This window comes from Arthrospira sp. PCC 9901 (assembly GCF_059013425.1).
Genome location: NZ_CP102296.1, coordinates 4052252 through 4167594, shown reverse-complemented (window position 1 = coordinate 4167594; position 115343 = coordinate 4052252). Strand labels below are relative to the sequence as shown.

Genomic DNA, 115343 nt, shown 5'->3' with positions numbered 1-115343 from the left:
ACGTCAGGTGGAAGCTGTGCCGATTAATGTTTGGGTTCCTGCTAACGATGATGTGATTAAACTTTCCATCGCTATCCTAACAGTTTACACCCAAAATGGTCTCTCTGAAGGATTGCGGGAAAATCGCCAACGCGCACGTTTGATGTGGTTGGTGGATAAATGGGGGGTAGAACGCTTCCGGGCTAAGGTGGAGGAAGAATTTGGTCAAACTCTCGCACCAGCCGCCTTAAAGGATGAAATAACCCAGGATAAGAAAGATTATTTGGGTGTTCACCCCCAGAAACAACAGGGATATAAGTTTGTTGGGTTGCACGTTCCGGTAGGGCGTTTATCCGCAGACCAAATGTTTGAAGTAGCCCGTTTGGCGGAGGTTTATGGCCAGGGAGAAATTCGCCTGACGGTTGAGCAAAATTTGATTATTCCTTATATTTCGGAGGATAAATTAGAGGCGTTTTTGGCAGAACCTTTGTTAGAGATTTTCTCGATTAATCCTGCCCCTTTGACTCGATCGCTTGTCTCTTGTACGGGAAATAATTATTGCAATTTTGCTTTGATTGAAACTAAACAACGGGCTTTAAAATTAGCTCGAGAACTTGATGAGGAGTTGGAAATAAGCGATCGCGTTCGTATTCACTGGACTGGTTGCCCTAACTCTTGCGGACAGCCGCAAGTGGCTGATATCGGTTTCATCGGTACTAAAGCCCGTAAAGATGGTAAAACAGTGGAAGCTGTTGATATCTATACCGGCGGAAAAGTAGGTCATGAAGCTGAGTTGGGAAGTCGTTTAGAAAAGGGTGTAGCTTGCGATGACCTCAAGCCAATTATCCGGGATTTATTAATTCAAAAGTTTGGCGCACGTCCTAAGCAAAATCCCTAATGATCTCAGCACCATGTCTAGCCCTATAGCCCATGGTGCTGTCTATCTCACCCTATAGCCAACAGCCACAGCTATGATATAATGAATCAAAGAAATATCATCATAGCCATGATGACAAGTCTATGACAAGCACTCAAGACAAAATCACGGTCATTTATCCCGAATCCGATGGCAATCCTATGTCAGATAATACTAAACAATTTCGCTGGATTGTTGTTATTAAAGAAAACCTAGAAATCTTGTTTGATGATGATCCTAATGTGTTTGTGGCTGGAGACTTACTCTGGTATCCTCAGCAGGGTGATAATAAAATACGTCAAGCCCCTGATACGATGGTAGTATTTGGGCGACCTAAAGGCGATCGCGGTTCCTATCAACAATGGGAAGAAGGTAACATACCACCACAAGTGGTTTTGGAAATTCTTTCACCGGGAAATCGCTTGAAAGAAATGGCGAGAAAATTTAAGTTTTATGAACAATATGGGGTTGAAGAATACTATATTTTAGACCCCGATCGCCTAGATTTCAACGGTTGGCTGCGTAGTAGTGATGGGACTCTCGAAGTGATCGACGAACCGGAAAATTGGACGAGTCCCCGCTTAGGTATCCGGTTTGAATTGAAAGACGGAAACTTTACGATTTATCGCCCAGACGGTGAACGATTCCTTACACCCACCGAATTGGCTAAACAGGTGCAAACCGAACGCCAAAGGGCTGAAGCCGCCGAGGACAGGGTGCGTGAATTAGAACAACGTTTGCGACAGCTAGAAGGCGATCGCCATAATTAATCTATATTGATTTGGGTAAAATTGGGTAAAATCTGAAGATATGATAATAATTCCGTCTTACCCAAAATGCTCGATTATGATGTAGTTATCATTGGTGGCACTTTAGCCGGACGTAAAGCCGCTATAAACGCCTCTAAAATGCAGGGTCGGGTAGCACTATTGGAACCTGACCCACCCCCTGTTCCTGGTCAAATTCTTGGGGCTAACAGACACCACCCCCTTTTACAGATAGCTAAGGTAGCTAAACAAATGCGCCAGGTGTCACAATTCGGCATCGGTTGGGAAACCGCCGATCGCACCCTACCAGAAAATATTTTGATACAGTGGGACTCTAGTTGTCAATGGAGTGAATATATCACCACTAACCTAGAAAGTATTTATTCTCCGGCGGCGATCGCTTCTTTGGGGGTAGATATGATTTTTGGGGTGGGGGAATTTATTAGAGAACCTCGGCTGGCTTTGAAGGTCAATAATCGAATTTTGCGATCGCGTACTTTTTTACTGGCTATGGGTTCTCAACCCCAAATTCCCGACATAGAAGGGTTGACTCTTACCGGATATTTCACCGCCGATACTCTTCATAAAATTACCAAAATTCCTAATCATGTTGCCCTCATTGGCGGCGACCCTAGCGCTGTGGAATTAGCCCAAATATTTAGGCGTTTGGGAAGTGATGTTACCATCATAGTTCGCAGTAACCACATACTACCGAGAGAAGAACCCCACACCGCTTTTTTGCTGCAATCTTTGTTAGAAGCTGAAGGGGTGCGGGTGCTGACTAAAACCCCTGTGATTCAGGCTAAACAAATTGATGATACCAAATGGATACAAGCCGGAAATAAGGCGATCGAAGTTGATGAAATTATCCTAGGTATCGGTCGTCAGCCTAATTTGTGTGGCTTAAATTTGGATGATATCGGAGTTCAATTTATTGGGGGTTATTTGCAGCTAAACCCTCGAAGGCAAACCACTAATCATCGAGTTTATGCTTGTGGAGAATTGGCGGGGGGTTATCCTATGCCTCATCTAGCTGAATATGAAGCCCAAGTCGCCATAAAAAATGCCCTATATTTACCCATATTTTCGGTCAGTTATGATCATGTTCCTTGGGTGATTTTTACTGACCCACCTTTGGCTAGGGTTGGTTTGACTGAAACTCAGGCACGACGGCGCTATGGAGACCGGGTACAAGTTAGCCGCCAGATGTTTAAACAGGTTCCTAAAACTCAAATTTTGGGGGAAATTATGGGTTTTTGTGAGTTGGTCGGACATTCTGATGGTCGGCTTTTGGGGGCTACTATTTTCGGGGTTGGCGCTGATGAGATCATTAATTTTTTGGCGATCGCTATTCAAAAACGTATTACCATCAATGCGATCGCTAATTTTACCCCTCCCTGGCCAACTCTCACCGGGATAATTTCCCCAACCGCCGCCGCTTGGGTTCATCAACGACATCGACACCACAAATTTTTGTATAATACCCTAGAAAATATCTTTCACTGGCGCAGGTCTAATAATTAATTACTCAGATAGTGGATTTACATCATGCTGAAAGCGATTATTTTTGACTTAGATGGGACTCTGGCTAATACCGACCCTATTCATTATCAGACTTGGGTTGATGTCCTCAAAAATTATGATCTGGAAATTAACCCGGATTTTTATCAAGCTAACATTAGCGGACGTTTAAACCCTGATATTGTCCGGGATATTCTCCCGCAACTTTCCCCCGCAAAAGGGCAGATTTTGGCTGACCAAAAAGAAGCTATATTTCGTGAAATTGCCGGGAATTTAAAACCTTTACCCGGTTTAACCAAGTTGTTGGCTTGGATACAAAAACAGCAGCTGCAAACTGCTATTGTTACTAATGCGCCTAGGGAAAATGCCGCCTTTATGCTGAAGGTTTTAAACTTGGTTGATTATTTCCAGACCGTTATTGTCTCTGAAGATGTCGGGGTGGGTAAGCCTGACCCGAAACCTTACCAGGTCTGTTTACAACAGTTGAATATATCCCCTCAAGATGCTATCGTTTTTGAGGATTCTACCTCCGGAATTAGATCAGCCGTTGCTGCTGGAATAACTACTATTGGTGTCGCCTCTACCCATGACCCCCAGATCTTAAAAAATTTCGGCGCAACTTATGTCATTGAGGATTTTAATAATCCCCAGTTATGGCAGGATTTGGGCAATTGTAAATAGTTGTAAATAGTGGTTGACTTTGTGCTTGACTTGACTTATGCTTTTATCATAATGGGATATTGGCGAAATTCAAAAGCAGGCACACATCCAATTTTTTAATATATATAGTTTGATGTTACCAAAATCGTGAGCAATAGTCAACCTTTTTTGGGGGGGAATTTTCAGATTTAACTTTTTTTTAATATTATAGTTAGCAGTTGCCAGGTAAGCGATCGCTGGGGGATAGTTTAAATACAGCACAACGATCTAAACTAATAGTATAGCTCAATCGTGAGTCGGGGCCAGCCGCGTCACGGAGGGAAAGATAATCAATGTCTGTTAATCAAAGTAGTCAACAAGCAACCGTCCTAGCAGTAGATGACAGTACAGTTATGCAGGGCTTAGTGAAACAAGCCCTATCTAATACTTATAACGTTTTGCTGGCTGATAATGCCGTCGATGCCTTATCAGTGATATATCATAACAAAGTTTCCGTGCTACTGCTAGATGTATCGATGCCGGGAATAGATGGATTAGAACTATGTCGGACAATTCGGAGTATTCCGCAATTTCAGGCATTGCCAATTATTATGCTAACAGCCCGAGACGGAGCCTTTGATAAAGTGCAGGGGCGACTAGCTGGGGCCACAGAATACCTAACCAAGCCTTTTGATGCCAAGAAATTGTGCGAGGTAATTGATTCGGTATTGAACGTTAAGACTTGATGCCCAAATTAATCATATTTAAAATCAAGGGAGCGATCGCCTCTACCGGGAGAATGTGACTCGCCGCCCCCAGAGCGATCGCTTCTCGGGGCATTCCAAAAACCACACAGCTTTCCTCATTTTGAGCGATAGTGATACCGCCCCATTGTGTAATTTCCATCATTCCCTCAGCCCCATCGCGGCCCATACCCGTTAATAATACTCCCAGAGTGTGACTACCGTAGAAATTAGCCACAGACTTCATAGTTGCGGTCACCGAAGGTCGATGTCCCCCCAAAGCCGGACTAGAAGAATACAAAAACCGACCATTGCGATCGATTTCCAGGTGTTTCCCCTCCGGGGCGAAATAGACATTTCCCCGTTGAGGCAAATCTCCTGCCTGAGCAATTTTAACCGATATAGAACACTGACAATCCAACCAATTGACCAATCCCTGCAAAAACCCCTCACTAATATGTTGAACGCAGATAATCGGAACCGGGAGCTGAGGGGAAAACTGAGTCAGAAGGGTATGGAGAGCCTGGGGTCCTCCCGTAGAAGCCCCAATCACCACCACCCGAACAGATTGAGAGCGATGGGGTGGAGTCTTTTTCTGAGGGGAAAAAGAAGTTTGATGAGGGGTAGGAACTGCCACCGGACTATTAACTCTGCTCCCCGAATAGGATGGACTCGCCGCCGGGGAAGTCGCCTTAACAGTAGCCCCCCGTCGATGCTTAGTAAACACCTTAACCCCAGCCAGAACTCTAATTTTATGGATCAGTTCCCTACCCGCTTGCTGATAGTCAGAAGCCAGGCCAGTTTTCGGCTTAGGAAAAACATCAACCGCCCCCGCATTGAGAAGTTGAAACACATTGTAAGTATCCTCAGCCTGGACAGATGCACTAATCACCAGAATCGGCTTAGGGAAATTAGCCATCACCTCTCCAGTAAATTCCAAGCCATCCATGTGAGGCATATGTAAATCTGTGCAAATCACATCTGGCTGCAATTGAGGAATTAAAGACAAAGCCTCTAAACCGCTGCGAGCAGTACCCACAACTAGAATATCGTTGCATTGAGCCAAAATGCGTTTGAGAATAATCAGAGCAACTGGGGAATCTTCCACCAGCAAAACTCGAATCGCCATGTTGATTTTGCGTGTGTTAAAAGACAGGGTGGGTCAAGCCAATTAATAATAATTGCCAAAGGAATCCTACTGGTTATTTACAGATATTGTATGATCATCAGCCATACCCATCAACTCACCCCCGCCATATGTACTTAAACTAATCGGCTGAGAGTTTGCAGGAGGATATCCTGGTTGAATGATCCTTTGGTGATGTAGGCATTAGCTCCCGCTTCAGCACCCCGGCGTTTATCGTCATCAGAAGCAAGAGATGTCACCAAGATAATTGGTAACTCGCTGTATTCTTGATGTTCGCGGATTTTAGCAGTGAATCCCAAACCATCTAAATTAGGCATTTGGATGTCCGAGATTACCGCATCAAAGGAGCGAGTTTTGAGTTTATTTAATCCGTCTAGTCCATCAACTGCTGTAACCACCTCATAACCTGCTGCTTCCAAAATACGCTTTTCTTGAGTGCGAGTAGCAATGGAGTCCTCCACTAATAGAATAACAGATGAGCGATCGCTTTCTAAATCCAACTCATCTGAATCAGAAAGACTAATAGAAGCCGAGGATTTCCAATTTTTCCGCACCGAGCGAATCATATCTTGGGGATTAAGCACCATACACACTTCCCCCGTGCCCAAAATAGTCGCCCCAGCAACGTTCCTTACTCGTCGCAGTAGTTGGCTTTGGGGCTTGAGGACAACATCTTGTTCATCAATAAGCGTGTCAACGAATAGGCCTAGTCGATTTTCCCCCATCCTTAGAATTATACAAGATCTAGCCTTCGATGGTTGAGATTGATTTCGGTCATGACTCAGATTAGCTTCCCAGGGTCTGACATTTTCCCTCAGCCTTACCGATAGCATATCCCCTGTTGTTTCTCGTTCCGACTCATCTCGCTGAGACTTCCGTTGGTGATTCCAACCCCTGATAGCATTACGGTTAGATTGCAATTCTAGCAAGTCCACTAAACACATCACCGACACAGGTTGGTCATCAAAAAGAATCGTATCTCGACCCTCAATGGCAAAAATATCCGCATCATTCACCAATAGGGTAGTTTGCACATACTCTACAGGAATCGCATAGGAAATGCTATCAACCGCCACAATCAACACATGGGCTGTAGCCAGCGTAGTTCCCAATTGAATGCGGAAAGTAGATCCCCTTCCAGAGGTCGAATCAACGTTAATCGTCCCTTTGAGGTGTTCAACATTAGTCCTAACCACATCCATACCCACACCCCGCCCCGAAACCTCTGTCACCGATTTACGGGTAGAAAAACCGGGAGTAAAAATCAAGGATTGAATTTGTGGGATAGTCATTCCCACCAATTCTTCTGGCTGACAAATTCCCCGTTTAATGGCGGTTTGTTTAATTTGCTCAATATCTAAACCTCGGCCATCATCGCTCACCTCAATCACCACACTGGTAGCCGTTTGATATCCCCGTAGGCGGATAGTCGCCTTGGGTGGTTTTGCCCTTTTTTGACGTTCCGTGGGAGTTTCTATGCCATGATCAACAGCATTACGCAAAATGTGCATTAGGGGGTCTTTCATCTCCTCTAGGATGCGTTTATCCGCCCTAGTTTCGCCGCCCTCAATTACCAATTCTATCTGTTTATTCTGTTCCCTAGCTAAATCCCGCACCATGCGCGGAAATAGGTTAAATATCGTCGATAGGGGTAACAGTCGCAGGGTACGCACTCCCTCTTCTAGTTCGTCAGAAATTAAATCCAGACGAGCCATATCTTCATAGATGGAAGTTCTTAGCTGATTGACTAATGTGCTAAGAACCTCTAAGCGATCGCCTGTTCTTTGGTGGTAACTTTGTAATTGTCCCATCGTACCCTTACCATTAGATAAACCCTCCTTAGCTTCCAGGTCATGGAGAGCAAATCTATTGATAAAAGCATCCCGACTCCATTCTTCCAATAGGTTGGTAATTTCCTCAATTTCTGCTAACCTATGGGCAATGCGAATTTTAGTTACCGTCAACTCTCCCGTTTGAGTCATCAGAGCATCCAGGTTTCGTGTCGCTACCCGAATTGTCTCAATTTTATAGGTCGAACTAGGGACAACTGCTCGACTAGCAGGGGCTGGATTTTCTACTTCAATAATTGGACTAGCCCCTTGTTCCGGGTTCTCTGGGGTTTGCTCATCCTTCCTGAAACCATCTAGCGGGGCTGGTGTTTCTTCGGTCTCTGGGATAGTTTCCGCCTCTTCCTCCTCGTCTTCCGTGGTTGTTGGCGCTGTCAGGTTCTCATCCCCAGACTCATCAGAATCAGCTACAGCAGCCGTCTCGGTCTCTGTGGGTGGGGTAGTTTCCCCTTCTGGCTTCGCCCCCATTAAATTCGCTAACACATAAAAAGCATTAATCCCCGAAGGCTCCCCAGTAACAGCTTCTGTCACCAGTTTCCGAATTGCATCAAGTCCTTGACCCATGCGATCGCTCATTTCATGGGAAAACGTATCCTCTCCCCTATTTATAGCCCCTAACAGGTGTTCTAGTTGGTGAGCCAGGGTAGAAACATCCTTAACCCCCAACATTCCCGCATCTCCCTTCAAACTGTGAGCTTCCCGCAGCAGTTCATCTATTTTCCCCTTATCGTGAGGGTTTTGTTCTAGGTACAGAAAACCATCATCAAGTTTTTGTAAATGTTCCTCACTGGCAATTTTAAAGACTTCCCGCAATTCGTCATCTTCAATCATGGTAATTTCTCCTAGCCATAAACTCTTGCTAAACCAGATTTTTTAAGCCCTGGGCGGTATTATTAAGTTGCTCAGTACCTGCTCGACTTTGAGCCAAACCGTTCGCTGTTTCTTGCGCCGCAGTATTTAGGCTATTCATCGCATCAATCACCTGCTCTACCGCCATCGCCTGTTGTTTAGTATTCAGAGAAATTTGTTGAATATTCACCGCCACATCATTGATAGAAACGATAATTTTTTCCACAGCCTTCGTCCCCTCTTCCGTTACTATCACAGTAGAATTAGCCGAATTTTGAATATCAGCAATTAGAGAGCCAATTTTTTCCGCCGACTTGCGACTTTGATCAGCTAATTTGCGGATTTCACTAGCCACCACCCCGAAACCTTTACCATGTTCCCCTGCTCTGACCGCTTCCACCGAAGCATTCAAAGCCAGCATATTAGTTTGATTAGCTAAATCACTAACCAAATTAGTAATATTATATATCTGGCTGAGGTTTTCACTCAAACGCAGGATTTGAGCCTGAACCTGTGACATTTTTTCCCGCAAACTCGGACTACCATCTAATGTATCTTCTTGGCGATTACTTCCCGCCAAAGCCAGCACCTGACGCGCTCCCGAAGACGCAGCAGAAGCCTGTTCAGAACACTGACGGGAGGAAGCCCCCAACTCATCCATACTCGTGCTAGTTTCATTCACAGAAGCAGCCTGTTGAACAGCCACCCTTTCCTGTTCTTCAATAGTAGTAGCAATCTCCGTAGCTGCTAGGGCGATGTTATTGGCTTCTTGGGTAATTTTCTGAACAATAGTAGTGATAATCCAACTTCCTAAAATAATCGAAACTATCACCGCTAGACCAATACTAACCCACACAGATGATAACAGATTATTCAGAGCTTGGCTTTGGCTGGCTACTCGCATATTTACCAGTTCCGCTTCCCGACTCTTCATCTGATCAATTAACTTAGCAGTATCCTCAGCAACTCTGATCCCTATGCCATTTGCTATCCAGGCTTGACGAGCTGCTTCTATGTCACCAGCCCCTACTATTTGGATTAGACCCTCGTGAAATTCGACTAAATCATCATACTGTTTCCGAATTTCCTCCATGGTTTTAAGTTGATTTTCATCAGTCATAGTTTCTGTTAACGAACCTATGATTTGATTAGCATCATTTTTGGCTTGATTCCATCTATTTATAGATGTAGGATTTTTGGCAATCAAATAGCCTCTCAGGGTTCTGGACATAGCCTGAAGATTCCAGGATATCTCAGCAATATCTTCAGCTATTTGACGAGATACATTTAGTTGCTGGGCTTCGCTTTGCACCCGACCGACGTTAACAGAAACCACCGTGGCACTAGCAATCATCAGGAATATGGGAATAGTATATCCTCCCACAATCCAGTATCTTAACTTTTTAAACATCAGCATTTTTCGTAACTCCTAAAAATGTTAAATAATCGTCAATCCGCTAAATTTACTGTCTGAATATCCCCGGTTTATGAATATTAAAATTATCCCTAAATAATGGACTCCAGCTCATCAGCTATATGTTTTAGCTGTTCCATGCCTTTTTTGGTTTGTCCGATACCATTGGCGGTTTCGTTGGCTCCCTGCTTTAGGGAATTCATGGCTTCCAAAACCTGATTAATAGCGAGGGTTTGTTGCTTAATATTCAGAGATATTTGTTGATTATTCACAACTACATCATTCACGGCTTCTTTGACACCCAAAAAGGCTTGGGCAGTTTTTTGGGCGACATCAACATTGGAGCGAACTGTTTTAGTTCCCTCTTCCGTGACCATCACGGTGGAATTAATCGCGGTCTGAATATCGGAAACTAAAGTACCGATTTTTTGGGCGGATTTCTGACTCTCATCAGCCAGTTTGCGGATTTCGGTAGCAACTACCCCAAAACCGCGCCCATGTTCTCCGGCTCGTACTGCTTCAACAGCGGCATTTAGGGCTAACATATTAGTTTGATTAGCCAAATCAGCCACTAATTGGGAGATGTTACCAATTTGATTTGTCTGTTCACTGAGGCGGAGAATTTGTTGGGCTATTCCCTCTACTTTATCTTGGAGGGTAGCCATTCCTTCTAAGGTGCTATTAACTGCAGTTTGACCACTTTCGGACAGGGATAAAGCCTTTTTCGCTCCTGTGACGGCGGCTTCTGCTTGTTGGGTAGCGGCTTCGGAGGAGGCTCCTAATTCATCCATGGTGGAGGTGGTTTCGCTAACGGCTGCTGCTTGTTCTGTAGCAATGCGTTCATGTTGCTCTGTGGCGACAGCAATTTCTGTGGAACTCTCGGAAATTGCTCTAATAGTTTGTTTAAAGGTGTTAGCAATAGATTGGCTTAAAAAGTAACCTAGGGGAGAGGCGATTACTATGGAAAGTAAGATTAATAATCCAAATAATAACAGGGTTTCATTTAATACGGCGCGAGCTTTCTCCCTTTCGATTGAGGCTACCCGCAGTTGTAAATCAATTAACTCCTGAAGTCTGGCGGTGAGGGGGTCTATGACATCATATAATTGTCCGTCAAAGGCGGCTAAGTCTTCGGGATTGCCTCTTTGTAGGGCTTGTTGCAGTTCGGTAATGCGATTTTGGGCGGGAAGAAATAATCGGTCAATTTCGTTGACGAGTTCTCTTTCTTCTCGTGTTAATTCGGTGTTTTTATAACTTTCCCAGTTAGTGCTAATTGTTTCTATGGAACGATTAACAGTGTTTAAGGCTGCATTGGTGCTGATTAAGCCACTATTGGCTTTATTGACGGCATCAATTATCTGAATAGCATAGGCATCGGAGATATTTTTGATTTGCTGAAGGGGTATAACCCGATCATCATAGATAGTGCCAATGCGCGAATCGATGCGCCAGAATGAAAAAACCGAATAGCTACTTATAGCTAGGATGACTGTGGCGGGTATCAGGAAGAAACCGCAGTAAAGTTTGGTGGTTAATCTTTGCATCATGTTAGTAAAAATAGGCGCTGATTGGCATTGCTGTCTATAAATGGTCGAGGGTCGGAGGGTCGGCAACTGTGGCTAATCTGAAAAAATAGCTAAATTCTGATTATCACTACTATTTTACGCGGGAATATGCCAAACGATAGAGTTTTTATAATTAGTTAACAATTGGTTTATATTTCTTCATTAACTACCAGGGTTTCTTGGACTAGGATTTTTTCGAGGTCTAATAAACTCATCATCCGGTTTTGTGCTTGGGGATTTTGGCGATCGCGATAAATTGCTGTCCCTCGTAAATATTCATCTTGGGTAGAATGAACAGCGGCGGGAACTAGCTTAATAGCGGAGGGGTTTAGATAGGTGACATCAAAAATATCATTAACAATAATTCCGGCGACTACTTCACCAACTTGGACGATCGCGGCTTTTTGAGAATTACCGTTAATATCCATTGGTAGACCCAAAATTCCCCTAATATCAACCAAGGTGACAATTTCACCCCGCAGGTTCATATTACCGACGATATGAGGGGGGGTGCAAGGAATAGGGGTAACATTATGAATATCGGTAAATTCCCGAATAATCGAGAGATTTACGCCAAAGTATTCACCGTTTAAACCAATGACAGCCAAGGACATTAACCCGGACAATTCATCTTTCTCGGTCTTGCGCCTCAAATTCTCGGCACGTTCCCGAAAAATCTGCCTTTCTTCTGGTGTTGCGTCAGGACAGAAAGCGGGAATTTTACGGTTTTTGGGGACTGGATAATCATGGTCATCTCGATGAGTTTCACTCCCTAAACTATCTCGATGAGAATTACTGCGATCGGAGATAATTTCGGGACTATCAGATATAATATGATCCCGTAAAGATTCGGGATTTATGATCATAATAATCTGGTCTTCAATTTCGGCATATCCAGCGATCGCATGATGATGAGAGCCGGAACTATGGTAACTTGGTATTTCTACCATCATACTATAGGGAATCTTACTGGTTATATCCTCGGAGGAAATCATCTGCACTTCGCACACTTCATTCACCAAAATTCCCAACTTTTCATCACCTAACTGTAGGACAATAATAATATCATCAATTGCATAAGGATTTTGACTATATGCAAGTCCAAAATGAATATTTAAGTCAATGATTGATAATAGTTCACTGCGTAAATTCAGAATACCTACTAATTCGGGGGCTGCTTCGACAATGGGGGTGAGTTCAGGTAAGGAGAAAATCTCTTGAACTAAGAAGCCATCTACGCCATAATTCAATCCTCCCAACTTAAACATCAGATAAGGTTTAGTTTCCATAATTTTCAGTGCCTTATTTATTAATACAAAATCAGATTTAATTTCTGTTGGAGATAAGCCTTTAAGTCTCCTCCTAAAATTTCCCCTAAATAGGGTACAGGAAGATGGGCAGGAACTGTATTTAACAGGGATAATGCAGTTAAGTACAGTTTTTTGGCTTGGGGTAAATTTCCTTCCCTTTCGTGGACAGTTGCTAACTCGAGATGAGCGCAAATTGACGAAGCAGAAACATCGGATAAATAGATGATTCTTTTGGAGAAAATTTTAGCGTTTTGTAAGTCCCCTTGCTCCTGGGCAATGTGCAACAAAATATAATAAGGTTCAATGGATAATGACTTAATTTCCAAGGCTTTTTTACAATGTAAAATTGCCTGATCATGCTGTCCGCTATTGGCATAAATTTTCGCCATTAAATAATGAGCATCAAAATTTTGGGGATGGTTAGCGACAAATTCTTGAACTTTTTTAAGGGCTTCATTATAGGCTTTTTGGTTGATGAGCTTTTTGGCTTCTTCGAGGCTTTGACTAATGGCGATCGCCTGTTCTGATGCAGTGGGTATCGCGGAAATGGGTGGCGGTACAATCGATAAAGTCGAGAGATTACCTTGTTTCTGTTGACCGTGATTGGCGGGAGGTTGAGAAGGGGATGGTAAACGGCTACCATTGGGGTGATAATAGGCTCGATTTAGCAACGGGGATAAAGGCTGGCGATGGTTTAGGGAGACATTGGGGGAGGATACAGAGAGATTTTGGGGAGGTTTTTCCCGTTGATAAATCACGGACTCTGGAAAAATGCAGGCTTTAAACTCATCAAGTAATAATCCCTGAATTTCTGCATGGGCTGTCATCAGATACCCACCGGGCCTAAGTACCTGATAGAATTTTCTCAGAACTTGTACAATATAGGGTTTCTCGAAATAAACAAAAACATTTCTACATAAAATTAAATCGATTTTACCAAGACTGGCGATCGCATTGGTACAATTATCACTCACCAAGTTAAGTTTCAGGAACCTAACCAAACTTTTAGCGGCGGGATTAACTAACCAATTCTGTCCTTGGGGATAGAAATATTGACGTTGCACCTCGGGGTCAACCATGCGAAAAGACCAATGGCTATATACGCCATCTCTAGCGCGTTGTAGGGCGACTTCATTAACATCAGTTCCGGTAATCTCAATTAACCAATTTGACCAGTCTGGGAGCAACTGTTGCACTAAAATAGCTAAAGAGTAGGCTTCTTCCCCGGTAGAACATCCAGCACTCCACAAACGCAGAGTTTTAGAGGATTTTCGGGCGGCGATCAACTCGGGTAGTATGACCTCACGCAATAACTTAAACTGACCGCGATCGCGAAAAAAGTAGGTTTCCGTGGTGGTCAACAAAGGCATCAATTCCGACCATTCGGTTTGACTCTCGGTATTGGCGGCGGTGAGCAAATTATAGTATTCATTCAAACTAGAAAGATGTAGTTGCTGAACCCGTCGCCAAATTTTTTGGGAGAAAGTCCCATAATCCTGGGGTCGAATATGTAGCCCAGTCATGGTAGCAATTAGTTGAATAAGCTGTTGAATCATTGACCATTAAGTTAAGTTATTTGCCCAAACAACACTATCAAAGGCAAGAGGGAACAGTAGAGAGTGAATTAATTTTTCCTTAAACTTGCTAAAGTTGAAAGGGAAAATAGTTATATTTTAATTATCTATTGTAAACGGAGGCAACCCGAACAGGCTGCCTCTATAGTTGTGATGTGTTTGCTATGCTGGATAAATCCTGATCCGGCGGTTGGGTTCCTCGCCGAAACTGTTAGATTTCAGGCGATAGTGTTCGACCAGTTCATGCTGCATTTTTCGCACTTTTGGGGAACGAGGTAAAAGTTCCACAGGTTGACCCTTGGGAATGACAATTTCCTCTACTGCTAGTCTGGCTTCCTCTAAGGCTTCGAGTTCATCAGAGGAATTCCCGGAAGCAAACAGGGTCAGATCAGGAACTTCTGGAGTGCTAGGATCTGACCTGTGTAGTAACCGATGCAGAGCCTTAGCAATCTGAGGGGGACTGCCAGATTTAACGGTGTGAATGGGTATATGGCGATTTTTTGCCATTTGTCGCAGCTTGGACTGATTGCGAATATGCGATCGCAAAGCCAAGACGACATCAGCACTGTCAATATCCTTAGTCACCACCACAGGCAACATCAGAGTGCGAATCACCTGATCTATCTGATAGCGAGCGATCGCATAGGGATAGATATGCAGAGGCAAATCATCCTCATTAAATCCATTATCCCCCAGATCCAAACCATTGTCATCCCCCAATCCTTGACTATCAAAGGAGGCATTCAGCAACTGTTCAAATTCCTGGGTGGCGGGTTTATTTTCCGGCGCAGACCCTTCGCGAACAGTAGTGCTAGTGGGAAGTGGCATCATTTTCCCGGAAGCCCGCAGACCCCCCAAACCGGGTGCAGACAAAGGGGGTAAGGGTCGGGATGAACCAGTAGATGATCCTGCTGGCACCGCATTCCGAGCGGCGGGGGTGCTATAACGTTCTTGGGTAACAGTGACTTCACCGCGATCGTTCATTTGTCTGACCTGTAAAGTTGGCTGCATTCCCCGCAGCAAACCATCAACAGTAGTTGATACCGACTCATGGACAACCCAACGTTCCCGTTCCAACATTTCTATGGCAATATCAAAAGTTGGGGGAGCCTTACGTTCCAAAACGGTTTTTTGAGAACCCCGCCGCCGTGCTTCATCATCTCCCAGAGTGACGGCTTGAATTCCGCCAATCAGATCTGCTAAAGTGGGGTTCTTCATCAGGTTTTCAATGCGGTTACCGTGGGCGGTTCCGATTAATTGCACACCCCGCTCGGAAATCGTGCGGGCGGCGAGGGCTTCCAATTCTGTGCCTATTTCGTCAATGACAATCACTTCGGGCATATGGTTTTCCACGGCCTCGATCATGACCTGATGTTGCAGTTCTGGACTGGCTACCTGCATACGTCTGGCTCGTCCAATGGCGGGGTGCGGAATATCTCCATCCCCGGCAATTTCGTTAGATGTATCGATAATTACGACCCGTTTATGGAGTTCATCAGCTAGGACGCGGGCAATTTCTCGCAGGGCAGTAGTTTTGCCGACACCAGGACGACCTAGCATCAAAATTGAGCCTCCGGTTTCTACCAAGTCTCGGATCATGCCGATTTTGCCAAATACGGCGCGACCAACTCGACAGGTTAAGCCGATAACTTTCCCGGTGCGGTTGCGAATGGCACTAATCCGGTGTAAGGTTTTTTCAATACCGGCTCGGTTGTCACCGCTAAACTCACCAATGCGGGATATGCAATGGCCCAAGTCATCCCAGGTAACAGGCTGTTGGGATAGGTATTCGGCATTGCTGGGAAAACGAGCCTCTGGGAGACGACCCAAATCCATAACTATTTCAATCAAACATTCGCGTTCTGGGTGGTTGATCAGGTTTTTTCGGACTGTTGGGGGAACAATATCAAGCAATCTGTTAAGGTCGTCTGTGATCTGCATACTTCTCAGGTTGAAGTGTTCAATCAATAGGGTGAGAACTGGTTGAGGGATTTGGAGGCAGGAAACCTCAAAATCCTTTGATTTGGGCAACTAGGGAACTTGCTAGGTTAACGGCTTTCCATAGTAGGTCTGCTTGGGTTTCTAATTGAGTGATTTTTGACATTTCTAGGGGGTCAGATTCCTGATTAGGAGATTCTAGGGATTCCCAAATGGGGGAAAGTAAGGTGCGAGCATAGCTACCATAGGCGACTCCGGCGACTTTTGGGGAAGTGGAGTTTTTCTCGGTTCCCTCATCGGGGAGAAGTTTTAGCGATCGCAACTTGGCTACAGTATAATCATTTGTGCCTCCTGCTAGTTGCACATATCCTGGTAGTTGGGCGGATAACACCTTTTGGCTCAGTTGAATGCTGGCTCTGGTGGTGCCACTACCTATGTCGCCACTCATGGGTCTACCGTCGGTTTGCCAAATTAAGGCGGTTGTTGACGGTAGGGGAGTGATTAGCTGGTGCAGACTCCACAAATAATCGATTAGGTCGGGGCTGTTGGGACAGCTAATGGCGATCGCTTTGAGTTGGTGTATCCACGGCTGAATATGATTCCACAGGCGACGGAAGTCGGCTTCGCGATCGCTTTGGGTGTGGATTTCGATGGCATCAACTCCGGTTTGAAATATCAGCGGCGCGACGGCTTCTGGGGTAAATACATAGGACCGAGCGCGGATCAAATTTGATGGACAAACGGGAATACACCGACCACAGCCATAGCATAGTTCATCTATAACCCCAGCTTGTAGGTCGCTAAAAGCGATCGCCCCCGCCGGACAAATGCTTTCACAGGGACGGGGACAATGGCTGGGACAGGCTGTGGCTTCAAATTCAGCTTTCCGAAAATGGGGATCTTCTCCGTCGTTGAGGCTGACCATTAACCACGGTCTCCCTCGATAGCCAAAACCTCGGCGGCGAGCCTGATTTCCTAAATCAGCACATAATGCGATCGCTTCCAGGGTAGCTTTGATCACGGCTGGGTCCGCGGCAACATCAATGCAGTCCGCCCCCGCTAGGGTATAAGCTAGGGCTAAATGGCGAACTGATGGCAGGTGCTGGTAACTGGCTCCACAAATGAGTTTGAACCAGCGACCTGTTTTCAGTGATGTTAGAGGGGAATCAGTAGTGATCACATTTTCTATGTTTACATGGATGCGGGAAATGGTTGGCGCTTAGGCAACGGCGATCGCATTTTTTAAAGGTTTCCAGCTAAATTGGCGATCGCCTCCCATCTCTATGGCAATTTTAACCCGAGGTTCAATACTCGGTAGGCGACTGAGAAAATCGACCTCTTGGCTTGACAAAATATGCCCTTCTATGATCCATAATACTAATCCCTTGGAGTTAGGGGGCAGATTCTCTAACTGATAGTTGACCACCGGAGGAAGATAATAAATATCTCCCACCGCCGCATCATTACCACTGCTTTTTTTACCTAGGTGAGGCGGTCGGACACCATGAACCCCCAACAAGTACGCCGCCAAGTCACCTAATCCCCTGGCTGATAGGCTATAGGTAGTATAACCAGCTATCCTGAGACGGCGGCGGTAACGTCCCTCAAATCCTCCCTCCAACGGAACATAGAGCGCTAAAGCTCCTTCCGACTCCAAATCTCGAATTAGTTTCCCACCGGTTGTAATCAGTGCCATAGGTTCAATTACCGTCTGTTTGCTCAACTGTTACCTTAAATTTACCAGATTTAGGCGATCGGGCAACCTTCCGGCCACACAATTGATAATTCTCGGGGCGGGTTCTTCTATAACCTCGCCCCGGAAATTAATAATTAATAATTAATAATTAATAATTAATAATTAATAACTGCTAATTATCAACCTCGCCCCGGAAATTAATAATTAATAATTAATAACTGCTAATTATCAACCTCGCCTCCCCACCTAGAAATTGATTATTCATTACAGCCTTTTCAGTAATCATGCCATAGGCTGTCAAAGTCCCTCTCCCAGGGGGGAGAGGGATTTAGGGTGAGGGTAATGTTTAGCACGATTTCTGAAGCTGTATTCATTGTTAATTATTCATTGTTAATTATTCATTGTTAATTGGGAACTATAATGGCGGGTTCGATGGGGTCAGCATCAAAAACAGCTTGCAGAGATTCATCTAAAGTCGGACGCATGACAATGCGATTTTCATAGGCAACAATTACCCTTACTAGAGTAGGTAAACTATTCTCAGTAGCTTCGAGATAAATTGGTTCTACATACAACAAAGACTGTTCAATGGGAATTACTAATAAATTACCCTGAAGCACCCGTGAACCTTGACGATTCCACAGTGAGATTTGCTCAGATATTCGGGGTTCTTGGTTAATTAGTGCCTCTACCTGTTCAGGTCCAAATACTAATCGCTGCTTAGGAAACTGATATAATAAGAGTTTACCATATTGGGGGGAGTCCGATCGCGCCGCTAACCAAGCAATTAAATTGAGGCGACTGGCGGGAGTAAATGGCTGCAATAGAATAAACTCCGCCATGGCTTCGGTGGGTAGTTTCATAATCAAATAATAAGGCGCGACCCGTTGAGTTTGACCGCCATAAATTTCGGTGGGAATGCGCCAGACATCTTCCCGGTTATAGAACACCCTAGCATCCTGCATATGGTAAGTTAATAGGCGTTCTGATTGGACTCTAAATAAATCTTGGGGATATCGAATATGCTCATACAAAGATTTTGGCATATTTTCGATAGGTTCCAATAAATCCGGAAAAATCTTACGCAAAGTGATTAAAAGCGGGTCTCTGGGTTCACTGAGATAGTAGAATTTAATGGAGCCATTATAGGCATCAATTACCACTTTAACCGAGTTGCGAATATAGTTAAATTCGCCATCTTCCGGGTCAGAATAGGGGTAGCGACTGCTGGTGGTGTAAGCATCTAAAATCCAATAGAGATATTTACCCTCCTGTGCATTTTCGGGAACCACATCTTGCCCTAAACTGCTATCTGCGGCTACCAAATAGGGATTTTTATCATACCGTAAAAAGGGAGCGATCGCTTTAACTCGCTGTTGAATTTGACGACGAAATAGCACTTTAGTTTCCGGCAAAAAATTCCGGGTAAAAATCATTTGCCAGTTTTTTAAATACTTAGCAAACAGTAACCGCCGCCATAGGGAATTAATCCGAATACCCCCATCACCGCTATAGGTATTATAGACATTTTCATCACCGGAGGGAAAGTCAAATTCCAAAACTCTAGTACCAGTCATCACATTGGTATTAGTGAGTTGACCGTAATAAATGCGAGGCTTTCCGATAGGGATACTATCTTCAACGCGAGGATCAACTTCTAGGGTAGTATCTGAGTTAAACCGAGGCGCAGGGCCGATATTTTTGATAAAATATTTAGGTAGTCCTCCTTCCGCTACTTTGTTAACTGGAGATAGGGTAAATCCATAACCGTGGGTATAGACGAGGTGTTGATTAATCCAAGTTTGCGCTTTTTCGGGAACTAACTGATAGTCTAATTCCCGTCCGGCAATAATCACCTGTTGTTTTTGAGTACGATTATCTGGTGTTTGTTCCTCTTCTGGTTTCAGCAAAGTATAGCGGTCAATAGCAGCATCAAGAAATTCATAATAAGGTCGAATTTGCTGGAGTTGACGATTAGTTTGTAATAGGGGTCGCTGGTCCCACAGCCGAATATTATCAATGGTGAGAGAATTGCTTTCTAGGTCAGCGAGGGTTAGTTGAGCGTCTGGGTCAAAGGTTTGAATATCAATATTATCAAGATGAAAACCCTTTTGGGTAAATTGAATATTGCGTTCAATATATGGCAATTCTCGCTCTAATTCGTTAGGCTGAACTATGACTCTTTGCACAATTTCTGGCAGCCAAACATTAGCAAAAAATCCCATTAAAATATATACAGATAAAATCGCCCTCAAAGAATAGCTATCTGCGAATAATTTGGCATAGCGTTTTGGCTGCGATCGCCAACGACGCAAGCCCATTCTTTTCAAGAAAAACTCGACATAAGGTTTAATGACTTCTACGGAAAAGAAAGCCTGCCAGAATAAAAACAGTGCAAATAATATACTAATGAAAAACAACCAGGAATAGGCTGGTTCAGCCACATTGGCATCAGTATAGCCAGCCCCAAATACGACCCCGCGTTCTGAATATAGTAACTCATATCGATTTAACCAATAGCGCAGAGCCATAGATAGCATAAACACACCAGCCAAGCCATGTAAATGGCGCTGCTGAAACCGAGAAAATCCGGGAAATTTTCCTTGGTTAAAGCTATCACCAGACAGGAGATAAATCAAGGTGCAGGAAATTAAGGTCAAGATAAATAGACCGAATAGCCAAAATTCTACTAAGTCAATGGCGGAGATGATAAAAATATAAAAACTAATATCTTTGTTAAAAACACCTTCTGTAATCTGAAAATCGGTGGGGTAGAAAAATCCCAGTACATTAATCCAGTGACTAGAGAGAACCCAACCAAAACCGAGGCTAAAAAATACAGCGATCGCACTTAGAGAAAGCTGTGGTTTAATGATAACTACCATAGTCAGAACCACACTAATGGCAATTTGCCACCATTGGATAGGTTGCTGAGTTATCATTTCCCAAATCACGGCAAAATCAAACCGACGGGGTAGCAAGGGAACAACCAAATCCTGCTCTAGGCTGATGTTGAAATCTGTAATAAACTCATAGCCATAGTGGAGTATCATCACCACCATGAACATAGTTGGCCCAATTACCAGAAAAGATAGCCATGGCAAATTTAAGGCTGGGGGTGAGCTAGGGGGAGGCGGTGAAAATAGGGCATCCTCAAATCGGTGGTAAGATTTAATGGCGGATTGATAGCGAAATTTGTCAGCAATAGCCAAATTGAAGAACAGAAAGGCTGCACTCAAACCCACCCCTAGGACCCATAATCCTACTTGGGTTAGCAGTCGTCGCCTGAATACGGATAAATAGCCAACTTCATCAAACCATAGGTATTCGGCGATCACCCAGGTGATCATATCAAATATCAACCATGCGCCGAACAGGAACAGAAGCGCTTTTAGGATCCAGTTTTTGGATATCATGGCATCGAGTAGGTTAGATTTACGCGCTTTGACCATTTTAGCGTCTGGAGTCGATCGCGTGTCAGGCGATCGCTTTTGATGGTATCGACCATGGGTAGAAGTTTCGGCCCCAGCCATAATTGGCCCTAATGTATGGACGCTCTCACTCAGAACCGTTTACAATCCCAATGGTTAGTCAATTTATCGGGAGGGATACCCCAAATATGGATATCAAGTTAATTTTAGTCGGGTTAACCGTGGTATTTAGCATCGCCTGCATATTCTTCGGCACACAAAACGGCTTCTACGACAGCGACGACTATCATGGTAACGGTTCCGCTCATTAGGAACCCACCACCTCTCAAACCCCTCGGAGACAAGGCCAGCCTTGTCTCTACCCCTTTTGGGGTATTTAGCAAAATTGTTAAAATTTTCTAAAGAAATCCCATAGACCCTTGACATTTATTTGGGAAACGGTAACAATAGATACAGAAACAAAAACAAATCGTTCATCTCTTTTCGCTCTAAGGGTTTTCTAGCCCTAATGTTCAGAGGAGGGGAGACGGAAGTAGGGAGTAATCCCGAAGGAACGCGCCTCACTAAAGTTAACCAATTTGAACAAGAGAGGCGAAAATCATGGGACTTACATATCGCGGCGTTAGCTACAGCCAAAATACCGAATCCGTTGAAACCACCGTTGGTCAAGTAGGTGGCAAGTATCGTGGTCAAGACTGGCGCTTCCGTAACTTGAAAAAAGCACCTGTTCTGCAACCTAGCCATAACCTGACTTATCGTGGGGTGAAATATTCCAATAACCCCGAAGCAGTGGCTACACCTTCTCAAACTCCGCTGTCGGTAGCCGATCGCTCTCGGGAATTAATCCTCAAGCAGCAACGGTCAGCCTGGAAACGGGAAAAATCAATGTTTAATCGTCTGGCTGATCAGGTTGGGTTAGATGCCAACAGTGCCGAAATCTATAACCCAGCTTGGTAGATAACATCTGATTAGCTGTCAATAAATACCTTAATGCACCCCTGTTGGGGTGTTTTTTTTGGCGATCGACTACCCTATTAACGCCCTGGGACTAGCAATCAAGACACCGAATGTGGCACACTTGTCCTCAAACCATTGTCTCTAATAAGATATTTGGCTGTGGTGTGTGTAGTGGACGAGGGACAAAAAATTGCTTAGGTCAATGAAAGGTGTTGTACACAGAGTTTGGGGGGGGATATCTCCAGTTGCCTATAGTCAGTGGCGCACAAAACTCAACTTACTCGCTACCCTTGTACAACGGGACCTAGAGGCGCGATACAAAGGGTCTATTCTGGGAAACCTCTGGCCTTTACTCAATCAGTTGGCGCAACTGCTGATCTATACCTATGTTTTCTCTATTGTTTTGCAGGTTAAACTAAGCATTACAGGAATGCCAGAAGACAGTAAACTGGCTTTTGGACTTTGGCTGTTTGCTGGTCTAATTCCTTGGTTTGCATTTATCAATGGCTTGACCCAGGCGGCTACTTCTGTGATTGGACAAACTAATCTGGTCAAAAAAGTAGTCTTTCCCCTGGGGCTGTTACCAATGGTGCCAATTTTGTCGGCTTTTATTGAGAGTACCTTTGGTTTAGCGGTGTTGATTATCTTTGTGGGCTTCTCCTATCAAGGTCTTCACCAAACCCTCTGGCTACTACCGATGATTTGGGTTCCACAACTTTTGTTAACTGCTGGCTTAGGATATTTGACGGCGGCGCTGACAGTCTTTCTGCGAGACATCCCCCAAACTTTGGGGGTAATTCTCAATTTGTGGTTTTATGTCACACCAATTGTCTACCCAGCCAGCAAAATTCCTGAAGGGTGGCGAGTTTGGGTGTTTTGGCTGAACCCGGTTACGGCGATCGCTGAAAGTTATCGAGATCTAGTCCTAGTTGGAACTATCCAACATGGGGGAGAATTAGCCGTGGCTACAGCCGTATCCATTGTGATTTTCTCTATAGGCTTAGGAGTCTATCGGCGCTTACGTCCTGCCTTTGCTGATGTACTTTAGACCACAACATATAGACAATTGACAATTATCGCTGTTCGCCACCTTACCATTGATAGCCTAATCCTCAATCAGAATCCATGACTGATATTGCAATTTCCGTCAATCAAGTTTCCAAATGTTTTAAGCGATATAAACATCCCGTAGATCGCCTCAAAGAGATGTTTTGGCCAAAAACCAGTCTGGCTGAAAATTTTTGGGCCCTACAAGATATCAACCTACAAGTTTTTCGGGGTCAAACTCTGGGAATTGTCGGACGAAATGGGTCCGGTAAAAGCACCCTCCTACAAATTATTGCCGGAACCTTAACCCCTACTCATGGCGAAGTTAAAGTTAATGGTCGTGTGTCCGCTTTGCTAGAGTTAGGTAGTGGATTTAATCCTGAATTTACTGGACGACAAAATGTGTTCTTTAATGGTCAGTTGTTGGGATTAAAACCCGAAGAAATTGCGACCAAGTTTGATGATATTGCCGCATTCGCTGATATCGGGGATTTTATCGATCAGCCTGTCAAAACCTATTCTAGTGGGATGTATATTCGCCTAGGTTTTGCTGTGGCTACTAGCGTTGACCCTGATATCTTGATTGTTGATGAAGCCCTATCTGTGGGAGATGAGGCTTTTCAACGTAAGTGTTTTAGCCGCATTCACGAAATCCAAGACCGGGGCGGTACTATTCTATTTGTATCCCATTCTGCCCCCTCTATTATCCAGTTATGCGATTCGGCGGTACTTATGGATAAGGGGGAAATGTTATTAGAACATACCCCGAAGATGATTGTTTCTAAATATCAAAAAATGATCTATGCTGATGCTGATGCAGCCGCCCAAGTGCGCGCCGAAATTCAGCAGATTAAAGCTTCATTGCCTCCTCAACATCAAGTCCATAAAGTAGTTAGTATCTCTCAACAAAATGGTAATCATAGTCAGGGTCAGAGTCAGGGTATGATTAAACATAATCCTGATTATCGAGACTATTACGACCCGAATTTGGTCCCTGACCAATTGATTCGTTATCCTAGCCGGGGTGCAACTATCCAAGACCCCCATATTAGAACTTTAAAAGGTAAGCGAGTTAATCATTTGGTCGCCCGTCAAACCTATACTTATAACTACGAAGTTGAGTTTATGAAGTCCGCCTCCCATGTCCGCTTTGGGATGTTGGTTAAAACTGTTAGTGGCTATGAATTGGCGGGGGCTTCTTTTTTGGCAACCTCTCAGTTAATTAAATATGTTGATGCCGGAACTAAAATCATGCTAGAATTTCAGTTTAAGTGCCTCCTGGCTCCTGATGTGTATTTCTTGAATGCTGGTGTATCCGGTATCGTCGAAGGGGAATTTACCTATTTAGATAGGTGCGTTGATGTGGCTATGTTTAGGGTTCAGCCCTGCGAAGAGTCCTGTGGTACGGGTGTTGTTGACCTGTTGGTTGAACCACAACTAACTATTACCTCTGGTAAGGTTCATTGGGAAAATTTAGATGGTGTATCCGTGGGATAAATAACATCTGCCATGAAAACTAATATTTTTGTTAATGATAATCCCCTGGTGGATGTTTTGATTCAGACCTTAGCCCGATCGCCTCAAACTTTTCGACGGGAAATTATGGCGATCGATGAAATGTACTCCTATGTATTTAATCAACTAGAAGATAAAAACTCCCATCGTGCTTTGACCTATTACTATACTATGGGTCGGGCAATTTTGGACACGGTAAAACAGTTTGTGGATTGGCATTTTTGCGAATTTGAGGCGGTGGAGTCCTTCTTAGATTTTGCCTGTGGATATGGTCGGTTCACTCGCTTTTTAATCGAAGAAATCCCACCGGAAAGAATCTGGGTTTCTGATATCTATAAAAAGGCGGTTAAATTCCAAAGCGAATACTTGGGAGTACAGGGAATTGTGTCTACGTCGGTTCCTGAAGATTACCAAGTTGATCGCGACTTTGATTTGATTATGGCGACTTCCTTTTTTAGCCATATGCCAGCCACTACTTTTGAACGCTGGATGCAAAAACTTTATGATTTGAAATCAAAACGGGGTTTACTATTATTTAGTGTCTTGGATATGGAATTATTAGACCCCCATATCCCTAGGTCAGAAACGGGGTTGGTATTTAGTCCAGATAGTGAAAGTCAATCTCTCGATAAACAAGAGTATGGCACTACCTGGGTGACAGAAGAATATGTGCGGCGAATACTTGATAGCATTAGTGATGGTAATGCTGAAATTACCCGCATTCCTAAAGGCTTAAACCGCTATCAAGACCTTTATGCGGTAAGCGATCGCTCTGTAGCATCCCCTCATCCCCTGACATTCTATCATCATCCAGAAGGGAAAATTGACTATTGCTATATCCAACCTAACGGAGAAGTCCGCCTGAGTGGATGGGCCATTGATTTTAACCCTGGGGTAACTGTAGAAGTTCAATTATGGTCAGACTCTCGCCTTATTGGTGTCTATCCCTGTTCTGAGGAACGCCCCGATATTGTCGCCCACTACCAACAGCCAGATTTTTTACTCTCAGGTTGGTCCTGTGTCCTCTCTAGTGACCAGATTTCCCCCCAGGATATATTAATCATCAAAATTGTCTCTAGTAAGGGCTTACAGGCGATTATAGAAGGCGATCGCTTAGTGGCCATCTCCAGCCGCAGAAATTGGGAAATTAAACTATCTGCGGCACGCCAGCAACTTAGCCAAACTCAGGCACAGTTGACAGCCACCGTAGACCAACATAATCAGCAAATCGCCCAATATCAATCCCAAATCGCCCAATATCAATCCCAAATAGACCAATATCAATCCCAAATAGCCCAATATCAATCCCAAATAGACCAATATCAATCCCAAATAGACCAATATCAGGCGCAAAAGTTCGACGCGGAAGCTGAAAAGGGGCGATATCAGACAGAATATCTCTCCCAGAAAAGCGAATGGGAACATCTAAAGTCCCAAATGCAGATAATGGGTCATCAGCTTGATACCCTGGAAAATCGTATTCAGGCAATGGAGAGTAGCAAGTTTTGGAAACTGCGGACAAAATGGTTTAAACTAAAGCGTGTTCTCGGCTTGCCTGTAAATGAATAGGCTGCATGGATATCAAAAAATTATACATACTGAATTAGTTAAGTAAAATCTATGGATACAGCATCAGAGGGTCAATCACCAACTTTAATTATCACAGGAATGCACCGTTCTGGCACTTCTTTAACGGCTTCTTTACTTCAGGAATATGGTGTAAATATTGGTCAAAATTTGGTGGGTTCCAATTATGGGAATATAAAGGGACATTTTGAAAATATTGATTTTGTGGAATTTCATAAAGATATTTTGCGCGATAATGGTATTGATGAATTGGGCTGCGTGACGGAAGATAAGATATCATTAACACCGACTCAAAGACAACAGGCGCAACAACTAATCACCCAAAATCAAGACTCATTATCTCCCTGGGGATGGAAAGATCCTAGGACGACTCTGCTGTTGGATTTTTGGGGGGAACTGATACCGGAAGCTAAGTTTATTTTTGTTTATAGAACTCCCTGGGAAGTGGTAGACTCTCTTTATCGTAGGTCTACAGATGAAGCCTTGATTACCTCCCCAGAAATGGCGGTTAAAATGTGGATTTTTTATAATCGAAAAATCCTAAATTTTTATCAAAACAATCCCCAAAGGTGCTTAATTGCTAATGTTTATAAAGTAGGTAACTATTCTATAGATTTCGTGAAGGTACTTAATCACAAGTTTGATTTAGGGCTAAGAATTGACGATAACAGCCATAACTTCGATGAAAAACTTTTAAGTAATGATATTATTAAAAGTAAAAAGCCCGGACTAATCGGGGCTTATTTCCCAGAATCACTGACCCTATATCAAGAACTAGAAGAAGCGGCGAAAAACTTAGGCAGTGGTTTAAATAATTTTGAACGAGAAGCTGTGCAACAAAAGCCTAGTCCTAGTTGGGCGTTTAAAGATTGGTCAACTATTCGGAAACTGGAAAAAGAATGCGGTATTTTAGAAGCTGATGTTAAGCTGTGGCAAGACCATTTCCATGATGCTGTAGATAGGTTGGTTAGTAAGGAAACTGAACTGGGTAGAACTCAACTAAAACTGAATGGTTTAGAGATTAAACAACAAGATGCGATCGCCAAATTAGTCACTACCGAAGAACAATTAGGAAAAACCCAGGGGGAACTGGAAGCCACGACCCTAGAATTGCGGGGAATGACAGCCCACGCGCACAACCTAGAAGTGGGTTTGCAAGAAGCCACAACTAAACTGGTAGCCACCGAAAAAGAACTCGGAAAAACCCAGGGGGAAATTCAAACAATTCAAGCCAAATATCAAGATTTTGATATCAAATATCAAGATGTTCTGAGTCAATTAATTAATACCGAAACCGAACTGGGAATCAACGAATTTAAACTACATAACGCCCAGTTTAAGATTAGCAGTTTAGAAACCGAATTAGGACAGACTCAATTTAGACTACAAACTAGCCAAGTCCAATTTAAACAAGCCTTTGCTAAACTCCGAGAACTAGAAGAGGAACTCGGACAGACCCAAATGGCGCGGAACTTGGCGGAAGGGGAATTAGCCGCTATTAAATCCTCTAAATTGTGGAAAATTCGCACTAAATATGCTACGGCGAAAAGGCAAGCCAGACGCACCCTCAAACCTCGGTTTGTGTCTTCTATTGATAACCCTACTAATTGGGAATTGCTGGGGTGTCGGGATAGTTATATGCAAATTCAGGGCTGGTGTTTACATACCGGGAAACTCAATTTAGAGGAAGTTCGCGCCCGTATTAATGGGCAAATATTCGAGGGAACCTATAATATAGAACGTCTGGACGTGGGGAATATATATGATTATGTTTCCGGTAGTTCTCACTGTGGTTTTCGGGTGCAAATTCCCCTAATTCCCGGTAATCATAGAGTGCAATTAGAAGTGAAAGACACTAGGGGAAAATGGCATCAGTTTGGAGAATATCCCCTGCGAGTTTCACCCCTACAAGCTGCATTTGATGTACCTAATACAAATATCGTCCCCGTAGGAGAAACTCTATTTGCGGGTTGGTGTTGTCACCCTCAATACCAAATTACTAAACTATTCCTGCGTTATGGACAGGAAACTGTAGAATGTGCTTATGGACTTCCCCGGGGTGACGTGGGGGAAATTTTCTCCGACTGGGTAGGTAGTTCCAATAGTGGTTGGGAAGTCTTAATTAATTTACCTCCGGGAACTTGGAATATTTCCCTTGAGGCGCAACTAGAAAATGGGGAAACAGTAGCCGTAGACAAAAAACAGCCCCTCACTGTTAAGCGAATTAGCCCTATCAATAAAGTTTCTGGTAAGACTAAACAGTTAATTAAACTTAGCGCGGCTATTCGACAACGCGCGGCGGAACGTAAACAGCGCCTTGGTCGTTTAATTCCCATGCCTTGGGAAATTCCGACTATTATACGGCGAATGTCGGAAATGTACGACCAAACCAGTCAAATTCCTGGGGAAGTTTTGTTACCAACAGGTTTTGAAGTTCCGGCGACTATTGACCCTTATGATGCTTGGTTAAAAGCTAACACCTGGACAGAAAAAGCGGCTGATATTTTGCGTAACCGTTTGGCGGCGGTTCCGGCGACAGCCCTGCCCAAAATTTCGGTGGTGATGCCAGTTTATAACCCTCCTATAGAGTTTTTACAACAAGCGATCGCCAGTGTTTGTAGTCAAATATACAGCCATTGGGAACTGTGTATAGCCGATGATTTTAGCAGCGACCCCGAAGTTGCTAAAACCCTAAATCAACTAGCCGAAACCGAACCCCGTATCAGGCTACATTTCCGGTCAGAAAATGGCAATATTAGCGCCGCCACCAATAGCGCCGCCTCACTCGCTACCGGAGACTTTATCCTATTTCTCGATAACGACGACGAACTCACTCCCGACGCTTTAGCCGAAATTGCCCTCTACCTAGTCCAACACCCAGAAACTGATATTCTTTATAGTGATGATGACAAAATAGATACCCAAGGTAAACGGTTTGCGCCCCAATTTAAACCCGACTGGTCGCCCGAATTACTACTATCTTATATGTACATGGGTCACGCCCTAGTAGTGCGTCATTCCCTCTTCCAAGAATTAGGAGGGTTTCGCATTGGCTATGAAGGTTCCCAAGACTATGATTTTGCCCTCAGAGCCACCGAAAAAGCTCGCCAAATTGCTCATATTCCCCTAGTATTATATCATTGGCGTACTGCTCCCGGTTCTACCGCTGTTTCCGGTGCCGCCAAACCTGCTAGTTTCCAGGCGGGTCAGAATGCCATAACTGATGCTATCACCCGCCGTCAAAGCGCCGCTACTGTTCATCAACCCCAATGGGCGGTCAAATTAAATCTAGGTATATTTAGCCATACTTTCCCCAATACCGGACCTTCCGTAGCTATTATAATTCCCACAAAAAATCAATTAAAGCTATTGCAAGCCTGTATTAATTCCCTGGGAAAAACCACATATCAAAACTATCAAATTGTAGTCATTGACAACCAAAGTGATGACCCCCAAACTTTGGCATATTTAGCCAGTTTGTCAGAGTCCACCAAATGCAGGGTTCTGAAAATTCCTAATCCGGAAACTGGGTTTAGTTTTGCCTACATTAATAATCGCGCCGCCGAACAGGTAGAAGCTGATTATTTGCTATTCCTCAATAATGACACAGAAATACTTAACCCAGACTGGTTATCTCAAATGATTGGTTATGGTCAATTTGAGGGCGTGGGTGCTGTGGGCGCGCGGTTAATTTTCCCCAATGATACTATTCAACACGCCGGAATTATTCATGGGTTACATCATGGGTTGGCAGGCCATGCTTTTAAACTGACTCATCGAGATGATTTTGGTTATTTAGCCTATTCTAAAGTAGTCAAAAATTACTCAGCCGTCACCGCCGCTTGTTTACTAACTCCTAAAGCACTATTTTTAGAAATGGGGGGTTTTAATCAAACCGATTTTGCTGTAGCCTATAACGACGCCGACTATGGCTATCGACTATCTGAGGCGGGATATCGTTGTGTTTATTGTCCTGATGCTGAATTAATTCACCGAGAAGGAACCAGTCGCGGTTTTGGGGATAACCCCAAAGAAGTGGCTACCTTCCGCCGTCGCTATGCTGATAAAATTGACCCCTTTTATAGCCCCCATTTATCCCTGGCTAATGAGTGGTTCCAGATACAACCCAGGCGCTATTTTTGGCATAACTTAACTGTAAAAATTAAACCCAAAGTCCTTATGTGTAGTAATGCTTTGGAATACACAGGAGCCCCTTTACATCAGTTGGAAATAGCCCTAAAATTAGCGGGAGATGGGGATATAGAACCTGTCATCTTTAGTGTCACTGATGGACCCCTGCGACAAGTATATGAACAGCAGAGAATTAAAGTAATAGTCCGAGAGCATCCCTTAACTGGTGTTTACGATAGACAGGGTTATTATCAGGCTATTTCGGCTTTGGCTGAAGAGTTAAGCCTTGATAGCTATGACCTGGTTTATGCCAATACCTTAGAGAATTTCTTTATGGTAGCCGCCGCCGAAAATGTGGGGGTTCCCTGTGTGTGGAATGTCCATGAGAGTGAACCATGGCAGACCTATTTTAATCGCTTTGGGGGTGAAATTGCTGCCCAGGCTTTGGAATGTTTCCGCTTCCCCTATCGGGTGATTTTTGTGGCTGATGCTACCCGTAACCAATATTTGCCATTGAATAGCCACCATAATTTTATCACGATTCATAATGGTTTGGATGTCGATCGCCTCTTAACCCAAGCCGAAAAATGGAATCGTAAATCCGCCCGCGAAACCCTGGATATAGACCCCGGAGAAATCGCGATTTTACTATTAGGAACAGTTTGCGATCGCAAAGGTCAACAGGACCTAGTTAAAGCCCTCCCCTTACTACCCCCCCAATGGCATTCTCGCATCCGTTGTTTAATTGTAGGCGATCGACCCAGCCTTTACAGTAGTCAATTAGCCAACCTAGTTAATCAACTACCAGAGTCCTTACGCAGTCGCGTTTCCGTAGTCCCAGAAACCCCCGAAACAGCCCTTTATTATCGCGCGGCGGATATCTTTATTTGCACCTCCCGCATCGAAAGTTATCCCCGCGTAATTTTAGAAGCCATGGGTTTTGATTTACCAATTATCACCACCCCTGTATTTGGCATTCCTGAACAAGTGCGCCGTGAAATTAATGCCCTATTTTATACACCCAATCAACCCGATGAGTTAGCCAAATGTCTCACCGAACTGCTCGAAAATGAGCGTAAAAGGCAGCAATTCGCCCAAAATGCCAAATATGTCCTAGACTCCCTCAATCGCTTTGAGGAGATGACAGCAGCCTATGGTGAGATTTTCCAAGAAGCCTATTTAATGAATCCTCATCAGTTATCCCAGGAAGCGCCAGAATTAGAAGCCGCAGAATTAGAACTTGTAGCAACAGAAACACCCCCAGAAACTCCAGTGCTACCAGAAACCCTTACCATAGAAGCACCCCAGGATAAAAACTACTGGGAAACCAACCCCACTGCAGCCATAGCCAGTCAGTGGGTATCGAACCCCATTGTAGCTGATACCATTTATAAGCGAATGTCTGGTGGTCAGAGTGAAAAATATTGGCTAAGATGGCTAATTGAAGACTATTTTTGCCAGCGAAATTTCGACCAATTAATCTCCCTAGGTTGTGGTATCGGCAACCATGAAATCGTCATGGCACAACAAAGGTTTGCCAACCATATTGATGCCTTTGATTTCTCCGAAGCATCCCTAAATATTGCCCGCCAAACTGCGGCTAATGTGGGAGTTAATATCAACTTTTATCAGGACGATTTCAATACCTTTACTCTTGATAAAGGCAAAAAATACGATATTGCCTTCTGTTCGGGAGCCTTACATCACGTCAAAGAAATCGAGCGATTTTTAAGCATAGTTCACGGCTGCCTTAATCCCGATGGCTACTTTATCATCAATGAATATGTAGGGGATAATTACTGCATTTATAGCCCCCATCAGGTGAAAATAATTAACCGCCTGTATAAATGCTTTGGGGAAATCTTGCGTTCTGGAATTCAAGAAAACTTTATCAATCCCACCATTCATCAAGTCTTCGCCACCGACCCATCCGAAGCCGTGCGTTCTAAGCTAATTTTACCATTCATCGAATACTACTTTAATATCGAGGTATACAATCCCTTTGGTGGTGCAATTCTGCATCCTCTGTATCCCCTGTTAGAACATACGCAACTGTTACCCGGCGACCCCAAATCAGAAGCCCTAGTTCGGCTATTATTAGAATTTGAAGAAATCCTGATGGAAATCCCCGGAGGTTTAGCGTCAGATTTCTGTTTATGTGTTTTACGCCCCAAACAGTTCTAAAATCATCCGACTCCCTGTGGGGACTTGTTCCCCTCCCCCGGAAACCCCAAAACCAGATATATGATCCTTGTTCAACATCCCCGCTAAATTTTCCGCCCTCATTCCGTTTCTCATAACCAAAATAACGGTACACTAAAAACTACAAGACCTAGACTGAAAAACCCATGCTAGACGAACAAGCAAAAACAACCATTCTCCGAAAAATGCCCCACGCCCTATATATTTGTGGAGTCAAAGAAGGAGACGAAATCAATGGTTTTACCGCCAGTTGGGTGATGCAGTCATCCTTTAAACCACCCCTAGTGGTAAACTGCGTTCGCAATGACTCCCGGTCCCACGCCATGATTAAAGCCAGCGGTGTGTTCGCCCTGACTTTTTTAGAATTGGGACAAAAAGACATTGCCCAAAAATTCTTTAAGCCCCAGCGTTTAGTCGGTAGCAAATTCGAGGACCTGGAATTTTACCTAGGAGAAACAGGCTGCCCCATTCTCTCAGATTCTCTAGGCTACATCGAGTGTAATGTAGTTGGTAGCGTCGAAAAAGGTGACCACTCCGTTTTCGTCGGGGAAGTAATCGCGGCTGGAGTTCACCGAGAAGGGGAAATTCTCTCCTTAGCGAGTACAGGATGGAATTACGGAGGTTAAAACAGGATTTATGCCATTGATTAAAGTCAAAACATCGGTTTCTCAACCGGAAAAATCCCAAGTTGAAAGTTTACTCAAGGATTTGTCAGCATCCCTGGCTAAACATCTAAGTAAACCCGAATCCTATGTGATGACTGCTTTTGAACCTGATGTTCCTATGACCTTTGGCGGTACCACGGACCCGGTATGCTATATCGAAATCAAAAGTATTGGTAACATCACCCCAACCACTACTAAAGCTATGAGTCAGGATTTCTGCCAAAAAATTAATCAGGCTTTAGGTGTCCCCAGCGATCGCATATATATTGAGTTTGCTGATGCACCCCGGACTATGTGGGGCTGGAATGGTAGCACATTCGGCTAGGTGACTTAACAGATCGTTAACAGTTGACATCAGACCCGCCGTGAAATTAACGGCAATTGGCAACCCTCTCCCGGTGGGAGAGGGAATCAGTTTTGATTATATTTCGTCCCCCGTCATAGAAAGTCGGTTTTGCAGGTGGCGGGTTTCTTTAGAGAAATTCTGTACAAAATCTGATGCTGTGATAGTATCTGGGTGGATTTGTCCGAGTACGGGCGGGTTCTCCAATCATCCTCTATCTTGACCAGATTATTGGTGAACCTTCCCCTACGGCTTAATTGCCTTTTGTGTGTGGTGGAGGAGATTCCAGGAGTGCTCAATAGGATGTCAACAGGATATTCAAGCATTAGTGTAGGGCGAGGTCAACTAGACCCTCTACGGATTGGGGTAATTGGTGTTGGCAATATGGGACAGCATCACACGCGGGTTCTCAGTTTGCTCAAGGATGTACAACTGGTGGGAGTTTCCGATGTTAATGTGGAACGGGGACTCGACACAGCCAGTAAATACCAGGTTCGATTTTTTGAAGATTATCGGGATTTGTTGCAATATGTGGATGCGGTTTGTGTCGCGGTTCCCACCCGTCTACATCACTCGGTAGGAATGACTTGCCTCAAGGCCGGAGTTCATGTGTTGATTGAAAAACCGATCGCTGCTAGTATTTCCGAAGCAGAGTCTTTAGTCAATGCAGCCGCAGAATATCAGCGCATCCTACAGGTCGGACATATTGAAAGGTTTAATCCGGCCTTTGCTGAACTTGGTAAAGTCTTGAAAACTGAGGAAGTTTTGGCTTTAGAAGCACATCGCATGAGTCCATACTCCCACCGGGCTAATGATGTGTCCGTGGTGCTGGATTTAATGATTCATGATATCGACTTGTTAATGGATTTAGTCCCCGCCCCGGTGGTGAAGTTAACTGCTAGTGGCAGTCGTGCTTCAAATTCCGGTTATCTTGACTATGTGACGGCTACTTTGGGTTTTGGTAATGGCATTATTGCCACTCTCATCGCTAGTAAAGTCACCCACAGGAAATTGCGCTCTATTGTAGCTCATTGTAAAAATTCCCTCACGGAAGCAGATTTCCTTAATAATGAGATTTTAATACACCGCCAAACTACGGCCGATTATGTGACTGACTATGGCCAGATTCTCTATCGTCAGGATGGATTAATTGAAAAAGTCCACACTAGCAATATTGAACCTCTCCATGCGGAATTAGAGCATTTTGTCAGTTGCGTTCATGGTGGAAATCAGCCGTCAGTAGGGGGAGAACAAGCCTTAAAAGCCTTGCGATTAGCAAGTTTGATTGAACAAATGGCTTTGGATGGTCAGGTCTGGTCGGCGGGAGAACTACCATATCCTATCAACTCCCCGACGGTTCAAGTCGGTTGATAGCTCCCCCGGAAAACAGACCCACCGAGTGGCTCTCTCTCGGTCTCCCAGAGGGAGCCAGAAAAGTCTCTTGACCGCTTGGAATTACCGCCCCACTGAAAATATCTGTTCTCCGGTCAAGTTTAATTAGAGGAAAGTTGCTGATTGTAGCAGATTGGCTGATTTTGTCTGTCCCCCTGGCATGAGGTAACATCGCTTATAGGTAGTCCAGCAGGTAGTCGAGGACTGCTCGCGGGGAGTTCCCAAGAAAAGGACGGGGCTTGTACCCTTGTTTATAGTCACAGTTTCAGTCCCAAATCAGAACCCGATGATTTGTCAAGTGATTCATAACTCCAGGGTTCGCGCTACTATGAGAATTGGGCAGCCCTGAGCCATAGCACCTCTGTTTGATGTGAATTATGCCTAAACGCGGTCAATCTTCATTTCGCCGTCTTCTGCTATCCCGGATTTTGCTGTTAAGCCTTCCGGTGTTGTTGGTTGGACAATATGTGACCTATCGCAAAGCTCGTTCAGCCTTACTAGAAACGGCTCGTCTGAACTTAACTGAAAGTGCAGTGAAAAAAGCTGCGGGTATTGATGAATGGGCGAAGTCCTTGAGATCAAGTCTGATTTTAGTGGCTCACAGTTCCGTTTTGCAGTCTGGAGAAGAGGAGAATTTTCAAGGTTTTCTCGAAGAGGTCGTCTCCGAATTACCTTTTGAGGTCAACTGTCTGCAAATGACTAATCTGGAAACCAATCAGATAGTAGCTAGTACCTGTGGCGAGGGGGCGCGGGTTCAATTTCCCCAGAATTTATGGTCTGCTACTCAATCTCAGAACTGGGCTGTGAGTCAGTCGGAAGCTCATATTATTAATGTGGGAACTACAGAGGCTGACAACGGCTTTTTTCCCCAACATCTCGATGATAGTGAGTCCGATAGTCCAGAGGGAAGTAGAGTTTTACTTCGCCGCCAAAATAATCAACTAAGTTTAATTTCTATTGCTCCGGTTTATATTGCTGATGGAGAAGTTAATCGACTCCGTTATGGATTAAGTCTGGAGTCTTATTCTTTACTCAGAGGTGAACACACCCCGAAATCTTTAACAGGTTCGACTGTAATTTTAGATGAAGCTGGAACTATTGTGGCTCATCCTAATTTGCAGTCTGTGGGATTGAATATTAGAGATCACGCTGATTCTCAGCGGCTAGAGAGTTTACTGCGTAGTGCGTTGGCGGGTCGTACTAATTTTATTCATTTGTTTGCTTTTGAACAAAATGGGGAAGAATTATTGGCGGGATATCATGCTATTGAAAGTCCGGTTTTTCCCAAGAATAATGATGGTCAGTGGGTCATCTTGGCGGTGGCGAGTTTAGATGATGCTCTCTATGGTTTAAAGGATATTAATTCGGTTTTAGTTGTGCTAATTCTGAGTTTAATTATAGCGATTATTAGTGCAGCATTATATCTATCTAGGGATTTGGCGCGTCCTTTAGAAAAACTCCGAGATTATGCTTTGCAAGTTAACAGCATTGAATCCCATGTAGAGGTTCCCAAAAATCTGAAAATCCGGGAAGTTGAGCAGTTGGCTCAGGCTTTGCGGACCATGGTTGATCGTTTGCAGTCTCGCGCTCAAGCCTTGGCTTTTGCGACTAAGGAGGCGCGGGTGGCTAACCAGCTAAAAGATGAATTTTTGCGGGTTATATCCCATGAGTTAAGAACCCCGCTTAATGGCATTATTAATTCCCTGAATTTGATTCAGGAAGGATTTTGTGACGATCGCGATGAGGAAATGGAATATTTACAGATGGCTAATGACTCGGCTCTGCATTTATTTGATATTGTTAATGATATTTTAGATATTGCTTTGATTGAGGAGGGTCAACTATCTTTATTTTTGGAACCGACGGACTTGGGGGTGATTCTCCAAGAGGCGATCGCTTTACAAACTCTGGATCTTCAGCAGAAAGGTTTAGATTTAAACTTAATGTTATCCCCTGAACCTCTGGAAGTACAAGCAGACCGAGATAAACTTAAACAGGTTTTTATCAATATTATTAATAATGCTGTCAAGTTCACCAAAGCTGGTAGTATCACCATTTCTAGCAAACTTGAACGCTTCCCGAATTGGGGGAATGCGATCGCTTCTAATTCCGGTCAGATTATCAAAGCATCTGAACAGGTAATTGTAACTATTGTTGATACAGGAATTGGGGTAATCCCAGAGAAGCAAAGCCAACTATTTCAGCCTTTCGTGATGGTTGATGGTTCCACCACTAGGGAGTCGGGAGGAGTGGGTTTAGGATTAGCGATCGCGCGTCGTCTCATGGAAATGATGGGTGGCGGTATTAAACTTGACAGCGCCGGACATGACCAAGGTACTACAGTTACTATCGCTATGCCAACTTTACAAGCAGCAACACCACCTTCTCAAAATCAGAAGACTACCAGAAAATCTAAAAAGAAAGTTAAAAGTTGACTCATAATTTGGTCTGGCACGGATCATTGGTTATCCTAGAGAAAGAAATAGTCCTCATTATACTGTGTTCAGATTTCGCCTAGGAGTATGTCAAAGCCAAATTTCTGAGTCTCATCATGGATAAAATTAAATTTCGCAGATATAAAAGAACAGCAGTTATCACCCTAGTCCTGATAGCATCAGTCGGTCTGGAAGCCTGCGCCTCTTACCATAAAAGACGAGAAGTATATAGAAATCTTCAGGACTGTCATCAACAATGGGGTGAAGCTGATCTATGTGAACCAATTACCGATGGTTCCTACCCCGTAGGTTACCATTATGGTCCTTACTATAAACATCGCGGGGGTCGCTACTATTACTATCGTAGCTTTAATTCTAGCCCTCGTGCTGTTCCATCTAGTGCAGGTATTCGTAATACCACTCCTGGAGGTAGAAGTCCCTCTGTTGGTGGTGTGACACGAGGTGGTTTTGGTTCCGGTGGTCGCGGCGCTACATTTAGAGGTGCAGGAGGGAGTCGAGGGGGTTAAATTTAATCAGCCTATTGTCGGCGGACTCGGCGTTTATACTGGCTGTCTGCTTCTTGAATATTTAAGTAAGGACTAGGATCTTCGGCAACCCATCCTAAATTGGAGTTATAGCGGACTTCAAAATGAAGGTGGGGGCGATCGCTACTTGGTCGGCCCGTCTGACCCACTAATCCTAGAGTTTCCCCTAATGCTACTTGCTGTCCGGTGTCAACCACCGTTTCCAAAAGGTGAGCGTAGCGGGTTTGTTTTCCCTGGGCGTGATTAACTACCACCAGATTACCATAGCCCTCTCTATATCCAGCAAAAGCTACCACACCTTTACCTACAGCTAAAACAGGAGTTCCGGTAGGTGCGGATAAATCAATACCTCCATGAAATACTACTTGACCACTAACAGGATCTAACTGCCACCCATAGCGAAACAGTACCTCAGTCATAATTGGTAATGGATGGCTAGATAACAGGTTAGGGGAGGGAGTAACTGGCGGCGCAGGTGCCCAGTTGACTCCGGGAATAAATACTACCCTGGGTTCAGGTTGACAGCCATTGACTTCAAAAATTACATCCGCCCTGGTATTATGGGCGCGGGCTACATCCACCCAGGTCTGACCGGGTTCTACTTCTATCTGAATGCCATTGTAGGGGGGAATCAGGATCTCTTGTCCGACGGAGACTACACCATCGCGTAAACTGGGATTCATACCCATGAGGGTAGCAGCAATTAAATTGTACTGTCGCGCAATGGTTTCTAGGGTTTCGCCTGGGGCGACACGATGACGTTGCACACGGGATAAAACCGGAGGTGGACAAACTTCTCGCGCTTCCTGGGAAAATACGTTAGCTCCTCCCACAGGGGCGATCGCACCTAGGAGGATAACAGAGATAAAGGCTGACTTGCAGATCATATTCAGTCCATATTAATTTTGTTTCATGGTAGCAGCCGGGCAATATTGGCTTTAATATAGCCGAGGCTGGGATACAGTTGCTAGAATTGAGGGAAGGAACTTAGCTTGATGGCTGGGGGTTCATTTGATTGAGAGCATGATTTAATCTCAAATTAGGTTAACATTTTAGGGCAATACGGTATAATAAAATAATAAGCGAGAAGAGTTGAGGATAAACCTATTGCCAGATATGTCAAACCCAAGGAAGCGGCCCAAATCCTTGGAGTCGATGAAAGAATACTCCGCAGATGGGACTCCAATGGCTCAATCGAGACCATCAGAACCCCCGCTGGGCAACGACGATACAACGTTGAGTGATATACTGCTGCCAAATCAGGCAGTGACAAACGCAAAGTCGTTATCTATGCCAGAGTTAGTAGCCACGCCCAGCAGTCCGACCTCAACCGACAGGTGGCCGCACTGTCCAACCTCTACCCCGAAGCAGAAGTCGTCTCAGAAATCCGAGGCGGGCTCAACTTCAAGGGAAAGAAAATGCTGGCCTTACTGGGACATCATTTGTCAGGAGATGTCCGCATGGTTGTCGTTGCCCACCCAGACCGATTGGCAATATGGGGATTTGACTTGTTTCGATGGCTCTGTGAGCAAAACAAGTGCTCACTCATGGTTCTCAACCAGACAAGTCTCAGTCCAGAACCAGAAATGGTTGAGGACATCCTCGCCATCCTCCACTGCTTCAGTTCCCGATTATACCGACGGAGTAAATACAAAACTCAGGTCAAAGAAGATCCGGATTTACCCCAGCCCCGAGCTAAATCAAGTCTGGCGTAAATGGCTGGCTGCTTGTCGGTATTGCTACAACCAAGCAATTGCATTATCCCGGAGTGGTAAACGACTAAGCAAGTTAAAGTTACGCAATAAAGTGATGCAGAGTGACTTACCCGAATGGGTCAAAGAAACACCCTGCCACATTCGGCAAAATGCCATCTTTGATGCCTATCAGGCTTTGAGCGCCAGTCCTGATGCCAGGTTTAGAAGTTGTCGTGACAGCTCTCAAGGGATGAAGTTCAATAATACTAATTTCTCTTCAGGGAGTTGGTATCCAAGACTAACGAAAGGATTAACTTTCATGGTTTCCTCAGCTATCCCTAAAACTTGCGGGCAAGGGACTCAGTTGGTGTTTACCAAAGGTCGATGGTTGGCGATTTTCCCTGAACCAGTTGCCGTTACCCCAACTGAAGCTACTGGCGTAATTGCATTAGACCCGGGTGTGCGAACTTTCATAACTGGGTTTGATGGCTCTCGATTTCTGGAATTTGGCTCCGGGGATATAGGACGCATTACTAGGCTATGTCAACATTTGGATGATTTGATCAGCCGAATCGCCAAGGAACCCTGTCGTTCAAGGAGGCGACGGATGAGGCAAGCGGCTCAACGAATGAGAACCAAAATCCGCAATCTAGTTGATGAAGCCCACAAACAAATTGCTCACTACTTGACTCACAACTACAGCATAATTTTTTTGCCCACCTTCGAGACTTCCGATATGGTTGCCAAGGTGAAGCGTCTAATCAGGTCTAAGACTGCCCGCGCCATGCTGACATGGGCGCATTATCGATTCAAACTAACCCTGAGACATCAAGGGGAAATAACTGGAACCACAGTTGTAGATGTGACGGAAGAATACACCAGCAAAACCTGTACTCACTGTGGTCATGTGCATTCCCAGCTAGGTGGCTCAAAAGTGTTCCGATGTCCGGAGTGTGGGTTCACTCTACCCAGGGACTGGAACGGTGCTTTGGGAATCTTTCTAAAAGCTTTGCGGGATACCGCCTCTGTTACCTTAACGGGTAATAGTGCTATCGTCGCATTGTCCGGCAATAGCCGGATAAATGTCGCGTAAATGTATCAGATATCGATCCGGTCGGAATATTTAAACATGGATTTATCTTTTAGGCAGCTAACCGTGTATCTGGCCCTACTTTCGATCGGGGGCGGTACTGGTTTAATCGGTGGTCGCTATTTGTATGCTAATCATCTGGTGACTAATTCTCCCGCCGTCCCCGTGGTTCGAGAAGTGTCCCCGGAAACTCAACCCTACTACCGTCAGAGTCCTATTGCTGCTCGCAGTAATTCCAATTTTATCGCTGAAGCTGTACAAAAGGTAGGACACTCGGTTATTCGTATTGATGCTGTGCGGACTGCTTCTAAGAATTTACCAGATGCTTTGAATCATCCCCTGTTTAAACGATTTTTTGGCGATCGCATTCCCCAGGACTCTGAACGGTTGCAGCGGGGAACTGGTTCGGGATTTATTATCAGTTCTGATGGTCGTCTGATTACTAATGCTCATGTGGTCGATGGGGCTAATATAGTCCGTGTCACTCTTAACGATGGTCGCGTGTTTCAAGGTCAGGTGAGGGGGGTCGATGAGTTAACTGATATTGCTGTGGTCAAAATTGAAGCCCAAGACCTACCTACAGCCCCTATTGGTGTTTCTGAGGGGTTGATTCCCGGTCAGTGGGCGATCGCTATTGGTAATCCCCTCGGTTTGGATAATACCGTAACTGTGGGAATTATTAGTGCGATCGGGCGATCGAGTTCTCAGGTCGGTATCCCTAATAAACGGGTGCGCTTTATTCAAACTGATGCTGCTATTAACCCTGGTAACTCAGGAGGTCCCCTGTTAAATGATCGGGGTCAAGTTATTGGCATTAATACCGCTATTCGTTCTAATGCTCAAGGTTTGGGCTTTGCTATCCCTATTGAAACCGCCCTGCGAATTGCTAATCAATTATTTGATAACGGAAGAGCAGACCATTCCTTCCTAGGGGTGAAAATGGTAGCCCTTAACCCCACCATTAAGGACGAGATGGATCAGCAACTTAATCTTAAACTGACTAAGGATCGGGGAGTGTTGGTGGTTCGGGTGGTCGAAGGTTCACCCGCCGCTAATGCTGGTATTCAACGGGGAGATATCATTAATCGAGTCGCCGGAACCCCGGTTAGCACCCCCACCCAAGTCCAAGAGCAAATACAATTGACCCTAGTGGGACAAGAGTTGGAAATTGAGATTGACCGCCTTGGAAAAACCGAAACCATGAAAGTGCAGATGGCTGCAGCTCCAGACTCCGCCCTATCAGGAGTTGACTGATTTTTGGGTAAATTACTATTACCCGTTAATCCGGTTAATCCGGTTAATCCCGTTCTGGTTTAGTTGATTGGGAACGCGAAGACGCGGTCCTGGATATATTTTCCTCCAGGTGCATACGTTGCTCCATCTGACGGAGAAAATAACCAGTCATCATGGCTGAAGCTAGTAAGCCAGCCAGGTTGTCTCTATTGGTTGTGATTTGTACGTCGAAGTCATCTGAGGGTAAAACGCCTACCAGACCTTGGACATTGCGGGAAATTATTTCTTTGATCTCTGGACTGGCTGATTGAGCAATGTGGGCTAAAACATCGGGATGTTGATGTTGTAGATAGTGCAACAGGGGGTTCTCAGAGATTTCTTGGTCATTAGACGAATGAAAGTCGGAGTTAAAAACCATGAGGTGACTTGTTAGTGTCTGCTGTACTTTACTTCTAGTTTAGTCGATTTAACTGGATGCTGTGGTATCTTCGGGCAAATTTGCTTTTAAATTTAGCGACAGTTGCTGGGGAAGTTGGTCTAGTTGAAAGTATTGATGGAATTTTTTACTTACCTGTAACCAATAGGAACGGGCTTGGGGTTGTCGTCGTTTGGTGACAAATTCTAATTCTACCAGTTCCTGAACGTGCTGATAAGCCCCCGAACCTCGTAATTCTACGAGATCGGTTTGGGTAATGCCACCATTAAGGGCGATCGCTGCTAAAGTCCGTAAAGCCCCTACACCTAATTCTGGTGGTACTAGGGTGTGCATTAGTTCCCCGTAGGCTTGGCGCAGTTGCAGGCTGTAACCTTTCTTGGTTTCCACAATTTCTAAGGCAGTATCCCGGTGGGCATAATCTGACATTAGTTGAATTATGGCCTCTTCTGCTTCGGCGCGATCGCATTGAGCTAATTGTACAATCTCGGACAAGGACAAGGCTTGACCTTTCAGGTACAAAATCGCTTCAATCTTAGCTGGGAGACTAATGGACATAAAACTGTCGGTACTTTATAACATTTCCCATTAAGTTGGGAACTATGCCACAATTATAGCCACATGATAGCATAAATTATCCTCCCTAGGGCAATTTCCGTTAACAAATAATCATTATTTACTGGCTCTATGAAGGTTAAATTAGTGGCATCTTGGGCAGCAATTGTCCCATCTCTTACCCCCCTAACCGCGATCGCTTTTTCCACCTTCACTACAGAAATGGCTGAGTCCTCCCCGACTCCCCCCAACTCCCCTGGGACCTTAACTCCTACCTGGCTGGGGCTAAGGCTGGGATCGAGAGAGATATTTGGATGCGATAATTGGCGGATTTTTGATGACTACATAGATATCAATAATAGTAGATCTTTAGACAGGATCGCTGCCCAATGATTTGAGGTTATTTTATGAAAAAATTATGGGCTAATTCTTCCCAATACATCGGATTATTAATAGCCACGGCTGTCATGGTGGCAGTCAGTGGTTGGGCTGTTGATCAAATTCCAGATTCCCATTTAACATCGGATTTAAGCGCACATCAAACTACGGAAAATATGAGGATTAATTACCAAGTCGCGGCGGCTTACACCGGTTTTGCGTTTAAGCTGTTTGATCATGTTTATCAGCATCAAAGTCAGGAAAATATTTTTATTTCTCCGGCGAGTATTACTAATGCTATGGCTATGACCTATAATGGAGCGGCGGGAACTACTCAAGAGGCGATCGCTGAAACTTTGCAAGTTCAGGGTATCAGTTTAGCAGAACTCAATCAGGCAAATTTGGCTCTCAATAACTCAATTTCAGCCATTAATCAAGATGTGCAAATTAATATTGCTAATTCTCTGTGGTTACATGAATCTGCTTTTTTCTTACCAGATTTTCTGGATAGGGTAAATCAGTTTTATCAGGCTAAACTCACAGCAGTTGATTTTAGTAGTCCTGATACGCCATCCCAAATTAATGATTGGGTTAAACAGGAAACTAATGGCAAAATTGCTCAGATTGTCCAAACTATCCCCAATCAAACTATTCTGTATCTAATTAATGCCATATATTTTAAGGGGAGATGGTCGGAAAAATTTGACGAAGAACGCACCGAATCACAGCCTTTTACCCTGATTGATGGTAGCCAGAAAATTCATCCCCTGATGTTTAAATTTGGTAATTATTTGTATCTAGAAAACTCTGATTTTCAAGGGATTAGCATTCCCTACGGTGATGATGCTAGATTTAGTTTATATGTATTTCTCCCCCGTGAAAATGTGAGCATTGATCGCTTTTATACACGGTTGAATGCTACCCAGTGGGAAGAGTGGATTAATCAAATGCGATCGCGACCAGGTTCGCTCCGACTCCCCCGGTTTAAACTGGAGTATGAAGTCGGTTTAAACGATAGTTTGAAATCCATGGGGATGGATATAGCTTTTCACCCGAATCAAGCTGATTTTTCTAATATGACTTTAGATAACAATGTACGCATTTCTGAGGTTAAACATAAGACTTTTGTAGAGGTTAATGAGGAGGGAACAGAAGCCGCTGCTGTCACTTCAGTTACGATATTATCAGAAAGTACCCCCTCCATAACTGAACCATTCTCAATGGTGGTAAATCGTCCATTTTTCGTAGCCATTCGCGATAATCAAACTCGCACTATTTTATTTATGGGTTCTATTGTAGACCCAGAATTATAGGTGCGTCAGTTTTTAAGAATTGGGTAATGATTGGGATTGACCTATTCTGACGCACCCGACCAAGCTGCTTTTTTAGGAATTCCCAAAATTACGGGAACCCGTGTAACCACTTAATTCAGCTAAACGTTCTAAAGAAATTAACCCCGGATGTAATTCGCCGTTAATTTCCCAAGCTGGATATCCGGGAATACCCTTAGCTTGACACAGATCCGGTTGGGGGTTTTCTCCAGCGGGGTCGCATTCAATATAGGTAAGATAATTGATAGCTTGCCTACCAAATAACTGTTTTTGTTGTTGACAGAAATTACACCAGTAAGCACCATACATCGCAGCACCCACATTAGTTAAATGTTGAGCTAGGGAGATATTATCTGGATTAGAAACTGAGGTGATATTGTAAGAATTTTGACTACCATCAGTGAGGGAGGGGTTATTAATGGGAGCATAAATAGCCAGAGTGCTAATTATAGTAACCATAGCGACAATGACACCTAAAAAAACCAGTTGACCGATATCTTCCCAATTACGGCCAATAATAGTTAATGCTAACAGGCTGAAAGAGGCGATCGCCGAACCGATACAAAACCAGCAAATCGATTGAATTTCAAAAGCCATGATATACATCAAATAGCTACTGAAAATCGCCATAGAACACCCACCTATAAACATCAGTATCCAGGTGTAATTTTCGGCTTTCTTCCGCCAAGTTGTCTGAGTTTCTGAACTAATCAATAGTGGGATAACCGCCATAGCAATCATATAGACATAAGCCAGAAAGCCAAACAAAGCCAGAGGTAAGCCAAAAACTTCCGCATAGGGACTATCTAGGACACTCTCACAGCCTTCTGTAGGACAGCTAGTCGGTCCTTCCTGTAGTGCTTGTATGGTTAGATAAGAGGTAATAGCAGCACCAAAAGCACCAATTCCAGCAATAATCAAACGTGACTTTTGTTGAATCCAGGGAGTTGAACGCTTACGCATTTGAATCATCTGTAATTTCTCCTAATTAGAGGTTCCAGGGAATGATGGCGGTATGGTAAACCACAAGAGATATAATTGTAACAATTTAGATTGTAATCTGGTATGGCGACTCCTATAACTATAACAGTGGGGGTTGATCCACGGGGTCTCATCTACCACAGAAACCCCTCCCGGTTGTCTGTGGCTGGCTGGTAAATGACCGCCCCAAGGATTTATGAATGATTGCAGTTTATTATATATTAGTGTATAATGAAAGTTTGATTTGCTTAATTGTCTGCCTGCTATGTCTGCCCTATCTGCTGAATTAAAAGAACGGCTATCCTCACCCCTAAAAATTGGTAAATTAGAGGTAAACAGTAGGGTGTTACAATCGCCTCTGTCAGGGGTGACAGATTTGGTATTTCGGCGCTTGGTGAGGCGCTATGCTCCCAATTCGATGATGTATACAGAGATGGTACACGCTTCCCAAATTATTCATGTGCGGGAGTTACCAATTCTGATGGAAATTGACCCAGGAGAACGCCCGATTAGTATTCAATTATTTGATTGTCGCCCAGATTTTTTAGTGGAGGCGGCGCGAAAAGCTGTGGAAGAAGGGGCGGATACTATTGATGTGAATATGGGTTGTCCGGTGAATAAAATTACTAAAAATGGCGGCGGTTCTTCGCTGTTACGACAACCGGAAATCGCTGAGAAAATAGTGCGATCGCTTAACGAAGCTGTATCAGTTCCCATCACTGTAAAAACTCGTTTAGGTTGGGATGAGGACGAAATCAATATCCTAGATTTTAGCAAACGCATGGAAAATGCGGGAGCGCAAATGCTGACCATTCACGGACGCACTCGCGCTCAGGGTTATACAGGGAAAGCTAACTGGGAATGGATCGCTAGGGTCAAGCAGAATGTATCGATTCCAGTAATTGCTAATGGGGATATTGTCTCGGTGTCCTCGGCGGTTCAGTGTTTACAGGAAACTGGCGCTGATGGAGTTATGTGTTCTCGGGGAACTCTGGGTTATCCGTTTTTGGTGGGGGAAATTGATTATTTCCTGAAAACTGGCCAGATGAAGACAGCGCCGACGGTGGTTGAACGTTTAGAATGTGCGAAGGAACATTTACAAGCACTTTGGGTGTACAAAGGTCAGCGTGGTATTTATCAGTCTCGTAAACACATGACTTGGTATGCTAAAGGTTTCCCAGGAGCAAATGAACTGCGGGAACAACTGGCTAAGGTGGAGACGGTTCAGCAGGGATGTGATTTGCTCGATGGGGCGATCGCCATATTCAAATAATTAGGAGCAATTATGGAATCATTAAAAGGACGAGATTTGCTGAGTTTGGCTGATTTGACTGTGGCTGAGTTACACTCGGTTTTATCTTTGGCGATTCAGTTAAAGTCCGGAATGCGGAAACTACAGCGAAGGAAGGTTTTGGGGTTGATGTTTTCTAAGGCTTCGACTCGAACCCGTGTCAGTTTTTCAGTGGCTATGTATCAATTGGGGGGACATATCATTGATTTAAACCCTAGTGTTACCCAGGTGAGTCGGGGGGAACCTTTGGTTGATACGGCGCGGGTATTGGGTCGATATTTAGATGCGATCGCTATTCGGACTTTTGAACAAAAGGATTTGGAAACTTTTGCTAGTTGTGCGGAAATTCCGGTAATTAATGCTCTCACAGATCGGGAGCATCCTTGTCAAGTTTTGGCGGATTTAATGACGGTTCAAGAATGTTTTAATCGCATGGCTGGACTGACTTTAACTTATTTGGGAGATGGGGCTAATAATATGGCTCATTCTCTGCTTTTGGGCTGTGCTATGGTGGGGATGAATATTAGAATTGCTACCCCATCTCAGTATCCGCCAAATCCCGAAATTGTCGAACAGGCTAAGGCGATCGCTGCTGGTAAAACTGAGGTGATTATTACCGATGACCCCGCTGAAGCTGTCCAGAAATCTCATGTGTTATATACTGATGTTTGGGCGAGTATGGGTCAGGAGAGTGAGGCGGATGATCGTATTCCTTTATTTATGCCTTTTCAGGTGAATGACAGTCTATTAGCTAAGGCTGATGATGATGCGATCGTTCTCCATTGTTTACCTGCTCATCGAGATCAGGAAATTACTGATGGGGTAATTGAAGGTGTGCGATCGCGGGTTTGGGACCAGGCGGAAAACCGAATGCACGCCCAAAAAGCATTATTAGCTAGTTTACTTTCTGATGATTAATTAACCGATACTTGCACATTAACCCGGTTCGGGCTGCACCCTATACCTCACCCACCGGGTTGATTATGTCAATTATTATTGGCAATTTAGAGATGCCAAATACAGCAAAATTAAGCTGATTTATCCCTGCCAAAAATCAAAATATCTGAGGTTTTATCTGGTCTCATTAATCATGATTAAGTGGGTATAATTAACTGGAAATTCAATCCTAATCATCATCTGGATCACCCCAGTTGGCGGGGACTTTGCCGTTAGTGGTCACCCTTTTGAGAATTTTCTTGTCAACATAAAATCGCTTGGGAGGTGCTGGTTTTTTGGCTGGAGCGGGTTCCGTTCGCCAGATTAATCCTAGTAAGATCACACCAATGAGAACAGCTTCCATATCTTGAAATTCCTCACTAAATTACGATGGAGAGTACCTGCTACGCGCACGGTACGCGATCGCTTTTCACTACAGCCCCTATAGGGTGATTCACCCCTCCGACCTCTGTAGTTTTTCTGGATTTAACACCAGTCTAATCATCGATTTCGGCAATGTCAATAAAAAGGCCCACTTTTTAGTAAAAAATTACCCAATTACCTACCGGGTGCTGATTTAGCCATGGCTTTTACGGATTAACCTAGTTGTGTGCTGTGGTTAACGTAATATTAACAACTGTATAATCATGGCTGTGAGGATTAATTGAAGGTCAGCGATAGTAGCAATTATATCTGAGGTGATCATCATTCTCAAGATAGATGTTTATAATGCCCTTATGGTGCTACACTCATCAGTGTAAATTAGAGTATGAGGATATGGCTTAAAATTACTTCAACAACTAACTCCAACACCTATTAAGTATATATACCATTTAGCTGAAGGGGAAATTAGATTGATATGGATCCCTATATATATCTCCAACCATCTATAATTTATTTTTATATAAATAAAATTGATGATATGATCGCCTCAGATATGTTTTATAACTAAAAATAATCCCATAAATTGAGGGTAGTATGTATGTCCCAATTAGCAACTTTTAAAATTCCTGAATATTCAGTAGAATCTAAATTAGGGGGTGGCTTAACAGTGGTAAACCAGGAACAGTTAACCTGCTTGAGACGAGGGGTTGCATTTTGGAACAAATGGCGAGAAGATTACCCGGAAGTACAGCCGGATCTGATGAATGCTAACCTCAAAGGAATGTATCTCAAAGGGATTAATTTTAGAGAAACTAACCTCACAGATACGGATTTAAAAGGAGCCTATTGTTTAAAGGGAAGTTTCCAAAATGTTGAGGGTGATCAAGCTCATTTTGATGGTAGTTATTTGAAAGAGGCTGATTTTACTGGGGCTTATTTGCAAGGGTCAAGTTTTAAAGGTGCTGACTTGCGAAATGTCAATTTTACTAATGCTCATTTGGTGGGTGTAGATTTTCGAGGTGCTGATATTCAGGGTGCTGATTTTAGTGGCGCAAATCTTTACCGATCGCAATTAATGGGAGTGATCGCCAGTGAAACTAAATGGTGTAAAGCTAATCTATTAAGTGCTAATTTATTAGGTACAGACTTACGGTCGGCTAACCTGGAAAATGCTAATTTAACTCGCGCTAACCTCGAAGAAGTAAATTTGTCAAATGCTTTAGCTTTCCATACAAATTTTGAGCAAGCTACACTGACCGGAGTATGTATAGACCAATTAAAGATTAATAATCAGACTAATTTCCGGCGGGCTGTCTGTGATTTTGTTTATCTGAAAGCTGATAGACAAGGGCGTTATCCTTTCCCTTCTAATTATCAATCTTTAGAAGAAGATGCGATCGCACTAATTTCTCGGATTTCCTCCAAGTTGATACCCATGCGATCGCCTAGTTCTTCCCCCGTTTAATAGTCGCTGAGTAACTGCTTAAACTTTTGTCCTAGCCCAAGCAGTTCCTCTCCAAATAGTCACAAATAAGACACCGGAAACCAAAGCCCCTATATTCCACTTAACCGAATTTTTGAAGAGGGTAATTCTGCGGTTTCTGCGGGTTTGTTCTGCTTCAATTTGAGTCCTTTGCGCCGTAGTAGACAGAAAACCAGAAAGCTCTTCTTTAATTTGGTTCACCTGTTCCCGGTTTTGAATATCAGGAGAGCGTCCTTGGGTATCCAGACGGCTGAGAAGTTCCCGCATTTGGTCTTCTGATGTGGTCTGTTCTAACTGCTGCTGAACCGTTTGAATATCCGTGATGCGTTGTTCCACTTGACTATCAATTTGCTCACTGCTTTGTTGCTCAATTCTCAGAGTATTGAAAATCCCTAGGGGAACCATTAAAATAAATAGTACACCTAACAGTAACGAAAACCAGGAAATGAACATTAACAAAGGTTCTTCAAATCGACCTCGTAAATTGCGTTCCCCAAAGAAAATAAACACCAGAGAAATGAGAGGAACAGCAGACCTTTCCACAATCCCCCCCATAGTTTGAAACTCCCAAACCGGGTTCATAAGTTGGGGAGGAAGTATAATGGTGAGCAAATCTAGCATTGATAAAAATAATAACCCGTAGCCAACCGCTCGCAGGGGAGGAATAGTTTTTAACAGGTTAGAGCTGAACTTCCAAAGTACCTCTATTTTATCATTAAGAGGCTTGCCATCAGATTGAGTCATAGGTTTAAAAGTTGGTAAATTGAGAACGGGTATAATCAGCGATCAAGTCGAGGGAAACGAGGATGCCACCACTGATACCAAACTTGCCAAACTTCCTCTAACATTGGGTAAGTTTCCTCAAAAGAATTATTGGACATTGGCAGTGATAAATGAGACCACAAACATCGGTGATCTCTTAGGGGTTCTGCTCCCATGATAACTGGTATAAGTCGGGAAAAGTGTAAGTCATAGGTATAGCGGTTTTGAATGAACTGTTCGTAGGTGATAGCACTAGGACCTCGTGGATTAATACAAGATCGAAGGTAGACACGGGAATTGTGAACCGAAAGGCTATAGGAACCTGTATTATTGGTGCGAGTTAGTGTCGGAAATTGTGCGGTAACAGAAACATCCCTCGGATCATACTGGCGAAACAGTTTTTCATTGGGATGAGGATGATCAACATATCGCATTTCTATCTGTAGAATTTTATCATTCTGCTGATAACGATAAATATTTCCCCAGGGTTCTGTCAGTGCTTCACTTTCCTGATGCTGCCATCCTGGTAAGGGGACGATCGCCGGAAAGGTAAAGGGTTCGACAACTTGTTCAGTAGTTTTCTGGGGTTCTAGGATTGATTTTCCTAGAACTATAACTACTCCCCCAAATGTTAGCACAAGTAATGAAATTCGCAAATTTTCCCAGATTTTCATAACATTTATGGGCTGAGGATGTCTTGATTAGTTGGTGGTGTATCCTGTTTAATCATAAACCAACAAAAACAGCCAAACAATGCCACCGAAATCATGGAAAATATCAGAGACCCTTCTCCGACGTGCCAGTAATCAACTGCTTCGGGGTTTTGGGCATTAGCCAGCACAGCTAATAAGACAATCCGAAATCCATTGACTACAAAACTAATTAATACTGCTACCACGGGAATAATAATTTTTTTCCAGAGTCCTTCTAGGGGAAACATCACCATAAATAGCACTGATAATCCTAACAGGTAAAACATTCCTTCTAACCCGGAACATCCCATATTGACACTCACTCCTCCCTCCGGTAGCATGACGTTAAATTGCTCCAGAGAAACATCAGCCCCAGAGTACCATAAAATTAAGGCGGCAAATTTAGCAGTAATACCTGAAATATCTACTAACGGCCAAATAAATACTTTGGGAACACCCAGAAAAAATAAGATTGTTAGTTCCCGCCAGTATTCCCGAAAGCCACTAAAACCGGAAGCTATTAGGGTCCAGCCCAGGGCTGATATAAATGGCGAAATCCCTAACCAGTTAGAAGTAGGACGGGTGGCGCTTTTTAGCAACACTATGGCAATTATTAGCATCCCTAATAAGGTGGCAAAGGGGCTGCTGGTTTGCTTTGCTAATTCCTGGCGTTTCTCCCATACCAAGGAAGATGCAGATAGCCAAAACATGATACTTAGTGCCAAAAAACTGACGTTATTACGATGATAAATTAGGGTGAGGTGAATTGACATTAAACCGGCGGCGATCGCCATCAGCCAAAATTCTGACTGTTTCCAGGATTGAATTGACCAAAAATTAGGTGTGTTCATCATCAATTTTTTACCAAATATTACTATGGTCAAATACTCTAGCCATTATCTATCGGATACTAGGACATTCATCAATGGGGGTAATTTCCTACAGATGTAGATGTCTGGGTTGTCAATAATAGCCTAGCTAGATTATAGCTGGAAGGGGGGATTTATATAGCGATCGCCTGGAGAATATAGTCTCTCAACAGATAACTATATTGCTGTAAGTCTCAAATACTAAATATTATTATGATTTTCTGATAATGTTGATTTTTGTTAACAATATCTAAAATACATGGTATTTTCAGATAACATCCCTTACACTTTGCTGATAACAGTAGTTTATCAGTAACTTATTGATGATTGACATTAGTATATTCCCCCCGGCTCATGTAGTGATTAATCTTGTCCCAGTTATATTAGGTCAACAGAATACAGTTCCACAACTAGATATTCCCTACGAGCAAGTAGAACCAAACCCAGGAATATTGCTCGGCTATTTAATTGGCTATTTAGTGTTTGGTTTTTTATCATGGAAAATTTATCAAAGATGTGGAGTAGAAAATGCTTGGTTTGCTTGGATTCCCATTTTAGGAACCTATATAAATTTCGTGGCGGGGGATGAAGATAACCCGATTTTATGGACAATTTTGATGTTCATTCCCTGCGTCAATATTATTGCCATAATTTGGTTCATTAAAGCCTGGATTAGAATTTGTAAAAAACTAGAAAAAACTCCATGGTTAATTCTTTTGTGGATAGTTCCTGTGGTAGGAACCTTAGTTTTCTACTCCTATCTCGCTTTTGGTTAAGTTAATGTGGGAATCAAAATGATGCTAAAACTCAAGCACAGAAAAACGATATTTTGGTTTTTGATTGCCTTATTAGCTGGGAGTTCCATGGCGGTATATTCCCAGTCAGAGATTAATTTTTTCGTGAAAACTTTTGAACTTGTGTTATTTCAGCAATTGGCAACCGTGGTCATTTACCTAACCTGTTTTGGGGTAGATTTGCTAAAAAGTCGCTAATTGATGGGGAATTATAATGGTAGGTAAAACACTCAAATCGCCTGTTCTGCTTTCTCGCCAACAGCGACAAAAACGGATGTTTAGTTTAGCGATCGCCTTAATACCTATTATCGGTAGTATAGGGTTTAACCTAGGTATTCATCTGGAGTTTTTGAGATGTCCGCTAATGCGATATGTGGGGGTTCCTTGTCCAGCCTGGGGGTTAACTAGATCGTTAATGGCTACAGTCAGAGGTGACTTAAATCAGGCGATCGCCTACCATTTATTCGGTCCCCTAATTTTCTTGGGTTTTGTGATTGCTATTATTCATCTAATTTTGGAAATTATCAAAAATCGAAAATTAGATATTTTTTATATTCACTGGTTAACTAATCCCCAGGTACAAATTTTGATTTTTCTGATTCTACTCGGCTATCACAGTGTGCGATTGCAACATTTGTGGCAAATTGGTAAACTGTATCCATCTTTCCTAAACTCCCCGATAGGACGCTTGCTCCTTAGCTAAATCTCCGATAGCATCTGAAGGCTATGATCATCAAAAATTTGCCAATCTTCCAGAATTCAGTTATGATGTGTAGGCATTGTTGCTAACTGAGGAGGATCATGAAAACCTGGTCGTGGATTTTACCCCTAGAGGCGATCGCTTGTTTAGACAAATCCCTAGGGGGTAACCATGAATAATAAAATACTCCGAAAAATCACTTATTTTATCAGCATTTTTGTCTTGACATTTTCCTTAAATGTCGCTTTTCACAGTCCCGCTTTCGCTCAATTTTCCTTATCTCCCGCCTCATCAACCACTGATCAGCAAAGTCAAACCTTTTTGTGGAATGTCAACCGCGCTTATAGCTGTGGTGCTAGTTGGTGTAGCAAAGTTTATTTAGGTGGCCAAGGTTTTCGTGGCGGATTAACCCTCGGTGCGCGACGGAGTTTAGAACAAGATGACCGCGAAACTGCCTTAACCTTAGAAAGACGTGCAAAATTAGTACAGGAAGCCTTTAATCGAGGTCTCCGCAATATTAGCAGAAATCAAGAATTACCACCAACATATCATCGAGAAGATTGGCAGTTTTGGCGGTTGTTTAATAATGATAAACCTCTCCATCCATTTACGCCGCAATTAAATATAGGTATTAAGAATAATGAAACGGTAATTTATACTCGACCAGATCCTGATTTACGCATCCCTCGAGTTGTAGTAATAACCGTCAATAATCATGATGCCATTGTTAATGGCACAACAGTTGAAGAATTAGCATCAGTTTGGCGAGACCAAATCACCCAATATGCTAGTGAGGCATTATGGGGCAAAGAATTTGATGCTCAATATCCTTTAGCAAGAATTACAATCAGCTTGGTTATTGTGGGATTTACTTTCCTATGTCTGAGGCTGATTTCGGGGTTACGCAAATTACTAAAACAATGGCGCAATCGAATTCAAATAAAATTAAAAAATCTGGTCGATGAGGCGAAAGTTAACCCCGAGACCTTATCAGGAGAAACTATTTCTGATGCTGTAGTTAACCCGAATGAAGACATCAGTTATGATGCCGATGAAGTTGAGGATGTGAAAAGTAATGGGAAACGCTATACTTCGGGTTATTTTAATCAAAAGATTCATGAAAAAATCAATCAAATCCCTAAACTGATCGCCAGGAGATTAAATAGTCAAGTATCACTTCAGCAAGAAAAAAACTTAGTAGAATTATTGCGGAGATTTCTGTTTATAGGGGAATTATTAGTTATTTTAATGGGTATCAGTTTAATTTGTTTTGTATTTCGGCAAACTCGTCCTTTAATTATTATGTTTGCCTATCAAGCAATTCTGATACCTAGCCTGTGGATTAGTATTAGCTTAATTGATAAGCTGTTAGATTTTTTCATTGATAATACCTTAAATAGTTGGGCTAAAGAAAAACAAGAATCCCATCCTAATTCTAACCGTTACACTATGAGAGTTAGCACCTATTCTCCGGCGCTAAAAGGTGGTAAAAGTTGGCTTTTCTCCGGTCTGGGAATTTATTTGACTGTGGCAATTATGGGCATCAATACGGCTTTCATAGCCGGGGCAGGAGCCTTCGCTTTATTGACAGCTTTTCTATCTCGAAATTTAATAGAAAATATGTTAAATGGCATCTTAATTTTTATTACAGACCGTTATGCTGTCGGTGATGTAGTCCAAATTGGCAATTTAGCCGGAGCCGTAGAAAGCATGAATTTGTATTGTACTAATCTCCGCAATTTAGATGGTCAATTAATAACTATTCCTCATGGTCAAATCACCACAGTTATTAATAATACTAAAGACTGGTCAAGGGTTAACCTAGGCTTGAAAATTGCCTGGGATGCTGACATCAGAAAGGCTATGGAAATTATTCTTAAAGTCTGTCAAAAGATGCAAAATGAGCCGGAATGGTCAGACAAGATTTTAGAACCTGCTGAGATTCTGGGAGTTGATGATATTTCCCATGAGGGGATTGTGATCCGGTTTCTGGTTAAAACTATACCTAGCCAACAATGGGCGGCAGCAAGGACCCTGCGGTTACGACTCAAACAAGCCTTAGATGAAGCAGAAATTGCCCTAGGTGTTCCTCAGCGTTCCTTATGGTATCATAAACATGATAATCAAACTTCTGAGGATTTCCTTAATTTGCTCAAGCCCTGATTATTAGTTAATTTATGTACTCTAATCAACCCGATATTGGTTATGTTCCTACCCCTCAAGATTTGCTAGAGGATGTTCTCCGTTGGGTGAAAGTTGGTGCTGATGATGTTTTATATGACCTAGGTTGTGGAGATGGACGGGTAGCGATCGCCGCCGCCGAAAAATTTGGCGCGAGGGGAGTTGGTATTGATATTGACCCCGATCGCATTAAGGAAGCCACAGAAAATGCCAAAATAGCCAGAGTTAGCGATCGCGTCATCTTCCGTCAAGCCAACCTGTTTAACAGTAATTTTCAGGAAGCCACAGTTATCTTTATTTATCTGTTACCTCAGCTTAACCTACGCTTAAAACCCCAATTATTCCAACAACTACAGCCGGGAACCCGCATTGTCTCCCGCGACTTTGATATGGGAGAATGGACCCCGGACGCTGTACTGCATTTAACCCACCCCGAAGAGGAATGCACATTCTATTTTTGGAGTATCCCAAGTCCGGTAAAATAATAACTGTTATTCAGATTCGTAAAAACCAGAAGGTGAAATGGGAACAATGTTAGTTTGTTGCTGGTTATTTAGGGCGCGGTTATTCCACACAGCGATCGGCAACCACAAAAACCTAAGATGCTATTAATACTCTACCATGAAAATTGCGATTCTATCTCAAGATAGTTCCCTTTACTCTACTCGGAGACTGAAAGAATCAGGGGAACAGCGGGGCCATGAGATGCACGTAATCGATTACCTGCGCTGCTACATGAATATTACCTCCCATAAACCCATGGTTATGTATGGGGGAAAACCCCTAGAAGGATTTGATGCCATTATTCCTCGTATTGGTGCATCTAAAACCTTTTATGGTACTGCTGTTGTCCGCCAATTTGAGATGATGGGTGTGTTTACTCCCAATGAGTCTCAAGCCATTTCTCGGTCTCGTGATAAGCTGCGTTGCTTGCAATTATTAGCCAGAGAAGGCATAGGTCTTCCGGTGACAGGATTTGCCCATTCTACCAAAGATATTGATGGTTTGATTAACGTAGTTGGTGGGGCTCCCTTAGTGATTAAACTGTTAGAAGGAACCCAGGGAATTGGTGTAGTTTTAGCTGAAACATACCAGGCTGCCAAGTCTGTAATCGAGGCTTTTCGGGGACTTGATGCTAATATTTTAGTGCAGGAATTTATTAAGGAAGCTGGGGGGGCAGATTTACGCTGTTTTGTCGTTGGTGAAAGGGTAGTAGCTTCCATGAAACGCCAAGGCGCAGAAGGAGAATTTCGATCTAATCTTCACCGGGGAGGAAGCGCCCAAAAAGTCAAATTAACCCCAGAAGAAAGATCAACCGCTGTCCGCGCTGCTAAAATTATGGGGCTAAAAGTGGCGGGGGTGGATTTATTACGATCGAATCATGGACCTGTGGTAATGGAAGTTAATTCCTCTCCGGGACTAGAAGGAATTGAGACAGCAACAGGAGTAGATGTACCTAGGAAAATTATGGAGTTTCTGGAAAAGTATGCCGCACAAGGTAATGCGCGCGATCGCACCCAAGGTTAAAATTTCCGATCCAAGTAGCCAATTTAATGATATCCTAGGGAGGTAGGTTTCTTTTGTGTATTAACAAAGTTGGATAATTATGGAAGTTAATGACCTAGGATTTGTTGCCAGCATTCTTTTTGTGCTAGTTCCTTCCGTGTTTCTTCTGATTCTGTATATCCAAACCCAGAGTCGCGAAGGCAAAGAAGGATAAACTCACATTTTGCCAGTTTTTTCCTAATTAGAAAAGCGCCGAGGCTATTAGCCAATAGCGCTTTTTTAGTCATGATTCTTAGTTAAAGCATTCCCGTTGCCAACATCTGGCGTTGATAGCCAATATTAGCCTGTTTTAGGCGTTTGACCGCTTCCGCCAAGCGATCGCAATCAGCAATCAGACTAATCCTAACATAGCCTTCTCCTCCCGCCCCAAAAGCATTACCTGGAGTCACCACCACCCCAGTTTGTTGCAGGACTGATAGGGCAAAATCCGTTGAGTTCATACCCACGGGACAGGGAGCCCACAAATACATCGCCGCTTTGGGTTTAGGAATATTCCAGCCCAATTCCCCCAATTCTCGGACTAGAAAATCCCGGCGGGTGCTATACCTATTTTGCACCTCTTCCAAGTAGGAATCTGGCAAATTTAAAGCTGTTTCCGCCGCCGATTGTAAAGCCGAAAATAAACCATAATCTAAGTTAGTTTTCAGAGTTCTTAATCCCTGAATTACTCGCGAATTTCCCACCACAAAACCTACCCGCCAACCCGCCATATTATAGGTTTTTGACATGGTGTGGAACTCTACCCCAATCTCTTTACCTCCCGGAATTTCTAGTAAGCTAGTGGGTTGATAACCATCAAAAGCTAGTTCCGCATAACAGAGGTCATGAACCAATAGAATTTGATGTTTGTGGGCGAAAGCCACCAAATCCTCAAAAAACTCCCTGGGGGCGGTTGCACCTGTGGGATTATTAGGATAATTAAAATAGAGAATTTTGGCGCGATCAGCAATATGATCCGGGATATCTGCTAAGTCTATAATCCAATCATTTTCTGGTTTCAGGCGAATTTTGTAAACATCCCCCCCAGAAATTAACGGACCCCGAAAATGGGCGGGATAAGCCGGATCTGGCGATAAAACCACATCTTGAGGGTTGACATAGGCTAAGGCTAAATGGGTGAGACCTTCTTTAGACCCTAATAGGGGTAAGGCTTCACTATTGGGGTCTAGGTTAACTCCATAGCGACGGTGATACCAACGAGTAATGGCCGCGCGGAAACTAGCAGTCCCTTCAAAGGGTGGATAGCCATGATTGGCTGAATTTCGCAAGGCGGCGATCGCCGCTTCTACTACAGGTTCAGGAGTCGGTCCGTCCGGGTTTCCCATACCCAAATCAATTAAATCAAGGCCTTGTTCACGGGCATGGGCTTTTAATTCATCTAATCGCGCAAATACATAGGGGGGAAGCTGTTTAACCCGATCTGCTGGGGTAATCCAATCTAAATTCATGTTGATTTCTGGTTGTTAACTTAAAAGTCAGTCGAGGGAATAGGGGGCGGTTTGACAGGTGAGTTGATAGTGCAATTTATTTTGATTAGTGATTAATTGCCCCAGACCTGAAGACAGATTAAACCGCCCATAGTTAACCTTTAACTCTTAGTTGCGCCCACAGGTACAGTAGTAGAAACCATGGCTGCCATTAATGATTCTGGGCAAACTTTAAAGGGTAGTCGGTGAATGTCAGACTTTTCACCACAGGCAATTTCTGCCCCATGCCTTAACTCGGCTAAGGTAATATTTCCTAACCCCAAATCCGCCAAAGTTTGGGGTAAGTGGATATCGCTATAAAACTTCAACAGTTGCCCTCTAGCAGAAGCTGCTAGTTGATTTCCTTGCAACATTTCTTCTAGGCGCAACTGTACTAAAATGCCATAGGCGACTTTTTCTCCGTGAAGGGTCTTGTGGGTGGCGGATAGGTGAGTTAAACCATTATGGACGGCATGGGCCGCTACAGTCCGACACTGCGCCCCCCCTAAACCACCGATCGCCCCAGCCAGTAAAACTGTGGCATCAACCACTTCTCGCCAGGTTTGGCTTCCGGGTTCATTGAGGGCTGCTACGGATTTTTGAAACAAAATGTCCCGCAGGACTCTCGCCTGTTGCACTGCCGCCACAATCAGGGTTTCTTCTGAATGTCCGCTACTGACTGACGCTTCATACCATTTGGCGATCGCATCTCCAATACCAGCAATTAAAGTCCGCATTGGCGCTGTTTGAATCAGGCTATAGTCCAGGATTAGCAAATCAGGACACTTGGCTAACCCTACATCATACAAGAATGCTCCCTCATTTGTATAGATATTTGATAGGGCAGTCCAGGCGGCGCAGGTCGCCCCAGAGGTGGGAATAGTTATAATGGGTACTCTCGTCCTATAAGCTAGGAGTTTGGCAAGATCTAAAGCCTTTCCGCCGCCAACTCCGATCACCAAGTCCCCTTGATGGTCCGCGCCAATTTGTTGGAGTTTCTCTAAACTGCTTTCGCTACAGTCGGGGGTATAGTTAGCCCAATTAGCCTTGAGTTGATGGGTTTCTATAATCGGTTGTAAATGGGGTTGAATTAATTTTAGGGTGCGATCGCCTCCCACTATTACCGGACGACTACCAAAGGCGGCGATCGCCTCTCCCGCCTCCGCCAGTCTGTCAACTCCTCGAATTACTTGGGCTGGGGCAATACTTAATGCCGGAGTTGGGCTGATATAAGTGGTTTTGGTCAATAGGGGAGAGGATAAAGGTTCCATACAGGCCCTCGCAAAATTCGTTAAGTCGCTAATTCTAGCCGATTTTACTCATAACTGGGAAGATCTCATCCCATTAATTTTGATTTTACATACATTTTGCTAAAACTTCCACCGTTTGCTCTCCGGTTTTCTCCCAGGAAAATTCTTGACATCTACTGAGTCCTTTTTCTCTAAGTTGCCCCGCCATTTGTGGATCGCTGATTAGGGTTTTCATGGCGGCGCTGATCTCTTCTACTTCATAGGGATTTATCAGTAGGGCTGCCTCTCCAGCTACTTCCGGCAATGATGCTAAATTTGACGTGATTACAGGGGTTCCACAGGCCATAGCTTCTAAGACCGGAAACCCGAAACCTTCCCATAAACTTGGGAAAACTAAGGCGATCGCCTGATTAATTATTGACGGTAATTCCCCCGCTGCCACATAGTCTAAAAATTTTACCTGTTCCCTTAGTCCCAATTCTTTTACCTGTTGTTTTAATAGGGGTGTATAGGTGCTGTCACTCGGCCCCGCTAACCACAGTTCATAATCTTTCGGTAATTCGGAAAATGCTGTAATTAGCCTCGGTAGATTTTTATAATGATCATGGCGACCAATATACAAAAAGTAGTTTTGCGTCGGCAAATCTAAAAATTGAAACCTCTGGCGATCGTACCCTAATAAAATCGGAGTGATTTTCCTGGCACTAATTCCTAACATCTCCACTAAACTATTCCCCGTCGCTTCCGAATTACAAACAATATGTTCCGCTTGTTTTAGCACCGCCGGAACATAGGATTTGAAATAAGCTGTTAATCGCGACCCTCGCTTCGGAAATTTTAGCGGAATTAAATCATGAGCCATTACCATTGACCTACAACCTGTATATAAAGGCGCTTCTGGTAGGGGTGAAAATAACAACGTAGCCCCTGATTTTTTATAGATTAATGGTAAGTTCAATTGTGTCCAAATTAATCGCCTCAAATGTCCCTTTGTACCATGGTCAGGTGTCATATTATTCGGAATTTTATGGCATTCATAACCACCTATATCATCAGCAGTTAGCAATAAAGGCTCTAGGGGTTTCAACCAGGGTATAAGATTAGAAGCATATACTGATATACCTGTGGCTTTCGGTATTAAAACTGATAGATTAATTGCTAACTTACCCTTCAATTATCATCTCCTCAATAAATCTCTATAAATAGTAATTATAGCCTGGCTTAATATCCCCATATTCCATAACTTACTCCTTGAGGATATATTCATTTATGTCAATATTCCATCAAGAGCCGATAACTTTTACTTTGGATGTGGACATAAATTTTTCCTGCCACTATTTCCCATTCTCTTATAATAGGTCAATAAAGGGAGTTTGTCAATAGGTAATTATGGGTATTTAGTCAAAAGCGATCGCACTTCATAACCAGATATATCTGAGGTTAAATGAATATTTTATATGGATTCGATGAAGTCCATTAAATTGTCATAATTTCTATCAACAACCTAGCCATTTGTGGCTGTATGCTTGACAAAAACCAGTTTTTGTGAAAAAATATCATACACATGGTATCGTGGCTGTTTTTTTGAGAATTTTAGGCTATAAGTGAGACCTAAGCCATTTTTAGCCTCTGGAGTTAAGTTAAATCTTGTGGGTAACGATTCCCAATTGTTGTAAATGCTGACCGAGTTTAGATGGTGTCTGAGAGGGTTGGCTATCCTCTACAGAAACCGATGCTGATGTGTCTGACGGTAACTCTTCTGGGAGAGGAATCCAATGACCACGGCTATCATACCAACGCAGCCAAAAGCGCTTTAAGCCTTGGTATTCTCCAGACCACAAGCCGAGACCCAAATCTAATCCAGGAAACCAAAACTGATTGTTGTTTAACTCCTGTTTCTGATAGCGATCGCCTAACAGCTTAAACAACTGTAAACTATTGGTAGTATAGTCAAAAATCACATAGAAAGGAATCCCCAGAATTTGCTCATAAACCTCCCAAGCTGTAGGTTGTTGAGGTGATGATGGTTGTTTGGCTGATTCATCTCGGCTAGGGAGAAACTCCATAACCATTGCTGGTCGTCGTCCTTCCTGCCAGGTATAATAGCCTTGTTTCCGAGGTAAATCAACTAGAGACTCAGATAAACCAACTACCGCAAACCAATCGGGATATTCGCACCAGGTGGGGTGATTAGGGTCATAATAGAGACTCATATTATTAGCCATCAAAATCCGATCTCTCGAATATTGAGGAGGTGCAAAAGTTAAGCAAAATAATTCCGACTGTAGCTGACTATAGCTGCGATTATCTCCGGGTTGTTTACACTTGTTGACATCCATAATAACTAACTAATAATTACTGCAAATAATTTTATCCCAAAAGCCTATATTTCACATAGTCTACAACTCCGATTAATTTAGCTAAACTAGCCTGAGAATAACGGGGAAAAGTGATTAGGGAAACCACAGTAATCCGTAGTATTCGATACCAGCAAGCCGAACTTTTAGCGTGTTTTTCTAAACTCAGCAGATAGCTATAGATACTATGTTTGAGTTTCAGATGAGGATTTCTCCCAGTAATCGATGAGGGATGGTGAATTACCCCAATATGGGGAGTCATCCCAATTTGATGTCCGAGTTTACTATAACGCAAACACAGGTCAAAATCTTCGTAATATAAAAAATAATCTTCATCAAACTGAGGACAGTTTCCGAATTTTTTGAGATTAATTAACAAGCTACAAGCGGTAACCCAGGTAGTGGGGATGCAATCAGAGACCGATACTGGGAGATGCTGTTGCTGGACAATCAAGCCAGTTTCCTGTATAAATTCTCCTCCCCCAAACCAAACCCGTCCATCAGGTTGATAAACTAATGTTCCCAAAATTGAGAATTGGGGATTTTTCCTCAAGACCGCTAAAATTTGGTTAGGGGTATCTTCTGGAATGACAACATCAGGATTAACTAGCCACACCCAAGCATTGTTGTCTCGCTGATAAACCCACTGTAACCCCAAATTACAGGCGCGACCAAATCCTAAATTGTGGGAAGCATCTAAAATAATGACTTGTTTGGTGTGTAGTTTCCAGATGCTTTTATCTTGGGGGGAGTTGTTGACAATAATAATCTGATGGTCAAGACTTGAACTATTAGCGATAGATTGAATGAGTGTCTCAATCAAATCAGTAGAGTGATAATTAACAACTATCCAATAAATCACAAAAGCTGGTTTTAGATATAATCATAATTTGGGTTTATAGAAATAACCCCAGGGTAGCCATAATTAAGTAAGTTGAAAACAGCATATATATGTCGGCACATATTCCCATTCTTATATAGTAAGTCAAGTCGGATAATTTGTCAATAGTAAGGATGAAAAAAAGATGGTAGGAACAATGGGGAAATTGCTCCTACAGAGAGAAGGGAAGAGATGAACAGATTAGGAAAATCCCATCAAGTCAATTCCACCTGAGAATCATCCCCCAACATAAACCGTAAAGCCTTGGGTCTTTGTGGTGCGGTAGTCAATTGAGCGCGGCGACCAATTAGAGTATCAACAATGCGGTGATTAATATTAATAATTTTCGCCTCGGATAAAATCACACTATGCTCAATTTCAGCATCAATCAAATTGACAGCATCAGCAATACTGGTATAAGGACCAATAAAACTATTTTCCAGGTGACAATTTTCGCCAATTATGACGGGACCCCTAATAGTACAGTTAATCAACTTAGTTCCCCGACCAATTTTAACCCGTCCAATAATCTGACTTTGGGGGTCAACATCTCCTTCAACATTATAGGTAGAACGTTCATCCAAAATAATCTGATTAGCACTGAGTAAATCATCTTTTTTACCCGTATCTAACCACCAACCTTCGAGGGTACAAGCATCGACTTGCTTATCAGTGTTGATTAGTTGTTGAATAGCATCAGTAATTTCCAACTCTCCCCTAGCGGAAGGCTGAATATTAGCTATAGCCTCATGAATAGTATTATCAAAGAAATAAACCCCGACCAAGGCTAAATTTGAGGGAGGATTTTGGGGTTTTTCTACCAACTGTAATACCCGACCATTATCACCGACAACGGCGACACCGAAAGAGGTGGGATTTTCGACGGGTCGCAGCAAAATCAAACCATCAAGCTGCTTTTGTTTAAACTGTTCCAAAAAGGGAGATAGGGGATTTTGAATTAGGTTATCTCCCAAGTACATAATAAAGGGAGAATTACCCAAAAAAGGCTGGGCAATTTTTACGGCATGAGCTAGACCAGCGGGGGTATCTTGCAAAATATAAGTAATTTTTGCGCCAAATCGATCGCCTTTACCTGTCAAACTTTTAACTTCTTCGCCAGTTTCAGGACTAATAATAATGCCAATATCGGTAATTCCCGCCGCGACAATTCCTTCAATTCCGTACCATAAAATAGGTTTATTAGCGACGGGAACGAGTTGTTTTGCACCAGTATAAGTGAGGGGTCTTAGTCGAGTTCCTTTACCACCAGAAAGAATTAATGCTTTCATGAAAATTCACCTAATTAGGACTGTTTTAGAAAAGTTTTTAACAGGCTAGAAGCCTGTTTTAGTGATGTTTTAGCCTTGGTTAACTAGGGTTTTGAGCATAGTTCGGAGTCCAGACCGCCACTGAGGAGGATGATTTCCCAGGAGGGTGGCTAACTTTTTACCATTCAAAACCGAATAAGCCGGACGACGCGCGGGAGTAGGATATTCAGCGGTTGTAATGGGAATAACCTGTTGAATTTTCAGAGGTAAACCCAATAATTTAGCTTCCTCAAAAATAGCGATCGCAAAATCATACCAACTGGTAACACCACTATTAGTATAATGATAGATACCAGATGTTTCTGAATTTAATTGGGGAATTAACCGGACAATTGCGGTAGCTAAATCTCCTGTCCAAGTGGGAGTCCCCACCTGATCCATGACGACTTTCAACTCTTCTCGTTCCCGACCTAAACGCAGCATAGTTTTGACAAAGTTTCCGGTTCCTCCTGCGCCATAAACCCAGGCGGTGCGAATAATGGCATAATTCGCATCAGTAGCTAAAATGGCTTGTTCTCCGGCTAATTTTGATGCACCATACTGTCCTAATGGGTTAGTGGGGTCGGTTTCGACATAGGGATGACTTTGGGTTCCATCAAAGACATAATCGGTGGAGACGTGAATTAATTTAGCATTAATCCGCTGGCTTTCGGCGGCTAAAATACCGGGTGCTATGCCATTAATAGCGGTGGCTAAATCGGTTTCTGTTTCGGCTTTATCAACGGCTGTATAGGCGGCGGCATTAACGACTATATGGGGTTGAATCTCTGCCATTAATGATGAGATAGCATCAGGTTTAGCTAAATCTAGGGTATCTCGTCCGACGGCGAAAACCTCACCCAGGGGAGTGAGTAAAGGTTGTAATTCTGACCCTAATTGTCCGTTTTTTCCAGTTAGTAAAATACGCATTATTCAAAAATCTCTGCATTGGTCAAAGTGTTGCCATTTTTATCTTTTTCAGATAACTTAGGTTCTAGGGATTCTCGGGGCCATTCAATGGCGATATCTGGGTCATTCCAGAGAAGCGATCGCTCATACTGTGGTGCATAATAATCAGTGGTTTTATAGAGAACCTCAGCTACAGGAGAAGTTACTAAAAAACCATGAGCAAATCCGGGAGGAATCCACAATTGTTGCTTATTTTCAGCACTCAGATAATAGCCTACCCACTGACCAAAAGTTGGGGAACTTTTCCGAATATCTACTGCTACATCAAAAACTTCTCCTAGGACTACCCTAAGTAGTTTACCTTGGGTTTGTTGAATTTGATAATGGAGACCCCGCAACACTCCTTGACTAGACCGAGAATGATTGTCTTGTACAAAGTCTGTGGTTACACCTGTTTTTTCGGTAAATACTTTCTGGTTAAAACTTTCAAAGAAAAAACCGCGATCGTCTCCAAAAACTTTGGGTTCTACCAGGAAAACATCAGGAATTTTCGTGGGAATAACGTTCATTTGACAGTTCCGCAAAATGGCATCAATATCTAGTTTACTATATGGGGGGATATAAAATCATCAAAGTTGAGTAATTTGCACAATTACCTTTCCATTGAGGCGGAAAAATTGATGTTTATCTGGGTCATAAACCCAAGCCTTGATTTGGGTTTCTCCGGGTGGTAGAGATTCGGGGGGGAGGGTGGTTGTCCATCTTGATTGTTGGTAGCGATCGCTTTGGAGAACATCGGCTAAGTCAGGACTGTATAAGTTCACATAAGCACTAGCAAAAAATAGCTGTTGGTCGTCTTTAGATAAAAATACTAATTGTGGTTGTTGGTCTCGGTCTGGTAAAATTGCCCAACCTCTGAGAGTTAAGGATTCTGATGATTGAATGACTTGGGGGGAATTAGTATTTATTGGAAAGTCAATATAACCATAGTTTAACTCAGGATGATCGGTGAATTTAAGTGGGTCAGCGAAATTTCTAAAGCCGATATTTTGCAGAGATTCGACACCTTCTTGAATCCACCAAGTCGATCTACTGAGGGGGAGCAAACAACGTTGAGGTGAGTTTTGAAAAAAGGTTGATTGTGAGTCCAAATAGGGAAATAAATATAGACAAGTTTGCGCGGTTTGGCTATAAAATAAATTGGTCTGAACTCTGGCGATCGCATTTCCTGAACTCACCCAAACCAAACAGGCTAAAATTCCACAAATAAAGCTATAAATTAAAGTAGGAATAGGCAAGTTAAAACTAGGATATTTCTCAGAAATCCACTGAATGCTGAGATAAACTATGGCAATTAGTAATAATGTGCTATGGCTAGTATAGCGAACGGCTGTTAGGGGATAGTTCGCGCCCAAATCGACCCTTCCCCAGGTCATTAATAGAGATGTTAATAGGGCAAATATTCCCAAAGAAATCCAGGGACTAGCATCTAAAAATGTTTGAAATTTCCAGTATTTTCGGCTATGATAGTATAGTAAATACAGGAAAAATATCAGAATTACCAACCCCAATAACCAGGAGATTTGGGGAGATTGAACTATGGGTGCAGCCAGAACATTTAACCAGAAATGAATAAAGGTATAAACTCGCACCCAACCGGAGAGGGTAATAGATAATGGTTCACGTTGATAACCAATGGCATATAATCCACAGGATAGCAAAAAGAGGAGTAACCAAATAAGCGATCGCTTTCTTTGCTGTGTAGCATTTCCTGGTAGAGAAATTAGGGAAGGGATAACCGCCAACCAGGACACCAAACCTTGGGCGGAGGAAAAACTAGCGATCGCACATAAACCAGCAGCTATCAAGAACTTATAGCGATGATTTAAGGGACTTGGCATGAAGATTAACACCGCGAAAATCAGGCAAAAATTAATCAAAAAAATGGGGATTTGAAACCCCCAAAGCCATTCTTGATTGAGTGAAAAAAACAGGATACAGGTGAGCAAATTAGCCAGATGAAAGAGGTAAATATGAGTTACCCCATTTGCCAAAACTGACAATTTATATAACCCCAAAAACGAGATAATTGCCAGACCCAGACTAAAATATAATTCGGCTTTAATATTCCATTGGGAGAGGAAACCCAGACCGATAAAAATCAGTCGAGGAAAGAGAATTCTATGGGTGTTGTGGAGAGCAAATAAATCAGCAAAGGTTAAATTCCCGGTAGCGGTCTTTTCAAATAAACCGGGTAAAACCCACTGGTCAAAGGAAGGCACATCTACAGCAAAGTACCCCACAAAAGCGATCGCACATAGTACAGGAAGGAGATAACAAATCCACAATCCAGGATGAAATTCAAGTAGCGATCGCCGAGGGGTATCAAACATTTAAAGTCAATTAGGCTTATCTCAAGTTAGTGATACTTTCAAACTTACCTGTGAGTCGGCTAAACAGCATTTGCAGAACCGTGCGCTTCCCGATATTAACCTTAGTATTGACTGCCATACCAGACTGCAATTTAATCTGAATTTCCTGTCCTGGTACATCTTCATTGAGCATAAAATATTGTCTTTCCAACTTAATATTTGCCCTAAAGGAAAAGAATGGGCGACTTTCTTCAGGGGGAATAGCATTTTGGCTAATCCATATCAACTCACCCGGAACCGTGCCAAACTCATTAGAAGGGAAGGCATCAATATTAACTTCCACCCCAATACACTGCTCATCAGCAATGCCAATTTCCTCTCGTGCCGCCGCCGAAGTAGGACAGATGCAGTCTTTTTCCACCTGACACTCAATCACCTCTCCTGCCACTTCCTTACCATCAAAAGGAGTCAACAACTCCCGTTTCGTCCGCAGAGCATTTAACACCAGTGCCATATCACTGTTATTGATATGAACCTCTGCTTTTAAGCCTTCATCATCATCTAAAATCGTGACCAGAGGTTGAGTTTGTTGAGCCTCAAAATAGGCTTCATCACAACGGGAAGGCATAGGATCGCCAGGTCGGAGAATGGAATTGATGACATAGGAGCAAATCTCATCCTGATTCATATCCAAAGCAGCATTAGATTTAGTCGAAGGCTCCAATTCAAAGATAATCCCCGAAGCAGGTGCTCTCAAAACCTGAGTATTTCTCTGTTCCTGCAACTTTTCAATTTGAGACTTAATGTCAGAGATTCTTTTTTCATTCTCCAATCGTGAGCGGCTGAGTTGAGAATCAGAGCTGGCAATTTGTTTATGATTTTCTTGAATACGATTGTAGATATCTCTAGCCCAGGAATCCTTAGTATTTTGCAACTCTTCCTGAGCGCGGGAGATGGAAGCCAGAGTGCGCTGTTCTTCATTTTCCAGGCGTTGAATTTCTGCCCGTTGCTCTTGAATCTCCCGACGGCGCTGGTTAATTTCACCTTGGCGCTGTTCAATTCTATCTTGTTGTCCGATGACTTCATTTTGACTTCTGAGTATTTCCTGTTCCCGCTGTTTGCGTTGCAGGTCAGACATAGCCCCTTGCTCAACCAACGGAGAAATCTGAGCTAAAATCGACTCATTAACACTCAGGAGTTCCTCCGACTTAGATAACTGATTGCCAGCCAAGTTCAACTGCTGTTCCGAATAAGTCAATTGATTTTGTGTATATTCGAGCTTTTCGGTGGCAGCACGCAAAGAATCTCGATTTTGCTGAAGCTGTCTTTCCAGTTCTATAATTTTCAGTTGGCCGGTAGCAACTCTTGATTGATATTCAGCGCGATAGTTAGCCACTAAACCAGCCATAGCCGGGCTAAAACTCATAGCAGTTCCTCGGCCATGGTAAAGTTCGTCCACCAAGGATTGTAGAGTTTGATTTTCTTGACTGCGAGCTTCTCTGTCTCTGACCAAATCTGCTAACTGTGGGGGTAAGTTAGTAGTAATTTGATTATTAACAATGCTCTCATAGAACTCGTTTTCCTTTTCTAGGGCGGCTCGCAAACTTTCAACCGCGCGCAGATCAGCGCTAGGATTAGTGGGGCTAAAAGTAAGTATAGGCTGATTTCTTTCGACCCGATCGCCATTTTCCACGTGCAAGCGGACCACCGCGCCAGTAGTTGGGGCTTGAATTTCCCTAGCTCCCGATGTCAGGGCCAATTGTCCCATAGCTGGAACCGTTTGCTCAATATTAGCAAAATAAGCCCAAATGACCGATGTGGTGCTTACTAGCATAATCATCCACAGAAACAAGTGGGAGAGGAGGCCAGGTTTTTCTAGGATGACCGGTTGTTCAGAAATAGATGCTGATTTCATAAGTCCTGTTATCTGTTGTTCAATACCAATAGAAAATGCTTAAAAACTCGACTCCTCTACCACCAATGACGTTGACCGCCTTACTGTTGTGCCTCTTGTTGTTGATACAGGCAATAGTAACGTCCTTTGATAGCCATTAACTCATCATGGGTTCCTTGTTCTACAATGGAGCCTTGATCCATCATAATGATAGCATCCGCATTTTTGATAGCGCTGAGGCGGTGGGTAATAAAGAACACCGTCCGATCATGAAATTCTTGACTGAGATTTTGACTAACTAAGCGTTCTGACTGATAATCGAGGGCGCTAGTTGCCTCATCAAGAATCAATAGCCTTGGCTTTTGTAGAACCGTGCGGGCGATCGCAATCCGTTGTCGCTGTCCACCAGAGAGACCCGAACCACGCTCACCCACCACCGTATTGTACCCATTAGGTAAACCCATAATAAACTCATGGGCATCAGCCACCTTAGCTGCTCGGATAATTTCATCCGTACTAGCTTCTGGGTTAGTGAGGGCGATATTTTCCTGTACTGTCCCACTAAATAGCAAAGTATCCTGAAGCACCACCCCAATTTGACGACGGAGGGAATATAGTTCCACCTTATTGATATCGTAATTATCAATTTTAATCCGGCCCGACATAGGTGGATAGAGACGTTCGAGGATTTTCATCAACGTACTTTTACCGGAACCACTCAACCCCACAATTGCCACAAAGGAGCCGGCCGGGAATTCTAAATTAATATTTGCCAATTGCAAAGGGCCACTGGGTCCAAAACGGAAAGATACCTCTTCAAAGATAACAGAGCCATCAATTTCCGGCATGGGGATATTATTGCGATCGGCTTCGTCAGCTTCAGGAGCCGTATCTAAGACATCTCGCAGACGTTCTACAGACATTCCCACCTCTTGGAAACTTTGCCACACACTGACAAAGCGCAACAGAGATCCGGTCACGTTTCCAGCAATAATTCGGAAGGCAATCAATCCCCCGATAGTCAGTTCATTATTAATCACCAAATAGGCCCCTACCCACAACAGAGCCAAGGCTGAAAGTTTATTCAAAAACCCACTAATGGAGTTAGCAGCGGTCTGGGTGAGAATAGTTTTGAAACTAGAGCTCATATAACGGGCATAGCGTCCCTGCCATTCCCAGCGGGAGGTCAACTCAATATTTTGAGCCTTCACGGTTTGCATACCGTTAAGCACCTCCACCAGATAGGCTTGGGAGTGACCGTACAACTCAGCTTTTCTCCTGAGTAGTCTTTGGATAATGGGGGAGTTGATGATAATAATCAGAGCAAACAGGGGTAGGGGTGCTAAAGCCACTAGAGCCATAGTCACATTCAGATAGAACATGACCGCCACATAAACCACGGAGAACACCGCGTCCAACACTACCGTTAAGGCTGTACCTGTGAGGAAGTTACGGATATTACTGAGTTCCCCCACCCGTGCCATCAAGTCTCCCACCTTGCGGTTATCGAAATAGTTGAGAGGTAGGCGTAATAGGTGGTCAATTACTTCGGAACTGAGTTTAACATCGAGTCGGTTGGTGGTGTCAACAAACAGATATGTTCGCAGCGCAGACAGCAAGGCTTCAAATAGAGCTACCCCCAACATCAAAAATGCCAAAATATTGAGAGCGTCAATGTTGCGCTGTCCCATCACCTTATCGATGATGATCATGGTCAGCAGGGGGTTAACCAAGCCGAAGAGTTGCACAAAGAAGGAGGAGAGCAGGACTTCTACAAATACTCCCCGGTGTTCCATAATGGCTGGAACAAACCACCAGAAGCTGAACTGTTCCTGCTGGTCGCCTTTGGTTTCTTGGAGTAGGAGAACTTGACAGGCTTCTCCGTAAACTTCCACAAACTGGCCAGGGCGCATCCTTACTATCCCTTCTTCTGGGGATGCCATGACCAGTTCTTTTTCACTGATGCTATAAATGATCGCAAAGCTATTGCGCCACGGGATCATCGCGGGAGCCTTGAGTCGGCATAAGGCTTTGGAGGGGACTTGCACTAACTGGGCGGTAATTCCCATCATTTGAGCGATCGCACCACAGGCTTGCAGGGTTAAAGAACCCGCCGTTTCTAGCTGACCTTCAATGATGCGCCTAATTAGTTCTTTGCGGAAATTTACCCGAAAATGCTTACTCAACATATTGAAGCAAGCTAAGGGAGCGTCAACAGTACCCCGTCCCCGCACTAGGGGGAATCTTTGAATTTGTTGGGACGAGTCTAGTTCTGGCTCTGGCGGGGTTTCTGGCGCGGGGATAACATTCGGTAATAATGCTTTTAACCCGTCCTCTGATGTGTCTTCTTCTGATACTACTTCCGTCCGCGTTGGTGCTGTTCGCAAACCTACCAGTCGCGCTCCCCTCGGTCCTTCGACTTTCAGGCTTTTACCCAAGGTTTCTAAATTGATGCCATTTCCGATAGAATAATCTCCCACCACTCCGCTACTGACTAACCAGAGACGATTGGCATCTAGTCTGAATTTTAGATCTGAGCCTTTGGTTTGACCGTTTAGCAGGTTGACGACGATCGCATCTGGCCAATATTCTTTGGTCATTTCTTTGATGTTACCGCCGGAGTTCGCCACCTGTTGCAGGTTTTGGCTCAGTAATTCAAATACTTCTGATATGGCTGCATGGTCCCGAAATGCCTCCGCAAACTGGGGTTCTTTCTCCATTAGTTTCATAAAGACCGCCGCCGGGATGCTTATACAAATCATCTCTGTCGAAGCGATCACTGTTTCGCAGGGAACTCCCCTTAGCAAACCAGCCCATCCCAGGATTTCTTTGGCTCCTAGTAGTTGTAAGCTGGTATGGCGTTGGCTTCTGGAGTCGTATGCTAACAGTCGAGCTTGTCCCTGGTAAATTACTGCTACCTGGGTGGGGAGTTTGTCTCGCTCAAAAATTGGTTGTCCTGTCCGGTAGCTTAATAACTGACATTGCGGTAATATGTCTCGTAGCCCCTTTTCGCTAATGCGATCGAAGGGGCTAATTTCCAGCAGAAATTCCTGGATCTGTAGGTTGGAAACGGCAGATGTGGTCATGATACGGAAGACACCTCAGTATGCAGGGGTTCAAGACAGCCAACTTTGGCTATTTCCTCTCGGAGCCAAGTCTCAAATAGTTCGTCAATTAAATGACGGCGCATGGACTCATCGAGTTGGGCTGGGATAAATTTTTCTAGTCTAATAATTACCATCCATTCTGATAAGGGACGCGGGGGCCACAGTTGTCCCGGTTGACTTACTGCTAACAGTTTACTAATTGCCGGGTGGGGTTGAGCTAAGGACACTGGCCCCATGATTCCCCCAGTTCGGGATTCTGGCCCATCTGAGTATTCCCGTGCCGCTTCGGAAAATTCTTGCTCTCCTTCGGATATACGAAAATACAATTCGTGGGCTAGTCCGGGATTTTTGGTCCTGATTAAAGAATACACTACATGATCTAAGCTACTTTTCCGGGTGATAAAGTGGCTTTCTACTTTGTTAGTCCACCGTTCCCGCTTGAATTTTTCTATTTTAATCGGACGCTCGGCGATCGCCTGAGCTTCCTCTAAGGTTAGTTTATTTAAGTTTAACCAGGCTTTTTGAGCTTCTGGAGAGGTCAGTTGGTGTTGGGCTGCAAATTTTTCCAGCGCCGCCGCTGCTTCCTCTTCTGTACAGGTAATGTCGGCGATCGCTTCGTCTAAAATTACCTCCCGCACAAATGGCACCATCATCTGATAGTGCTTTAGTCGCGAGGGGATCTCCTCTGCCTTAATAATAGTCTCTCCGACTTTGTACACTCCGGTCATTGCTCTCTCCCACTGACTGGGGCTTCCCCCTGAGCCTTTATCGCTTCACTACCCTAGGGCAATGATTGTGTTTACGCAAGTTTTTCATATTATGCACCGATGATAACAGACCTTTTGCCGCTCCTGTCCTGACGAAGCAAAACAAGTTTCGGTTCCGCCTGCCATACCACTGGCTTCCCTAAATTATTGCCTAATATATTCTATATGTTGCATCATCAGACTATATTCACACTCTCCCTTATATACCATTCCCAATCTGTAGCGATCGCGTCAGGAACATTGATTGACCCCCCTCTATTCCTGATCTCCTCTTTTCCCCTTCTCCACAACATTTAAACATTTTTTTATTTTTGCTATTGACAAATTCCCTTTTTTGTGATATTGCTTACACCTATCAAGGTGGTGAGTCCAGACCCCGTTATGGCCATTAACCTCAAAACTCGTGACGCGCCAGCCATAATTAGCGCAGTGGCTAGGCGGGGGACACTGGCTGACCGACCCAGCACTAGGTAAGCATAGCATACCTGGAAACTCCTGATATATCTGGCTTTGCTAGTGATTCGTGTTTCGGGTTAACTCCCTCCAAGTCTCAGTGATATGGGCTATTAGCGGAAATTTGCATAAAACACGACCATTATACCTTCCTATATTGTACAAAATTTAATTATAATGTCAAGTCCCTAAAAAATAAAGTTTTCTGACAATAGGATAAAAGGCGCTTTTCGGGAATTCAACTAATCACAATTAACCGGAAATTGGCGATTAATTGAAGGCGTTGTAAAGCAGACTTACGGGATAATTGGCGGTCAAAATTAGGGAGTGTGGTGGCGACCATAAAAAACCCAAACCGCGTGGCGATCGCTCAATATTTCACTGATATCTTGATTAAGGTTCATCAAAGGTCGTTCATCCCATAATTCCAAAGCAATTTTAGCCACATAAACCCAGAGACTGACTTGGGAAGGTGATTCGTCAATATGGCGTTTTAAGTATTTCCAGACTCCGCGAGTAAAATTTACATAATCACCCCTATCTTTTTCATCATCAAAGTGGTCACTAGGGGAGAAAATGAATTTCAGAAAATCCTCAAATAAATAATTAGGAATCACCGCATTATGATAATTTATCCCCAATTGATAAGCCGGCTTATATAGCATAGCAGCCAACCAAGATTGACAACAATTTTGAACAGAAAAACCCTGAGAAACCCGGATTTTTAATGATTCGACAAACTCAGATTCGCTGGGGGTCAATGTCAACTCACGGATACCACTATTAAGGATAATTTTATGTACTTTTCCTTGAACACCATCAGATAATTTTTGCAAGGAAGCAGCCTCAGATTTAAGCCAGAGCATAGCCGTCAGTTTTCGCAGGAGTCGAAGGTGTTGCTGGGTAGGTTGATGATGGGGGTTATGACGATATTGATTAACCAATTCTTCGGCTAAGTTTAGATAATCTTGGGGAGACTTAGACAGCAGTTGATAAAAGATATATTCTTTGATATTTAACCCCAAAAACCGATAGTCAGGGTCAATAATCATTTTCCGATATAGTCGGCTATAGTCTCGGATATTCTCACCAGCGATAATATTGAGTTGAGTTTGTTGTTGGCGATGAATTCGCAGGGTAGATAAGGCTTGATCAACAAAGGCTATTTGATAATCTGCCATAATTCTAAACCACATATCTGCATCTAATAATTGATGTAGGTCGGGGTCAAAGCCTCCTAATTGAGAAAACACATTACGCCGAATTAAAACAGTTGTCGGTTCGCCGATTTTATTTAACCGACCTCGGAAGCATTTAGGGTCTGATAATAATTGGGAACCGGGTTGAATGGTTTTTAAGTTTGACCAGTCTTGATGCAGGTTTTGGGTTCCTTTGTAGGCGGCTTGACATTGGGGATGAGTCTGGGAATTATCATCAAGGATAATATGGCGGCGGGAGAAAACTAAACCAATTTCTGGGTTGGCTTCAGCCATAGCCACGAGTTGTTCTATACAGTTGGGTTCAAGGGTATCATCTTGGAATAGGAATTTAACATATTTTCCTTGAGCTTGGGAAATACAGAAATTGAGGTTATCAACTAAACCATAGTTAATATGGGTGAGGATACGAAAAGGGATAGGTGATGAGACTTGCAAAGATTTGGCGATCGCTATAGTATCATCTATGGAACCATCATCGACTAGGATGATTTCACAATTACTATAGGTCTGGTTTAAGGCGCTGAGAATTGCTTGTTTAATAAAGGTTTCGCCGTTGTAGGTGGGAATGCCAATACTGACCAAGGGAGGAGTTGTCGTTTCCGGTGACAATTCCTTAATGGGAACTGAACGTATGTCAGTAAAGTTTTGGGTAGCATTTTGAATAATTTGCAGGCGAGACAAAATGCGATCGCCGATAGTTTGAGGACTTAATTGGGTTCTGATATCGGTAGCGGCTTGCTGACCAATTTGATGAGCAGCTTCTGGGTGATTAACCACATATTGCATTAACTCAGCCGCCTGTTTAATATTGGGGGCAGCCCACACATTCCCCGGTCGATAGGGTCCGTCTGTTTGGTCAATTAAAACTCGCCGATATTTGACCAAAAAACTATTGGCTAAATTCATAAATTCCGTATTGGAAGAATAGCCAGTAGCTATGACGGGTTTACCATAAAACATAGCTTCCGCCATGGTTAAACCAAAACCCTCGGAACGATGTAGGGAAATATAACAATCACAGTTATAAACTAAACCATTAATTTGTTCCCGTGATAAATAGCCATCAATAATTTGAATGGCTGGACAATTAGCGATCGCTTGAAAAAGGTGATTTCTTTCTTTGGGGAAACGATCAGAGTTAGAACACTTTAAGATTAACACCACATTAGTAGGATGATTTCCGAAAGCGGTTTTAAAGGCTTCTACTACCGCCAAGGGATTTTTGCGTGCTATGCGGCTATAGAAATCAAACATAAATAAAAAGATAAACTTGTCGGGGGGAATTGATAAATTTTCCCGACTTAAATTGACCTCTGGCAGTGACACGGTAGGCATCATTTTAATTACGGGAATTGGCGACACCCGCCGAATAGCAGAGACACAATAATCACTATAAGTCCAGATTTCGTGAAATAGAGAAAATGCCTTAACCCACTCTGGGGGAAACTCTGGTAATTCCCACGCCCAGAAACCGATATTATATCGATTTTTAAAATAGTCAGCACCGACAATTTGAGCAAATCTCAACACATCATTAGCATTAATTTGAATTAAGTTTATGGGATAAGGATGTGCGGAAGTAAAATTGTCAAAGCTATGATCTTGTTTCCGGTGAGGACTCCCGGTAAAGTTATTAATTGCCACATTTAAGTTAACGGCTTCCATAGCCCTCAAGGTGGCGCGTACTCCTTCACCAATGCCAAATTCTCCATTAACAAAGCCAGCGACATTAACACCTAATTCGGGAGTGATAACTTCCGGTTTTTGGGAAGGTGCGACTGTTTCTAATTTGGCTAAAGTTTGGCTATAACTACGGGAAAACCACAATAATCTTCGTAACTCAGCGGCGTTATATTGAGCGATTTCGGTAAACTCTTCTGGTGGGATAGCCTTCTCGGTTAACAAGTGCAAGGATGAACCGTTAGAGTAAATATTCAAGCCGAATTTTTGGGCGATTATTTGTAATGATTGGGGTGTGTAAATAGCTATATGCTGTCCTTCCTGGGGTGCATAATACCACCACTGACCAGGGTGGGGATTATGGGGGGGGAGAAGTTCGGTTGAGAAGAGAATATTTTTAGATAATTTCAGGATCTTGTTGATTTCATCTAGGGGGTTAGCGAAATGTTCAAATAATTCAAAGGCGGTGATGAGTTCATAGGGGTTGTCTGGGTTTAAATTGGCTTCTAACCCGGTGGCTAAAAAATTGGGACAGAAGCTATCATACCAGTCAAATTTAAAGCGGATATCTCGCATGAGGCGGACTAATAAACCATAACCGCCACCATAGTCGAGAAACTGATTATCGGGATTAAAAAATTTGGTGATGATTTGGCTGGTTAGTTGCGCTAACATGAGATTACGGAAAACTAAACCATCGTCGCTGTTAGCAATGGGGTGCTTATAGGCTTCTGGCAACCAGTAGGGATTTTCGGTTTGCACAAATCCGCAATTCTGACATTGAAAATAGTTAACATTATATCTGTTCAAAACTATGGTTTGACCGAAGGGTATCGTAGCGGAGTCACAAATTTTACACTGCATAATTTACCGATTGTATTAATCACAGACGATACTCTACTCCCTGTCAATGGGTTTTGACAAGGGGGAGATCATGGTAAAATGGTGGGAAAGTGTGTCTAATTGCGAATATTTGGGCGCACTATAGCCAACAGGATTATAGTTTAAACAATCATTGGGTGAAGACATTGAATTCGGAATTGTTGAGGGTGTTACCTATAGATGCCCGTGTCATTGTTGAAATTAGCGATCGCCCTAACCCAGATGTGAAGTCAGCCTATCTGCGGAATAACCCAGAATGCCAATATTGGCAGATTTCTCCCCATCAGGACTTGACAAAAAGCACAATTTGTGATTCGATGGGGAGGATAGATGTTTTGGTTTATGGCTGTGTCAATTTTCCGGATCAGGATTTTGGTAAACTGGTAAATGATTACAGTGGCTGGCTGAAACCTAACGGTCAATTTATCGCTGATATTCCTAACAGTCAATATTGGCGGCGGCTAGTTAGTTTACCGTTGGATAAGCCACAGTTGTCGAATGTAGGTTTAAGTTTACAGGAAATCCGATCGCATTTTAACCAAGCGGGATTATATATCTATGAAGTGCGGACAAAAGGCGATCGCACTTGGGAGTTTAACCAGTTTTTAGAGAGACAGAAATCAGCCAATCCCTCTACTGTTGTCTACCTGAAAGAGTATAGAGCACAAACGGTAGCGGAAAACTATCTAGTGCGGGGCATAAAGTCGAGTCACCCCCCAAGACGGCTATTAATCCAAACGGCAATCATGGCACCAACTGGGTGCGATCGGATTCGAGTTTTAGACCCCGATCGCTTTAGTGCCACTATTCCTGGAGTCCGCACCTTTTCTTCAGTCAGATCAGCGCGAATTATACCCACTATACCACAGGAAGCCAAAATTTTCATCTGGCAGCGCACCATCATGTCAGCGGGAGAACATCTTTCCGTGCTGAAAAGACTACTACAGGAAAACTATTTAATCATTGCTGAAATTGATGATAACCCCCTACGTCGCCGAGAATATGCAGATCATAATTATCTGAGTTATCGAGGCTGTCACGGTGTCCAAACCTCCACCAAACCTTTGGGAGTATTTCTGCAACAATTTAATCCTAATATAGCAGTTTTTCCTAACCAACTAACCGAAGTTTCCCCCCCACGCCATAATTATGACAACGAGAAAATCAGTCTATTTTTTGGTGCATTAAACCGCGAGAAGGACTGGGAACCCATTATGGCATCTCTAAATAAAGTTTTATCCGCCAATTCCGGTCGAGTCCTGGTGCGAGTAGTTCACGATCGCCAATTTTTTGAAGCCTTAGCCACTGACCAAAAAACCTTTGAACCTTTCTGCCAGTATAACCGCTATTTAGAAATTCTGCAAAACTCCGATATCGCCTTACTTCCCCTGACCCCCACACCAGTTAATCTCATGAAATCAGATTTAAAATTCCTAGAATGTGCAGGTAGTGGGGTAGCCGTCCTCGCGAGTCCTACCGTTTATGAATTATCTATTCAGCCGGAAAAAACCGGGTTAATTTATCGGACGATCCGAGAATTTGAAACCCAACTCAACCGCCTAATTAATAACCATACCTTACGCCGCCAAATTGCCGAAAATGCCTATAATTGGGTTAAACAAAATCGGCTACTTTGTCACCATTACCAACAGCGTCACCGCTGGTATTTAGAAATGTGCGATCGCCTCCCAGAGTTAAACAGACAACTCCAGCAAAGAGTCCCGGAACTGTTTAATAATCCCTAGAAATAAATCCCCCCATGTCAGTGATATAGGGGGGATAAACTGTTAGATAAACTGTTAACTATCTAACACCCATTTTAACAGGATAGGGTTAACCAACTCCGGTGCTTCATCCTGGGGGCAATGTCCAACCCCCTCCAGAGGAATAAACTGTTTTACTGTGTCAAATTTAGCTAATTCTTGTCCAAGTTTTATCGGTTCCCATGGGTCTTCTGTCCCCCATAAAATTATCGCCGGACAGGGAAGAATGGGGAGTAAATCTTCTGGCAAAGGTCCTTGAGAATAAGTAGTAAAAGCCACAAAAACATCGACAGCAGCGGGGTCATTAGCGGGGGTGAGAAGCATTGTCACTAATTCATCGGTGACAGCCTCTTTGCGCCGATAAGCCTGTAGGAGGATGTTACGGACAGTTTTAGGAGTAGCAATTTGTCGAAAAAATAGCTGACTAACCCATCGTAAACCTAAGACTTTTTGGGCTAATTCTGCACCCATACCCCGATACCAGGGAATTTCTGCCCTTTTGCGATCGTGCAATAGTCGCAGAGAACAATTTAATAAACCTACAGCGATCGCTATTTCTGGGTGAGAGACAGCCGCCTGCATAGCCACAATACAACCAATAGAATTTCCCACTAAAAAAGCCGGACTTCCGACTACCTCCCGACAAAAATCTGCCACTTGATCACCCCAAGTTTCAAAAGTATAAGATAGGCTACTACAGGGTAAAGGTTTAGCTGACCCACCAAACCCTAAAAGGTCGATCGCAAATACCCGACATTGATTAGCTAAAATAGGGATATTTTTGCGCCAGTGTCCCCAACTTGCACCAAACCCATGAATTAATACTACCGCTGGTCCTGTGTCTCCAGCGGCGCTATAACAGATAGGAAACCCTTTCCACAGCCAAGTTTGAGTTTCTACGGTAGTTGTTGTCATGGGAACAGTTAATCTTGAATAATTGATAATCGATAATTATAGCAATCTTCAATGATTAGGAATGGCTAATAGGTAACAGGGAATGGCAGAATTTGGTAATTCTGAGGTGATCATTCCCTATCAGACAATTATCAATCATCCATTGTCGATAACTTCTTCGACTTCTTCCATGGTTTCTTCTATGGTTTCTTCTATGGTCGGTTTTTCGATGGGTTGAACAAATAAATTATTAGCCCTAACAAAACAATTGGCGGGAGTTCCGTCAGCTTTTTCTTCAATATATATCCACGGTTTCAAATCAGAATCCAAAGTGACAATAAACCCACCATAACTCAACTTACCAGTAAATACCTCATCAGTCTGTAAACGTTCAACCACCGGAAAATTGATAATGTTAGGAAAACCAGATTTTGCCGGGTTCCATACTTCTTTAATTGATTCAGAACCCATGCGACAATTTAAGCCATTGGGGTCGGGGTCAACTACTTGCCAATATAGGTGATTAGAATTGCCAATATAATCACCATTATCATTAGGTTGTGGTAAAGAAGTATCCGCTAAAACCCCTGCTGTACCCACGCCAAACACTAATCCAGCAATTAGAACTATAATTAACCCCAAAACTGGTAATTTCTTTAACATAATCTTCCTCTGAATATCCGACAAATATTTAGTCATGAATTCCCCCAATACTTGCTCTGGGGTACTCCTAGGGCATATTATCAGATATCAGGCGCAACTCGCGAGGAGGGTGGTCAGCCGAGTGTATGAGATACCTTACTGATTACCCTGAGTCTAACCTTCATCAACATCAACTCCGGTAAGACCCCACAAGTTTTCCCTTCCCCGGTTGTCTGATATGTTTTTAAAAACTGGTGCGCCTTCCGCCTCTCAAGGGGTTGACGAGAACCCGAATCCGTGATAATATTGGATATAGTTTTTCATAATTGGATATAAATAACTAAAAAAAAAATTGGATATATTCCCATTATCTAAAATAATAACCCACAGTCAATATATAAGTCAACCCATAACCCCCAAATAATGGGATTTTTTTACAAAACTTTACAAAACTTTACATATTGGCGGGGCTACTTTGTGGAGAAGTAAGGCTGGTGGAATCCGCCAATTAATTTGCTAAAGTGGAGCAAGAATTTAATCCAAGATTTGCTTAACATCTTAGGACAATAAGGTACAATACCCCAAAAGATTCGCAACTCAATAATGAGTATACGGTCAAACCCCAGACCATGCCAAATTTCCCTGACGACATACTCATCAAGTCGGATTCTTCATGGTAAAATCCAATCATGGTGCGAGACGTTTAGGAGTCAAATAAGGCTGCAATGCCTGAAATAACCTCCTAGTGGGACTTTCACCCCTTGGTGAAATATAAGGGACTCGTACCCTGACCATCCCATAACTGTTTATATGTCCCAACGTTTGGTATAGAAATATACAAAACAAGGCAGGGAACTCAAGGTCAAAACGCCCAACTGGAAATATTAATGATTCCTTAACAATTGCGTTGAGAGTAACGGCGATAGCCACCCCCAGTTTTGGGAATCATAACCCCAGGATTGAAGCGGGGAACGGAAGGCGTGAAGTAGAACCTACTACCAAATGCGACCACTGCCAACCATCCATGATTAGGGAAACCGAATGTCCGGCTTGAACCATCGTAATGATTTAGCAGCGAAACAGGTTGATACGCTGCGTTCAAAAGAGCAAGGGGAAAAGTAGGGTAATCATGACATCACCTACACAGACTTTTAAAAGTACCCCGGTGGAGAGGACAAATCTAAAGATGGAATGCCCGTATAAACGGAACGTTTAAACCCCTTTTAGGCTCTCAAGTGGCAGGATGTACCTGCGGAGTAGTGAAAGTGTAAGCGTATACCTTTAAGGGGAAAGGATGTGACTGAAAGCCAATGCCTAACTGTAATGGTTAGGATATGCCCACTAGTCACGGTGTGGATATAGAGACTGCGACAATTAGGAGTGTTTACGACGAAAGCGAGTTTAAACACTACGATGTTGTATTTAGCTCCAAAAGTTGAAATCACAAAAGCAGGGAGTCGTTACCCTGTTCCCGATGTCAAAAGGGGTATCCACATCAGGAGCCGTGTGATGTGAAAGTATCAAGCACGGTTTTGAATTGGAGTTGGGGAAGGCGACTTCCCTTTCGACCATAACCCAATCAAAGCTTTCCGGACAAAACTAAAACTCAATGACCGTCAAGCCACCTTGATGGCCAAACACGCGGGGTATGCTCGATTTGTGTTCAATTGGGGATTACACTTATGGATGTCAGCTTATGAAGAGGGACTCAAGCCTAACGTCAACTCCATCAAAAAGGTTTTTACGAATTATGTGAAACCTCAATATCCTTGGATGTCCGAATTGTCTTCTAGAGTTTATCAATATGCCTTCATTAATTTAGGCGACGCCTTTAAGCGCTTCTTCAAGGGAATAAGCAGTTATCCTAAATTTAAGAAGAAAGGCCACCATGATAGCTTTACCCTTGACAATGGCGGCAAACCATTCAAGTTGTCAGGAACTCGCCATAAGCTGCCTTTTGTGGGCTGGGTTTCTACATTTGAGGCTCTACCCGAAAGTTGGGTTAAGAAAGTCACTATAACGCGCCAAGCAGGTGACTGGTATATAAGCTTTTTCGTAGAAATCACACCAGAAATCACACCGAAATTCCGAGAGAGAATCGGGGTAGACCTAGGAATTAACAATTTGGCGACTTGCTCCGATGGGACCCAATTCTCTAATCCCAAGGCTTATAAAGCAGCGACCAAAAAACTAGCTCGATTACAACGTCATTTAAGTCGCAAAGTCAAAGGCTCAAAAAATTGGGCCAAATGTCTCTTAAAAGTTCAAAAGCTACATCAAAGAGTAGCAAACATTCGGCGGGACACCATTCATAAAATAACTACTTTTTTGGCTAAGAACCACAGCCAAGTAGTCATTGAAGATTTGAATGTGTCTGGAATGCTGAAAAATCATGGTTTGGCGGGTTCTATCGCTGATGCTTCATTTTATGAGTTCCGTCGTCAACTAGGTTACAAGGCAGAACGTTATGGTTCAAAGTTAATGATTGCGGATAGATTTTATCCATCCAGTCAACTTTGTTCTAACTGTGGCCATCGTCAAAAAATGCCCTTAGTCCGTCGGACTTTTGAATGTCCGAACTGTGGCCTGAAGATTGATAGAGATTTGAATGCCAGTATAAATTTAGAAAAATCGCCTGGTTCAGACGATTACACTTGTGGACGGGGTGCTGCCGACAGTCCCGGACGAAGCCAGAAATAAACATCAATATCCGGCTATGTCCGGTTTTGTTTAAGTTTTATAGAGCAGAATATGTTAAGATTCAGAATAATGGTCAACACAGACATTTCCGTAAGCTTTCACGCGCTATCTGACCCCCTACGGATTCAGATTTTAGAACTTTTACGCCACCAGGAATTGTGCGTGTGCGAAATCTGCGAAACCTTAGAGGTTAGCCAGTCGAAACTGTCCTTTCATCTAAAAACGCTCAAAGAGGTGGGATTAATCAAAGGACGACAAGAAGGGCGCTGGATATATTATAGCATTAACCTGAGTCAAATGATTATCCTAGAAGAATATCTAGGGGAGTTTCGGCGATTTAGTCCAGTTGTTCCGGCTTTACCTTGCTCAAATTAATCATCATTTTCGGAGTTAGGGGGAGTGGCTGGCTGTGATGATTGGGAGGTCAAGGCTTTAAGCGATCGCACTTCTTCCTGTAGTCGTTTAACCTCCTCTAACAATTGTTGATTAGACTGTGATAATTGCTGCGCCTGACTACTAAGATAAGGGTCACTTTCCCACCAATTAATCCCAATTTCCTTAGCCTTATCTACGGAAGCAATTAATAAACGAATGCGGATACTTAACAATTCCGTAGACCCGACGGAGACGGAAATATCTCCAGCAATAACTATGCCTTTATCCAAAACTCTCTCTAGGATATCAGCGAGGGAGGAACCGGAGGTAGACATCGGAACGCCGCGCTGAGGACTAGATGAACGTGGTTGTAATGTCATTAATCACCCTCATAAACAACAAACAGGCGATTATCCTGTTGTGTCAAATAACTTTTTCTTAAAAGCGATCGCAAAGCATCAGTAGTTTGCACCCGGTTTAACCCCAAAGCTATCTCAATTTCGGACACTCGCGCCCCATGAGATTCTTTGATATAAGTATAGATTTTATGTTCGGTATCAGAGAGGTTATTAGGTACTGATGAAGTGTTCAATTCTTCCCTAGGGGGTAAAGCGAGAATCTGGTGATTTTCCATTCCTGATAAATGGTCAAATATCTGATTCAGTCGGCTTTCTAATTCAGCAATATTTCCCATGGCGCGCGATAAGAGGATATCACAGCAAACCTCTTGAAAATCGGGGTCAATGGGAGCAATAGGGATATTATGATCTTGACATATTCTGGCGATCATCAAACTAGGTCGCAACCCAGAGGCTTTATCGGCGTTAGTTTGTTGTCGGGCCACGGTCTGAATTGGACTAGGGGCGATCGCATGGGTAGCCTCTCGGAACTGCTGCACTAATGTTACAATAGTCCGGGCATCTTCCGGTGTAACTGCCACTTTTTGGATGAGAATTTCCTGTTGGGTAGCCTCGTCCGGTTCCGGCATATTCATGGTAATGAGGCGATCGAGTAAAGCATCTTGGGTGCTATAAACGCCACAGTATTCTTCAGGATTAGATGTAAAAATCGCCCGAAAATGGGGGTTCACCCTAATATATTCGGAACGGTTGCCATTAGGAGGCAGCACTAATAGTTTTTCCTCTAAAGCCGATAACAGAACGTTATTGACTTCAGGGCGGGAACGGTTAAACTCATCATAAACGAGGGTAAACCCTTCCCGACAGGCGAGGGTTAAACGGGAATCAATCCAGTTTTGCTTGAGTTCGTCTTCTAATTTAACGACACTGTGGATAAAGTTATCCACCACTTTTTTACGGGTGTAACCAGTTTGATTACCAATCATATCGGAGGACTTTAGTTCATCGTCCCCAAAAATCAACATAATCGGACGGTTAAGCAAATCTGCCAAATGTAGGGCGAGGGTAGTTTTTCCGGTTCCCGCTGGTCCGCGCAAATGCACAGAAAACCCTGATTGAAGATACCGCAACGCCCTAACTGTAATTCTTTCAATGGCTGGAGTGTTAACAAATCCTTTAGGAACAGCGCGAAGCACAGTGGTCATATTAATGTTAGATTCTAAGCTATCAGGCTAGGGAGATTTTAGTTCCGAGCCCTATTTTGATTTTAGCTGTTGGCATAGTAGGCTCGATCGCGCTGGACAATCCGACCTTGTTTAAGAAGCGATCGCAAAGCATCAACGGTTTGAATCCGATTTAACTGCAAATCCTCCTCAATATCAGTCAATCGTACCCCCGACTGCTTAGAAATGTAATCATAAACCCGTTCATCCGGGTTAGGGGGATGAGCAACAACAGCAGTTGGTTTAGGCTGGTTAGGGGGAACTGCTGGTTTTGTCGGTTGAGCAACCACCACAGCCGTAGGTGTTGTTGATTTGGCGGGTGTGGTAGTGCTAGGCGCTGATTTAACCGCCTTCGCCTTGGTTTGAGGAGCCGATGTTTTACTAGCCTTCCCCTTCTGAGGCGTTGCTGGGGTCAATTTCACCCTTTCACCACCCCAAACCGACTTTTCCAGATCGCGACGGTACTCCTGTAATTGCATCCGAAACTTACCCAAATCCTCAAACATGGACTCAATAGCTGCTAGGCGTTCGGCTTTTGCATCTTGGATTTGCTGTTGCAATTTTTCAGCCATAATGGTGCGGATCATATTGAACTCTTGCAAATCCCCTTGTACCTGCTGGGCGAGTTTTCGGCGATCGGCGGCTCTTTCCTGGTCCTGTTGTTGCCACTGCTGTTGCCATTCAGCAACCCGATCTCGAAGTTCCGCCCGAAAATCCCGTAATTCCTGGGCTAATTCCTCAGCTTTTTCGGCTCTGGACTGGGCGCTTTCGTCCAGAAAGGTAGCAGTTTCTTCCTCAAGCGATCGCACAAACTCTTTTAAATCCTCAGCTAGTTGTTCTGCTTGCTGGCGATGGTTATTATGAGCATCTGCCAAAAAGGCTTGATTTTGTTGTTTTAACTGAGATACAAAAGCCTGTCGATCTTGTTTTTGAGCGATCGCCTGGCTGTATCGTTCTTGTTGCCATAAATCCACCGTCGCCCAAATCTGTTTTTGGTTTTCAGCCAAAACCCGGCGACGATCTAGGTGGCCTTGTTGCCAATCATCCTTTAACGCCATAATACTTAACGATATCCCCCCCATTGGTGGTTAAGCATCGGACACCTGTTGCTTTCTGTAGTCTTTCCTGTCAGCCTTACTGTAGGTATTCCCTAGAGAATGACATTGCCCCCTGAAACTAAGAAATTGGCTTTTCGACTCGGATTAAGGCTGTGGCCAGATGGACCATAAAGAAGACAGAATCAGATGTCCGATCGCTAGTTAACTGTGAAACCCTTTATACAGAAGGAACAGCAGCTTGAGCGGTTAGACCCACAGCCTCTGCATATTTGAGATAAGTTTCCACAGATGCAATCACAACCCTTGCTTCTACCGATAACAGTTCTATGCCCACTAAGGAAACACGAACCCAGGCATCAATCACAATCCCTTTATCAAGGATACGATCAATAACCTCAGCCAAGCTCGAAGACGAGTTTACTTTTTCAACTGCCATGAGTCAATTCCCTCTCAATTTTGATATTGACACCCCCACCGCCCAGGTAGGCTGTGATGGGAGATTATTGCTAGTATTGCTGTTGACCGGGCTACCAGGGAACTCCTGTCACCGTCCATCATACAGAATCCAGGCACATTTAACCATGAAGCTCACCCCACCTGCCGTTCGGCGAGGTTGGGTTCGGGCGTCGCTATTTTTGTTCAACAGAATGCTGCAAGAGGACTATTGTCGCGTACAAATCGCCTTTTTAAAACCAAAATATAGAGGCCATGTACTTCACGTCCACCGTCAAACATCTATGCTGCATCATGCTCCGACTATTCCGAGTTTATCAATACTTGGGTGCAATGTAAAGCATTTGGGTCAGAATTTCTCAATAATAAACTAGGAGTTCACATTTAATTTGGTGAGGTTTTTTAGCATTTATAGTGTTTAGGGCTGGCCATAGTGAATCAAACTCAAGCGGGAGGTGTGAAATACCCATATATGGTAGAATGTATAGGCAGTTTTGCTGTTCGCATAGCCTCCCTGGAAGGGAAGGATTAGTCCCTATAGGCGGTTAAAGCTGAAAACCTTTAGACAGAGTTTTGGACAATGCCCCGAATTTTAGTGATTGATGATGATCCCGCGATCGCAGAGCTGGTGGCGATTAACCTAGAGATGGCTGGTTATGAAGTCACCCTAGCCCCTGATGGTATAGTAGGACAAGCACTAGCACTGCAACTACTGCCCGACCTGATTATTTTAGACCTAATGCTGCCCAAAGTCGATGGGTTCACCGTCTGTCAGCGTCTACGCCGAGATGAACGCACCGGAGATATCCCGGTTTTGATGTTGACAGCTTTGGGACAAACCCAAGATAAAGTGGAAGGCTTTAACGCCGGGGCTGATGATTATTTAACTAAACCCTTTGAACTCGAAGAAATGCTGGCTCGTGTCCGCGCGCTATTGCGACGCACTGATCGCATTCCGCAAGCGGCTAAACACAGCGAGATCCTCAGTTATGGAGTTCTTACCCTAGTTCCCGAAAGGTTCGAGGCGATCTGGTTTGATCAGACAGTCAAACTAACTCACCTAGAATTTGAGTTATTGCACTGTTTGCTACAACGTCACGGTCAAACCGTAGCCCCCAGTGAAATTCTCAAGGAAGTTTGGGGCTATGACCCGGACGATGATATCGAAACTATCCGGGTTCATATTCGCCATTTACGCACCAAAATGGAACCCGATCCACGTCATCCTCGCTACATCAAAACCGTTTATGGTGCTGGTTACTGTTTGGAACTTCCAGCAGGTAACGGCAAAAACTCATCAGAGGTGGGAGAGACTGATCTATCTGATGAATCAGCCCAGGTGTAGCACCTCAATCAATGGTTTTTGAGTCGTTGATAGACAGTGACTAACCCGTTAGCATCACCCACATTACCTGGAAACAGGACAACGGGAAGATTAGGGAATTGGGTATGTGATGCGGGGGTTTTCACCATTGAACAACCAGCCATAACCTGTCCCAAGAGTCGCGCGGTGGGGAGGCTTAGACCTTTACTAAGGACATCATTGGAGGTGATGCCTCCCTTGCTAATCAAAAATCCAATATCTTTTGGTAAACCCCGGACAATATCCATTAACAAATCTGAAACCGCCGCCCCAAATTCTAACCGGACTTGGGTATTGTCAAAGGTGATTTCTTGGCGAGAGGTGTACACTACAGGGGTTTGACCCTGTTTATGGATTTGAGCAATGCGATCGCTAATTTGGCTGAGTAACTCTTGACGTAGGGAGGGACTATCATCTAACAGGTGAGACACATCTACCTCAACCCCCACGATATCTGGTTCTTTCAATAACTGTTCAAGCTGTTGGGTAGATTTTTTCACATGGGAACCCATCAACACCACTCCCGGTTGATTATTTCGGGTATATTTCCCCATAGACTCCGGTGGTAATGGTTGGGGACCCAGGGAGGCTAGGGAGGTGAGGATACTGGCGGCGCTGCGGAATAAGAAACGTTTTCCCTTACTGGCGGCGGCTAGGATATCCGAGGCGAATTGGTCTAGGTCGCTTTGGGTTTCCCCGTCAACTCCCACACATTGGTTATCACTGAGTTGCATCAGTCGGTCTAGGGTCCCGTTGCGAATGTCCCCCAATGTGAAAAGTTGCACAGCTTCGGCTTTAATGCGTCCTTGGGTCTTTTCCTCTACATAATCGGGTAGGTAGGAATAATGGTAGCTGAATACTGAATCGCGAGCAAATTCCGTTTGGTGTACAGGGGTATCAACGCCGTCTATTTTCAGGTAGTGGGTTCCCCCTCTGGTTATCCGTCCCCCTTCAAAGAAAGCGGGAACTAAAAAATGAGCGTCAAAGGGGCCTAATTCTTCGGCGATCACATCGGTTTCTATGGGGTAGTGACCCCGTAGGGTGGAGTCAGACCGACTCACCACTAAAAAGTCTTCGATAGACTCGGCGGCGATCGCTATTTTCAGATTATGGGTAACTTCTCGTGTAACTGTGGCTGCTGCTTCTGGGGTTAATGCTCTGGTATTAGTTAAGATAAAGAATATCGGAGACTGGTCACTAAGTCCCAGCCGTAAGGTTTCTACGTCCCATTGTGTCAATAACAGACAACTATGAACCGTTTGGGAACCGGTGGGGTCATCATCCAGAACTATAATTTTAGGTGCCATTGCTTTAGTGTGGAAGTAACAAGAGAAAGATTGAGTCAGACCGTAGGACTCTCTGACCACCTTACCATTAATGGTAACTTTAATCTACAGCCCATACAAATTTGTTAATGGCTTTCCAGTTATCATTGACAGTCAACAGGTTGTAGGATGATCGCCAGATGAATCAGTTTATTTATAGTCTTCCCAAAGCCGAACTACATCTTCACATCGAAGGGACTTTAGAACCACAGATGATGTTTGACCTCGCTCAAAGAAACCATCTATCTTTACCTGTCGCGTCAGTGGCGGATGTGCAACCATCCTATCACTTCTCCAATTTACAATCCTTTCTGGATTTATATTATCAGGGCGCTAATGTTCTCCGCACTGACCAGGATTTTTATGATTTAACCTGGGCTTATTTACAAAAATGCGTTCAGCAGAATGTCCGCCACACCGAAATCTTTTTTGACCCCCAAACTCATAGCGATCGCGGTATTGATTTCTCCGTCGTATACCAGGGGATACACTCCGCCCTACAAGATGCCAAAACCTATCTAAATATCTCCTCCTACCTGATTCTTTGTTTCCTCCGAGATTTAAGCCCAGAAGCTGCCATGAATACCCTTGAACAAGCCTTACCTTATCAAGATGGCATTATGGCTGTCGGTTTAGATTCGGCGGAATTGCACAATCCTCCTCGTAAATTTAAACAGGTATTTGATAAAGCCAAATCTGAGGGGTTTTTAACTGTCGCCCATGGGGGAGAAGAAGCCGGCGCTGATTATATTTGGGAAGCCATTAATCTCTTACAGGTCTCCCGGATTGATCACGGTGTGCGCTGTACAGAAGACCCGGAATTGGTTGCTTATTTGGTACAGCAACAAATCCCCTTAACTGTCTGCCCTTTATCTAATGTTAAGTTGAGGGTATTTCCTGACATCAAATCCCATAATATTAAAAAATTGCTGGAGTTGGGTTTATGTGTGACTATCAATTCGGACGACCCCGCTTATTTTGGGGGCTATATTAACGAAAATTATCTCGCTGTTCAAGAGGCTTTGCATTTCACTAATTCTCAACTGATACAGTTGGCGAAAAATTCTTTTATCGCTTCCTTTCTCAGTCAAGCCGAAAAAGATAAGTATTTAGCCGACATCGACAATAATCTATATAATTGTGGCGGCGGGTTCCCCTGTTAATTATCTATAGAAGGTTATGTTAACTTTTGTAACGAAAAATTAAGAAATGTTGTGAAATTTTTTTTCTGGAGGGGGTGGTGGTTTTTTGGTGAAGTTTGTGCTATCATTTTAGATAATGGGAATATTCGGTAAATTTTTACTTAAGCAAAAACTCAATTATTTAAGAGTATGTCAATATAATATCATTAGTTCTGGGTGCTTGTCAACCTGTTGGCGCTAATTTGTCGGAACAATTTTTTAAAAATTGAATAATAAATCAACACGGCGGGAAGATTAGGCGATCGCATGAATGAATATGGATAAATAGAGTTGTTGAAGGAAGGGGACAAAGAGAATGTTAAAATGGCCAGATGTGGTTATTCTGCGGCGTAGTAGGTGTGTGAAAGTTGTAGCAGTGATGTTGCTGCTAGTGGTGTTAATTAGAAGCATTCCTTATTCAATACCAATTAGGGCGAAAGATATCCGTCAAAATTCGGTATCGATGGAATTTAGCGATCGCCAAGGTTTAGCATTAGGAACAATTCTCAGCCAAGACCAAAGTCATACGGCTGTAGTCCCCTTAAAGGAAGTTTCCCCGTATTTTATCCAAGCCATTATTGCAGCAGAAGATAAGCGATATTATCAACATGGTGCTGTAGATATAATAGCGATCGTGAGGGCGGTCATGGAAGCCATACAAGCCAGAGAGATAGTTAGTGGCGCGTCTACTATTACCATGCAACTAGCGCGAATGTTAGAACCCTCACCCAATACTCTCCCGCACAAAATCAGAGAAATTTGGTTATCTTGGCGACTATTTGCTGGAATGAACCGAGACGAAATTCTAGCAGCTTATATTAACCGTATTCCTATGGGTGGTAACCTGTATGGTGTGGAAGTGGCGGCGCGGACTTATTTTGGTATAGGTGCTTCTGACCTAAGTTTATCGCAAGCGAGTGTCTTAGCGGGACTTCCCAACGATCCAACGGATCTAAATCCTTATTTCAATTGGGAGGGACTGAAACAGCGGCAAAAATATGTTTTATATCGCATGGTAGAAGATGGGTATATAACCCCAGAAAAAAGCGATCGCGCCTATCGAGAAACTCTGAGAATTGCACCTCGGGAACAGGGTATTATCGCCGCGCCTCATTTTTTATTTTGGGTAGCTAGTCAACTGTCAAAGGCAGAAATTACCAGCCCCAAAATTAGGACAACTTTAGACCGGACTCTCCAGCAATTTGTAGAAACCCAAGTCCGTCATGTCGTGACGGCTTTAGGGGGTCAAAATGTTAATCATGGGGCGGCTATAGTGATTAATAATCATACGGGGGAAGTTTTAGCGTATGTAGGTTCTCCTGATTATTTTAACTGGCAAAATTTAGGTTCAAATGATGGAGTTCAAGCCTGGCGACAGCCGGGTTCAACCCTGAAACCATTTTTATATCAATTAGCGATCGCCCAAGGAATTATCCGACCGAATACCATACTCCCAGACGTACCCACATATTATCCTATTCCCGGTGCTAAACTGTATGCACCCGTTGATTATAGTGAAACCTTTTTAGGACCTGTGCGGGTACGAATTGCGTTAGGTAATTCCTTAAATATTCCGGCTGTGCGAGTTTTAGAAAAAGTCGGTGTAGGTGAGTTTTTATCACGTTTACATCAACTAGGTTTTACCCACCTTGACCGAGAACCGGAACATTATGGACTTGGGTTAAGTTTAGGTAGTGGCGAGGTGAGTCTTTGGGAATTAGCCCAGGCTTATTTAACTTTTGCGAACCGGGGAAAGTTCACGCCATTGGTGACTACAATTATACCAGAAATTGCGCCCCCGTGTAAACAGGAATGTATGCAAATAGACACAGCCACCAGTTGGGAATTAATTGTAAATATGCTGGCGGACTCCCATGCTAGGGCTACAGCCTTTGGAGTTGATTCCGTGTTAAATTTACCCTTTCCGGTAGCCGTAAAAACAGGGACTTCTTCTGATTATCGAGATACTTGGACGGTGGGATTTACTACTGATTACACCGTCGCAACTTGGGTGGGAAATTTCGACTCTCAGCCGATGCAAAATATTTCGGGTGTCATGGGGGCTGCGCCGTTATGGAATCAGATTATGATGTATCTTCATAGAAACAAAAAACCGGATAATTTCCCGCCGCCAGAGGGATTATTTGAATTGCCGATTTGTAGCCATACGGGATGGAAACCCACTGATGATTGTGGCTCAGGGATTGTGTTAGAATATTTCTATCCAGAGGATATTAAGGATTATGATAACCTGTCTGTGACGGGGGAGTTACCCGCCGCATATAATGAGTGGTTATCGCAACAGGAATCGCCTCATTTAAGTTCAGGAAAACTGAGGATTGTTTTACCTCAAAATAATGATTATTTCCTGGTCACTGCGGGTCATGATTCGCCCCTAGAGTTGAAAGTTGCGGGAGTTGACAATCAAGAAATCCAATGGTTTATTAATGATAATAAGATAGCCACAACCACCAGCAAATCAATATTTTGGCAGCCAGAAATCGGAGATTTTACCCTGAAAGTAGTCACCCGTGAAAATATGAGCGATCGCATTAATTTTCAAGTGAGGGAAGCCGAAGTCAAACCGTATCGGCGGGGTTTTTCCATAGGTGAAGATTGACAGGGGCTGCCGAACCGACCCCAAACCGAAGCCAGCCGAGGGAATGTAAAGTTTAATTACAACTTTTGTGAAAATATTGAGAAATGTTCCAAAACCTCATCTTAGCCTTAGCCTAGAATTTTATAAGTCACGAGATTAACTGAGATGGAAAAGTTAAAGAAATACCGGATCAACTGTACCCTTACCTATGGCGACATTTACGGTCAAATCATGATTTGGCTGATCGTCATTTTCATCGCCCTAGCCTCCTCCCTCGCCTTGTGGAGTAGTTCTCAGCAAATTTTTGCCTTCACCATGCTAGGACTGATTGTAGTGCTATCGCTGCCGTTTCTGCTGTTTGCCTTCGTTACCACCTTGTTAAACCATATCGAAGTCATGCCCACAGACATCAACTCAGAAACAGCAACAGATCAGGAAATTAAGGGATCTGAACAGCCAGCGCAAGCTACCAGTTAAGACACCATAGCAGTCAGTCAACCCTAAAGACTTCCTTGCCTTTTGGCAGGGAGGTTTTTTTTTGTTTAACTATGGAATATGTGCAAATATCGAACAAACTAGAGGACTATGCTAGAACATGATGTAATTATCGTTGGTGGTGGTTTAGCGGGAAGTCGCGCGGCCGTTGAGATAGCCCGGACTGACCCCAGCCTAAATATTGCTGTTATAGCTAAAACGCACCCCATTAGGTCTCACTCTGTAGCAGCCCAAGGAGGTATCGCGGCGACTCTCAATAATGTTGACCCTGAAGATACCTGGGAAGCCCACGCCTTTGATACGGTGAAAGGGTCAGACTACCTAGCAGACCAAGACGCTGTGGAAATTCTGGCGAAAGAGGCCCCAGATGTAATTATTGACCTGGAACACATGGGGGTTTTGTTTTCGCGCCTCCCGGACGGTCGTATCGCCCAACGGGCTTTTGGTGGTCATACCCACCGCCGCACTTGCTACGCGGCTGATAAAACTGGACACGCTATCCTCCACGAGTTAGTTAATAACCTGCGTCGCTACGGTGTGCATATCTATGATGAGTGGTATGTAATGCGCCTGATTCTGGAAGAAGGGGAAGCGAAAGGTGTGGTGATGTATAATATCCTCGATGGTACTATCCAAGTGGCTAGGGCTAAGGCGGTGATGTTCGCTACGGGTGGCTATGGTCGGGCTTTTAACACTACTTCTAATGATTTTGCCTCTACGGGGGATGGCTTGGCTATGTCGGCTTTGGCGGGGATACCGTTACAGGATATGGAGTTTGTCCAGTTTCACCCGACAGGCCTTTATCCGGTGGGTGTGTTAATTTCTGAGGCGGTACGCGGTGAAGGGGCTTATTTGATTAATAGTGAGGGCGATCGCTTTATGAAAAATTACGCCCCCGGTAAAATGGAGTTAGCCCCCCGTGATATTACTTCTAGGGCAATTACGTTAGAAATTCGTGCCGGACGGGGTATTAATCGTGATGGCACTGCGGGCGGCCCGTTTGTGTATCTGGACTTGCGACACATGGGGCGGGAAAAAATTATGAGTCGCATTCCTTTCTGTTGGGAAGAAGCCCATCGTTTGGTGGGGGTTGATGCGGTGGTTGAACCTATGCCTGTGCGTCCTACGGTTCACTATTCTATGGGGGGTATTCCCACTAATACTGATGGTCGGGTTCTCGCTAGTGCTGATAGTTTGGTAGATGGGTTATTTGCTGCGGGTGAGGCGGCTTGTGTGTCTGTCCATGGGGCTAACCGTTTGGGTAGTAATTCTCTGTTGGAGTGTGTGGTTTATGGGAAGCGGACGGGGGCGGCGATCGCACAATTTGTACAAAACCGTAAATTGCCAAATGTCAACGAGTCGCACTACCTCCAAGAAGCTAAAAATCAGGTACAGGAATTACTGGATAAGTCGGGGGACTGTCGCATTGGTCAACTTCGACAAGAATTTCAGGATGCTATGACTTTGCATTGTGGAGTTTTTCGCACTGAAGATGTCATGCAGGAGGGCTTAAATCAGCTTCAGCTATGCCGTGAACGTTACCAAAATATTTATTTGGATGACCGGGGTAAATTGTGGAATACAGAAGTTATTGAAGCCTTGGAATTACGGAATATTATGATTGTGGGTGAGATGATTTTGACTTCTGCCCTCAACCGTCGCGAGAGTCGGGGGGCTCACAGTCGCGAGGATTATACTACCCGCAATGACCAGAATTTCCTCAAGCATACTCTTGCTTACTATTCCCAGGCTGGCATTGATTTGGCTTATCGTCCTGTGGCTATTACTATGTTTGAACCCCAGGAACGCAAGTATTAAATCACTCAAATTATCATCTCCCCTGTGACCAAAGAAGACTTTTACAGGGGAGAAAATTTAATTGATAATTCAAGATATCGGTCAGGGAAAGGCGATCGCCTACGGGGTTCCGGTATACCTCGCCTCCCACGGAAAAGATTAATACACCCGCCACTGTGAACACAAGCTGACTTCCCAGAAACCGGGTTTCTGAAATCTTGACATTTGGGATGGGATAGTGGAAAGTGGGTGATTGGTGATGATTTCGGGTAAACAGTTCCCGGTGAAGAATGCGCTTAACCAATTATTATGTCTGAAGAAAACTTAGAAGAAACCGCCGAAGAAACCGCCGAAGAAACCGCCGAAGAAACCGCCGAAGAAACGGCAAAGGGATTGGGGCAGAGTGATGGTAATTCCCAAATCCGGTTTAAACGGGAGGGTGAGAATTTACTGCTGATTTTACCAGAGGAAGGCGATCGCTCTGAGAACTCCAACAGTAGTAGTTGGGGGGATTTGTTGCAGGTGATGAAACATCGGATCACAGGGGAGGAACATAGCTGGGAAGAGGGGCTAGAAGTGCATCTGGTCAGCCAAAATAGGCTGTTAGATAGTCGTCAATTGCAGGATATTAGAGATATCCTGACATCGGCGAAATTAGAGCTAAAGCGGGTAAGAACAGGTAGGGCGCAAACAGCCGTAGCGGCGGCGACGGCGGGATATTCAGTCGATCGCGAATCGGATCGCGACCATTTAAACCAAAAGGAAAGGGAAAGGACTACAGTAGAGGCTGAACCGCTATACTTAAAGATGACTTTGCGATCGGGGGTAGAAATACGTCATCCGGGGACGGTGGTAGTTTTGGGAGATGTTAACCCAGGTAGTTCCATAGTTGCTAATGGGGATATAATCATTTGGGGTCGTTTGCGGGGAACCGTCCATGCTGGGGCTAAGGGGAACCTGCAAACCATGATTATGGCCTTGCAAATGGAACCGATGCTGATCCGCATAGGGGATCAGGTGGCGCGGGGTCCGGAAAACCCGCCGGAGGAATTTTACCCGGAAGTAGCTTATATGACGGCGAAAGGCATCCGTATTAGCCGGGCTACGGAATTGGGGCGAGTGAAACTCTGGCAAATCAGCAAAGCCTCTAGTGATGCCAGCCTGTAATACTATTGCTGTTGGATATGGCTAGGGAATCTGCTATCATCCGATCGCATTTGTTGCCCATGTAGCGATCGTTAATATTAATAACTGTTAACCAACTAAGAACCCCCATGAGTCGCATTATAGTTGTCACCTCTGGAAAGGGAGGAGTCGGAAAAACTACCTCTACAGCCAATCTTGGCATGGCTCTCGCCCAACGAGGACACTCAGTTGTGGTGATTGATGCTGACTTTGGTTTGAGAAATTTAGACTTGCTGCTGGGACTGGAAAACCGCATTGTATATACGGCGGTGGAAGTCCTATCAGGGGAGTGTCGTCTGGAACAGGCTTTAGTGAAAGACAAGCGCCAACCCCGGTTAGTATTGTTACCAGCGGCTCAAAATCGGATGAAGGATGCGGTAACGCCGGAACAAATGAAGGAGTTGATCAGCCAGTTGAGTCCGAAATATGAGTATATTTTGATTGACTGTCCGGCGGGTATTGAACAGGGTTTCCAAAATGCGATCGCCGCCGCCAGTGAGGCTATTGTGGTAACGACACCGGAAATATCAGCCGTGCGAGATGGCGATCGTGTGATTGGCTTATTGGAGGCGAATGGTATCAAGCGGATACGGCTGCTGATCAACCGGATTAAACCGGGGATGGTAAAAGCTAATGATATGATGTCGGTTCAGGATGTCGAGGAAATTCTAGCCATTCCGCTGGTGGGCGTAGTTCCCGATGATGAACAGGTAATTGTTTCGACTAACAAGGGTGAACCTTTGGTATTAACGGAAACTATTTCTCCGGCGGTGACAGCCTTTAATAATATTGCCCGCCGCCTGGAGGGGGAAAAAGTGCCGTTTATGGAGTTAGACCCAGCGCCTCCTGGTTTTTTTGCGCGACTGCGTAGGCTGTTGTCGTCTAAGATTATGTAGTAACCCTTTGAATAACTCATAGCCGGGGCGGTAGGGGTCTGGGGTCCTTCTCAAGAGGTTACTAGGGACGTGCGGAGTATTGTATCATCGAGGTATTTATCGCCCAGGTATAGGTTTTGATCCACTGATCGATCATCTGGCAACAGCAATGAAAATTAATGAATTTATCGACAAATTTTTGAACCGCAACAGGCCTAACAGTCGTGAAGCGGTGAAACAACGGTTAAAATTAGTTCTCGCCCACGATCGCGCTGATTTATCTCCCGAAGTTATAGAAGCCATGCGGCGGGAGATTTTGGAGGTGGTATCTAGGTATGTGGAAATTGATACAGATGACTCAGAATTTGGGTTAGAAAGCGACCAAAGATCGACTATTTTGATAGCTAACCTTCCGATCAGACGAGTGAGAAAAACCGTCGCGCCGGACTCCTAAACTGGCATTCCCAGGAGAAGGCTTTTTTGTGGTGTCAAACCGACCCGGAGTGGGAGGCTTTAGTCAACCGGCGGCGGGTGCTGCCAATTAAGGAAAAAGTGGTATATTATCAGCCAACATTAGACATCTAGCCTATTATGAAACGGAGTTTCTTTGAGAAACCGGGTTTCTGGGAGTTCGTTGGGAGGAGAGGTATTCGCAGAACCCGACCCTACAATTATTAATTATTAATTATTAATTCTCAAAGCGATCGCTTGCCATTACAAAATAGTTAAATAAGTGTCCATTGAGTCTTTGGTAGCGTTAGTTGGGGGTAAATTTCTGCCTCCAATTAACCATCTCTATTCCCAACGTAACGCACCTTTTTGGCTAAATATTGGTGCGTTACGGCGGATTGGTAAATTTTCGTAAAAATCTCAAGTCTTTGGTAGCGTTAGTTGGGGGTAAATTTCTGCCTCCAATTAACCATCTCTATTCCCAACGTAACGCACCTTTTTGGCTAAATATTGGTGCGTTACGGCGGATTGGTAAATTTTCGTAAAAATCTCAAGTTGGTCGCCGCCTAACGCTACAATAAATAAACTGCCTTATTAACAGTAAGATTATTTTCAGAGGCAATATTTTGAATTAGATAGTATAATTCATCAGGCAAGTTTTCAATTTGAAGTGTAACCATTGCCATCACAGAATAAATTGATTGAGCGATATTACCAGTTTAACTTAATAACTGCCAGAAAATCAACCCAATCCACCTGATTTAGGGGAGTTCGTGAGGAGGAGAGGTATTCGCAGAACCCGATCCTACAATTATTAATTATTAATTATTAATTATTAATTATCCAAGCGATCGCTTTCAATTACAAAATAGTTAAATAAGTGTCCATTGAGGTTTCGGGTAATAGCTTTAATTGCTGATTTTTCAAATCTAGTTCGATTCCTAATGCTTCCAAAGGCAAAACCCCCAAAAGCGGCTCGCGTCCTCCAGGTAATTCTAAGCATTCAAAAGTTCCTTCTCTACCCAATAGGGAAATACTAGCGTCTCGGAAAACTCTGGCTTTACTGAATCCGTTAGCCGTGGCTACATCAACTTCTTTTAGTAATTCTAAACCTAATTGGGCGATCGCATTGGAAGGAAGGCATAATGTCGTAGCTCCTGTATCCACCAGAACATTATTTAAAGTTAGCGATCGCACTTGTTCGACTGGAATCAAACCTTGTCTGGCATTGGCTTGGTCGATCCGGTTCGTTATGGTTAAAGTCGTGATAATTCGGCCCATGGTCTTTTCGGTGGGATTTGACATGATTGTACCTCCTGCTACTCTACCTCAATTATGACTAATTTTTGAGCAGAGGTGGGATTTCCAAAGCCATGGAGTCTCATGATCACCTTCAACTCAGAAACCGGGTTTTTGCCAGTTTCATCACCAGTTTAGCACAAGAAAGCCAACCCAGCCCAGACACAAACGGGGTTGCTCATGTAAAATTATTAATTAGTTAGCGGGATCAGAAACCGGGTTTCTGGAAATCGGCTTTTTTGGGGGAGTTATATTACCTACTATAAAATTATCAATTATTAATGATTAATTTTATCGACTTTTATATTCCAGCTTGGGAAAACTGTAGTCAGTACGATCGCCAGTCGGGATTTTTCGCCAGCGCACTCATTCGCCGGGTCGCCGCCGGGTTGGGTCTCCTGTTGCATAATCATGGAAAAATGCGATCGATTATGGGTTGTCAGTTTCACCCGGGGGACTTGGAGGCCATTCAAACATCCTCCGGGCGGCCGGGTTTCACTTCCAAAAAGAGGGCGATCGCCTTTGGACTCTCTTATCGGACAATGGCCACAATCGCCGGGTCACTTTTCCCCGGAAGCCTTCGAGGATGACCCCGACCTAGCATTGATGACCTGGGGCGACCCCCCTCTGTCACCTTCTCCTAGAAACCTTTAGGGCGACCCTCCCAAAAAAAGCCCCCAGGGGTTGACAACCACCCAGAGTTAATGCTATGATATTGACATATCGCTGTATAATATTGTGTTAGCTTAAACAAAAAAATTGCTAATATTCCCATTGTATAGAATAATAGCATAGTCAAAGACAAAAAGCAACCCCGCCCACTGACCCCAAAAAATGGGGGTGGTAAGGATAGTTTTTGGGGACTGTATCAATTTTATCAGCTAAGTTGTTCTTGATGTCTCCATAGAGTGATACCCTAAGAAATGGCAATATTAAATTCTTCTAAAGCTTGCCGAAACATCGGATTAGCGAAATAAGGAAATAGGCGAAAGCATGGTCAGCACCGCAGAAAAAACAAAAATCGGCTACATTACCCAAGTAATTGGTCCAGTTGTAGATATTAAGTTCCCTGATGGCAAACTGCCGGAAATCTACAACGCTCTGAAAATCTCTGGCAAAAACGAAGCCGGCCAAGAGATTTCCGTGGTCTGTGAAGTTCAGCAACTTCTTGGGGATAACCAAGTGCGATCGGTTGCCATGAGTGGTACAGATGGCTTGGTTCGGGGTATGGAAGCCACAGACACAGGGAGAGCGATTCAGGTTCCGGTGGGTTCTGGAACTCTAGGTCGTATCTTTAACGTTATTGGCGAACCCATTGATAACCTGGGTCCGGTTCCCAATGAAGAAACTTCTTCTATCCACCGCCCAGCACCAGCTTTCGTAGATTTGGAGACCAGCTTATCGGTCTTTGAAACAGGCATTAAAGTGGTAGACCTATTGGCTCCCTATCGTCGTGGAGGCAAAATCGGCCTATTTGGGGGGGCTGGTGTTGGTAAAACTGTAATTATTATGGAGTTGATCAACAACATCGCTAAGGCTCACGGGGGTGTTTCCGTGTTTGGTGGTGTGGGAGAACGTACCCGCGAAGGGAATGACCTCTACAACGAAATGATCGAGTCCGGGGTAATTAACAAGGAAGATCTGGGTCAGTCTAAGGTGGCTCTGGTTTATGGACAAATGAATGAACCCCCCGGAGCGCGGATGCGGGTGGCTCTGTCGGCTCTGACAATGGCTGAATACTTCCGTGATGTCAGTAAACAAGACGTTCTATTATTTATTGACAATATCTTCCGGTTTGTACAAGCGGGTTCGGAAGTGTCTGCTCTCCTGGGACGGATGCCTTCTGCTGTGGGATATCAGCCCACGTTGGGGACGGAAATGGGTGAGCTGCAAGAACGGATTACTTCTACTAAAGAGGGCTCGATTACCTCTATTCAAGCGGTATATGTTCCGGCTGATGACTTGACCGACCCGGCTCCGGCTACTACTTTCGCTCACTTGGACGCGACTACTGTATTGTCTCGTTCTTTGGCATCTAAGGGTATTTATCCGGCGGTTGACCCCCTCGATTCTAGTTCGACTATGTTGCAGCCAGGTGTGGTCGGGGAAGAACACTACCAGACAGCTCGTGCTGTACAGTCTACTTTGCAGCGCTATAAAGAACTGCAAGATATTATCGCGATTCTGGGTCTTGATGAACTTTCCGAGGAAGACCGCCTGGTTGTGGCTCGGGCTCGGAAAATTGAACGGTTCCTATCTCAGCCTTTCTTTGTGGCTGAGGTGTTTACTGGTTCTCCGGGTCAATATGTGCCCCTGGAAAAAACTATTAAGGGCTTCCAGATGATTCTCAATGGAGAACTTGACGATATGCCAGAACAAGCGTTCTATATGGTCGGTGATATCGATATGGCGATCGCTAAAGGCGAAAAAATGAAGGCTGAGAATAAATAACTCGGTCTGATTAACCGGCAAAGGTGTAGTTAGAGAATCAGAGTCAGAGGAAATAATCCGCCTGATTCTGATTCTTGAGTGCAAAAAAGGCGCTTAAATTGTGGATTTTACTATTAATAACTGAAAATGACATTAACTGTGCGTGTTATAGCCCCAGACCAAACGGTTTGGGATGATACGGCTCAAGAGGTGATTCTCCCAAGCACTACAGGTCAGCTTGGTATTCTTAGTGATCACGCTCCCCTACTAACGGCTTTAGATCCGGGAGTTATGAGAGTGAGAGCTAAAAATGAATGGGTGACTATTGCCCTAATGGAAGGGTTTGCCGAAGTTCAAAACAATGAAATAACTGTTCTGGTCAATGGTGCCGAGAAAGGTGCAAATATTGATGTTGAGAAGGCTCGGGAAGCCTTTAATCAAGCTCAAGCAGCCGTAGAAGCTGCTAACGCTGGCGCTAATGTGCAGGACCAACTGAAAGCGAAGCAAGGGTTAAAGCGTGCCAGAGCCCGCCTACAGGCGGCGGGTGATAAGGTGATGGAATAACCAGTTTCTGGTGAAATCAACCACCAAGATCAAAGATCAAAGAGACAAGACAAGGCGTGCTTATAGACAGGGCGTGCCTTGTCTGTGTATTTTTCCGAAAAATGTTGAGTGATGGTTTTTCAGACTGCCAATTAAGTGAACTAGCCAACGACACAGAATAGGATAGTTGCTAATTGATAAGTATTATGGGTAATTTCCCCAGGACGGGAAATACAACCTGGGAGTTAGGGTTTGCCACCACATCAAATGCGATCGCTACCTCTACAGTATTCAATAGATATCGCGAACAGCGAGGAAAGGTTAGTTGGCAAGGAGTCTAACCGTCCCTAGAGGTTCGGTAAATACCCCTTCATGAAAATGACTAACCACCCACAGTATAGAGATAAGAATCGATCCTGAAGATCTTATTCAAATAAGAACCCCCGGACTAAATTAAAGTTTCCAGGTTTGACCTGTGGTCAGATACTAGGGCCAATCAATAGCCCCTGAGTAAAGCCGATTTTGCAGTTATAATAGGAGCAAAGACACCAATATGGGAAAAGTAGTTGGAATTGACTTAGGAACGACAAACTCTTGTGTAGCAGTAATGGAAGGTGGTAAACCTACCGTAATAGCCAATGCAGAGGGTCTTCGCACCACCCCGTCAGTAGTTGCTTATGCTAAAAATGGCGATCAGCTAGTGGGACAAATCGCCAAGCGCCAAGCGGTCATGAACCCGGACAACACATTCTATTCAGTAAAACGGTTCATTGGTCGTAAGCAGGAAGAAGTTAGTAATGAGTCTACAGAAGTTTCTTACAAGGTTCTCAGAGACAGTAGTGGCAACGTTAAGCTAGACTGTCCCGCACGAGATAGACAATTTGCGCCAGAGGAAATTTCCGCTCAGGTACTACGCAAACTGGTGGAAGATGCTAGTACCTATCTAGGGGAAACGGTAACGGAAGCTGTAATCACTGTTCCCGCTTACTTTAATGACTCTCAACGCCAAGCGACTAAGGATGCTGGTAAAATTGCTGGTATTGAAGTTAAGCGGATTATCAACGAGCCTACGGCTGCTTCCCTAGCCTATGGGATGGATAAAAAAAGCAATGAGACTATTTTAGTCTTTGACCTTGGGGGTGGTACTTTTGATGTTTCCATCCTAGAAGTGGGTGATGGGGTATTTGAGGTATTGGCTACCTCTGGTGATACTCACCTGGGTGGTGATGACTTTGACAAAAAAATAGTGGACTACCTCGCTGGGGAGTTCATGAAAGTAGAAGGTGTTGATCTGCGTAAGGATAAACAGGCGCTACAACGCCTAACAGAAGCGTCGGAAAAAGCGAAGCAGGAACTATCTAGCGTTACCCAAGCTGAAATTAACTTGCCGTTTATTACGGCGACTAGCGATGGTCCTAAACATTTGGATATGACCCTCACCCGCGCTAAGTTTGAGGAAATCTGCTCTGATTTAATTGACCGCTGTCGCATTCCTGTGGAAAATGCGATCCGGGATGCGAAACTGGATAAGTCTGCTATTAATGAAGTGGTAATGGTAGGAGGTTCTACCCGTATTCCAGCGGTTAAGGAGTTGGTTAAACGGGTTCTGGGTAAGGAACCTAACCAAACGGTGAACCCTGATGAAGTGGTGGCTGTGGGTGCTGCGATTCAAGCAGGTGTTCTGGCTGGTGAGGTTAAGGATATTCTGCTGCTAGATGTTACTCCTCTGTCTCTGGGTGTGGAAACCCTGGGCGGTGTGATGACTAAGATTATTCCCCGTAATACCACTATTCCTACTAAGAAGTCTGAGGTGTTCTCAACAGCAGTTGATGGTCAGACTAATGTGGAAATTCACGTTCTCCAGGGTGAACGGGAAATGTCCAATGATAACAAGAGTTTGGGAACTTTCCGCCTCGATGGGATTCCTCCGGCTCCCCGTGGTGTTCCTCAAATTGAGGTAACTTTTGATATTGATGCCAATGGTATCTTGAATGTTACTGCTAAGGATAAGGGTACTGGTAAGGAACAATCTATCAGCATTACTGGTGCTTCTACTTTACCGGATACGGAAGTTGAACGCATGGTTAAGGAAGCTGAAAAGAATGCAGCCACCGACCGTGAACGCCGCGAACGTATTGACCGTAAGAACCAGGCTGATACTTTGGCTTATCAGGCTGAAAAGCAAATTTCGGAACTGGGTGATAAGGTTCCCGCTGACGATAAGTCTAAGATTGAGGCTATGATTAAGGACCTGCGGGATGCGATCGCTCAGGAAAATGATGATCAGATTAAAACCTTAACTACAGATCTGCAACAGGCGCTATATACTCTCAGCAGTAATCTATATCAGCAAGCTGGTGGCGCTGCGCCGGGTGCTGATGGGCCTGGACCGGGTGCGGGTCCTACTGATGGTGATGGCGGCGGTTCTGATGATGTAATTGATGCGGACTTCACCGAGGCTAAATAAGTTAGTTAAGGTTGAGTATTGCAGATAATTAGACTCGGATTCTATGATAGAGGGTATTATATTAATATCCCTCTATTTTTTGGGGAATTTGTCGAGGAGGTTCTTTGAAAAAAGCGATCGCACTACGAGAACTCAGACAATTTAGTGATTTTTTGGATCGAGCTATTCGGATTCCTGGAACTTCCCAAGGTATTGGTTTAGATCCTCTCATCGGATTAATTCCTGGTGGTGGTGATTTATTGGGAGCAGTATTAGCTGCATATATTGTGTTTAGGTCTTTCCAATTAGGTGTACCTAAGAAATTATTGCTGATTATGACATACAATATTGTCATAGATACGGTATTAGGAACTGTGCCTATATTGGGTGATTTCTTTGATGTCCTTTGGAAAGCCAATGTTAAAAATGTCGATATTTTAGAATCATATTTAATGGATTCTGAAGATGAAGATATCAACAATATTAACAACTATTCAGACGGAGATTTGAGGGGTAAAGGTTGCCTGATATTTACAGCGGTGTTATTCATCGCATTAATCATAGTTTTAGTATTAATAATTATCGTATTTATCACAGGTTAAATAATGTGTAATTACCTAGATATATAGGCAGAAATTCAGAATAAATCTTGATTATATATCAAAGGGCGATCGCTTTAATCATACTTAACCAAAATTTAACATATAGTAACTGCCAGGATAATTAGGGAGTTGGCTGTTCCCTGTGGTAAGTAAAGACCAGGCACAGCTTACCCCTACTTTTCAGTGTTAAACTTCCTGTAGTATGTATTACCTGTTACCCGATTCAGGTATTATCCAATCAATCACCTGTTTCCTTGACTCCCAGGATTAATTTGAGATTATGGCAAAATCTAAAAAAACCGACAACTCCACATCTGTCAAAATTGACATGAGGGACCCTCAATACTTTTTTAACCGAGAACTGAGTTGGCTAGAATTTAACCGCCGGGTACTAGCGGAAGCATTAGATCCTCGCACGCCACTATTAGATCGTCTAAAATTCATGGCAATATTTAGTTCCAATTTAGACGAATTTTTTATGGTGAGGGTAGCCGGGTTAAAACGCCAAATGGAAGCCCATGTTAATAAACGTACCCCTGACGGTCGCACTCCCAGACAGCAGCTTACAGAAATTCACGAGAAGTTGCTACCCATGGTATCTGAGCAACATAATGTTTTTGATAAAATTATCAAACCTGAACTAGGACAACATAATATTCACCTCCTGAACTACATTGACTTAAATCAGGAACAGCGGAACTATTTACACGAGTATTTCGAGTCACAAATTTTCCCAGTTCTCACTCCGTTAGCCATTGATAGAAGCCATCCTTTTCCCTACTTATCTAACCTCAGTCTTAATCTAGTGGTGGTGCTAAAAAATCCCGAAACTAACGAAGATCTATTGGCTCGAATTAAAGTCCCGAAACTATTACCTAGATTTATTGCTCTTCCTGACCAATCCCAGAAACCGGAAGGCGGCGAAAATTATTTTTGGGCGGGAGTTCCTATCGAACAGCTAATTGCCCATAATTTGGAATTTCTATTTCCGGGGATGAATATTCTGGATTACTATCCTTTCCGAATTACCCGGGATGCGGATTTATCGGTTCAGGAGGATGAGGGGGATGATTTATTACTAGCAATTGAACAGGAGTTAAGAAAGCGACGTTTAGGCGGTTCTGTGGTGAGATTAGAGGTAAATACCGCCATGCCTGAGTATATCCGAGATATGTTAATGGAGGAACTAGAAATAGATCCAGAGGATATTTATAGCTTAGATGGACTGCTAGACCTGAAGGATTTGATGTCATTTATAGGCCTTCCTATACCGGAGTTAAAAGATCCTGATTGGACTCCGGCTCTACCCAAATGGTTAGCTGATAGTGATGCAACTACCTGTTCGAGTAATGGTGAACTGGAAAAGGATATTTTTGCAATTATTCGACAGGGTGATGTATTGGTGCATCATCCCTATCAATCTTTTTCAGCCACTGTACAGCAGTTTATTACCCAGGCGGCGGATGATCCGAATGTGTTGGCGATTAAGATGACTTTGTACCGAACTTCTGGGGATTCGCCAATTATTAATGCTCTCATTGCGGCGGCGGAGAATGGTAAACAGGTGGCGGCTTTAGTGGAGTTAAAGGCGCGATTTGATGAGGAAAATAATATTCATTGGGCGCGGAAGTTAGAACAGCGGGGAGTTCATGTGGTTTATGGGGTGGTGGGGTTAAAAACCCATACCAAAATTGTGATGGTTGTGCGCCATGAAGAAGGTCATATCCGCCGTTATGTTCATATTGGTACGGGGAACTATAACCCGAAAACGGCGAAACTTTATACAGATTTGGGGTTGTTTAGTTGTCGGGAAGAGTTGGGAGAGGATTTAACGGATTTGTTTAATTTCTTGACGGGGTATTCTCGCCAACAGTCCTATCGAAAATTGCTGGTTGCGCCTGTGAATATGCGCGATCGCTTTTTGGGTTTAATTCGCCGGGAAATTGACAACTGTAACGCCGGGAAGACGGGGCGAATTGTGGCGAAGATGAATTCTTTAGTAGACCCGGAAATAATTGCTACTCTTTATGAGGCTTCCATGGCGGGAGTAACGATTGATTTAATTGTGCGAGGGATTTGTTGTTTACGTCCGGGGGTGAAAGGAATTAGTGAAAATATCAATGTAATTAGTATTGTGGGGCGATTTCTGGAACACTCTCGGATTTTCTATTTCCACAATCATGGTGAGGAGGAGGTTTATATTGGTTCAGCAGATTGGATGCCGAGAAATTTAAACCGACGAGTAGAGGCGATCGCACCAGTAGAAGATCCGAAAATTGTCAAAGATTTACAGGAAATCCTAGGGATTATGCTATCAGATAATCGTCATGCTTGGGATTTACAGTCTGACGGGATTTATATTCAGCGTCAACCGGCTGATAAGGCTCCTGAACTAAGCGCCCAAACAATTTTTATGGAAACAGCGGAAACGGGGAAATAAAGTCCCATAAAAGTGCGAAAAAACCCCACCGTTTATAGGTGGGGTAAATTGTCCTAACTGTTAGGAAATCAACCTCTAATTCCCCCTGTTAGAAAGGGAGAATTAAGGAGACCGAATTAGTCTAGGTTAGGCATAGCGAGAACTGGCTCAGTCTCGCGATCAATTCCTTTTTCAAAGCCAGCCACAGCAGCGCGGGCGCGACCTGCGTGCCACAAGTGACCAACCAGGAAGAAGAAAGCGAGAATAAAGTGAGAAGCGGCCAGCCAAGCACGGGGGTTAACGTAGTTGAACCCTTGAGCTTCAGTAATGATACCGCCTACGGAGTTGATAGAACCGTTAGGAGCATGAGTCATGTACTCAGCAGCGCGACGTACTTGCCAAGGCTGAATGTCATTTTTGAGCTTGTTCAGGTCAAGGCCGTTAGGTCCACGCAGAGGCTCAAGCCAGGGGCCTTTGAAGTCCCAGAAACGCATGGTTTCACCACCGAAGATGATTTCACCAGTGGGGGAGCGCATCAGGTATTTACCCAGACCAGTGGGGCCTTGGGCGGAACCGATGTTAGCACCGAGTTTTTGGTCACGAACTAGGAAGACAAAGGACTGAGCTTGGGATGCTTCAGCGTTAGTGGGGCCATAGAATTCGCTGGGATAAGCGGTGTTGTTAAACCAGACGAAAGCAGAGGCAATGAAAGCCATCAGAGACAAAGCACCGAGGCTGTAGGATAGATAGGCTTCTCCAGACCAGATGAAGGCACGACGAGCCCAACCAAAGGGCTTAGTCAAGATATGCCAAACACCACCAGCGATGCAGATCAGACCGATCCAGATATGACCGCCGATGATATCCTCCATGTTGTCCACACCAATTATCCAACCTTCACCACCGAAGGGGGCTTTAAGTAGGTAGCCAAAGATAATCAACGGGTTGAGGGTAGGATTGTTGATGATGCGAACGTCACCACCACCGGGGGCCCAAGTATCGTAAACACCGCCAAAGAACATGGCTTTGAATACGAGTAGAAGCGCACCGCAGCCCAACAGAATCAGGTGATAACCGATGATGTTGGTCATTTGGTTTTTATCTTTCCAGTCGTATCCGAAGAAGGAGGAATATTCTTCCAGGACTTCAGGACCACGAACAGCGTGATAAATGCCACCTAAGCCGAGAACTGCAGAGGAGATCAAGTGTAGTACGCCGACGACAAAGTAGGGGAAAGTGTTAATCACTTCACCACCAGGCCCGACACCCCAACCTTGGGTAGCCAAGTGAGGCAACAGAATCAGACCTTGCTCGTACATGGGCTTTTCGGGAACGAAGTGGGACACTTCAAACAGGGTCATTGCCCCAGCCCAGAATACAATGAGTCCAGCATGGGCTACATGAGCGCCCAGCAGTTTTCCAGAAAGATTGATTAAACGAGCGTTACCAGACCACCAGGCGAACCCTGTGGATTCTTGGTCGCGACCGCCTAAGTAAGAATTGCTAGAGAGCGTTACCACGCGGTAATACCTCCTCAGGGAATACAAAGTTTTGATGAGGTTGATCGGCTGGAGCCATCCAAGCGCGAATACCCTCGTTGAGCAGAATGTTCTTAGTATAGAAGGTTTCAAACTCCGGATCTTCTGCGGCGCGTAATTCTTGTGACACGAAGTCATAAGCACGCAGGTTCACAGCTAGACCCACTACACCGATGGAACACATCCACAGACCTGTTACGGGAACGAACAGCATGAAGAAGTGTAACCAACGTTTGTTTGAAAAAGCAATACCGAAAATTTGAGACCAAAAGCGGTTGGCTGTCACCATGGAATAGGTTTCTTCCGCTTGGGTCGGTTCAAAGGCTCGGAAGGTGTTAGATCCTTCTCCGTCTTCAAACAGGGTGTTTTCTACTGTAGCACCATGAATAGCACATAGTAGCGCACCGCCGAGGATGCCCGCAACTCCCATCATGTGGAAGGGGTTTAGAGTCCAGTTGTGGAATCCTTGGAAAAATAGGATAAACCGGAAGATACCTGCTACACCAAAGCTGGGAGCAAAGAACCACCCCGACTGACCCAAGGGGTACATTAAGAATACGCTCACGAACACGGCAATAGGGCCGGTGAAAGCGATCGCATTATAAGGACGAATGCCAACCAACCGGGCGATTTCCAACTGACGCAGGCAGAACCCAATCAGTGCGAAAGCTCCATGCAGGGCTACAAAAGCCCATAAACCCCCTAATTGGCACCAGCGGGTAAAGTCCCACTGAGCTTCGGGACCCCACAGGAACAGTAGGGAGTGCCCCAAACTGTTAGCGGGGGTGCTGACGGCAGCGGTCAGAAAGTTGCAACCTTCTAGGTAGGAACTGGCGAGTCCGTGGGTGTACCAAGAGGTAACAAAGGTGGTTCCTGTCAACCATCCGCCGATAGATAGATAGGCGCAGGGGAAAAGCAGGATACCCGACCATCCCACAAATACGAACCGATCGCGCTTCAGCCAGTCATCGAGGACATCAAACCATCCTCTAGTGACTTGAGGGCGCTCGACTGCTATAGTCATTTGAGAACGTTCCTCGGGATTTTCTAAAGATCATGCTTTGTTAAGCAAGTTAACATAAATATATATTACAGTTCACATTTTTGGCAAAGATTTCTGAGATTTTTATGAACACACAGACAAAAAAGGCCGCTATGGGCGATCGCATTCTTGAAAAGCAAATCTTAGGTTCGCGTCGCTTCAGTAACTACTTTTGGGCGACCACAATCACTATTGGCGGGGTAGGTTTTCTGCTGGCTGGGCTTTCCAGCTATTTGGGCCAGAACCTGTTACCCTTTGCTGACCCTTCCCAACTAATTTTTCTTCCCCAGGGGCTGGTCATGGGACTTTATGGCACTGCTGCCATATTATTAGCGACATACCTATGGCTAGTCGTTATCTGGGATCTTGGTGGCGGTTACAATAGATTTGACCAGGAAACTGGGGAAATCCAGATTTTTCGTTGGGGGTTTCCTGGCAAGAACCGCCGGGTTGAGTTCAACTGCAATCGTTCCCAAGTCCAATCTATTCGGGTAGATCTCAAAGAAGGACTTAGCCCCCGTCGCGCCTTGTATCTAAAATTAAAGGACAGGCGGGAAATTCCTTTAACCAGGGTGGGCCAGCCTATGGCTTTATCTGAGCTAGAAAATGATGGGGCCCAACTGGCTAAGTTTCTACAGGTTCCCTTGGAGGGACTTTAACATCAGGTACATGAAAAATAGACTACTAACCATGATTAGAGGGTGGCTGTGGCTTTTGTCTCTGGTGTTCCTGGTTCTGGTAACTGGCTGTGGTAACCCATCAGTTGGGGACTCCATGGGGGTCCAAAATACCACGCCACCCGGCGGCAGTCAAAGGGCTGCTTCCATTTCTGCAACTAATAATTCAAGCATAATGAGCAATTTACCAAGACTCGAAGGAAAGGCAACTATTGTCATGACGGTTAACGGATCGCCGATTACCATTGAGGTAGACGGCATAGCAGCCCCAATTACGGCGGGAAATTTTGTAGATCTAGTTAATCGTGGGGTTTATGATGGGGTGTCTTTTCATCGTGTCGTGCGCGACCCACAACCTTTTGTGGTTCAGGGTGGCGACCCCCAAAGTAAGGATGAAACTGTTCCGACTTCTCGGTTAGGTACGGGGGGATTTATTGACCCGGACACTTCCCAACAGCGCTATATCCCCTTGGAAATTAAACCGAGGAATGCGGATGAACCGATTTATGGCAAAACCTTTGATCAGGCTAAGATTAATGTGGCTCCCCTATTAAGCCATACCCGGGGGGCGGTAGCTATGGCTCGTTCCGCATTACCTGATTCTGCTTCCTCTCAGTTCTATTTTGCTCTGTCGGATTTGCCTTTCCTAGATGGCAATTATGCGGTTTTTGGCTATGTTGTCGATGGTATGGCGGTTGTAGACCAAATTGAACAGGGCGATCGCATTGAGTCGGCTAAGATTATTACGGGGTTAGAGGACCTCCAAAATTAGCAGATTGTTACGATTTGCAACAAGAAACTAAGTTTCTGGGTTGGTAAGTGGCTGTGGATGTTGTGGTGACGGGAATAGGTTTGCGTTCGGCTAGTGGTGATCTGAACCAGACTTGGGAAGCTATCATTAAGGGTCAGACGGCGATCGCCTTGTCTCAACCTTTCCGGGAACTTCCCCCGTCGCCTCTAGCAATGTGGGGAAGCCAACCCACCCACCTACAGCCACTAATTCAGCCGACGGTAGCTGAGACTTTAGCAGATGCCAGGTTAGAATTTCCCTTAACTGATTGTGGGGTAGTAGTGGGGTCTTCTCGTGGCTACCAAGCCGATTTAGAAGGACTGGCTAGGGACACTACAGACAGTTGTCTGGGATTATTCCCTGGTTTTCTGCATGGTCAACTAGCTGCTACGATCGCCGCTATAATTGGCTCTGAAGGTCCGGTATTGAGTCCTATGGCTGCTTGTGCGACCGGACTGTGGGCGATCGCTCAAGGATTTGAGTTAATTAAAACCCAACAATGTCAGCGCGTGATCGTTGGGGCACTCGAGGCTCCCATTACTCCCCTCAGTTTAATCGGATTTGCCAAAATGGGTGCTTTAGCCTCCCGGTCTGCTTACCCATTTTCTCGGCGGCGAGATGGTTTAGCCTTGGGAGAAGGCGCGGCGCTTTTGGTATTGGAGTCAGCAGAACTTGCCCATCGCCGCCATGGTAAGATTTATGGGAGTATTTTAGGCTTTGGTGTCACGGTGGATGCCTGCTATCATAATAAGCCTGATGGTGAGGGAAAAAGTGCGATCGCTGCTATTCAAAGAAGCCTTAATGACAGCCATCTTCATCCTACTGATATTGACTATATTCACGCCCACGGAACTGCTACCATTTTAAATGATAAACACGAAGCCTTTATTATTAATCAACTATTCCCCCATGGTGTAGCGGTGAGTTCCACCAAAGGCGCAACAGGTCACACTTTAGGCGCTTCTGGTGCTTTGGGGGTCGCCTTTTGTTTAAAGGCATTAGAACAGCAACTTTTACCGCCTTGTGTAGGGTTACAGGATTTAGAATTTCCCCTAGATGTAGTCACCACTCCCCGGTCAACGGTGGTCAATAATGTGCTGTGTTTAGGGTTTGGATTTGGGGGTCAAAATGTAGCGATCGCTTTAGGAAAAAATCAGCAACTAATCTAGGGATGATTCATGTACCAAACTGCCGGAATTTGATAGATATCAAGACCATGCCAATTTTAGATAGTTTAAATGGGATTCAATGGCAAAATCGACCTAAGTTAATTTCCTTGTTTTCTGGGTGTGGGGGAATGGATTTACCATTTCATCGGGCGGGTTTTCAAGTGGTTTGGGCGATTGATTGTAATGAGGCGGCTTGTCAGACTTTTAGGCGGAATATTTCGGAGAATATCGCCTGTGATAATATTCAAGAAATTGAGATCACTAAAGTTCCCCAAGCTGACTTAATTACCGGAGGTTTTCCCTGTCAAGATTTTTCGATGATTTGGAAGCGTCCCGGACTCACGGGAACCAGGGGAAATCTGTATACCTACTTTTTAGAGTTTATTCGTTACCATAAACCTAAAGCATTCATTGCGGAAAATGTCAAGGGTTTACTCAGTGCCAATAAATATAAGGCGATCGCTAAAATTATTGCGGATTTTGAAAACATAGAACCGGGTTATGTGGTCAAGCCAAAACTGTACAATTTCGCCGATTATGGAGTCCCCCAATATCGGCAAAGAGTCTTAATTGTGGGGGTAAGAATGGATACAGGCTTTAATTTTATTCATCCTTCCCCGGAATATGGAAGCGATCGCCTTTATCCCTATCTCACCGCCAAACAAGCCTTAAAAGATGTGGAAAAAGTGGCTGATAATAATGAACATCAAAGGATCCATTCTCGCACCGTCGAAATTATCAAGCGCATTAAACCAGGGGGAAATTATACAGATATTCCCCAAGATAGCGAATACTATGTCAAAGGAATGATTAGTCATGTATATCGACGACTCCACCCAGACCAACCCTCCACAACTATTATCGCTGGGGGTGGTGGGGGAACTTGGGGTTATCATTATCAAGAACCGCGATCGCTGACTAACCGGGAACGTGCGAGGTTGCAGACTTTCCCGGATGATTTTGTCTTTGAAGGGTCTGTAACCGAAGTTCGTCGTCAAATTGGAAACGCGGTTCCTCCTGATGGTATGGTAGCATTAGTCAAAGCATTAATCCCACTATTTAACAACTCATATAAACCCGTAGATTTATATCAATTCAATCAGGAATTACAGAAACTTTCCCTTAGCGATCGCCTCAAATTAGCCAATTCCGAATCAGCCATCAACTCCCCAAATAGTCTCAGTAGCTTAACCCTTTCACCTCCTCAGCCACAGCCACCCCCCAACCCACAGAACCAGGAAAAGGAGCCACTTTCCAGCCTTGATTAGTCAACCCAGGATGTACCCCTTTTATTCCGGGTATAATAATCGGAATATCAACCACCTCCAACATAGCCAAATCATTAGGACTATTCCCCAAACCAATAGTCGTAATACTTTCCCCCCTATTAACCTGTTGATATCGATTAACCAGCCATTGAACCGCGCCACCTTTTCCCGCCTGGTCTCCAATTAAATGAGAAAAGCGATCGCCAACCACCACATTAAACCCCAGGGCTTTCACGTGATCTGCTAACCTCTCCGGATCCACATGGTGAGGAGTAATAAAAGGCTCAGTAAACTCTCGATTTTTTGCCCGTTGTGCTTCCGGTTCCGACAA

94 protein-coding genes, 1 pseudogene and 1 riboswitch (2 of these 96 running past the window's edge) are annotated in these 115343 nt (G+C 43.9%); of the genes and pseudogenes, 51 read left to right on the top strand and 44 right to left on the bottom strand.

The features are described 5' to 3' along the window. From NLZ44_RS18545 to NLZ44_RS18525, 5 genes are all read left to right on the top strand, one after another. Positions 1–877 carry the 3' portion of a ferredoxin--nitrite reductase gene (locus NLZ44_RS18545; protein ID WP_493750732.1) on the top strand. 680 nt of this gene lie to the left of the window's left edge, so 877 of the gene's 1557 nt are visible here — the last part of the coding sequence; the start codon falls outside the window, past its left edge; it ends in the stop codon at positions 875–877. Positions 878–999: 122 nt separating this feature from the next. Continuing rightward, positions 1000–1665 (top strand): Uma2 family endonuclease, encoded by a 666-nt coding sequence (locus NLZ44_RS18540; RefSeq protein ID WP_493750731.1) that lies wholly within the window; start codon positions 1000–1002, stop codon positions 1663–1665. A 66-nt stretch (positions 1666–1731) separates the two neighbouring features. After that, positions 1732–3186 (top strand): dihydrolipoyl dehydrogenase family protein, encoded by a 1455-nt coding sequence (locus tag NLZ44_RS18535; RefSeq protein ID WP_493750730.1) that lies wholly within the window; start codon positions 1732–1734, stop codon positions 3184–3186. Positions 3187–3210: 24 nt separating this feature from the next. Further along, the gene (locus tag NLZ44_RS18530; protein WP_493750729.1) at positions 3211–3864 is read left to right on the top strand and encodes an HAD family hydrolase; all 654 of its coding nucleotides are present in this window, start codon (positions 3211–3213) and stop codon (positions 3862–3864) included. Positions 3865–4175: 311 nt separating this feature from the next. Beyond that, a complete protein-coding gene (locus tag NLZ44_RS18525; RefSeq protein WP_493750728.1) occupies positions 4176–4568 on the top strand; it encodes a response regulator in 393 nt (130 codons plus the stop codon). Here the strand turns inward: NLZ44_RS18525 and cheB are convergent. From cheB to NLZ44_RS18475, 10 genes are all read right to left on the bottom strand, one after another. Further along, positions 4558–5694 (bottom strand): chemotaxis-specific protein-glutamate methyltransferase CheB, encoded by a 1137-nt coding sequence (cheB, locus tag NLZ44_RS18520; protein ID WP_493750727.1) that lies wholly within the window; start codon positions 5692–5694, stop codon positions 4558–4560. The genes NLZ44_RS18525 and cheB overlap by 11 nt on opposite strands. Before the next feature lie 134 nt (positions 5695–5828). Further along, on the bottom strand, positions 5829–8390 hold the full coding sequence (locus NLZ44_RS18515; protein ID WP_493750726.1) for a hybrid sensor histidine kinase/response regulator: 2562 nt from the start codon (positions 8388–8390) through the stop codon (positions 5829–5831). Positions 8391–8418: 28 nt separating this feature from the next. Beyond that, a complete protein-coding gene (locus tag NLZ44_RS18510; RefSeq protein WP_493750725.1) occupies positions 8419–9825 on the bottom strand; it encodes a methyl-accepting chemotaxis protein in 1407 nt (468 codons plus the stop codon). Positions 9826–9914: 89 nt separating this feature from the next. Next, positions 9915–11369, bottom strand: a complete 1455-nt coding sequence (locus NLZ44_RS18505) for a HAMP domain-containing methyl-accepting chemotaxis protein (protein WP_493750724.1) — start codon at positions 11367–11369, stop codon at positions 9915–9917. Positions 11370–11536: 167 nt separating this feature from the next. Beyond that, entirely contained in the window at positions 11537–12676 is a 1140-nt protein-coding gene (locus NLZ44_RS18500) for a chemotaxis protein CheW (RefSeq protein ID WP_006669641.1), read from the bottom strand. A 20-nt stretch (positions 12677–12696) separates the two neighbouring features. Then, complete coding sequence (locus NLZ44_RS18495) at positions 12697–14253, bottom strand: CheR family methyltransferase (RefSeq protein WP_493750723.1); 1557 nt, start codon at positions 14251–14253, stop codon at positions 12697–12699. 180 nt (positions 14254–14433) lie between these two features. Continuing rightward, positions 14434–16212 carry a R3H domain-containing nucleic acid-binding protein gene (locus NLZ44_RS18490; protein ID WP_493750722.1) on the bottom strand — a complete coding sequence of 593 codons (1779 nt, stop codon included), beginning with the start codon at positions 16210–16212 and terminating at the stop codon, positions 14434–14436. A 67-nt stretch (positions 16213–16279) separates the two neighbouring features. Next, positions 16280–17389: a circadian clock protein LdpA gene (ldpA, locus tag NLZ44_RS18485; protein WP_006620452.1), complete on the bottom strand. Its 1110-nt coding sequence runs from the start codon at positions 17387–17389 to the stop codon at positions 16280–16282. Positions 17390–17428: 39 nt separating this feature from the next. Next, complete coding sequence (locus NLZ44_RS18480; protein ID WP_006669642.1) at positions 17429–17905, bottom strand: NAD(P)H-quinone oxidoreductase subunit N; 477 nt, start codon at positions 17903–17905, stop codon at positions 17429–17431. Positions 17906–18309: 404 nt separating this feature from the next. Further along, a complete protein-coding gene (locus NLZ44_RS18475) occupies positions 18310–21438 on the bottom strand; it encodes a UPF0182 family protein (RefSeq protein WP_493750721.1) in 3129 nt (1042 codons plus the stop codon). An 86-nt stretch (positions 21439–21524) separates the two neighbouring features. Between NLZ44_RS18475 and NLZ44_RS18470 the strand changes: the two genes are divergently transcribed. The 6 genes from NLZ44_RS18470 (at position 21525) to NLZ44_RS18445 (ending at position 32757) form a co-directional block, all read left to right on the top strand. Next, a complete protein-coding gene (locus tag NLZ44_RS18470; RefSeq protein ID WP_035759729.1) occupies positions 21525–21647 on the top strand; it encodes a DUF8629 family protein in 123 nt (40 codons plus the stop codon). A 157-nt stretch (positions 21648–21804) separates the two neighbouring features. After that, positions 21805–21896, top strand: a riboswitch (Glutamine riboswitch). A 40-nt stretch (positions 21897–21936) separates the two neighbouring features. Beyond that, entirely contained in the window at positions 21937–22293 is a 357-nt protein-coding gene (locus NLZ44_RS18465; protein ID WP_315641925.1) for a DUF4278 domain-containing protein, read from the top strand. A gap of 202 nt (positions 22294–22495) precedes the next feature. Continuing rightward, the gene (locus NLZ44_RS18460) at positions 22496–23341 is read left to right on the top strand and encodes an ABC transporter permease (RefSeq protein WP_048895007.1); all 846 of its coding nucleotides are present in this window, start codon (positions 22496–22498) and stop codon (positions 23339–23341) included. Between the two features lie 77 nt (positions 23342–23418). Next, positions 23419–24837, top strand: coding sequence for an ABC transporter ATP-binding protein (locus NLZ44_RS18455; RefSeq protein ID WP_493750720.1), 1419 nt, complete (start codon positions 23419–23421; stop codon positions 24835–24837). 12 nt (positions 24838–24849) lie between these two features. After that, a complete protein-coding gene (locus tag NLZ44_RS18450; protein WP_493750719.1) occupies positions 24850–26424 on the top strand; it encodes a methyltransferase in 1575 nt (524 codons plus the stop codon). Between the two features lie 51 nt (positions 26425–26475). Continuing rightward, positions 26476–32757: a glycosyltransferase gene (locus NLZ44_RS18445; protein WP_493750718.1), complete on the top strand. Its 6282-nt coding sequence runs from the start codon at positions 26476–26478 to the stop codon at positions 32755–32757. Here NLZ44_RS18445 and NLZ44_RS18440 read toward each other — a convergent pair. Continuing rightward, positions 32737–32871, bottom strand: a complete 135-nt coding sequence (locus NLZ44_RS18440; RefSeq protein WP_493750717.1) for a hypothetical protein — start codon at positions 32869–32871, stop codon at positions 32737–32739. The genes NLZ44_RS18445 and NLZ44_RS18440 overlap by 21 nt on opposite strands. A 50-nt stretch (positions 32872–32921) precedes the next feature. Here NLZ44_RS18440 and NLZ44_RS18435 point away from each other — a divergent pair, with 50 nt between their 5' ends. From NLZ44_RS18435 to NLZ44_RS18415, 5 genes are all read left to right on the top strand, one after another. Continuing rightward, positions 32922–33401, top strand: a complete 480-nt coding sequence (locus tag NLZ44_RS18435) for a flavin reductase family protein (RefSeq protein ID WP_006620443.1) — start codon at positions 32922–32924, stop codon at positions 33399–33401. 10 nt (positions 33402–33411) lie between these two features. After that, positions 33412–33765 carry a phenylpyruvate tautomerase MIF-related protein gene (locus NLZ44_RS18430; protein WP_493750716.1) on the top strand — a complete coding sequence of 118 codons (354 nt, stop codon included), beginning with the start codon at positions 33412–33414 and terminating at the stop codon, positions 33763–33765. A 321-nt stretch (positions 33766–34086) separates the two neighbouring features. Next, positions 34087–35154: a Gfo/Idh/MocA family oxidoreductase gene (locus NLZ44_RS18425; RefSeq protein WP_493750715.1), complete on the top strand. Its 1068-nt coding sequence runs from the start codon at positions 34087–34089 to the stop codon at positions 35152–35154. Positions 35155–35552: 398 nt separating this feature from the next. Then, entirely contained in the window at positions 35553–37610 is a 2058-nt protein-coding gene (locus tag NLZ44_RS18420) for a sensor histidine kinase (RefSeq protein WP_493750714.1), read from the top strand. A gap of 116 nt (positions 37611–37726) precedes the next feature. Further along, the gene (locus tag NLZ44_RS18415) at positions 37727–38137 is read left to right on the top strand and encodes a hypothetical protein (protein ID WP_006620349.1); all 411 of its coding nucleotides are present in this window, start codon (positions 37727–37729) and stop codon (positions 38135–38137) included. 11 nt (positions 38138–38148) lie between these two features. Here the strand turns inward: NLZ44_RS18415 and NLZ44_RS18410 are convergent, their stop codons facing one another. Continuing rightward, complete coding sequence (locus NLZ44_RS18410; protein ID WP_493750713.1) at positions 38149–39042, bottom strand: LysM peptidoglycan-binding domain-containing M23 family metallopeptidase; 894 nt, start codon at positions 39040–39042, stop codon at positions 38149–38151. Between the two features lie 219 nt (positions 39043–39261). On the opposite strand from NLZ44_RS18410, the pseudogene NLZ44_RS18405 reads away from it, so the two are divergent. From NLZ44_RS18405 to NLZ44_RS18395, 3 genes and pseudogenes are all read left to right on the top strand, one after another. After that, positions 39262–39870: pseudogene (locus NLZ44_RS18405) on the top strand (IS607 family transposase). Next, the gene (locus NLZ44_RS18400) at positions 39827–40942 is read left to right on the top strand and encodes an RNA-guided endonuclease InsQ/TnpB family protein (RefSeq protein ID WP_493753031.1); all 1116 of its coding nucleotides are present in this window, start codon (positions 39827–39829) and stop codon (positions 40940–40942) included. Before NLZ44_RS18405 ends, NLZ44_RS18400 begins: the two are co-directional and overlap by 44 nt. A 36-nt stretch (positions 40943–40978) precedes the next feature. Further along, on the top strand, positions 40979–42193 hold the full coding sequence (locus tag NLZ44_RS18395; protein ID WP_048895391.1) for an HhoA/HhoB/HtrA family serine endopeptidase: 1215 nt from the start codon (positions 40979–40981) through the stop codon (positions 42191–42193). Between the two features lie 43 nt (positions 42194–42236). Here the strand turns inward: NLZ44_RS18395 and NLZ44_RS18390 are convergent, their stop codons facing one another. Genes NLZ44_RS18390 through NLZ44_RS18380 form a run of 3 tightly spaced genes read right to left on the bottom strand, consistent with a single transcriptional unit; the run spans position 42237 to position 43411 of the window. Next, on the bottom strand, positions 42237–42590 hold the full coding sequence (locus NLZ44_RS18390) for a DUF760 domain-containing protein (RefSeq protein ID WP_006620345.1): 354 nt from the start codon (positions 42588–42590) through the stop codon (positions 42237–42239). Between the two features lie 48 nt (positions 42591–42638). Beyond that, entirely contained in the window at positions 42639–43163 is a 525-nt protein-coding gene (scpB, locus tag NLZ44_RS18385) for an SMC-Scp complex subunit ScpB (RefSeq protein ID WP_006669738.1), read from the bottom strand. A 53-nt stretch (positions 43164–43216) separates the two neighbouring features. Continuing rightward, positions 43217–43411, bottom strand: a complete 195-nt coding sequence (locus NLZ44_RS18380) for a hypothetical protein (RefSeq protein ID WP_071776832.1) — start codon at positions 43409–43411, stop codon at positions 43217–43219. 156 nt (positions 43412–43567) lie between these two features. Here NLZ44_RS18380 and NLZ44_RS18375 point away from each other — a divergent pair, with 156 nt between their 5' ends. Next, on the top strand, positions 43568–44851 hold the full coding sequence (locus NLZ44_RS18375) for a serpin family protein (RefSeq protein WP_493750712.1): 1284 nt from the start codon (positions 43568–43570) through the stop codon (positions 44849–44851). A gap of 72 nt (positions 44852–44923) precedes the next feature. Here the strand turns inward: NLZ44_RS18375 and NLZ44_RS18370 are convergent, their stop codons facing one another. Then, positions 44924–45841 carry a vitamin K epoxide reductase family protein gene (locus NLZ44_RS18370; RefSeq protein ID WP_493750711.1) on the bottom strand — a complete coding sequence of 306 codons (918 nt, stop codon included), beginning with the start codon at positions 45839–45841 and terminating at the stop codon, positions 44924–44926. 274 nt (positions 45842–46115) lie between these two features. Between NLZ44_RS18370 and dusB the strand changes: the two genes are divergently transcribed. After that, positions 46116–47123: a tRNA dihydrouridine synthase DusB gene (dusB, locus tag NLZ44_RS18365; protein WP_006669735.1), complete on the top strand. Its 1008-nt coding sequence runs from the start codon at positions 46116–46118 to the stop codon at positions 47121–47123. A gap of 12 nt (positions 47124–47135) precedes the next feature. Further along, positions 47136–48059, top strand: a complete 924-nt coding sequence (gene argF, locus NLZ44_RS18360) for an ornithine carbamoyltransferase (RefSeq protein ID WP_187758565.1) — start codon at positions 47136–47138, stop codon at positions 48057–48059. Positions 48060–48267: 208 nt separating this feature from the next. Here the strand turns inward: argF and NLZ44_RS18355 are convergent, their stop codons facing one another. Further along, entirely contained in the window at positions 48268–48441 is a 174-nt protein-coding gene (locus tag NLZ44_RS18355) for a hypothetical protein (protein ID WP_493750710.1), read from the bottom strand. Positions 48442–49059: 618 nt separating this feature from the next. Here NLZ44_RS18355 and NLZ44_RS18350 point away from each other — a divergent pair. Next, entirely contained in the window at positions 49060–49926 is an 867-nt protein-coding gene (locus NLZ44_RS18350; protein ID WP_493750709.1) for a pentapeptide repeat-containing protein, read from the top strand. 18 nt (positions 49927–49944) lie between these two features. Here NLZ44_RS18350 and hpsJ-A read toward each other — a convergent pair whose 3' ends face one another. From hpsJ-A to crtA, 3 genes are read right to left on the bottom strand one after another with little or no spacing between them, the layout of a single operon-like run. Further along, entirely contained in the window at positions 49945–50688 is a 744-nt protein-coding gene (gene hpsJ-A / locus NLZ44_RS18345; RefSeq protein WP_493750708.1) for an HpsJ-like protein, cyanoexosortase A-associated, read from the bottom strand. A gap of 35 nt (positions 50689–50723) precedes the next feature. Continuing rightward, positions 50724–51380, bottom strand: coding sequence for a cyanoexosortase A system-associated protein (locus tag NLZ44_RS18340; RefSeq protein WP_493750707.1), 657 nt, complete (start codon positions 51378–51380; stop codon positions 50724–50726). A gap of 5 nt (positions 51381–51385) precedes the next feature. Continuing rightward, on the bottom strand, positions 51386–52252 hold the full coding sequence (gene crtA, locus NLZ44_RS18335; RefSeq protein WP_493750706.1) for a cyanoexosortase A: 867 nt from the start codon (positions 52250–52252) through the stop codon (positions 51386–51388). A gap of 338 nt (positions 52253–52590) precedes the next feature. Between crtA and NLZ44_RS18330 the strand changes: the two genes are divergently transcribed. From NLZ44_RS18330 to psbM, 6 genes are all read left to right on the top strand, one after another. Further along, a complete protein-coding gene (locus NLZ44_RS18330) occupies positions 52591–53043 on the top strand; it encodes a hypothetical protein (protein ID WP_111892285.1) in 453 nt (150 codons plus the stop codon). Positions 53044–53275: 232 nt separating this feature from the next. After that, entirely contained in the window at positions 53276–53764 is a 489-nt protein-coding gene (locus NLZ44_RS18325) for a DUF2752 domain-containing protein (protein WP_006620354.1), read from the top strand. A 168-nt stretch (positions 53765–53932) separates the two neighbouring features. After that, positions 53933–55924 carry a mechanosensitive ion channel family protein gene (locus tag NLZ44_RS18320; RefSeq protein WP_493750705.1) on the top strand — a complete coding sequence of 664 codons (1992 nt, stop codon included), beginning with the start codon at positions 53933–53935 and terminating at the stop codon, positions 55922–55924. A gap of 14 nt (positions 55925–55938) precedes the next feature. Then, on the top strand, positions 55939–56427 hold the full coding sequence (locus tag NLZ44_RS18315) for an SAM-dependent methyltransferase (RefSeq protein ID WP_493750704.1): 489 nt from the start codon (positions 55939–55941) through the stop codon (positions 56425–56427). A 136-nt stretch (positions 56428–56563) separates the two neighbouring features. Continuing rightward, entirely contained in the window at positions 56564–57469 is a 906-nt protein-coding gene (gene rimK / locus NLZ44_RS18310; RefSeq protein ID WP_006620359.1) for a 30S ribosomal protein S6--L-glutamate ligase, read from the top strand. A gap of 79 nt (positions 57470–57548) precedes the next feature. Then, a complete protein-coding gene (psbM, locus tag NLZ44_RS18305; RefSeq protein ID WP_006617301.1) occupies positions 57549–57662 on the top strand; it encodes a photosystem II reaction center protein PsbM in 114 nt (37 codons plus the stop codon). A gap of 82 nt (positions 57663–57744) precedes the next feature. Here the strand turns inward: psbM and NLZ44_RS18300 are convergent, their stop codons facing one another. The 13 genes from NLZ44_RS18300 to NLZ44_RS18240 form a co-directional block, all read right to left on the bottom strand. Further along, entirely contained in the window at positions 57745–58956 is a 1212-nt protein-coding gene (locus tag NLZ44_RS18300; protein WP_493750703.1) for an aspartate aminotransferase, read from the bottom strand. Positions 58957–59096: 140 nt separating this feature from the next. Then, positions 59097–60245 carry an iron-containing alcohol dehydrogenase family protein gene (locus tag NLZ44_RS18295; RefSeq protein ID WP_006620363.1) on the bottom strand — a complete coding sequence of 383 codons (1149 nt, stop codon included), beginning with the start codon at positions 60243–60245 and terminating at the stop codon, positions 59097–59099. A gap of 85 nt (positions 60246–60330) precedes the next feature. Next, the gene (locus NLZ44_RS18290; protein ID WP_493750702.1) at positions 60331–61398 is read right to left on the bottom strand and encodes a glycosyltransferase family 4 protein; all 1068 of its coding nucleotides are present in this window, start codon (positions 61396–61398) and stop codon (positions 60331–60333) included. Positions 61399–61864: 466 nt separating this feature from the next. After that, positions 61865–62563 carry a Uma2 family endonuclease gene (locus NLZ44_RS18285; protein WP_111892192.1) on the bottom strand — a complete coding sequence of 233 codons (699 nt, stop codon included), beginning with the start codon at positions 62561–62563 and terminating at the stop codon, positions 61865–61867. 31 nt (positions 62564–62594) lie between these two features. Next, positions 62595–63404 carry a glycosyltransferase family 2 protein gene (locus NLZ44_RS18280; protein WP_493750701.1) on the bottom strand — a complete coding sequence of 270 codons (810 nt, stop codon included), beginning with the start codon at positions 63402–63404 and terminating at the stop codon, positions 62595–62597. A 272-nt stretch (positions 63405–63676) separates the two neighbouring features. Next, positions 63677–64750 (bottom strand): glucose-1-phosphate thymidylyltransferase, encoded by a 1074-nt coding sequence (locus tag NLZ44_RS18275; RefSeq protein ID WP_006669749.1) that lies wholly within the window; start codon positions 64748–64750, stop codon positions 63677–63679. Between the two features lie 69 nt (positions 64751–64819). Then, entirely contained in the window at positions 64820–65698 is an 879-nt protein-coding gene (rfbD, locus tag NLZ44_RS18270) for a dTDP-4-dehydrorhamnose reductase (protein WP_493750700.1), read from the bottom strand. Beyond that, positions 65698–66246 (bottom strand): dTDP-4-dehydrorhamnose 3,5-epimerase, encoded by a 549-nt coding sequence (gene rfbC, locus NLZ44_RS18265; protein WP_111892198.1) that lies wholly within the window; start codon positions 66244–66246, stop codon positions 65698–65700. Before rfbC ends, rfbD begins: the two co-directional genes overlap by 1 nt. A gap of 60 nt (positions 66247–66306) precedes the next feature. After that, positions 66307–68070, bottom strand: a complete 1764-nt coding sequence (locus NLZ44_RS18260) for a hypothetical protein (RefSeq protein ID WP_493750699.1) — start codon at positions 68068–68070, stop codon at positions 66307–66309. 16 nt (positions 68071–68086) lie between these two features. Continuing rightward, positions 68087–69964, bottom strand: a complete 1878-nt coding sequence (locus tag NLZ44_RS18255; protein WP_493750698.1) for an HlyD family secretion protein — start codon at positions 69962–69964, stop codon at positions 68087–68089. Between the two features lie 80 nt (positions 69965–70044). After that, a complete protein-coding gene (locus tag NLZ44_RS18250) occupies positions 70045–73029 on the bottom strand; it encodes an ABC transporter transmembrane domain-containing protein (RefSeq protein WP_493750697.1) in 2985 nt (994 codons plus the stop codon). Beyond that, the gene (locus NLZ44_RS18245) at positions 73026–73778 is read right to left on the bottom strand and encodes a peptidylprolyl isomerase (protein WP_315660647.1); all 753 of its coding nucleotides are present in this window, start codon (positions 73776–73778) and stop codon (positions 73026–73028) included. The genes NLZ44_RS18250 and NLZ44_RS18245 overlap by 4 nt, the downstream gene beginning before the upstream one ends. 812 nt (positions 73779–74590) lie before the next feature. Beyond that, the gene (locus NLZ44_RS18240) at positions 74591–78034 is read right to left on the bottom strand and encodes a glycosyltransferase (protein ID WP_493750696.1); all 3444 of its coding nucleotides are present in this window, start codon (positions 78032–78034) and stop codon (positions 74591–74593) included. A gap of 89 nt (positions 78035–78123) precedes the next feature. Here NLZ44_RS18240 and NLZ44_RS18235 point away from each other — a divergent pair, with 89 nt between their 5' ends. Further along, positions 78124–79797 carry a glycosyltransferase family protein gene (locus NLZ44_RS18235; protein ID WP_493750695.1) on the top strand — a complete coding sequence of 558 codons (1674 nt, stop codon included), beginning with the start codon at positions 78124–78126 and terminating at the stop codon, positions 79795–79797. Between the two features lie 54 nt (positions 79798–79851). Here the strand turns inward: NLZ44_RS18235 and NLZ44_RS18230 are convergent, their stop codons facing one another. Both NLZ44_RS18230 and NLZ44_RS18225 read right to left on the bottom strand, forming a co-directional pair. Continuing rightward, positions 79852–80730 carry an alpha/beta fold hydrolase gene (locus NLZ44_RS18230; RefSeq protein WP_493750694.1) on the bottom strand — a complete coding sequence of 293 codons (879 nt, stop codon included), beginning with the start codon at positions 80728–80730 and terminating at the stop codon, positions 79852–79854. A gap of 135 nt (positions 80731–80865) precedes the next feature. After that, on the bottom strand, positions 80866–81372 hold the full coding sequence (locus tag NLZ44_RS18225; protein ID WP_493750693.1) for a hypothetical protein: 507 nt from the start codon (positions 81370–81372) through the stop codon (positions 80866–80868). Positions 81373–82980: 1608 nt separating this feature from the next. Between NLZ44_RS18225 and NLZ44_RS18220 the strand changes: the two genes are divergently transcribed. Then, the gene (locus NLZ44_RS18220; protein ID WP_493750692.1) at positions 82981–84051 is read left to right on the top strand and encodes an RNA-guided endonuclease InsQ/TnpB family protein; all 1071 of its coding nucleotides are present in this window, start codon (positions 82981–82983) and stop codon (positions 84049–84051) included. 69 nt (positions 84052–84120) lie between these two features. Further along, a complete protein-coding gene (locus NLZ44_RS18215; protein ID WP_493750691.1) occupies positions 84121–84426 on the top strand; it encodes an ArsR/SmtB family transcription factor in 306 nt (101 codons plus the stop codon). Here NLZ44_RS18215 and NLZ44_RS18210 read toward each other — a convergent pair. The 4 genes from NLZ44_RS18210 to gvpA all read right to left on the bottom strand — a co-directional run bounded on the left by NLZ44_RS18210 (position 84423) and on the right by gvpA (position 87502). Next, on the bottom strand, positions 84423–84806 hold the full coding sequence (locus tag NLZ44_RS18210) for a gas vesicle protein (protein WP_493750690.1): 384 nt from the start codon (positions 84804–84806) through the stop codon (positions 84423–84425). The two genes, NLZ44_RS18215 and NLZ44_RS18210, sit on opposite strands and share 4 nt — an antisense overlap. Next, positions 84806–85990 (bottom strand): gas vesicle protein GvpN, encoded by a 1185-nt coding sequence (gvpN, locus tag NLZ44_RS18205; protein WP_493750689.1) that lies wholly within the window; start codon positions 85988–85990, stop codon positions 84806–84808. Before gvpN ends, NLZ44_RS18210 begins: the two co-directional genes overlap by 1 nt. Positions 85991–86052: 62 nt before the next feature. Then, a complete protein-coding gene (gene gvpC / locus NLZ44_RS18200) occupies positions 86053–87066 on the bottom strand; it encodes a gas vesicle protein GvpC (RefSeq protein ID WP_493750688.1) in 1014 nt (337 codons plus the stop codon). A gap of 217 nt (positions 87067–87283) precedes the next feature. Continuing rightward, positions 87284–87502: a gas vesicle structural protein GvpA gene (gene gvpA / locus NLZ44_RS18195; protein WP_006616598.1), complete on the bottom strand. Its 219-nt coding sequence runs from the start codon at positions 87500–87502 to the stop codon at positions 87284–87286. A 597-nt stretch (positions 87503–88099) separates the two neighbouring features. On the opposite strand from gvpA, the gene NLZ44_RS18190 reads away from it, so the two are divergent. Next, the gene (locus NLZ44_RS18190) at positions 88100–88864 is read left to right on the top strand and encodes a response regulator transcription factor (RefSeq protein ID WP_493750687.1); all 765 of its coding nucleotides are present in this window, start codon (positions 88100–88102) and stop codon (positions 88862–88864) included. 8 nt (positions 88865–88872) lie between these two features. On the opposite strand, the gene NLZ44_RS18185 is transcribed toward NLZ44_RS18190, so the two are convergent. Further along, entirely contained in the window at positions 88873–90189 is a 1317-nt protein-coding gene (locus NLZ44_RS18185; protein ID WP_008049783.1) for a four-carbon acid sugar kinase family protein, read from the bottom strand. Between the two features lie 158 nt (positions 90190–90347). Between NLZ44_RS18185 and NLZ44_RS18180 the strand changes: the two genes are divergently transcribed. From NLZ44_RS18180 to minE, 7 genes are all read left to right on the top strand, one after another. Next, complete coding sequence (locus tag NLZ44_RS18180; RefSeq protein ID WP_493750686.1) at positions 90348–91370, top strand: adenosine deaminase; 1023 nt, start codon at positions 90348–90350, stop codon at positions 91368–91370. Positions 91371–91704: 334 nt separating this feature from the next. Further along, positions 91705–94008, top strand: a complete 2304-nt coding sequence (gene pbpC, locus NLZ44_RS18175) for a penicillin-binding protein 1C (protein WP_493750685.1) — start codon at positions 91705–91707, stop codon at positions 94006–94008. A gap of 144 nt (positions 94009–94152) precedes the next feature. Next, positions 94153–94464, top strand: coding sequence for a hypothetical protein (locus NLZ44_RS18170; RefSeq protein ID WP_493750684.1), 312 nt, complete (start codon positions 94153–94155; stop codon positions 94462–94464). Between the two features lie 108 nt (positions 94465–94572). Continuing rightward, positions 94573–96300 (top strand): succinate dehydrogenase/fumarate reductase flavoprotein subunit, encoded by a 1728-nt coding sequence (locus tag NLZ44_RS18165; protein WP_493750683.1) that lies wholly within the window; start codon positions 94573–94575, stop codon positions 96298–96300. A 288-nt stretch (positions 96301–96588) separates the two neighbouring features. After that, positions 96589–97446, top strand: a complete 858-nt coding sequence (minC, locus tag NLZ44_RS18160) for a septum site-determining protein MinC (RefSeq protein ID WP_493750682.1) — start codon at positions 96589–96591, stop codon at positions 97444–97446. Positions 97447–97553: 107 nt separating this feature from the next. Then, positions 97554–98360, top strand: coding sequence for a septum site-determining protein MinD (minD, locus tag NLZ44_RS18155; RefSeq protein WP_006670760.1), 807 nt, complete (start codon positions 97554–97556; stop codon positions 98358–98360). 148 nt (positions 98361–98508) lie between these two features. After that, positions 98509–98793, top strand: a complete 285-nt coding sequence (gene minE / locus NLZ44_RS18150; RefSeq protein WP_493750681.1) for a cell division topological specificity factor MinE — start codon at positions 98509–98511, stop codon at positions 98791–98793. An 857-nt stretch (positions 98794–99650) separates the two neighbouring features. Here the strand turns inward: minE and NLZ44_RS18145 are convergent. After that, positions 99651–100094 carry a retroviral-like aspartic protease family protein gene (locus NLZ44_RS18145; protein WP_493750680.1) on the bottom strand — a complete coding sequence of 148 codons (444 nt, stop codon included), beginning with the start codon at positions 100092–100094 and terminating at the stop codon, positions 99651–99653. Between the two features lie 275 nt (positions 100095–100369). Between NLZ44_RS18145 and NLZ44_RS18140 the strand changes: the two genes are divergently transcribed. The 7 genes from NLZ44_RS18140 (at position 100370) to ppk1 (ending at position 108549) form a co-directional block, all read left to right on the top strand. Beyond that, entirely contained in the window at positions 100370–100678 is a 309-nt protein-coding gene (locus tag NLZ44_RS18140; RefSeq protein ID WP_493750679.1) for a hypothetical protein, read from the top strand. A gap of 403 nt (positions 100679–101081) precedes the next feature. After that, the gene (gene atpD / locus NLZ44_RS18135) at positions 101082–102539 is read left to right on the top strand and encodes a F0F1 ATP synthase subunit beta (protein WP_493750678.1); all 1458 of its coding nucleotides are present in this window, start codon (positions 101082–101084) and stop codon (positions 102537–102539) included. Positions 102540–102665: 126 nt separating this feature from the next. Next, positions 102666–103082, top strand: a complete 417-nt coding sequence (gene atpC, locus NLZ44_RS18130) for an ATP synthase F1 subunit epsilon (protein ID WP_111892368.1) — start codon at positions 102666–102668, stop codon at positions 103080–103082. A 185-nt stretch (positions 103083–103267) separates the two neighbouring features. Beyond that, a complete protein-coding gene (locus tag NLZ44_RS18125; RefSeq protein ID WP_321201213.1) occupies positions 103268–103402 on the top strand; it encodes a hypothetical protein in 135 nt (44 codons plus the stop codon). Between the two features lie 212 nt (positions 103403–103614). Beyond that, the gene (gene dnaK / locus NLZ44_RS18120; RefSeq protein WP_111892366.1) at positions 103615–105528 is read left to right on the top strand and encodes a molecular chaperone DnaK; all 1914 of its coding nucleotides are present in this window, start codon (positions 103615–103617) and stop codon (positions 105526–105528) included. 104 nt (positions 105529–105632) lie between these two features. Then, positions 105633–106109, top strand: coding sequence for a DUF4112 domain-containing protein (locus NLZ44_RS18115; protein ID WP_493750677.1), 477 nt, complete (start codon positions 105633–105635; stop codon positions 106107–106109). Positions 106110–106389: 280 nt separating this feature from the next. After that, entirely contained in the window at positions 106390–108549 is a 2160-nt protein-coding gene (gene ppk1, locus NLZ44_RS18110; RefSeq protein ID WP_493750676.1) for a polyphosphate kinase 1, read from the top strand. A 116-nt stretch (positions 108550–108665) separates the two neighbouring features. On the opposite strand, the gene psbC is transcribed toward ppk1, so the two are convergent. Further along, entirely contained in the window at positions 108666–110048 is a 1383-nt protein-coding gene (gene psbC / locus NLZ44_RS18105; protein WP_493750675.1) for a photosystem II reaction center protein CP43, read from the bottom strand. After that, positions 110032–111090 carry a photosystem II D2 protein (photosystem q(a) protein) gene (gene psbD, locus NLZ44_RS18100; RefSeq protein ID WP_006620420.1) on the bottom strand — a complete coding sequence of 353 codons (1059 nt, stop codon included), beginning with the start codon at positions 111088–111090 and terminating at the stop codon, positions 110032–110034. The genes psbC and psbD overlap by 17 nt, the downstream gene beginning before the upstream one ends. Before the next feature lie 104 nt (positions 111091–111194). Here psbD and NLZ44_RS18095 point away from each other — a divergent pair, with 104 nt between their 5' ends. From NLZ44_RS18095 to NLZ44_RS18080, 4 genes are read left to right on the top strand one after another with little or no spacing between them, the layout of a single operon-like run. Further along, positions 111195–111767, top strand: coding sequence for a photosystem I assembly protein Ycf4 (locus NLZ44_RS18095; RefSeq protein ID WP_493750674.1), 573 nt, complete (start codon positions 111195–111197; stop codon positions 111765–111767). A 10-nt stretch (positions 111768–111777) separates the two neighbouring features. Beyond that, positions 111778–112557 (top strand): peptidylprolyl isomerase, encoded by a 780-nt coding sequence (locus NLZ44_RS18090; RefSeq protein WP_008049763.1) that lies wholly within the window; start codon positions 111778–111780, stop codon positions 112555–112557. 47 nt (positions 112558–112604) lie between these two features. Continuing rightward, positions 112605–113744 (top strand): beta-ketoacyl-ACP synthase, encoded by a 1140-nt coding sequence (locus tag NLZ44_RS18085; protein ID WP_493750673.1) that lies wholly within the window; start codon positions 112605–112607, stop codon positions 113742–113744. Positions 113745–113791: 47 nt separating this feature from the next. After that, complete coding sequence (locus NLZ44_RS18080) at positions 113792–115012, top strand: DNA cytosine methyltransferase (RefSeq protein WP_493753030.1); 1221 nt, start codon at positions 113792–113794, stop codon at positions 115010–115012. Here NLZ44_RS18080 and NLZ44_RS18075 read toward each other — a convergent pair. Continuing rightward, positions 114924–115343: the 3' portion of an HAD-IIB family hydrolase gene (locus tag NLZ44_RS18075; protein ID WP_493750672.1), read on the bottom strand. It continues 396 nt past the right edge of the window; the window shows 420 of its 816 coding nt (coding positions 397–816); the start codon falls outside the window, past its right edge — the gene reads right to left on this strand; its stop codon occupies positions 114924–114926. The two genes, NLZ44_RS18080 and NLZ44_RS18075, sit on opposite strands and share 89 nt — an antisense overlap.

What these genes read in the sequence shown, in the direction of transcription:
- NLZ44_RS18340 (WP_493750707.1), bottom strand. Translation starts at nt 51,380, where the DNA reads ATGAAAATCTGGGAAAATTTGCGAATTTCATTACTTGTGCTAACATTT.
- NLZ44_RS18460 (WP_048895007.1), top strand. Translation starts at nt 22,496, where the DNA reads ATGAAAGGTGTTGTACACAGAGTTTGGGGGGGGATATCTCCAGTTGCC.
- NLZ44_RS18445 (WP_493750718.1), top strand. Translation starts at nt 26,476, where the DNA reads ATGGATACAGCATCAGAGGGTCAATCACCAACTTTAATTATCACAGGA.
- NLZ44_RS18375 (WP_493750712.1), top strand. Translation starts at nt 43,568, where the DNA reads ATGAAAAAATTATGGGCTAATTCTTCCCAATACATCGGATTATTAATA.
- NLZ44_RS18330 (WP_111892285.1), top strand. Translation starts at nt 52,591, where the DNA reads ATGATTGACATTAGTATATTCCCCCCGGCTCATGTAGTGATTAATCTT.
- NLZ44_RS18495 (WP_493750723.1), bottom strand. Translation starts at nt 14,253, where the DNA reads ATGATTCAACAGCTTATTCAACTAATTGCTACCATGACTGGGCTACAT.
- NLZ44_RS18250 (WP_493750697.1), bottom strand. Translation starts at nt 73,029, where the DNA reads ATGACCACATCTGCCGTTTCCAACCTACAGATCCAGGAATTTCTGCTG.
- minC (WP_493750682.1), top strand. Translation starts at nt 96,589, where the DNA reads ATGTCTGAAGAAAACTTAGAAGAAACCGCCGAAGAAACCGCCGAAGAA.
- dusB (WP_006669735.1), top strand. Translation starts at nt 46,116, where the DNA reads ATGTCTGCCCTATCTGCTGAATTAAAAGAACGGCTATCCTCACCCCTA.
- NLZ44_RS18530 (WP_493750729.1), top strand. Translation starts at nt 3,211, where the DNA reads ATGCTGAAAGCGATTATTTTTGACTTAGATGGGACTCTGGCTAATACC.
- NLZ44_RS18500 (WP_006669641.1), bottom strand. Translation starts at nt 12,676, where the DNA reads ATGGAAACTAAACCTTATCTGATGTTTAAGTTGGGAGGATTGAATTAT.
- NLZ44_RS18425 (WP_493750715.1), top strand. Translation starts at nt 34,087, where the DNA reads ATGTCAACAGGATATTCAAGCATTAGTGTAGGGCGAGGTCAACTAGAC.
- NLZ44_RS18140 (WP_493750679.1), top strand. Translation starts at nt 100,370, where the DNA reads ATGATTAATTTTATCGACTTTTATATTCCAGCTTGGGAAAACTGTAGT.
- NLZ44_RS18255 (WP_493750698.1), bottom strand. Translation starts at nt 69,964, where the DNA reads ATGAAATCAGCATCTATTTCTGAACAACCGGTCATCCTAGAAAAACCT.
- NLZ44_RS18285 (WP_111892192.1), bottom strand. Translation starts at nt 62,563, where the DNA reads ATGGATGTCAACAAGTGTAAACAACCCGGAGATAATCGCAGCTATAGT.
- NLZ44_RS18390 (WP_006620345.1), bottom strand. Translation starts at nt 42,590, where the DNA reads ATGGTTTTTAACTCCGACTTTCATTCGTCTAATGACCAAGAAATCTCT.
- NLZ44_RS18480 (WP_006669642.1), bottom strand. Translation starts at nt 17,905, where the DNA reads ATGGCACTGATTACAACCGGTGGGAAACTAATTCGAGATTTGGAGTCG.
- NLZ44_RS18395 (WP_048895391.1), top strand. Translation starts at nt 40,979, where the DNA reads ATGGATTTATCTTTTAGGCAGCTAACCGTGTATCTGGCCCTACTTTCG.
- NLZ44_RS18220 (WP_493750692.1), top strand. Translation starts at nt 82,981, where the DNA reads ATGGCCAAACACGCGGGGTATGCTCGATTTGTGTTCAATTGGGGATTA.
- NLZ44_RS18455 (WP_493750720.1), top strand. Translation starts at nt 23,419, where the DNA reads ATGACTGATATTGCAATTTCCGTCAATCAAGTTTCCAAATGTTTTAAG.
- NLZ44_RS18315 (WP_493750704.1), top strand. Translation starts at nt 55,939, where the DNA reads ATGTACTCTAATCAACCCGATATTGGTTATGTTCCTACCCCTCAAGAT.
- NLZ44_RS18185 (WP_008049783.1), bottom strand. Translation starts at nt 90,189, where the DNA reads ATGGCACCTAAAATTATAGTTCTGGATGATGACCCCACCGGTTCCCAA.
- argF (WP_187758565.1), top strand. Translation starts at nt 47,136, where the DNA reads ATGGAATCATTAAAAGGACGAGATTTGCTGAGTTTGGCTGATTTGACT.
- NLZ44_RS18225 (WP_493750693.1), bottom strand. Translation starts at nt 81,372, where the DNA reads ATGTTAAAGAAATTACCAGTTTTGGGGTTAATTATAGTTCTAATTGCT.
- rfbC (WP_111892198.1), bottom strand. Translation starts at nt 66,246, where the DNA reads ATGAACGTTATTCCCACGAAAATTCCTGATGTTTTCCTGGTAGAACCC.
- NLZ44_RS18080 (WP_493753030.1), top strand. Translation starts at nt 113,792, where the DNA reads ATGCCAATTTTAGATAGTTTAAATGGGATTCAATGGCAAAATCGACCT.
- NLZ44_RS18295 (WP_006620363.1), bottom strand. Translation starts at nt 60,245, where the DNA reads ATGGAACCTTTATCCTCTCCCCTATTGACCAAAACCACTTATATCAGC.
- NLZ44_RS18260 (WP_493750699.1), bottom strand. Translation starts at nt 68,070, where the DNA reads ATGTTTGATACCCCTCGGCGATCGCTACTTGAATTTCATCCTGGATTG.
- hpsJ-A (WP_493750708.1), bottom strand. Translation starts at nt 50,688, where the DNA reads ATGACTCAATCTGATGGCAAGCCTCTTAATGATAAAATAGAGGTACTT.
- NLZ44_RS18240 (WP_493750696.1), bottom strand. Translation starts at nt 78,034, where the DNA reads ATGCAGTGTAAAATTTGTGACTCCGCTACGATACCCTTCGGTCAAACC.
- NLZ44_RS18430 (WP_493750716.1), top strand. Translation starts at nt 33,412, where the DNA reads ATGCCATTGATTAAAGTCAAAACATCGGTTTCTCAACCGGAAAAATCC.
- NLZ44_RS18435 (WP_006620443.1), top strand. Translation starts at nt 32,922, where the DNA reads ATGCTAGACGAACAAGCAAAAACAACCATTCTCCGAAAAATGCCCCAC.
- NLZ44_RS18275 (WP_006669749.1), bottom strand. Translation starts at nt 64,750, where the DNA reads ATGAAAGCATTAATTCTTTCTGGTGGTAAAGGAACTCGACTAAGACCC.
- NLZ44_RS18510 (WP_493750725.1), bottom strand. Translation starts at nt 9,825, where the DNA reads ATGCTGATGTTTAAAAAGTTAAGATACTGGATTGTGGGAGGATATACT.
- NLZ44_RS18370 (WP_493750711.1), bottom strand. Translation starts at nt 45,841, where the DNA reads ATGATTCAAATGCGTAAGCGTTCAACTCCCTGGATTCAACAAAAGTCA.
- NLZ44_RS18230 (WP_493750694.1), bottom strand. Translation starts at nt 80,730, where the DNA reads ATGACAACAACTACCGTAGAAACTCAAACTTGGCTGTGGAAAGGGTTT.
- crtA (WP_493750706.1), bottom strand. Translation starts at nt 52,252, where the DNA reads ATGATGAACACACCTAATTTTTGGTCAATTCAATCCTGGAAACAGTCA.
- NLZ44_RS18475 (WP_493750721.1), bottom strand. Translation starts at nt 21,438, where the DNA reads ATGGCTGGGGCCGAAACTTCTACCCATGGTCGATACCATCAAAAGCGA.
- NLZ44_RS18535 (WP_493750730.1), top strand. Translation starts at nt 1,732, where the DNA reads ATGCTCGATTATGATGTAGTTATCATTGGTGGCACTTTAGCCGGACGT.
- rfbD (WP_493750700.1), bottom strand. Translation starts at nt 65,698, where the DNA reads ATGCGTATTTTACTAACTGGAAAAAACGGACAATTAGGGTCAGAATTA.
- NLZ44_RS18165 (WP_493750683.1), top strand. Translation starts at nt 94,573, where the DNA reads ATGCTAGAACATGATGTAATTATCGTTGGTGGTGGTTTAGCGGGAAGT.
- NLZ44_RS18420 (WP_493750714.1), top strand. Translation starts at nt 35,553, where the DNA reads ATGCCTAAACGCGGTCAATCTTCATTTCGCCGTCTTCTGCTATCCCGG.
- NLZ44_RS18245 (WP_315660647.1), bottom strand. Translation starts at nt 73,778, where the DNA reads ATGACCGGAGTGTACAAAGTCGGAGAGACTATTATTAAGGCAGAGGAG.
- cheB (WP_493750727.1), bottom strand. Translation starts at nt 5,694, where the DNA reads ATGGCGATTCGAGTTTTGCTGGTGGAAGATTCCCCAGTTGCTCTGATT.
- NLZ44_RS18415 (WP_006620349.1), top strand. Translation starts at nt 37,727, where the DNA reads ATGGATAAAATTAAATTTCGCAGATATAAAAGAACAGCAGTTATCACC.
- rimK (WP_006620359.1), top strand. Translation starts at nt 56,564, where the DNA reads ATGAAAATTGCGATTCTATCTCAAGATAGTTCCCTTTACTCTACTCGG.
- psbM (WP_006617301.1), top strand. Translation starts at nt 57,549, where the DNA reads ATGGAAGTTAATGACCTAGGATTTGTTGCCAGCATTCTTTTTGTGCTA.
- NLZ44_RS18300 (WP_493750703.1), bottom strand. Translation starts at nt 58,956, where the DNA reads ATGAATTTAGATTGGATTACCCCAGCAGATCGGGTTAAACAGCTTCCC.
- NLZ44_RS18450 (WP_493750719.1), top strand. Translation starts at nt 24,850, where the DNA reads ATGAAAACTAATATTTTTGTTAATGATAATCCCCTGGTGGATGTTTTG.
- NLZ44_RS18410 (WP_493750713.1), bottom strand. Translation starts at nt 39,042, where the DNA reads ATGATCTGCAAGTCAGCCTTTATCTCTGTTATCCTCCTAGGTGCGATC.
- atpC (WP_111892368.1), top strand. Translation starts at nt 102,666, where the DNA reads ATGACATTAACTGTGCGTGTTATAGCCCCAGACCAAACGGTTTGGGAT.
- NLZ44_RS18490 (WP_493750722.1), bottom strand. Translation starts at nt 16,212, where the DNA reads ATGCAGATCACAGACGACCTTAACAGATTGCTTGATATTGTTCCCCCA.
- NLZ44_RS18355 (WP_493750710.1), bottom strand. Translation starts at nt 48,441, where the DNA reads ATGGAAGCTGTTCTCATTGGTGTGATCTTACTAGGATTAATCTGGCGA.
- gvpA (WP_006616598.1), bottom strand. Translation starts at nt 87,502, where the DNA reads ATGGCAGTTGAAAAAGTAAACTCGTCTTCGAGCTTGGCTGAGGTTATT.
- ppk1 (WP_493750676.1), top strand. Translation starts at nt 106,390, where the DNA reads ATGGCAAAATCTAAAAAAACCGACAACTCCACATCTGTCAAAATTGAC.
- NLZ44_RS18470 (WP_035759729.1), top strand. Translation starts at nt 21,525, where the DNA reads ATGGATATCAAGTTAATTTTAGTCGGGTTAACCGTGGTATTTAGCATC.
- NLZ44_RS18465 (WP_315641925.1), top strand. Translation starts at nt 21,937, where the DNA reads ATGGGACTTACATATCGCGGCGTTAGCTACAGCCAAAATACCGAATCC.
- NLZ44_RS18325 (WP_006620354.1), top strand. Translation starts at nt 53,276, where the DNA reads ATGGTAGGTAAAACACTCAAATCGCCTGTTCTGCTTTCTCGCCAACAG.
- gvpN (WP_493750689.1), bottom strand. Translation starts at nt 85,990, where the DNA reads ATGACCACTGTGCTTCGCGCTGTTCCTAAAGGATTTGTTAACACTCCA.
- NLZ44_RS18525 (WP_493750728.1), top strand. Translation starts at nt 4,176, where the DNA reads ATGTCTGTTAATCAAAGTAGTCAACAAGCAACCGTCCTAGCAGTAGAT.
- NLZ44_RS18440 (WP_493750717.1), bottom strand. Translation starts at nt 32,871, where the DNA reads ATGAGAAACGGAATGAGGGCGGAAAATTTAGCGGGGATGTTGAACAAG.
- atpD (WP_493750678.1), top strand. Translation starts at nt 101,082, where the DNA reads ATGGTCAGCACCGCAGAAAAAACAAAAATCGGCTACATTACCCAAGTA.
- NLZ44_RS18350 (WP_493750709.1), top strand. Translation starts at nt 49,060, where the DNA reads ATGTCCCAATTAGCAACTTTTAAAATTCCTGAATATTCAGTAGAATCT.
- NLZ44_RS18095 (WP_493750674.1), top strand. Translation starts at nt 111,195, where the DNA reads ATGAACACACAGACAAAAAAGGCCGCTATGGGCGATCGCATTCTTGAA.
- NLZ44_RS18125 (WP_321201213.1), top strand. Translation starts at nt 103,268, where the DNA reads ATGGGTAATTTCCCCAGGACGGGAAATACAACCTGGGAGTTAGGGTTT.
- minE (WP_493750681.1), top strand. Translation starts at nt 98,509, where the DNA reads ATGAAAATTAATGAATTTATCGACAAATTTTTGAACCGCAACAGGCCT.
- scpB (WP_006669738.1), bottom strand. Translation starts at nt 43,163, where the DNA reads ATGTCCATTAGTCTCCCAGCTAAGATTGAAGCGATTTTGTACCTGAAA.
- NLZ44_RS18145 (WP_493750680.1), bottom strand. Translation starts at nt 100,094, where the DNA reads ATGTCAAATCCCACCGAAAAGACCATGGGCCGAATTATCACGACTTTA.
- minD (WP_006670760.1), top strand. Translation starts at nt 97,554, where the DNA reads ATGAGTCGCATTATAGTTGTCACCTCTGGAAAGGGAGGAGTCGGAAAA.
- NLZ44_RS18090 (WP_008049763.1), top strand. Translation starts at nt 111,778, where the DNA reads ATGAAAAATAGACTACTAACCATGATTAGAGGGTGGCTGTGGCTTTTG.
- NLZ44_RS18170 (WP_493750684.1), top strand. Translation starts at nt 94,153, where the DNA reads ATGGAAAAGTTAAAGAAATACCGGATCAACTGTACCCTTACCTATGGC.
- NLZ44_RS18505 (WP_493750724.1), bottom strand. Translation starts at nt 11,369, where the DNA reads ATGATGCAAAGATTAACCACCAAACTTTACTGCGGTTTCTTCCTGATA.
- NLZ44_RS18320 (WP_493750705.1), top strand. Translation starts at nt 53,933, where the DNA reads ATGAATAATAAAATACTCCGAAAAATCACTTATTTTATCAGCATTTTT.
- psbD (WP_006620420.1), bottom strand. Translation starts at nt 111,090, where the DNA reads ATGACTATAGCAGTCGAGCGCCCTCAAGTCACTAGAGGATGGTTTGAT.
- NLZ44_RS18515 (WP_493750726.1), bottom strand. Translation starts at nt 8,390, where the DNA reads ATGATTGAAGATGACGAATTGCGGGAAGTCTTTAAAATTGCCAGTGAG.
- dnaK (WP_111892366.1), top strand. Translation starts at nt 103,615, where the DNA reads ATGGGAAAAGTAGTTGGAATTGACTTAGGAACGACAAACTCTTGTGTA.
- gvpC (WP_493750688.1), bottom strand. Translation starts at nt 87,066, where the DNA reads ATGGCGTTAAAGGATGATTGGCAACAAGGCCACCTAGATCGTCGCCGG.
- pbpC (WP_493750685.1), top strand. Translation starts at nt 91,705, where the DNA reads ATGTTAAAATGGCCAGATGTGGTTATTCTGCGGCGTAGTAGGTGTGTG.
- NLZ44_RS18540 (WP_493750731.1), top strand. Translation starts at nt 1,000, where the DNA reads ATGACAAGCACTCAAGACAAAATCACGGTCATTTATCCCGAATCCGAT.
- NLZ44_RS18215 (WP_493750691.1), top strand. Translation starts at nt 84,121, where the DNA reads ATGGTCAACACAGACATTTCCGTAAGCTTTCACGCGCTATCTGACCCC.
- NLZ44_RS18180 (WP_493750686.1), top strand. Translation starts at nt 90,348, where the DNA reads ATGAATCAGTTTATTTATAGTCTTCCCAAAGCCGAACTACATCTTCAC.
- NLZ44_RS18190 (WP_493750687.1), top strand. Translation starts at nt 88,100, where the DNA reads ATGCCCCGAATTTTAGTGATTGATGATGATCCCGCGATCGCAGAGCTG.
- NLZ44_RS18210 (WP_493750690.1), bottom strand. Translation starts at nt 84,806, where the DNA reads ATGACATTACAACCACGTTCATCTAGTCCTCAGCGCGGCGTTCCGATG.